Source organism: Mesorhizobium sp. P2_E9, assembly GCF_056403815.1.
This window is the reverse complement of record NZ_JBFUET010000009.1, coordinates 111,161-224,664: the sequence shown is the minus strand read 5'-3', so window position 1 is coordinate 224,664 and position 113,504 is coordinate 111,161. Positions and strand designations below refer to the sequence as shown.

Annotated in this window: 106 protein-coding genes, 1 tRNA gene and 1 pseudogene (2 of these 108 running past the window's edge); 64 read left to right on the top strand and 44 right to left on the bottom strand. The window is 63.7% G+C overall.

Annotated features, from left to right (window positions below; translation table 11 throughout):
• Nucleotides 1–579, bottom strand: the 5' portion of a protein-coding gene (gene hemE, locus AC1D05_RS17545) for a uroporphyrinogen decarboxylase (RefSeq protein ID WP_477442429.1). It extends 453 nt beyond the left edge of the window; only the first 579 of its 1,032 coding nucleotides appear in the window; its start codon is at nt 577–579; its stop codon lies beyond the left edge, outside the window.
• Nucleotides 580–984: 405 nt separating this feature from the next.
• Here hemE and AC1D05_RS17540 point away from each other — a divergent pair, with 405 nt between their 5' ends.
• The 4 genes and pseudogenes from AC1D05_RS17540 to coaE all read left to right on the top strand — a co-directional run.
• Entirely contained in the window at nt 985–1,806 is an 822-nt protein-coding gene (locus tag AC1D05_RS17540; protein ID WP_027041127.1) for a pyruvate, water dikinase regulatory protein, read from the top strand.
• A gap of 276 nt (nt 1,807–2,082) precedes the next feature.
• Nucleotides 2,083–2,682 carry a Maf-like protein gene (locus tag AC1D05_RS17535; protein WP_477442427.1) on the top strand — a complete coding sequence of 200 codons (600 nt, stop codon included), beginning with the start codon at nt 2,083–2,085 and terminating at the stop codon, nt 2,680–2,682.
• Nucleotides 2,675–3,517 carry a shikimate dehydrogenase gene (locus tag AC1D05_RS17530; RefSeq protein ID WP_477442425.1) on the top strand — a complete coding sequence of 281 codons (843 nt, stop codon included), beginning with the start codon at nt 2,675–2,677 and terminating at the stop codon, nt 3,515–3,517. The genes AC1D05_RS17535 and AC1D05_RS17530 overlap by 8 nt, the downstream gene beginning before the upstream one ends.
• Nucleotides 3,514–3,882 (top strand): annotated as a pseudogene (gene coaE / locus AC1D05_RS17525) (dephospho-CoA kinase); the annotation flags it as partial. The gene AC1D05_RS17530 and the pseudogene coaE, both read left to right, overlap by 4 nt.
• A 59-nt stretch (nt 3,883–3,941) precedes the next feature.
• Here the strand turns inward: coaE and AC1D05_RS17520 are convergent.
• The 4 genes from AC1D05_RS17520 to AC1D05_RS17505 all read right to left on the bottom strand — a co-directional run bounded on the left by AC1D05_RS17520 (nt 3,942) and on the right by AC1D05_RS17505 (nt 5,929).
• Nucleotides 3,942–4,847: an integrase core domain-containing protein gene (locus AC1D05_RS17520; protein WP_477442423.1), complete on the bottom strand. Its 906-nt coding sequence runs from the start codon at nt 4,845–4,847 to the stop codon at nt 3,942–3,944.
• Between the two features lie 98 nt (nt 4,848–4,945).
• Nucleotides 4,946–5,290 carry an antibiotic biosynthesis monooxygenase family protein gene (locus AC1D05_RS17515; RefSeq protein WP_477442421.1) on the bottom strand — a complete coding sequence of 115 codons (345 nt, stop codon included), beginning with the start codon at nt 5,288–5,290 and terminating at the stop codon, nt 4,946–4,948.
• Entirely contained in the window at nt 5,287–5,619 is a 333-nt protein-coding gene (locus AC1D05_RS17510) for an NIPSNAP family protein (protein WP_477442420.1), read from the bottom strand. The genes AC1D05_RS17515 and AC1D05_RS17510 overlap by 4 nt, the downstream gene beginning before the upstream one ends.
• Nucleotides 5,620–5,713: 94 nt before the next feature.
• A complete protein-coding gene (locus AC1D05_RS17505; RefSeq protein ID WP_477442418.1) occupies nt 5,714–5,929 on the bottom strand; it encodes a DUF1127 domain-containing protein in 216 nt (71 codons plus the stop codon).
• A 68-nt stretch (nt 5,930–5,997) separates the two neighbouring features.
• Between AC1D05_RS17505 and AC1D05_RS17500 the strand changes: the two genes are divergently transcribed.
• Entirely contained in the window at nt 5,998–6,672 is a 675-nt protein-coding gene (locus AC1D05_RS17500) for an ArsR/SmtB family transcription factor (RefSeq protein WP_477442416.1), read from the top strand.
• 225 nt (nt 6,673–6,897) lie between these two features.
• On the opposite strand, the gene ligD is transcribed toward AC1D05_RS17500, so the two are convergent.
• Together ligD and ku are read right to left on the bottom strand one after the other, a co-directional pair.
• A complete protein-coding gene (gene ligD / locus AC1D05_RS17495) occupies nt 6,898–9,393 on the bottom strand; it encodes a DNA ligase D (protein ID WP_477442415.1) in 2,496 nt (831 codons plus the stop codon).
• A 12-nt stretch (nt 9,394–9,405) separates the two neighbouring features.
• Complete coding sequence (gene ku, locus AC1D05_RS17490) at nt 9,406–10,275, bottom strand: non-homologous end joining protein Ku (protein ID WP_477442413.1); 870 nt, start codon at nt 10,273–10,275, stop codon at nt 9,406–9,408.
• A 378-nt stretch (nt 10,276–10,653) separates the two neighbouring features.
• On the opposite strand from ku, the gene AC1D05_RS17485 reads away from it, so the two are divergent.
• From AC1D05_RS17485 to AC1D05_RS17465, 5 genes are all read left to right on the top strand, one after another.
• Nucleotides 10,654–10,794 carry a hypothetical protein gene (locus AC1D05_RS17485; RefSeq protein ID WP_013892047.1) on the top strand — a complete coding sequence of 47 codons (141 nt, stop codon included), beginning with the start codon at nt 10,654–10,656 and terminating at the stop codon, nt 10,792–10,794.
• 232 nt (nt 10,795–11,026) lie between these two features.
• Nucleotides 11,027–11,461: a thiol-disulfide oxidoreductase DCC family protein gene (locus tag AC1D05_RS17480; protein WP_477442411.1), complete on the top strand. Its 435-nt coding sequence runs from the start codon at nt 11,027–11,029 to the stop codon at nt 11,459–11,461.
• A gap of 24 nt (nt 11,462–11,485) precedes the next feature.
• Complete coding sequence (locus AC1D05_RS17475; RefSeq protein ID WP_477442409.1) at nt 11,486–13,159, top strand: SDR family oxidoreductase; 1,674 nt, start codon at nt 11,486–11,488, stop codon at nt 13,157–13,159.
• Between the two features lie 142 nt (nt 13,160–13,301).
• Nucleotides 13,302–13,670, top strand: a complete 369-nt coding sequence (locus AC1D05_RS17470; protein ID WP_477219028.1) for a YciI family protein — start codon at nt 13,302–13,304, stop codon at nt 13,668–13,670.
• A gap of 25 nt (nt 13,671–13,695) precedes the next feature.
• Nucleotides 13,696–14,940 (top strand): RNA polymerase sigma factor, encoded by a 1,245-nt coding sequence (locus AC1D05_RS17465; protein WP_477442407.1) that lies wholly within the window; start codon nt 13,696–13,698, stop codon nt 14,938–14,940.
• Nucleotides 14,941–14,943: 3 nt separating this feature from the next.
• Here AC1D05_RS17465 and AC1D05_RS17460 read toward each other — a convergent pair whose 3' ends face one another.
• The 6 genes from AC1D05_RS17460 to hrcA all read right to left on the bottom strand — a co-directional run bounded on the left by AC1D05_RS17460 (nt 14,944) and on the right by hrcA (nt 20,448).
• Nucleotides 14,944–15,570, bottom strand: a complete 627-nt coding sequence (locus AC1D05_RS17460; protein ID WP_477442405.1) for a glutathione S-transferase family protein — start codon at nt 15,568–15,570, stop codon at nt 14,944–14,946.
• Between the two features lie 137 nt (nt 15,571–15,707).
• Nucleotides 15,708–16,688, bottom strand: coding sequence for a cysteine synthase A (gene cysK, locus AC1D05_RS17455; RefSeq protein ID WP_096452126.1), 981 nt, complete (start codon nt 16,686–16,688; stop codon nt 15,708–15,710).
• Nucleotides 16,689–16,886: 198 nt separating this feature from the next.
• Complete coding sequence (locus tag AC1D05_RS17450; RefSeq protein WP_477442403.1) at nt 16,887–17,504, bottom strand: LysE family translocator; 618 nt, start codon at nt 17,502–17,504, stop codon at nt 16,887–16,889.
• Nucleotides 17,505–17,613: 109 nt separating this feature from the next.
• A complete protein-coding gene (locus tag AC1D05_RS17445; RefSeq protein ID WP_477442401.1) occupies nt 17,614–18,981 on the bottom strand; it encodes a PQQ-dependent sugar dehydrogenase in 1,368 nt (455 codons plus the stop codon).
• A 92-nt stretch (nt 18,982–19,073) separates the two neighbouring features.
• Nucleotides 19,074–19,271: a hypothetical protein gene (locus AC1D05_RS17440; protein WP_095202875.1), complete on the bottom strand. Its 198-nt coding sequence runs from the start codon at nt 19,269–19,271 to the stop codon at nt 19,074–19,076.
• Nucleotides 19,272–19,362: 91 nt separating this feature from the next.
• Entirely contained in the window at nt 19,363–20,448 is a 1,086-nt protein-coding gene (hrcA, locus tag AC1D05_RS17435; RefSeq protein ID WP_172221674.1) for a heat-inducible transcriptional repressor HrcA, read from the bottom strand.
• Between the two features lie 197 nt (nt 20,449–20,645).
• Here hrcA and rph point away from each other — a divergent pair, with 197 nt between their 5' ends.
• From rph to AC1D05_RS17410, 5 genes are read left to right on the top strand one after another with little or no spacing between them, the layout of a single operon-like run.
• On the top strand, nt 20,646–21,362 hold the full coding sequence (rph, locus tag AC1D05_RS17430) for a ribonuclease PH (RefSeq protein ID WP_477219021.1): 717 nt from the start codon (nt 20,646–20,648) through the stop codon (nt 21,360–21,362).
• A gap of 15 nt (nt 21,363–21,377) precedes the next feature.
• A complete protein-coding gene (locus tag AC1D05_RS17425) occupies nt 21,378–21,788 on the top strand; it encodes a VOC family protein (protein ID WP_477442399.1) in 411 nt (136 codons plus the stop codon).
• Entirely contained in the window at nt 21,788–22,435 is a 648-nt protein-coding gene (gene rdgB, locus AC1D05_RS17420; protein WP_477442397.1) for an RdgB/HAM1 family non-canonical purine NTP pyrophosphatase, read from the top strand. The genes AC1D05_RS17425 and rdgB overlap by 1 nt, the downstream gene beginning before the upstream one ends.
• On the top strand, nt 22,432–23,610 hold the full coding sequence (gene hemW, locus AC1D05_RS17415; RefSeq protein WP_477442395.1) for a radical SAM family heme chaperone HemW: 1,179 nt from the start codon (nt 22,432–22,434) through the stop codon (nt 23,608–23,610). The genes rdgB and hemW overlap by 4 nt, the downstream gene beginning before the upstream one ends.
• A 3-nt stretch (nt 23,611–23,613) precedes the next feature.
• Nucleotides 23,614–23,937: a low molecular weight protein tyrosine phosphatase family protein gene (locus tag AC1D05_RS17410; protein ID WP_477442393.1), complete on the top strand. Its 324-nt coding sequence runs from the start codon at nt 23,614–23,616 to the stop codon at nt 23,935–23,937.
• Between the two features lie 90 nt (nt 23,938–24,027).
• On the opposite strand, the gene AC1D05_RS17405 is transcribed toward AC1D05_RS17410, so the two are convergent.
• Complete coding sequence (locus AC1D05_RS17405) at nt 24,028–24,216, bottom strand: hypothetical protein (protein ID WP_095202880.1); 189 nt, start codon at nt 24,214–24,216, stop codon at nt 24,028–24,030.
• A 7-nt stretch (nt 24,217–24,223) separates the two neighbouring features.
• Nucleotides 24,224–24,409 (bottom strand): hypothetical protein, encoded by a 186-nt coding sequence (locus AC1D05_RS17400; RefSeq protein WP_477442391.1) that lies wholly within the window; start codon nt 24,407–24,409, stop codon nt 24,224–24,226.
• 168 nt (nt 24,410–24,577) lie between these two features.
• On the opposite strand from AC1D05_RS17400, the gene rsmI reads away from it, so the two are divergent.
• A complete protein-coding gene (rsmI, locus tag AC1D05_RS17395) occupies nt 24,578–25,492 on the top strand; it encodes a 16S rRNA (cytidine(1402)-2'-O)-methyltransferase (RefSeq protein WP_477442389.1) in 915 nt (304 codons plus the stop codon).
• Nucleotides 25,485–25,862: a YraN family protein gene (locus AC1D05_RS17390; RefSeq protein WP_477442387.1), complete on the top strand. Its 378-nt coding sequence runs from the start codon at nt 25,485–25,487 to the stop codon at nt 25,860–25,862. Before rsmI ends, AC1D05_RS17390 begins: the two co-directional genes overlap by 8 nt.
• A gap of 176 nt (nt 25,863–26,038) precedes the next feature.
• Here the strand turns inward: AC1D05_RS17390 and AC1D05_RS17385 are convergent, their stop codons facing one another.
• Nucleotides 26,039–26,845: an undecaprenyl-diphosphate phosphatase gene (locus tag AC1D05_RS17385; protein WP_477442385.1), complete on the bottom strand. Its 807-nt coding sequence runs from the start codon at nt 26,843–26,845 to the stop codon at nt 26,039–26,041.
• A gap of 159 nt (nt 26,846–27,004) precedes the next feature.
• Between AC1D05_RS17385 and AC1D05_RS17380 the strand changes: the two genes are divergently transcribed.
• From AC1D05_RS17380 to AC1D05_RS17320, 13 genes are all read left to right on the top strand, one after another.
• Nucleotides 27,005–27,697 (top strand): glutathione S-transferase family protein, encoded by a 693-nt coding sequence (locus AC1D05_RS17380; RefSeq protein WP_027055582.1) that lies wholly within the window; start codon nt 27,005–27,007, stop codon nt 27,695–27,697.
• Complete coding sequence (gene queG / locus AC1D05_RS17375; RefSeq protein ID WP_477442383.1) at nt 27,678–28,832, top strand: tRNA epoxyqueuosine(34) reductase QueG; 1,155 nt, start codon at nt 27,678–27,680, stop codon at nt 28,830–28,832. The genes AC1D05_RS17380 and queG overlap by 20 nt, the downstream gene beginning before the upstream one ends.
• The gene (locus AC1D05_RS17370) at nt 28,829–29,728 is read left to right on the top strand and encodes an SDR family oxidoreductase (protein WP_477442381.1); all 900 of its coding nucleotides are present in this window, start codon (nt 28,829–28,831) and stop codon (nt 29,726–29,728) included. The genes queG and AC1D05_RS17370 overlap by 4 nt, the downstream gene beginning before the upstream one ends.
• A gap of 64 nt (nt 29,729–29,792) precedes the next feature.
• A complete protein-coding gene (mepA, locus tag AC1D05_RS17365) occupies nt 29,793–30,902 on the top strand; it encodes a penicillin-insensitive murein endopeptidase (protein WP_477442379.1) in 1,110 nt (369 codons plus the stop codon).
• 187 nt (nt 30,903–31,089) lie between these two features.
• Nucleotides 31,090–32,112, top strand: a complete 1,023-nt coding sequence (locus AC1D05_RS17360) for a glucokinase (RefSeq protein WP_477442377.1) — start codon at nt 31,090–31,092, stop codon at nt 32,110–32,112.
• A gap of 138 nt (nt 32,113–32,250) precedes the next feature.
• Nucleotides 32,251–34,110: an ABC transporter ATP-binding protein gene (locus AC1D05_RS17355; protein ID WP_477442375.1), complete on the top strand. Its 1,860-nt coding sequence runs from the start codon at nt 32,251–32,253 to the stop codon at nt 34,108–34,110.
• Nucleotides 34,107–34,928, top strand: coding sequence for a 4-hydroxy-tetrahydrodipicolinate reductase (gene dapB, locus AC1D05_RS17350; protein WP_477442373.1), 822 nt, complete (start codon nt 34,107–34,109; stop codon nt 34,926–34,928). Before AC1D05_RS17355 ends, dapB begins: the two co-directional genes overlap by 4 nt.
• Nucleotides 34,929–35,016: 88 nt before the next feature.
• On the top strand, nt 35,017–35,637 hold the full coding sequence (locus AC1D05_RS17345) for a 2,3-bisphosphoglycerate-dependent phosphoglycerate mutase (protein WP_477442371.1): 621 nt from the start codon (nt 35,017–35,019) through the stop codon (nt 35,635–35,637).
• 75 nt (nt 35,638–35,712) lie between these two features.
• Nucleotides 35,713–35,797 (top strand) — tRNA-Leu (locus tag AC1D05_RS17340).
• A 174-nt stretch (nt 35,798–35,971) separates the two neighbouring features.
• Nucleotides 35,972–39,772 (top strand): hypothetical protein, encoded by a 3,801-nt coding sequence (locus tag AC1D05_RS17335; protein WP_477442369.1) that lies wholly within the window; start codon nt 35,972–35,974, stop codon nt 39,770–39,772.
• A 151-nt stretch (nt 39,773–39,923) separates the two neighbouring features.
• Complete coding sequence (locus AC1D05_RS17330) at nt 39,924–41,609, top strand: FAD-dependent oxidoreductase (RefSeq protein WP_477442367.1); 1,686 nt, start codon at nt 39,924–39,926, stop codon at nt 41,607–41,609.
• On the top strand, nt 41,609–41,917 hold the full coding sequence (locus tag AC1D05_RS17325) for a UBP-type zinc finger domain-containing protein (RefSeq protein WP_477442365.1): 309 nt from the start codon (nt 41,609–41,611) through the stop codon (nt 41,915–41,917). The genes AC1D05_RS17330 and AC1D05_RS17325 overlap by 1 nt, the downstream gene beginning before the upstream one ends.
• Nucleotides 41,918–42,155: 238 nt before the next feature.
• On the top strand, nt 42,156–42,698 hold the full coding sequence (locus tag AC1D05_RS17320) for a cytochrome b (RefSeq protein WP_477442363.1): 543 nt from the start codon (nt 42,156–42,158) through the stop codon (nt 42,696–42,698).
• A 66-nt stretch (nt 42,699–42,764) separates the two neighbouring features.
• On the opposite strand, the gene AC1D05_RS17315 is transcribed toward AC1D05_RS17320, so the two are convergent.
• Together AC1D05_RS17315 and AC1D05_RS17310 are read right to left on the bottom strand one after the other, a co-directional pair.
• Nucleotides 42,765–42,938 (bottom strand): hypothetical protein, encoded by a 174-nt coding sequence (locus AC1D05_RS17315; RefSeq protein ID WP_477442361.1) that lies wholly within the window; start codon nt 42,936–42,938, stop codon nt 42,765–42,767.
• Nucleotides 42,939–43,046: 108 nt separating this feature from the next.
• The gene (locus tag AC1D05_RS17310; protein WP_477442359.1) at nt 43,047–43,529 is read right to left on the bottom strand and encodes a DUF2127 domain-containing protein; all 483 of its coding nucleotides are present in this window, start codon (nt 43,527–43,529) and stop codon (nt 43,047–43,049) included.
• 37 nt (nt 43,530–43,566) lie between these two features.
• Between AC1D05_RS17310 and AC1D05_RS17305 the strand changes: the two genes are divergently transcribed.
• The gene (locus AC1D05_RS17305; RefSeq protein WP_477442357.1) at nt 43,567–44,109 is read left to right on the top strand and encodes a phosphatase PAP2 family protein; all 543 of its coding nucleotides are present in this window, start codon (nt 43,567–43,569) and stop codon (nt 44,107–44,109) included.
• A gap of 106 nt (nt 44,110–44,215) precedes the next feature.
• Here AC1D05_RS17305 and AC1D05_RS17300 read toward each other — a convergent pair whose 3' ends face one another.
• The gene (locus tag AC1D05_RS17300; protein ID WP_172219698.1) at nt 44,216–44,395 is read right to left on the bottom strand and encodes a hypothetical protein; all 180 of its coding nucleotides are present in this window, start codon (nt 44,393–44,395) and stop codon (nt 44,216–44,218) included.
• A 95-nt stretch (nt 44,396–44,490) separates the two neighbouring features.
• The gene (locus tag AC1D05_RS17295) at nt 44,491–46,503 is read right to left on the bottom strand and encodes a BTAD domain-containing putative transcriptional regulator (RefSeq protein ID WP_477442355.1); all 2,013 of its coding nucleotides are present in this window, start codon (nt 46,501–46,503) and stop codon (nt 44,491–44,493) included.
• Nucleotides 46,504–46,718: 215 nt separating this feature from the next.
• Between AC1D05_RS17295 and AC1D05_RS17290 the strand changes: the two genes are divergently transcribed.
• From AC1D05_RS17290 to AC1D05_RS17280, 3 genes are all read left to right on the top strand, one after another.
• Nucleotides 46,719–47,807: a PLP-dependent cysteine synthase family protein gene (locus tag AC1D05_RS17290; protein ID WP_477442353.1), complete on the top strand. Its 1,089-nt coding sequence runs from the start codon at nt 46,719–46,721 to the stop codon at nt 47,805–47,807.
• A gap of 13 nt (nt 47,808–47,820) precedes the next feature.
• Nucleotides 47,821–49,308, top strand: a complete 1,488-nt coding sequence (locus AC1D05_RS17285) for a pyridoxal phosphate-dependent decarboxylase family protein (protein WP_477442351.1) — start codon at nt 47,821–47,823, stop codon at nt 49,306–49,308.
• Nucleotides 49,309–49,375: 67 nt separating this feature from the next.
• Nucleotides 49,376–49,732, top strand: coding sequence for a hypothetical protein (locus AC1D05_RS17280; protein ID WP_477442349.1), 357 nt, complete (start codon nt 49,376–49,378; stop codon nt 49,730–49,732).
• Between the two features lie 27 nt (nt 49,733–49,759).
• On the opposite strand, the gene AC1D05_RS17275 is transcribed toward AC1D05_RS17280, so the two are convergent.
• On the bottom strand, nt 49,760–51,268 hold the full coding sequence (locus tag AC1D05_RS17275) for a winged helix-turn-helix domain-containing tetratricopeptide repeat protein (RefSeq protein WP_477442347.1): 1,509 nt from the start codon (nt 51,266–51,268) through the stop codon (nt 49,760–49,762).
• A 239-nt stretch (nt 51,269–51,507) separates the two neighbouring features.
• Between AC1D05_RS17275 and AC1D05_RS17270 the strand changes: the two genes are divergently transcribed.
• From AC1D05_RS17270 to AC1D05_RS17235, 8 genes are all read left to right on the top strand, one after another.
• Nucleotides 51,508–51,756, top strand: a complete 249-nt coding sequence (locus AC1D05_RS17270) for a DUF1127 domain-containing protein (RefSeq protein ID WP_477442345.1) — start codon at nt 51,508–51,510, stop codon at nt 51,754–51,756.
• 141 nt (nt 51,757–51,897) lie between these two features.
• A complete protein-coding gene (locus AC1D05_RS17265; RefSeq protein WP_477442343.1) occupies nt 51,898–52,269 on the top strand; it encodes a hypothetical protein in 372 nt (123 codons plus the stop codon).
• Nucleotides 52,270–52,374: 105 nt separating this feature from the next.
• Nucleotides 52,375–53,001 (top strand): CDGSH iron-sulfur domain-containing protein, encoded by a 627-nt coding sequence (locus AC1D05_RS17260; protein ID WP_477442341.1) that lies wholly within the window; start codon nt 52,375–52,377, stop codon nt 52,999–53,001.
• 58 nt (nt 53,002–53,059) lie between these two features.
• A complete protein-coding gene (locus tag AC1D05_RS17255; protein WP_172221595.1) occupies nt 53,060–53,362 on the top strand; it encodes a cupredoxin domain-containing protein in 303 nt (100 codons plus the stop codon).
• A 170-nt stretch (nt 53,363–53,532) separates the two neighbouring features.
• Nucleotides 53,533–55,575 carry a hydantoinase/oxoprolinase N-terminal domain-containing protein gene (locus AC1D05_RS17250; protein ID WP_477442339.1) on the top strand — a complete coding sequence of 681 codons (2,043 nt, stop codon included), beginning with the start codon at nt 53,533–53,535 and terminating at the stop codon, nt 55,573–55,575.
• 266 nt (nt 55,576–55,841) lie between these two features.
• Nucleotides 55,842–58,010 (top strand): malate synthase G, encoded by a 2,169-nt coding sequence (locus AC1D05_RS17245; protein ID WP_477442337.1) that lies wholly within the window; start codon nt 55,842–55,844, stop codon nt 58,008–58,010.
• A 439-nt stretch (nt 58,011–58,449) separates the two neighbouring features.
• Nucleotides 58,450–59,040 (top strand): DUF308 domain-containing protein, encoded by a 591-nt coding sequence (locus tag AC1D05_RS17240; RefSeq protein WP_477442919.1) that lies wholly within the window; start codon nt 58,450–58,452, stop codon nt 59,038–59,040.
• Between the two features lie 30 nt (nt 59,041–59,070).
• Nucleotides 59,071–59,667, top strand: coding sequence for a TetR/AcrR family transcriptional regulator (locus AC1D05_RS17235; protein ID WP_477442918.1), 597 nt, complete (start codon nt 59,071–59,073; stop codon nt 59,665–59,667).
• Between the two features lie 51 nt (nt 59,668–59,718).
• On the opposite strand, the gene AC1D05_RS17230 is transcribed toward AC1D05_RS17235, so the two are convergent.
• On the bottom strand, nt 59,719–60,291 hold the full coding sequence (locus tag AC1D05_RS17230) for a TetR/AcrR family transcriptional regulator (RefSeq protein WP_477442335.1): 573 nt from the start codon (nt 60,289–60,291) through the stop codon (nt 59,719–59,721).
• Nucleotides 60,292–60,409: 118 nt separating this feature from the next.
• On the opposite strand from AC1D05_RS17230, the gene AC1D05_RS17225 reads away from it, so the two are divergent.
• A complete protein-coding gene (locus AC1D05_RS17225; protein WP_477442333.1) occupies nt 60,410–60,775 on the top strand; it encodes a DUF4267 domain-containing protein in 366 nt (121 codons plus the stop codon).
• 64 nt (nt 60,776–60,839) lie between these two features.
• Here AC1D05_RS17225 and AC1D05_RS17220 read toward each other — a convergent pair whose 3' ends face one another.
• The 4 genes from AC1D05_RS17220 to AC1D05_RS17205 form a co-directional block, all read right to left on the bottom strand.
• A complete protein-coding gene (locus AC1D05_RS17220) occupies nt 60,840–62,372 on the bottom strand; it encodes a YifB family Mg chelatase-like AAA ATPase (protein ID WP_477442331.1) in 1,533 nt (510 codons plus the stop codon).
• Between the two features lie 181 nt (nt 62,373–62,553).
• Nucleotides 62,554–63,495: a glutathione synthase gene (gene gshB / locus AC1D05_RS17215; protein WP_477442329.1), complete on the bottom strand. Its 942-nt coding sequence runs from the start codon at nt 63,493–63,495 to the stop codon at nt 62,554–62,556.
• A gap of 71 nt (nt 63,496–63,566) precedes the next feature.
• A complete protein-coding gene (locus AC1D05_RS17210) occupies nt 63,567–63,941 on the bottom strand; it encodes a GtrA family protein (protein WP_477442327.1) in 375 nt (124 codons plus the stop codon).
• Nucleotides 63,942–63,945: 4 nt separating this feature from the next.
• Nucleotides 63,946–64,944, bottom strand: a complete 999-nt coding sequence (locus AC1D05_RS17205) for a glycosyltransferase (RefSeq protein ID WP_477442325.1) — start codon at nt 64,942–64,944, stop codon at nt 63,946–63,948.
• 164 nt (nt 64,945–65,108) lie between these two features.
• On the opposite strand from AC1D05_RS17205, the gene AC1D05_RS17200 reads away from it, so the two are divergent.
• The 7 genes from AC1D05_RS17200 (at nt 65,109) to AC1D05_RS17170 (ending at nt 72,992) form a co-directional block, all read left to right on the top strand.
• Nucleotides 65,109–66,905, top strand: coding sequence for a GtrA family protein (locus tag AC1D05_RS17200; RefSeq protein WP_477442323.1), 1,797 nt, complete (start codon nt 65,109–65,111; stop codon nt 66,903–66,905).
• A 152-nt stretch (nt 66,906–67,057) separates the two neighbouring features.
• A complete protein-coding gene (locus AC1D05_RS17195; protein ID WP_477442321.1) occupies nt 67,058–68,407 on the top strand; it encodes a putative bifunctional diguanylate cyclase/phosphodiesterase in 1,350 nt (449 codons plus the stop codon).
• Nucleotides 68,408–68,561: 154 nt separating this feature from the next.
• Complete coding sequence (locus tag AC1D05_RS17190) at nt 68,562–69,329, top strand: SDR family NAD(P)-dependent oxidoreductase (RefSeq protein ID WP_477442319.1); 768 nt, start codon at nt 68,562–68,564, stop codon at nt 69,327–69,329.
• Nucleotides 69,326–70,270 (top strand): 2-dehydro-3-deoxygalactonokinase, encoded by a 945-nt coding sequence (locus AC1D05_RS17185; RefSeq protein WP_477442317.1) that lies wholly within the window; start codon nt 69,326–69,328, stop codon nt 70,268–70,270. The genes AC1D05_RS17190 and AC1D05_RS17185 overlap by 4 nt, the downstream gene beginning before the upstream one ends.
• Nucleotides 70,267–70,905, top strand: coding sequence for a 2-dehydro-3-deoxy-6-phosphogalactonate aldolase (locus AC1D05_RS17180; protein WP_477442315.1), 639 nt, complete (start codon nt 70,267–70,269; stop codon nt 70,903–70,905). The genes AC1D05_RS17185 and AC1D05_RS17180 overlap by 4 nt, the downstream gene beginning before the upstream one ends.
• The gene (locus AC1D05_RS17175; RefSeq protein WP_477442313.1) at nt 70,905–71,780 is read left to right on the top strand and encodes an SMP-30/gluconolactonase/LRE family protein; all 876 of its coding nucleotides are present in this window, start codon (nt 70,905–70,907) and stop codon (nt 71,778–71,780) included. Before AC1D05_RS17180 ends, AC1D05_RS17175 begins: the two co-directional genes overlap by 1 nt.
• Before the next feature lie 153 nt (nt 71,781–71,933).
• The gene (locus AC1D05_RS17170) at nt 71,934–72,992 is read left to right on the top strand and encodes a D-alanine--D-alanine ligase family protein (RefSeq protein WP_477442311.1); all 1,059 of its coding nucleotides are present in this window, start codon (nt 71,934–71,936) and stop codon (nt 72,990–72,992) included.
• A gap of 156 nt (nt 72,993–73,148) precedes the next feature.
• Here the strand turns inward: AC1D05_RS17170 and AC1D05_RS17165 are convergent, their stop codons facing one another.
• A complete protein-coding gene (locus AC1D05_RS17165) occupies nt 73,149–73,709 on the bottom strand; it encodes an autotransporter (protein WP_477442309.1) in 561 nt (186 codons plus the stop codon).
• A 78-nt stretch (nt 73,710–73,787) separates the two neighbouring features.
• On the opposite strand from AC1D05_RS17165, the gene AC1D05_RS17160 reads away from it, so the two are divergent.
• On the top strand, nt 73,788–74,534 hold the full coding sequence (locus tag AC1D05_RS17160; RefSeq protein WP_477442307.1) for a GntR family transcriptional regulator: 747 nt from the start codon (nt 73,788–73,790) through the stop codon (nt 74,532–74,534).
• 18 nt (nt 74,535–74,552) lie between these two features.
• Here the strand turns inward: AC1D05_RS17160 and AC1D05_RS17155 are convergent, their stop codons facing one another.
• The 6 genes from AC1D05_RS17155 to dnaK all read right to left on the bottom strand — a co-directional run bounded on the left by AC1D05_RS17155 (nt 74,553) and on the right by dnaK (nt 80,286).
• Nucleotides 74,553–74,840, bottom strand: a complete 288-nt coding sequence (locus tag AC1D05_RS17155) for a DUF1330 domain-containing protein (RefSeq protein WP_027040972.1) — start codon at nt 74,838–74,840, stop codon at nt 74,553–74,555.
• A 21-nt stretch (nt 74,841–74,861) separates the two neighbouring features.
• Complete coding sequence (pyrF, locus tag AC1D05_RS17150) at nt 74,862–75,575, bottom strand: orotidine-5'-phosphate decarboxylase (RefSeq protein ID WP_477442916.1); 714 nt, start codon at nt 75,573–75,575, stop codon at nt 74,862–74,864.
• Between the two features lie 11 nt (nt 75,576–75,586).
• The gene (locus AC1D05_RS17145; RefSeq protein ID WP_477442305.1) at nt 75,587–76,183 is read right to left on the bottom strand and encodes an NADPH-dependent FMN reductase; all 597 of its coding nucleotides are present in this window, start codon (nt 76,181–76,183) and stop codon (nt 75,587–75,589) included.
• 81 nt (nt 76,184–76,264) lie between these two features.
• On the bottom strand, nt 76,265–76,867 hold the full coding sequence (gene pmtA / locus AC1D05_RS17140) for a phospholipid N-methyltransferase PmtA (protein WP_477442303.1): 603 nt from the start codon (nt 76,865–76,867) through the stop codon (nt 76,265–76,267).
• A gap of 149 nt (nt 76,868–77,016) precedes the next feature.
• Nucleotides 77,017–78,147, bottom strand: a complete 1,131-nt coding sequence (gene dnaJ, locus AC1D05_RS17135) for a molecular chaperone DnaJ (protein ID WP_477442301.1) — start codon at nt 78,145–78,147, stop codon at nt 77,017–77,019.
• Between the two features lie 222 nt (nt 78,148–78,369).
• Nucleotides 78,370–80,286 carry a molecular chaperone DnaK gene (gene dnaK, locus AC1D05_RS17130; RefSeq protein WP_258588255.1) on the bottom strand — a complete coding sequence of 639 codons (1,917 nt, stop codon included), beginning with the start codon at nt 80,284–80,286 and terminating at the stop codon, nt 78,370–78,372.
• Between the two features lie 211 nt (nt 80,287–80,497).
• On the opposite strand from dnaK, the gene AC1D05_RS17125 reads away from it, so the two are divergent.
• From AC1D05_RS17125 to AC1D05_RS17100, 6 genes are all read left to right on the top strand, one after another.
• The gene (locus AC1D05_RS17125) at nt 80,498–82,735 is read left to right on the top strand and encodes an NHL repeat-containing protein (protein WP_477442299.1); all 2,238 of its coding nucleotides are present in this window, start codon (nt 80,498–80,500) and stop codon (nt 82,733–82,735) included.
• A gap of 10 nt (nt 82,736–82,745) precedes the next feature.
• Entirely contained in the window at nt 82,746–86,609 is a 3,864-nt protein-coding gene (locus tag AC1D05_RS17120; RefSeq protein WP_477442297.1) for a DUF7929 domain-containing protein, read from the top strand.
• Nucleotides 86,610–86,822: 213 nt separating this feature from the next.
• A complete protein-coding gene (gene rpe / locus AC1D05_RS17115) occupies nt 86,823–87,500 on the top strand; it encodes a ribulose-phosphate 3-epimerase (protein ID WP_027040962.1) in 678 nt (225 codons plus the stop codon).
• 398 nt (nt 87,501–87,898) lie between these two features.
• Entirely contained in the window at nt 87,899–88,639 is a 741-nt protein-coding gene (locus AC1D05_RS17110) for a GntR family transcriptional regulator (protein WP_477442914.1), read from the top strand.
• A 180-nt stretch (nt 88,640–88,819) separates the two neighbouring features.
• Complete coding sequence (locus AC1D05_RS17105; protein ID WP_477442295.1) at nt 88,820–90,334, top strand: malonate--CoA ligase; 1,515 nt, start codon at nt 88,820–88,822, stop codon at nt 90,332–90,334.
• Between the two features lie 72 nt (nt 90,335–90,406).
• The gene (locus AC1D05_RS17100; RefSeq protein ID WP_477442293.1) at nt 90,407–90,922 is read left to right on the top strand and encodes a hypothetical protein; all 516 of its coding nucleotides are present in this window, start codon (nt 90,407–90,409) and stop codon (nt 90,920–90,922) included.
• Between the two features lie 111 nt (nt 90,923–91,033).
• Here the strand turns inward: AC1D05_RS17100 and AC1D05_RS17095 are convergent, their stop codons facing one another.
• The 6 genes from AC1D05_RS17095 to AC1D05_RS17070 all read right to left on the bottom strand — a co-directional run bounded on the left by AC1D05_RS17095 (nt 91,034) and on the right by AC1D05_RS17070 (nt 98,141).
• Nucleotides 91,034–93,082 (bottom strand): ABC transporter ATP-binding protein/permease, encoded by a 2,049-nt coding sequence (locus AC1D05_RS17095; RefSeq protein ID WP_477442291.1) that lies wholly within the window; start codon nt 93,080–93,082, stop codon nt 91,034–91,036.
• A 72-nt stretch (nt 93,083–93,154) separates the two neighbouring features.
• Nucleotides 93,155–94,270 carry an NAD(P)/FAD-dependent oxidoreductase gene (locus AC1D05_RS17090; RefSeq protein WP_477442289.1) on the bottom strand — a complete coding sequence of 372 codons (1,116 nt, stop codon included), beginning with the start codon at nt 94,268–94,270 and terminating at the stop codon, nt 93,155–93,157.
• Nucleotides 94,271–94,280: 10 nt separating this feature from the next.
• On the bottom strand, nt 94,281–95,453 hold the full coding sequence (gene nagA, locus AC1D05_RS17085; RefSeq protein ID WP_477442287.1) for an N-acetylglucosamine-6-phosphate deacetylase: 1,173 nt from the start codon (nt 95,451–95,453) through the stop codon (nt 94,281–94,283).
• Nucleotides 95,450–96,484, bottom strand: coding sequence for an SIS domain-containing protein (locus tag AC1D05_RS17080; RefSeq protein ID WP_477442285.1), 1,035 nt, complete (start codon nt 96,482–96,484; stop codon nt 95,450–95,452). Before AC1D05_RS17080 ends, nagA begins: the two co-directional genes overlap by 4 nt.
• On the bottom strand, nt 96,481–97,263 hold the full coding sequence (locus AC1D05_RS17075; RefSeq protein ID WP_096452258.1) for a GntR family transcriptional regulator: 783 nt from the start codon (nt 97,261–97,263) through the stop codon (nt 96,481–96,483). The genes AC1D05_RS17080 and AC1D05_RS17075 overlap by 4 nt, the downstream gene beginning before the upstream one ends.
• The gene (locus AC1D05_RS17070; RefSeq protein WP_477442283.1) at nt 97,260–98,141 is read right to left on the bottom strand and encodes a glucosamine kinase nucleotide-binding domain-containing protein; all 882 of its coding nucleotides are present in this window, start codon (nt 98,139–98,141) and stop codon (nt 97,260–97,262) included. The genes AC1D05_RS17075 and AC1D05_RS17070 overlap by 4 nt, the downstream gene beginning before the upstream one ends.
• Nucleotides 98,142–98,339: 198 nt before the next feature.
• Here AC1D05_RS17070 and AC1D05_RS17065 point away from each other — a divergent pair, with 198 nt between their 5' ends.
• The 6 genes from AC1D05_RS17065 to AC1D05_RS17040 all read left to right on the top strand — a co-directional run bounded on the left by AC1D05_RS17065 (nt 98,340) and on the right by AC1D05_RS17040 (nt 104,915).
• A complete protein-coding gene (locus AC1D05_RS17065) occupies nt 98,340–99,296 on the top strand; it encodes an N-acetylmuramic acid 6-phosphate etherase (protein ID WP_477442281.1) in 957 nt (318 codons plus the stop codon).
• A gap of 2 nt (nt 99,297–99,298) precedes the next feature.
• Entirely contained in the window at nt 99,299–100,558 is a 1,260-nt protein-coding gene (locus AC1D05_RS17060; protein ID WP_477442279.1) for an ABC transporter substrate-binding protein, read from the top strand.
• Nucleotides 100,559–100,810: 252 nt separating this feature from the next.
• Nucleotides 100,811–101,740, top strand: coding sequence for a carbohydrate ABC transporter permease (locus AC1D05_RS17055; protein WP_477442278.1), 930 nt, complete (start codon nt 100,811–100,813; stop codon nt 101,738–101,740).
• Nucleotides 101,741–101,750: 10 nt separating this feature from the next.
• Nucleotides 101,751–102,590 carry a carbohydrate ABC transporter permease gene (locus AC1D05_RS17050; RefSeq protein ID WP_477442276.1) on the top strand — a complete coding sequence of 280 codons (840 nt, stop codon included), beginning with the start codon at nt 101,751–101,753 and terminating at the stop codon, nt 102,588–102,590.
• A gap of 247 nt (nt 102,591–102,837) precedes the next feature.
• On the top strand, nt 102,838–103,899 hold the full coding sequence (locus AC1D05_RS17045; RefSeq protein WP_477442274.1) for a Gfo/Idh/MocA family protein: 1,062 nt from the start codon (nt 102,838–102,840) through the stop codon (nt 103,897–103,899).
• Between the two features lie 17 nt (nt 103,900–103,916).
• Nucleotides 103,917–104,915, top strand: coding sequence for an ABC transporter ATP-binding protein (locus AC1D05_RS17040; protein WP_477442272.1), 999 nt, complete (start codon nt 103,917–103,919; stop codon nt 104,913–104,915).
• Nucleotides 104,916–105,133: 218 nt separating this feature from the next.
• On the opposite strand, the gene AC1D05_RS17035 is transcribed toward AC1D05_RS17040, so the two are convergent.
• The 5 genes from AC1D05_RS17035 to AC1D05_RS17015 form a co-directional block, all read right to left on the bottom strand.
• Complete coding sequence (locus AC1D05_RS17035; RefSeq protein ID WP_477442270.1) at nt 105,134–105,979, bottom strand: fumarylacetoacetate hydrolase family protein; 846 nt, start codon at nt 105,977–105,979, stop codon at nt 105,134–105,136.
• A 25-nt stretch (nt 105,980–106,004) separates the two neighbouring features.
• Nucleotides 106,005–106,736, bottom strand: a complete 732-nt coding sequence (locus AC1D05_RS17030; RefSeq protein WP_477442269.1) for an SDR family oxidoreductase — start codon at nt 106,734–106,736, stop codon at nt 106,005–106,007.
• Between the two features lie 190 nt (nt 106,737–106,926).
• Nucleotides 106,927–109,299, bottom strand: a complete 2,373-nt coding sequence (locus tag AC1D05_RS17025) for an aldehyde dehydrogenase family protein (RefSeq protein WP_477442267.1) — start codon at nt 109,297–109,299, stop codon at nt 106,927–106,929.
• A gap of 76 nt (nt 109,300–109,375) precedes the next feature.
• Complete coding sequence (deoC, locus tag AC1D05_RS17020) at nt 109,376–110,422, bottom strand: deoxyribose-phosphate aldolase (RefSeq protein ID WP_477442266.1); 1,047 nt, start codon at nt 110,420–110,422, stop codon at nt 109,376–109,378.
• 188 nt (nt 110,423–110,610) lie between these two features.
• The gene (locus tag AC1D05_RS17015) at nt 110,611–111,438 is read right to left on the bottom strand and encodes a ferredoxin--NADP reductase (RefSeq protein WP_477442264.1); all 828 of its coding nucleotides are present in this window, start codon (nt 111,436–111,438) and stop codon (nt 110,611–110,613) included.
• 220 nt (nt 111,439–111,658) lie between these two features.
• Between AC1D05_RS17015 and AC1D05_RS17010 the strand changes: the two genes are divergently transcribed.
• On the top strand, nt 111,659–113,504 hold the 5' portion of the coding sequence (locus AC1D05_RS17010) for a hydantoinase/oxoprolinase family protein (protein WP_477442262.1). Its footprint extends 239 nt past the window's final position; 1,846 of the gene's 2,085 nt are visible here — the first part of the coding sequence; the start codon lies at nt 111,659–111,661; its stop codon lies beyond the right edge, outside the window.

The window sequence follows — 113,504 nt, the reverse complement described above, 5'->3', positions numbered from 1 at the left end:
GATCTGGCGGATCAGATAGGCAGCCGAATGGTCGGCAAGCACCTTCAGCAGCTGCAGGAACGCCTCAGGTTCGCGGTAAGCAAACAGCCGAGCCGGCGCCTGGTCGGGCGTGCCATGGCCGGCGATCATATAGGTCGCCACCGTCCATGGCGCGCCGCAGAAGCCGATCAGCGTCGTTTCATCAGGCAGTTTTGCCCGCAGCCGGCGAACCGTCTCGTAGACCGGTTCGAGATTCACGTGAAACATATCGCCTTCCAGAGCCGCAATCTCGGCCACCGAGATCGGCGTCAAAAGCGGTCCTCTTCCCTCTTCGAAGCGCACGTCGCGGCCAAGCGCATGCGGAACGACAAGGATGTCCGAGAACAGGATCGAGGCGTCGAAACCGAAGCGCTCGATCGGTTGCAATGTCACTTCGACGGCAAGGTCGGGATCGTAACAGAGGTCGAGGAACGAACCGGCGCGTCGGCGCGTCTCCCGATATTCCGGCAGATAACGCCCGGCCTGGCGCATCATCCAGAGCGGAGGCGGAAAATGAGCTTCGCCCTTGAGGACGTCCAGCATGATCCGGCTTTTGGGCATCGAGTGCTCGCCTCTCCCAGCCTGCCTATAATCTTAAAGATTCTTATATCTAAGATTCTTCTGATTCTAAGAGTCTGTTGGTTGTGGTGGTTGTCACCTGTCCCGCTTTGCCCCGAAAAACACCAGCAAGCATATTGTCGCGCGCTTCGTTCTCCCGGATGTAGGGTTCTGGGGATAGTTCGGATTCCGCCACTGGAGTCAAAGCCTTAGGATGCCGCGGGAAAAGTCGGCCCTGTGGACGGAAGCAGGGCAAGGAAACTGGTCCCCAGACTTGTCCCCAGCCGCCCGACGAGACTGACAGCACAGCGAATTGTGGACAAACTGCCATCTGATACAGTCGCCTCCGACCGGCCTCGCTTTCTGTCCCGGTTTATCCACACAAGCCCACAGCCCCAGGTGATCCCTGTGAACAAACCCCAGAGCTTCTTTCACCTGCACCTGATTTCCGACGCGACCGGCGAAACGCTGCTCGCCGCCGGGCGGGCGGCCTCGGCGCAATACAAGGACGCGCGCGCCATCGAACACATCTACCCGCTGATCCGCACCGAAAAGCAGGTGGCCAAGGTGTTCGAGGACATCGAGGAGGAGCCGGGCATCATTCTCTATACGGTCGTCGACCAGAAGCTGGCGCGCGGCATCGACGAGCGCTGCGCCACCATGGGCCTGCCCTGTGTGTCGGTGCTGGAGCCGGTGCTGACCGTCTTCCAGTCCTATCTCGGCACGCCGGCCGGCCGCCGCGTCGGCGCCCAGCATGTTCTCGACGCTGAATATTTCCGCCGCATCGATGCGTTGAACTTCACCATGGAACATGATGACGGCCAGCTGCCGGCCAATATGGACGATGCCGATATCGTGCTGATCGGCATTTCACGCACATCGAAGACACCGACCAGCATCTATCTCGCCAACCGCGGCATCAAGACCGCCAACATCCCGATCGTGCTCGGCGTGCCGGTGCCGGAAAGCCTGGTCAGCGCGTCGAAGCCGCTGATTGTCGGGCTGATCGCCACCGCTGAGCGCATTTCGCATGTCCGCCAAAACCGCATTCTCGGCAACAGCAGCACCTACGAGGCATCGGACTATGTCGACCGCGCCGCGATCACCGAGGAGCTCGCCTACGCCCGGCAGATCTGCACGCGCCATGGCTGGCCGATGATCGACGTCAGCCGCCGCTCGATCGAGGAAACGGCCGCGGCCATCGTTGCCCTGCGGGGGAAGAATAGGTAAAATGTCGCGATCCCTCGCGCGCTTCGTTTGGTGCAAGAAGGTTGCACCCAGTCGAACCGACCCCCTCTGGCCTGCCGGCCATCTCCCCCTCAAGGAGGGAGATCGGCAGCTTCGGCCCCTCGCCATATTTGCAGCGTTCAAAGTTGGCGAAAGCAATGAAGCGCGTGATCTCCCCCCTCGAGGGGGAGATGGCCGGCAGGCCAGAAGGGGTCGGTTCGACCGGACGCGACTTCCTTGCCGCAATCAACGTCGAACAACTAGGCGCACAAAAACAATATGACCGAAAAAATCATCCTCGCCTCAGGCAGCCCCTTCCGCAAGGCGATGCTCGTCAATGCTGGCATCGACGTCGAAGCCGTACCCGCCGAGGTCGACGAGCGCGCGCTAGAGGCGCCTTTGCAGCATAGCGGTGTTTCGCCTGAAGACGTCGCCCTGGTCCTGGCCGAGGCCAAGGCCACCGAGGTCAGCGAGCGCAAGCCCGGCGCGCTGGTGCTTGGCTGCGACCAGACTTTGTCGCTCGGCGATGAGGTGTTCCACAAGCCGGCCGACATGGAAGGCGCACGCCGCCACCTCCTGGCGCTGTCGGGCAAGACCCATCAGTTGAACAGCGCCGCCGTGCTGGTGCGTGACGGCAAGGTGCTGTGGCGCCATGTCGGCATAGCCTCGATGACCATGCGCAAGCTTGACCCTGGCTTTATCGGCCGCCATCTCGCCCGTGTCGGCGCCAAGGTCTTGGCCAGCGTCGGCGCCTACCAGATCGAGGGCGAAGGCATCCAACTCTTCGAGAAGATCGAAGGCGACCATTTCACCATTGTCGGCCTGCCGCTTTTGCCGCTGCTGGCGGAACTGAGGACGCTCGGAGCGATCGATGGTTGAGGCAACCAAGAAAGCTTTTGTCACCGGCCACCCAATCAAGCATTCGCGCTCGCCGAAGATCCATGGCCACTGGCTGGCAAAACACGGCATCGACGGCAGCTACGAGGCGATCGACGTGGCGCCGCAGGATTTTGCCGAGTTCATCGCGACATTGCAGGCAAACGGGTTTCGCGGCGGCAATGTCACCATTCCGCACAAGGAGGCCGCCTTCGCGCTGGCCCACCGCCGCGACCAGGCGGCGGAAGAGATCGGCGCCGTCAACACGCTGTGGTTCGAGGATGGTGTCCTATGGGGCGGCAACACCGATGGCCACGGCTTTGCCGCCAACCTTGATGACTATGCACCGGGCTGGGCGAACACGGGCCCGGCGGTCGTGCTCGGCGCCGGCGGCGCGTCGCGCGCCGTCATCCAGGCGCTGAAGCAGCGCGGTTTTGCTGACATCCGCATCGTCAACCGCACGCTCGCCCGGGCGGTGGAACTGCGGGATCGTTTCGGCACCGGTGTCTCGGCGCACGGCACGGCGGCGACCAACGAATTGCTGGCCGACGCCGGCCTGCTGGTCAACACCACGGCACTTGGCATGGTCGGCAATGAAGGCCTCGCCGCCGATCCGGCTTTGCTGCCCGACCACGCCATCGTCACCGACCTCGTCTATGTGCCGCTCGAAACCCCGCTGCTCGCCGCGGCGCGCGCCAGGGGGCTGAAGACGGTCGACGGCCTTGGCATGCTGCTCAATCAGGCCGTGCCCGGATTCGAACATTGGTTCGGCGTCAGGCCGCAGGTCACGGCCGAGCTGCGCGCGATCATCGTTGCCGATCTGGTGCCGAAACCATGATCGTGCTCGGCCTCACCGGCTCGATCGGCATGGGCAAGTCGACGACGGCAAAAATGTTTGCCGAGGCCGGCGTGCCGGTCCATGATTCCGACGAGACGGTGCATCGCCTCTATTCCGGCGTGGCGGCGCCTTTGGTCGAGGCCGCCTTTCCCGGCACCACTGCTGGAGGCGTGGTCGACCGCGCCAAGCTTGGCGCGCGTGTGCTCGGCGATGCCGCCGCGCTGAAGCAGTTGGAAGCCATCATCCATCCGCTGGTCCGCGCCGATGCCGATGCCTTCCTGGCCAGGCATCGTAACGCCGGCGAATCGATCGCGGTGCTCGACATCCCGCTGCTGTTCGAAACCGGCGGCCGTGGCCGCGTCGACTGTTTGGACCGGAGACATCGCGAACAGGTGTGCGAGGACATCGCGAACAGTTTTGCATTCTATCGAGCCAGGGTATTGAGGTCGATGGTTTCTATTTTCTGATGTCTGAACCATGCGTCGAATAGGCCGTCCGTTGCGGTCGGCCTGAAGGCGACGGACTTTCCCGCGAAGGCCCTGCACAAGCGCATTGAGCGTCCAAGAATGGAGACGAAGCCGTGCTGCTGAACGCGGCGGATGAGATCGTCCTTGGCGTATTCGAACGGCTCGACAGTTTCGCGATACTGGCGCAGCGAGGCTTGGTAGCGATCGAGCGGCACGCCGCCGTCCAGCGCGTCATGGGGACGCTGGGCGTTGTAGACGTGGCGCCACTGGTCGAATGCATGCTGGGCCTCGGCGAGATCGGCGAAGGGCGGTCCCTGCAGTGCCTCGGCCTTGAGCGACCGATGGAAGCGCTCGTCCTTGCCGAGCGTCTGCGGATGGCAAGGCCTGGAGTGGCTCATGGTGATGCCAGTTTCGATCAGCCAGACGGTGAGCAAGGTGAAGTCGTTGCGGCCGCCATCGCCCCAAGGCGGACCATTGTCGGTGGCGATGCGCCACGGCAGTCCGTAGCGGCGGAAGGCGGTGATCAGCCGGGCTTTTACGGTCTCGGTGGTCTGGTCAGCGCAAGCCGACAGCGCGACCGAGAAGCGCGAATGGTCGTCGAGCACGGTAAGCGGATGCAGCCGGCCGGCACGCAAGGCAACGTGCCCTTTGAAGTCCATCTGCCATAGGTCGTTGGGGGCGGCATGCTCGAAGCGAATGAAAGGCTGCTCGCCCTCGATCCGATAGCGCGAAAGCAACTTGTGGCCACAGGTCCGGCCGATACCGAAGCGCCGGCACAAAAGGCTCACATTCGCCCCAGGCGCTAGCGCCAGGCGCACGAACTCTTCCTTCTGTCTCATAGCGCTTCTGTCCTCGAATGGCATCCCGAACCCCCTCGCGCAAAAAGCGCAAAACTGTTCGCGATGTCCTCGCACACCTGTTCGCGATGTCACCGGTCCAAACAAGGGGGAGAAGGGGGAGCCTACCCATTCACCGCCCGGCTGTCGGCCGGCGCCTCATCCCGCTCGGTCAGCCCATAATCCCTCACCACATGCGCAATGCGCAGTCGATAGCCGGCAAAGATACCGCCGCGACCGGCCTGCTGCGCCTGCCGATGCTCTTCCGTGTTGCGCCAGGCCTTCACCGCTTCCTCGTCACGCCAGAATGACAGCGACAGGACGCGGTTGGGATCGGCCAGACTCTGAAAACGCTCGATCGAGATGAAGCCGTCAATGCCGTCGAGCAAGGGACGCAGCTTGGCGGCGATGGCGAGATAGGCATCGCGTTTGCCCTCCACCGGTTCGACCTCGAAGATGACGGCGATCACGGCAGCACCAGTTTCGCGTGCGGTCCGGAGACGTGTTTCAGGAACATGCGGTCCTCCTCGAGGATGAATCGTTCACGCTTGGCGAACTCGTAATTTGCCTTGCCGGCGGGATCGGCGGCAAGCCGGGCGCGATAGGCTTCATAGGCGGCCAAGCTTTCGATGTTGTAGGCCGCGTATGCCGTCGTCGCGGACCCCTCATGCGGCGCGTAATAGCCGATCAGATCGGCGCCGCAACGCGGAATGGCCTGGCCCCAGTTGCGGGCATATTCCTCGAAGGCAGCCTTGCCGAACGGGTCGATCTCATAACGGATGAAGCAGGTGATGGTCATGGTCGTCTCCTTGAGGTTTTGTTCTTCGCGTCGATAGTTCGAGCGGCGTCGAAACGTTGTTCCGCCCGATCTGCTAGGGCAATTCCCCTGCAGGTCATGCCTGCCAGAAAGACTTTGCGCATTCGCGGCGCACATCCTCCGGCGTCAGGCCGAGATCGCGCAGCAGGTGGTTGTCGATCTCCGAGAGGTCGCGGCGCTGCAGATGGCGGTCATACCAGCGGGCCAGCAGTCGTGAGCGGACCCAGGCGATGAACGGGAACGATTGGCGGCCGGGGAATGGTGCGGGGGTGAAGGTGGTTCTTGCGGTCATCGTCGTCTCCTTGATCTGACCGGAGAATAATGGTTATCTGACAAGAATGCTTCGATGAGGAACGAACTATGCGTGAAGGACCTGACATCGCCCGCATCGCCAGCCTGGTCGGCGACCCGGCCCGCGCCAACATGCTGAACGCGCTGATGGGCGGCACGGCACTGACCGCGAGTGAACTGGCGCTGGAAGCCGGCGTGTCACTGCCCACCGCCTCCTCGCATCTGTCGAAACTGATGGAAGGCGGGTTGTTGACCCTGGCCAGCCAGGGTCGCCATCGCTACTACGGCCTTGCCGGCCCGCAGGTCGCAGGCATGATTGAGGCCATTACCGGTGTTGCGGAAGCCGTTGGCCCCAAGCGCGTGCGGCCAGGCCCGCGCGACGGCGCTATGCGCGTGGCGCGTGTCTGCTACGATCACCTCGCCGGCCAGCAGGCCGTGGCCATGCTCGATCGCCTTGTCGATAAAAACATACTGGTCCGCGACGACCAGGAGATCAGGCTCGGGCCATCCGCCGCATCGCATTTCGCCGCCATCGGCATCGATGTCTACACCAAGCCGCGCCGCCCGGTCTGCCGCGCCTGCCTCGACTGGAGCGTGCGCCGCTCGCACCTCGCCGGCACGCTGGGTGCCGCCATCCTCGACAAGATTCTGTTGGAGAAGTGGGCAAGGCGGGAAAAGGACAGTCGTGCGGTGGTGTTTTCGCCACTGGGCAAGCAGGCGTTCGAGAGGGTGTTTTTGAGTTGAGGTGTTGGGGCTGATTTCGCAACGTCGGCGGGACAGCGCCCCCCTCTGTCCTGCCGGACATCTCCCCCACGAGGGGGGAGATCGGACGTCACGCCGGCTTTCGCCAACCTCTTACGGTGCAAGGGGAGCGAAGCGCCGAAGCTGCCAATCTCCCCACTCGTGGGGGAGATGGCCGGCAGGCCAGAGGGGGGCGCGAAGGATCGCTGCGCTGACAAATTGGGCGAACTACCCCCGCTTCAACACCTTGCCCTGCTCGAAAAACCCCTTCCACGGATCGGCTTCCGCCAACTTTGCCAGCGTCGTCTTGTCGCCGATCGGGAAAGCGTTCGGCGCCAGGCCGGCCTCGATCTCGGCCCAGGTCACCGGCATCGAGACCGTCGCGCCCTTCTTGGCCCGCGAGGAATAGGGCGCGACCGTCGTCGAGCCCCTGCCATTGCGCAGATAGTCGACGAAGATTTTGCCGGTGCGCGCCTTTTTCGACAGCGTCGCCGTGTAGCGGTCCGGGGCACCTTGTTCGAGTGCCTTGGCGAAATCATGAGCGAAGGTTTTTACCGCGTCCCAATCCGCCGAAGGTTTCAGCGGCACCAGTACATGGTACCCCTTGCCGCCCGAGGTCTTGACGAAGTTCGGCAGCGACAGCTCGTCGAGCTTGCCCCTGATGTCGAGCGCCGCCTCGCGCACCGCTTTGACGTCGACACCTTCATCGGGGTCGAGATCGAAGATGATCTGGTCCGGCTGTTCAAGCTTGTCGATCGTGCAGCCCCAGATGTGGATCTCGACCACGCCATACTGGACGAGGGCCGCAACCCCGTCGAAATCCCGGATGAACAGGATCTCCTCGCCATCGGTCGGGTCCTTCATACGCGCGATCTTGTCGCTCATGCCGGCCGAGGCGTGCTTCTGGAAGAAGCGCGGGCGGCCGACGCCGTCCGGCGCCCGCACCAGGCTGAGCGGCCGGTTGATGACGAACTGCTCCATGCGTGGCCAAACGTGCGCGTAATGCTCAAGCAGGCCCTGCTTGGTGATCTTTTCCTCCGGCCACAGCAGCTTGTCGGGATGGGAGAGTTTGACCGTGGTGGTCATCGCCCCGGCGGATGGGCCGGTGCCGCTTGACGCCGGCTTGGCCTTGCCTGTCGCTGCCTTCGGTTTTTCCCGCACAACGTCCTCCGCCGGCTTGTCCTCGCGCAGCCCCTGGAACGAGGCATGGCGTATTATACGATCCGAGGTCCAGCTGCGAAACTCCACTTCGCCGACAAGCTCCGGCTTGACCCAGACCAGCCCCTTGCCCTTCGGCACGGCCTTGTCGAACGGCGAATCCTTCGCCTTCAGCGCATCGAGCTTTTTGTTGAGCTCAGTCGCGCTTTTGGCGGAGAAGCCGGTGCCGACACGTCCGGCATAGTGCAGTTTGCCGTCTTCATAAAACCCGACCAGCACCGAGCGCAGCCCGCGCCCGGTCTTGTCCGACGGCAGATAGCCGCCGATGACGAATTCCTGCCGCGCCGTGCATTTCGACTTGACCCAGGTCGGGCCGCGCCCGCTGCGATAGGGCGCGTCGGCGCGCTTGGAGACGACGCCTTCCAGCCCCATGCGGCAGGCGTGCTCCAGCATGATCTTGCCGGGCTCGGAAAAGTGGTCGGAGAAACGCACCGCTGCATTGTCGGACTGCTTGCCGAGCAGCTCCTGCAAGGCCTGCTTGCGCTCGACCAGTGGCTCGCCGCGCAAATCCTTGCCGTCAAGCCGCATAAGGTCGAAAACGTAGTAGATGAAGCGGTTGGTTCGCTTCGCCGACAAATCCTGCTGCAGCAGCGCGAAGGATGAAACACCGCTGTCGGCCAGCACGACGACCTCACCATCGATGATAGCATCGCTGCATTTCAGCGCTGCCAGTTCCGCAGTGATCTCGCTGCCGAACTTCTCCGTCCAGTCAAGGCCGGTGCGGGTCAGCAGCCGCACGTCGGTGCCGGCGATCTGCGCCTGCATGCGATAGCCATCGAATTTGACTTCATGCAGCCAATCCCTGCCGCCGGGTGCATCCCGTTCCAGCGTGGCCAGTTGCGGTTCGATGAAGTCGAGTTTGCGGGCTGCGGTCTTCGCCTTGCCGGCGGCCGGCTTGTTGGAATGCCAGACCTTCGGCTTCTCGCCTTTGGCCGCCTTGCCCTCGCCGACCTCTTCGATCGTCAGCCCGGACTTCACCGATTGCGGCGCCTCCTTCAGAATATCCTCGCCCGGACGCGCCGCCGCATCGTCCGACTTGATCAGCAGCCAGTTGTCGCGCTTCTCGCCCGCGCGCGGCTTCAGCCGCACTAGGTGCCACAGCCCATGCAGCTTGTGGCCCTTGAGTTCGAAGCTGATATGGCCCTTCTTCATCGCCTTGGCCGGGTCGATCTCGGGCACCCACGTGCCCTCGTCCCAGACGATGACCGACCCGCCGCCATATTCGCCCTTGGGAATCGTGCCCTCGAAGGAAGCATAATCGATCGGATGATCTTCGACATGGACGGCCAGCCGCTTTTCGTGCGGATCGAGGCTCGGGCCGCGCGTCACCGCCCAGCTCCACAGCACGCCGTCATGCTCGAGGCGAAAATCATAGTGCAGTCTCGTCGCGGCATGTTTCTGGATGACGAAGATGCCGCCGGCTTTCGTGCCACGAACAACCTTGCCGGCCGGCTCCGATGTCTTCTTGAAATCGCGCTTGGCGTGATACGGCTCGAGGCTTGCCATGGCTTGGTATCCTCAGGCCGATTTGCGCTTGGGCGCGGCAGCTTTCGCCTTGGCGCGTTTGGCCGCCGGTTTGGCTTTCGCGGACGGTGACTTCGTTGAGCCCGAATCCGACGACAGGCTCTTCTTCAGCGCGTCGAACAGATTGACGACGTTGGAGGGTTTGGGCGCGGCCTTGGCCTTTGGCGCCTGGTGGCCGGCCTTCTTGGCCCGGATCAGCTCAAGTAGGGCGTCCTCATATTTGTCGTCGAATTTCGACGGATCGAATTTGGCCTTCTTCTTGTCGATGATGAGTTCGGCCAGCTCGGTCATCTCCTGATCGGTCTTCACCGCCTTGATCTCGCCGAACACGCTGTCCGGCTGGCGCACCGTATTGTCATAGCGCAGCGTCGTCAGCACCATGCCCTTGCCGAGCGGCTCGATGACCACGGGGCGTTCTCGGCTGTAGAGCACGATGCGCGCCAGCCCGGCCATCTTCTTGCCGGCCATGGCGTCGCGGATGACGGCAAACGCCTCCTCCGACACCTTGTCGGCCGGCGCGACATAATAGGGCGTGTCGAGATAGATCTGCTGGATCGAGGCCTTGTCGACGAAACCGTCAAGCGCCATCGTGTGCGAGGATTCGATCTGCACCGCCTCGATCTCCTCTTCCTCGACATGGACGAAATCGCCGTCGTCGAGCTCATAGCCTTTGATCTCGTCGCCATCGCCGAGCGGCTTGCCGGTCTCGGCATCGACATAGATGCGCTTCACCGTGTTGCCGGTCTTGCGGTTCAGCACCCGGAACGAGACCTTTTCGGTATGGGTGACGACATTGGTCAGTTCGACCGCGCAGGTTACCAACGACAGCTTCAGATAACCATTCCAGGCTGGACGCGGCGCCATGGCAATTTTCCCTTCAGCAATCAGATGAAGGTGAGAACGGCCAAGGCCCGCTCCAGTTCCGCCGGCGCGTGACATCAGGCGTGCGACGGCGCGCCTGAGCATTGTAGCAGCCAGAACGGAAATTTCGCGGGCGCGGCAGAAATTGAAACAGAACCGCGCGCAGGCGACATTTAAACGAAACATATGTGATGCAAAAGTCACACAGGGCGGAATGGCGACAAAGAGCACTGAAAGACCCCGAATCAGCCGCATTCCGGCCACGAAGCAACGGGTTTTCGACCAGATATTAACATCGTGTTCACCGACTATTCACGCCTCGGCGCTATGATGTCCGTCAATCGGAAGGGACATCCGAAAATCGGGACAGGGACAGGGTAAATGAACTTCCTTACGCACCTCATCGGCTATGCCGCCGCCATCCGCGAATTCGTCGCGCCGACCTATCGGCCCGAGCGTTATTACATGCGCGGCCCCGGTCCGGCTTGCGCCCGTCGCGGCACGTCGTTGGGCGCGCACTGACATGACGTTCGAGAGCCGCCACAACAGCCGTATCTGCAGGCCGGGTGACAACTCCCGCGCCACCACCTATCGTTCCGAGCGCCCGGCTCTGAGCGACAGGCGTCGTGCGACATCGCCACGTCTTTGATCCCGCCTCCGGCTGGCCTAGTGTCCCAGGACACGAGCAGCCGAGGCCCGCGTGACCGACCGTCCCCAGTCAAGTCTGCCCCCATCATTTCTGGCCAAGTCAAATTTGGCCAAGCCAAGTCCCGCTGAACCATCCTTCGATGCCAGCCATCCGCTGATCGTCTTCGACGGCGTCTGCGTGCTGTGCTCCGGCTTTGTGCGCATGATGGTCAGGCTCGACCGCAAAAACCGCTTCCGCTTCGCCACCGCGCAATCGCCCTTCGGCGCAGCGCTGTTCAGGAAGCATGGACTGCGCACGGACTCTTACGAAACCAATCTCGTCCTTGTCGACGGCATCGCCTTCACACAGCTCGACAGCTTTGTCGCCGTGATGTCGGAACTGGGCTGGCCGTGGCGGGCGGCCAGGGTGCTGTTGCTGCTGCCGCGCCCGTTGCGCGACTGGCTCTACAACCGTATCGCCAAAAATCGCTATGCGCTGTTCGGCAGAAAGGACAGTTGCGACATTCCTTCCGCCGAGCTGAGGGAGCGGTTCCTTGGCTAAATGTTGCTCCAGGGCGCGCCAGGCATGAAGCTTCTCATCGTCGGTGGCTACGGCACCTTTGGCGGACGCATCATCCAGCTGCTGGAGAACGAGCCGCGCTTGACGATTGTTGTCGCCGGCCGCTCGTTGGCCAAGGCCGAGGCCTGGTGCGCAAGCCGTGGCGCGGTGGCCGCGCAGTTGATCCCGGCCGCGTTCGACCGCGATGGCGATCTCACCGCGCAGCTGGCGTCGCTATCGCCAGACACGCTGGTCGACGCCAGCGGCCCGTTCCAGGCCTATGGCGAGGGCCGTTATCGGCTGATCGAGGCCTGCATCGCCAAGCGCGTCAACTATCTCGATCTCGCCGATGGATCGGATTTCGTCGCCGGCGTGCCGGCCTTCGATGCGGCCGCGAAGCGAGCCGGGCTGTTCGTGCTGTCCGGCGTCTCCAGCTTTCCCGTGCTGACGGCGGCGGTGGTGCGCCGGCTGTCCTCCGACATGGCGCGGGTCGACACGATCACCGGCGGGATCGCGCCGTCGCCCTATGCCGGCGTCGGCGAAAACGTCATCCGGGCGATCGCCGGCTATGCCGGCCAGCCGGTCGCACTGGTGCGCGACTGCGGTAATGCGCAGGGCCATCCGCTCACCGAGCAGGTGCGTTATACCATCGCGCCGCCCGGCCGCGTGCCGCTGAAGAACACGCTGTTTTCGCTCGTCGACGTGCCGGACCTGCGCGCGCTGGCAGAACTGTGGCCGCAGGCGAAAACCATCTGGATGGGAGCGGGGCCGGTGCCCGAAATCCTGCATCGCGCCTTGAGCGGCCTTGCCTGGCTGGTGCGCATCGGGCTGGTGCGCTCGCTGTCGCCGCTCGCCCCGCTGATGTATTGGGCAACCAACCGGCTGCGCTGGGGTGAGCATCGCGGCGGCATGTTCGTCGCGGTCGAAGGTGCTGACCGGGCCGGTGTCCCGCTCAAACGCTCATGGCATCTGCTGGCCGAAGGCGATGACGGTCCGTTGATCCCATCGATGGCGGTCGAGGCCTTGGTGAGCAAGGCGCTCGACGGATGTGTGCCCGTGGCCGGTGCCCGCGCCGCCGTGAACGATCTCGAGCTTGCCGACTACGAGGCCCTGTTCGCGGGCAGGACGATCTATCCCGGCTTTCGTGAAGACACGGCCGGCAGCCCAGGTGAGCCGCTCTATGCGAACCTGCTCGGTGAGGCCTGGCAAAGCTTGCCCGATGAAATCCGCGCTATGCACGACAAGGCGAAAACGGCCGAAGGCCGCGCCAGCGTCGAACGCGGATCAAATATCCTTGGCCGGCTAACGGCCTGGCTGGTAGGCTTTCCCGGGTCAGGCACCGATATTCCGGTGCGGGTCCGCTTCGACGTCGACAAGGAGGAAGAAACCTGGACGCGGACATTCGGCACGCACAGCTTTTCCAGCCGCCAGTTCGCGGGGCGGGGTCGTTCCGAGCGCCTGCTGTGCGAACGCTTTGGCCTGCTGACCTTTGCCATGGCGCTGGTGACCGGGGAGGGCAGATTGTCGCTCGTCCTGCGCCGTTGGAGCATTCTCGGCCTGCCCTTGCCGATGTGGCTCTGCCCGCGCTCGACCTCCTTTGAGACGGTCGAGGATGGCCGCTTCCGCTTCCATGTCGAGATTTCGCACTCGCTCACCGGCTTGATCGTGCGTTATCGTGGCTGGCTCGAACCGGTTGATTAGCAATGGGTGCGAGCTCTCCGCTTGTGCCGTGACCGATCAGGGTCGAAAGATTTTTCCTGCGCCCTGTCGAAATCGGTTGCCGCCGCGCGACATACGTCTGGCCCCGCAAGGACGCGGCCTTGGAAACCACGGGAGAAGACCCATGCGATACATGATTTTGATCAACGGCGACGAAGCCGCGCTGGCGAACACGCCGATCGAGAAGGCCCAGCAGATGAGCGCGGCCTATGCCGCTTATACCGAAGCGTTGAAGAAATCCGGCGCATGGCTCGCCGGCGAACGGCTGCGGCCGAGCCAGGCGACCACCTCGGTGCGGATCACCGACGGCAAGACCAACGTGATTGACGGCCCCTATGCCGACACCAAGGAGCAGCTTGCCGGCTTCTACATGATCGAGGCGGCCGATATCGACACCGCCATCGAATGGGCGGCACGCTGTCCGGCGGCGAGCACCGGCACGGTCGAGTTGCGGCCGATCTGGGAGATGGCCGACTACATGCCCAAGAAATGACAATGTGCCCAGAAATGACGATGTGATGGACAGTCGCCCGGAGATCGCCCGGGCGGCCGCCGAGGCCGCCGCCCGGCAGAGCTATGGCAAGCTGGTCGCCTGGCTTGCGGCGCGCACGCGCGACGTGGCCGCCGCCGAGGATGCGCTGGCCGACGCCTTTGCCGCGGCGCTCGAACGCTGGCCAAAGTCAGGCGTGCCTGAAAAGCCGGAAGCCTGGCTGCTGGCGGTGGCGCGACGCCGCCGCGTCGATGCGGTGCGGCGGCGGCTCACCCGAGAGGCGGCCCGCGATCATCTCCAGCTGATCGCCGAAGAGATGGAGGCGCATATGACCGAGGAGGACCTGCCCGACGAGCGGCTGCGGCTGATGTTTGCCTGCGCGCATCCGGCGATCGAGCCGGGTGTGCGGGCGCCGTTGATCCTGCAGACCGTGCTTGGCTTCGATGCCGCGACGATCGCTTCCGCCTTCCTGGTCTCGCCGGCAACGATGGGCCAGCGGCTGGTGCGCGCCAAGGCGCGCATCCGCGAAACCGGCATTCCATTCCGCGTGCCGGAGCGGGCCGAACTCGGCGAACGGCTGGATGCCGTGCTGGAGGCGATCTACGCGGCTTTCGCCGAAGGCTGGTCCGATCCGGCCGGCACCGAGACGCGGCGCCGCAACCTTGCCACCGAAGGCATCTGGCTTGGCCGCCTGGTGGCGACGCTGATGCCGGAAGAGCCGGAAGCGCTTGGCCTGCTGGCGCTGATGCTGTTTGCCGAGGCGCGCCGCGCCGCCCGGCGCAGCGCCGAAGGCGACTTCGTGCCGCTGGCCGAACAGGATTACGCGCTGTGGGACCGCGCTCTCATCGATGAGGCGGAGGCGCTGCTTTCCCATGCCGCGGCGGGCGGCGTCGTCGGCCGCTACCAGCTCGAGGCGGCCGTCCAGTCGGCGCATGCGGCGCGGCGGCTGACCGGCCGCACCGACTGGCCGGCGATCCGCGCGCTCTACGACGCGCTGTTTTCGATCGTCGGATCGCCGGTGGTGGCGATCAACCGCGCGGTGGCACTCGCCGAGACGGAGGGCGCCATGGCGGGGCTGGCAGCCCTGTACGTGCTGGGCGACGACAAACGGCTCAATGAGTATCAGCCCTATTGGGCGGCGCGGGCCGGTCTCCTGGCCAGGCTCGGTCAGGTGCCGCAGGCAAGCGAGGCCTATGACAGGGCGATCGGCCTCGAGCGCGATCCGGCGGTGCGCCGGTTTCTGCAGGACGAACGCGCCGCGCTGCGCAACTGACCTTCAGCCCGGCCACATCTCGTGCGAAATGTTGAGTCTCTTCATCAGCGGATGGCCACGCAACTTGGCCCAGAGCTGTTCAATGTTCGGCCATGCCGCCCGCGCTCTGTCGATGTCGGGATGCCAGGCAATGAGCATGACGAGATAGATGTCGGCCAGCGACATGGTCTCGCCGACCAGCCAATCACGGCCTTGCAGAGCGGCATCGAGGACGGCGAAACCGCGGTCCATTTCGGCGACGGCCGCCTGCTTGACGGCCTTCGTGCCGTCGGCGTCGGCCGTGTAGCGATAGGCGTAGTAGAGCCGCAGCACCGCCGGGTAGAGCACCGACGACATGAAGGCCATCCAGCGCAGGAACTCGGCGCGGGCCGGCGCGTCGACCGCCGGCGCCAGGCCGGCATCGGGATGGCGCTCGGCGAGCAGGATGCAGATTGCCGCCGATTCGGTCATCGAGCTTCCGTCCGGCAAGGTCAGCACCGGCACCTGGTTCAGCGGGCTGATGTCGAGGAAGGCCGGATCGGGCCGGTCGGTCTTCGGCACGTCGATCTGCTCGAATGGCGCGTTGGCCAAGGCGAGTGCTGCCTCGACGACGAAGCCGCCGCTGCCCGGGCGGGTATAAAGCTTGTACATGAAATCCTCCCCCGGCCCGTGGAAAACGGGCCGGGGCGATATGAACCGGAAGCTGCGTCTCGCTCAAGCCGCCGGCGATCGCCACCAGCGGTTTTTCAGCGGGCCAGCAAATGCCGCGGTTCGTCGAGGCTGCGGAACTACGCCCCCAGCCCTTCGAATAGGATGGTCGACAGATAGCGTTCGGCGAAATCGGGGATGACCACGACCAGGGTCTTGCCCTTATTCTCCGGCCGCGAGCCGACGACGATTGCCGCTTGCAGGGCAGCACCCGACGAGATGCCGACCGGCACACCTTCGAGGCGGGCGACGAGGCGCGCATTGGCAACGGAATCCTCGTTGGAAACCTTGACGATCTCGTCATAGATCGTGGTGTCGAGGATTTTCGGCGCGAAGCCGGCGCCGATGCCCTGGATCTTGTGCGGGCCAGGCTGGCCGCCCGACAGCACCGGCGAGGCTTCCGGCTCGACGGCGACGACATGCAGCGAGGGCTTGAGTTTCTTCAGCACCTGGCCGACGCCGGTGATGGTGCCGCCCGTGCCGATGCCGGCGACGAAGATATCGACCTCACCCTGCGTGTCGTTCCAGATTTCCTGCGCTGTCGTCTTGCGGTGGATCTCCGGATTGGCGGGGTTTTCGAACTGCTGCGGGATGACGGCGTTGGGGATCGTCGCGGCCAGCTCGTCGGCCTTGGCGATGGCGCCCTTCATGCCTTTGGGGCCTTCGGTCAGCACCAGCTCGGCGCCGAGCAGCGCCAGCATTTTTCTGCGCTCGACCGACATCGTCTCGGGCATGGTCAGGATCAGCTTGTAGCCCTTGGCAGCGGCGGCGAAGGCAAGCGCGATGCCGGTGTTGCCCGAGGTCGGCTCGATCAGTGTCGTCTTGCCGGGCGAAATCTTGCCGGCCGCCTCCAGCGCCTCGATCATCGCCACGCCGATACGGTCCTTGACCGAGGCGATCGGGTTGAAGAATTCGAGCTTGGCAACGAGATTGGCGACGATGCCCTTCTCCTTGGCGAACTTGTCGAGCCGTACCAGGGGCGTGTCGCCGATCGTGTCGGTGATGGAACTGTAGATGCGGCCGCGGCCGGGGACGCGGGCGGAGGTGACAGGCTTGTTCATTGGTTTCGCTCCCAGAATTTCAGGCAAGTGGAGAATTTCAGGCAAGTGGCATTGCAGCCGGCAAGATAAGGCTTTCAGCCGCGCAACATAAGCTGTCGGCCGGAAATATCCGAGTGGGGCCTGTGTCTAAAACGCCCTTGTCCCGGAAAAGCATTTCACGAGGAAGCCTGGCCCCGGAATGTTTTGGCTGAAAGGGTGCTACTGGCGGGCCGCGATCGCTGCTGCGGCGCCCACCATGAAGCCGGCGGCGGTGCGGTTCAGCACCTTCAGCGCACGCGGCGATTTCAGGAACCAGCGCGCCTTGGCCGCGAGCGCCAGGTAGGGCACCAGCACGACAGAAAGGACCACGACCGTCAGCGCGACGAGAATGCCGTAGTCCGCAAGTGTGATCGTCTTCAGGTCGACGATGGTCGGCGTGATGGCGAGGTAGAAGATCATCGTCTTCGGATTGCCGAGCGTGACGGTGAGGCCGGCGACAAAGCTCGAAACCAGTCCGCCCTTACCCTTCCGGGCTTCGACGGTTTCGGGCGTGATGCCGGCGGTCCAGAAGCGCCAGCCCAGAAATGCGAGATAGGCGACACCCAGCCATTTGATGGCGAGGAAAACCATGCCGAAGGTCTGGGCAACGAAGGCGAGGCCAAGCACGACGGCGGTCAGATAGGTGAGGTCGCCCAGCATCAGGCCAAACGACATGGCGAGCGACGAGCGAAAGCCGGAGCCGAGCGCCCGCGCGACAAGCGCGGTGACGCCGGGGCCGGGAATGGCGGCGGCGATGCCGAGGGCGGCACTGTAGGCGAGGAAGCCGGTGAGGGTCATGGTCGAACCTTGCGTCCGGGAACGCTGTTGGGACGGCGCCTTGTCGCACAAAGTCAGGCAAGCGGGAATTGCCTGACGCCGGATTCCATTGCACCACGCCGAAACGCGGTCAGGACCGCCCGCCATCATAGGTCACGCGCCAGATTGTGCCGTTGCCGTCCTCGGTCACGATCAGCGCGCCGTCGGCCGCCACTGCCACGCCCACCGGCCGACCCCACACGTCGCCATTGGAGACGACGAAGCCGGTCATGAAATCCTCGTATTCGCCGGTCGGCTTGCCATCCCTGAACAGCAGGCGGACCACCTTGTAGCCGGTCCTGTTGCCGCGATTCCACGAACCGTGCAGGGCGACAAAAGCGTCGCCCCGGTATTCCCTGGGAAAACCGCTGTCGGCCGGAAAATCCTTGCGGTCGTAAAAGGCGATGTTGAGCGGCGCCGAATGCGCCTGCATCAGCACATCGGGAATATCGGCCTTGCCAGCGAGATCGGGGCGCGCGCCCTTGTGGCGCGGATCCTCATGGTTGCCGATATAGTACCACGGCCAGCCGTAGAAGGCGCCATCCCGAACCGACGTGGCGTATTCGAACGGCACATTGTCGCCGAGTGCGTCGCGCTCGTTGACGACGCACCACAGCGCACCGGTCGCCGGCTGGACAGTCATGCCCGAACAGTTGCGCAGGCCGGTGGCAACGATGCGGCCGTTCTTGCCGTCCGGGTCGAAGGCCTGCACGTCGGCGCGGCCTTCTTCGGAGCCCCAGGTGGCGCCCAGCGGCTTCGCCTTGACCCACGCGTCCAAGCCGCCATCCGGCTCCTTGCCCATATCCTCGGCGACGTTCGAACCCGAGCCGACCGACAGATAGAGCGTCTTGCCATCAGGCGAAAAGACGATGTCGCGCGTCCAGTGATGGTTCGAGGGAATGTTGTCGAGGATGGTTTCCGGTTCGCCCGATGCCTTCAGGTCGTCCTTGCGGTAGGCAAAGCGCACGATGCTGTCGCTGTTGGCGACATAGACCCATTGCGGGTCATCGCCTGGCGGATAGAAGGCAATGCCATAGGGTTGGTTGAGATTGCCGGCGAAGATGCCGTCTTCGGCAGGCTTGGCGCTGTCCTTGGACAGCCGATAGACGCGGATCTGGTTGGCTTCGCTGTCGGCGACGAACAGGTCGCCATTGGGTGCGACGCGCACGACTCGCGGATTGTCGATGCCGGAGGCAATCAGCTCGGCCGAAAAGCCGGGCGGCAATTGCGGTTTGGCGTCCGCTGGCCTTTCGGCAAGGCCGGCGCCGTTCGAGGCCGATTTGGTGACATAGGGCTTCGGCAGCTCTTCCGGCGTTATCAGCCGGCGCACCCCGGGATTGTCGGCGCGCCAGTCGCCGAAGGCGGCCGCGCCCTTCAGCACCGGCTGATCGGCCTGCTGGGCGAACGCCACGCTTGTCAGCAAGAGGGCGGGAAGCACCAGTCCGGCCAATCGGATCATTTTGTCCTCCATCGGGTCGCGAAGGAACCAACGGCCGGTCTGTCCCCGGGTTCCGCCTCAGATGCGCTGGAAGCGAAAGTCCGGGTTCTGGTCTATGTCCCGGCGGCTAAAAAATCGTCATCGAGGCGTTTTTCCAGCGCGACCAGATCCGCCGGCAACGGCAGGCCCATGGCACGCATTTCCTGCAGCTTTTCGCGCAATTGTTCCTGGATTTCGTGCTGGTCTTCCGGCTGGTTGACCATCTCCTCGAGCAGCAGGCTGATCCGGGCCTTGAGTTCTTCGAGTGCCATTCTTTTTCTCCTCAGCAGCCTTGTTCGATTCAGGATCCAGGTGCGGAGATTCAGGTCAGGCCGTTTGCAGGCCGGCTGAATATCAATACACCTAGCGCAACATGCGCGATATCAGCTGCGCGGTATAATCGACCATCGGCACGATGCGGGCGTAGTTGAGCCGGGTTGGACCGATGACGCCGAGCGCGCCGACGACGCGGGCATCCTTGTCGCGATAGGGCGCGACCACCAGCGACGAGCCCGACAGCGAGAACAGCTTGTTTTCCGAACCGATGAAGATGCGCACGCCCGATCCCTGCTCGGCCAGATCAAGCAGCTGGATCAGCCCATCCTGCGTCTCCATGTCCTCGAACAAATGCCGCAGCAATTCGATATCGGCCTGGGCGGTGACGTTTTCGAGCAGATTGGCGCGGCCGCGCACGATGAGCCGCGCCGGCAGGCCGCTGTCGGCGCCAGCCCACACCGCCAGGCCCTTCTCGACGAGGTCTTGCGACAGCGTATCAAGCGCCGCCCGTGTCTCTTCCTTGATGCGCGCGATCTCGACCCGGGCTTCGGCCAGCGTACGGCCGCGAATATGCGCATTGAGGAAATTCGACGCCTCGTGCAGTTGCGAGACGGTGATGCCGGCGGGCAGCTCGACGACGCGGTTTTCGACATCGCCATTCTGTGACACCAGCACGGCCAGCGCCTTGGTCGGCTCCAGCTGGATGAATTCGATATGCTTCAGCGCCACCTCGTTCTTGGCGGCCAGCACCAGGCCGGCGCCGCGCGACATGCCCGACAGCATCTGGCTGGCCTCGGTCAGCATGTGCTCCAGCGTCGCGCCCGAGCCGGAGGCCCGCACCTGTGCCTCGATGGTACGGCGCTCCTCGTCGGAGAGGTCGCCAAGCTCCATGAAGGCGTCGACGAAGAAGCGCAGGCCCGCCTGCGTCGGCAGCCGGCCGGCGGAGATGTGCGGAGCGTAGATCAGGCCAAGATGCTCGAGGTCGCTCATCACGTTGCGGATGGTGGCCGGCGACAGTGAGGAGGGCAGGATGCGCGACAGGCTGCGCGAGCCCACGGGCTCGCCATCCCTGAGATAAGAATCGACGATGCGCCGGAAGATGTCACGCGAGCGCATATCCAGCGATTGCAGAGCGGGCGACAGCAAACTGGGTTCGGCGACTGCTTTGGTCATGTGGCCAAAAACCTCCGGCCCAAGAATATAGACTTACACTAGGCTCGCGCAACCCAGTGTCTGTGTCAGGCACCCGGTGTCTGGCCAGATCACCCGGTGCCGCGTTTGCGGCCGTCAGGCCATTTTCCTTTGCGCCATAGGCCCCATGCGGCTACAAGCCGGCCAAGATTTCAAAAAGTGACAAGAAAGTAGCCTGAATGCGACCCTCCAAACGCCAATTCGACGAAATGCGCGCCATCTCCTTCGAGCGCGGCGTCTCCAAGCATGCCGAAGGCTCATGCCTGGTGAAGTTCGGCGACACCCATGTCCTGTGCACCGCCAGCCTCGAGGAAAAGGTGCCCGGCTGGATGCGCAATTCCGGCAAGGGCTGGGTGACGGCCGAATATGGCATGCTGCCGCGCTCGACCGGCGAGCGCATGCGCCGCGAGGCTTCCGCCGGCAAGCAGGGCGGCCGCACGCTGGAAATCCAACGCCTGATCGGCCGTTCGCTGCGCGCCGTGGTCGATTTGCAGGCGCTGGGCGAGCAGCAGATCACCGTCGATTGCGACGTCATCCAGGCCGATGGCGGCACCCGTACCGCCTCGATCACCGGCGGCTGGGTGGCGCTTTATGACTGCCTGCGCTGGATGGAAGCCCGCCAGATGGCCAGTGTCGCCAAGGTGCTGAAGGACCATGTCGCGGCGATCTCCTGCGGCATTCATGACGGCCAGCCTGTCATCGACCTCGATTATCTCGAGGATTCCTCGGCCGGCACCGACGCCAATTTCGTCATGACCGGCAAGGGCGGCATCGTCGAGATCCAGGGCACCGCCGAGGGCGAGCCGTTCTCGGAAGACCAGTTCGGAGAACTGATGGGCCTGGCCAAGAAAGGCATCCAACGCCTTGTCAGCCTGCAGCAGATGGCGGTGGCTTAGGCCATTGGTTTTCTGGTGACACCCTCCGCCATCCTGGAATCAGCCCTGTACGTCACCGATCTGGCGGCGGCGGAAGAATTTTATGTCAACATCCTCGGCCTCACCCTCCTCGGCAAGGTCGACGGCCGCCACCTCTTCTTCCGCTGCGGGGCCGGCGTGCTGCTCATCTTCAACGCCGAGGCAACCAGGATCCCGCCGGCGCCCGACGCCCGACTGCCGGTGCCGCCGCATGGCACGGTCGGCGAAGGTCATCTCTGCTTTGCGGCAACCGCCGACGAAATCGCCGGCTGGAAAGCGCATCTGGCGACAAAAAGAATCGCCATCGAAAGCGAATTCGAATGGCCGCAAGGTGGCCGTTCGATCTATATACGCGACCCCTCGGGCAATTCGATCGAGTTCGCCGAGCCGAGAATCTGGGGCCTTTGATGCATACTCTTGATGGCAAGAAGATCGTCGTTGCCAGCCACAATGCGGGCAAGCTGCGCGAATTCGCCGATTTGATGGGGCCGTTCGGCTTCGAGGCGAAGTCGGCCAAGGCCTTTGGCCTGCCGGAGCCGGAAGAGACCGGCACCACTTTCGAGGAAAATGCCTACATCAAGGCGCTCGCCGCCGCACAGGCGACCGGCCTGCCGGCGCTGTCGGACGATTCTGGCCTCTGTGTCGACGCGCTCGATGGCGCGCCCGGTGTCTACACCGCCAACTGGGCCGAAACGCCGGATGGCAGCAGAGACTTCGCCATGGCCATGCAGCGCACCGAAGTGGCGCTGCAGGAAGTCGGCGCCGCCGCGGCCGAGCAGCGCAAGGGCCGCTTTGTCGCCGTCATTTGTCTGGCCTTTCCCGATGGCGAGGCCGAATATTATCGCGGCGAGGCCGAAGGCACGCTGGTCTGGCCGCCGCGCGGCGAGCTTGGTTTCGGCTATGATCCGGTGTTTTTGCCCGATGGTTTCGAAAAAACCTTCGGCGAGATGAGCGCCGAGGAAAAACACGGCTGGAAACCCGGCCAGGCCACGGCGCTCTCACATCGCGCCCGTGCTTTCCAGAAATTCGCCAAAGCGAGATTGGGCTCGGCATGACTGGATCCGGCATCACCATGCCGCTGGATCGCAGCCCCGGCTTCGGCGTCTACATCCATTGGCCGTTCTGCGCGGCCAAGTGCCCCTATTGCGACTTCAACAGCCATGTCCGCCACCAGCCGGTCGACCAGGAGCGCTTTGCCGCCGCCTTCGAGGCGGAATTGGCAACCATGCGTCAGCGCACCGGTCCGCGCGAGGTGACCAGCATCTTCCTCGGCGGCGGCACGCCGTCGCTGATGAAGCCGGAAACGGTGGCCAGGGTTCTGGACGCGGTGGCGAAGAACTGGACGGTGCCTGACGGTATCGAGGTGACGCTGGAGGCCAACCCATCCTCGGTCGAGGCCGAACGCTTTCGCGGCTACCGGGCGGCGGGCGTCAATCGCGTCTCGCTCGGCGTGCAGGCGCTGAACGATAAGGATTTGCGTTTCCTCGGCCGGCTGCACAATGTCGACGAAGCGCTGCATGCCATCGGCCTGGCCCGGGAAATCTTTCCGCGCTTGTCCTTTGACCTGATCTATGCCCGACCCGGCCAGACGCCGGAAGACTGGGCAGCGGAGCTCGAACAGGCGATCGGCCATGCCGCCGATCATCTGTCGCTCTACCAGCTGACCATCGAGGAAGGCACGCCGTTCCACGCGCTGCATGCGGCAAAAAAGTTCATCATCCCCGACAATGACCACGCCGCCGATCTCTATGCGCTGACGCAGGAGATCACCACGGCACACGGCCTGCCGGCCTACGAGATTTCCAACCATGCCCGGCCGGGCGCCGAAAGCCGGCACAATCTGACCTATTGGCGCTATGGCGAATATGTCGGCGTCGGCCCCGGCGCGCATGGCCGATTCGTCGAGAATGGCCGCCGCACGGTGACGATCGCCGAGCGGATGCCGGAAACCTGGGCCAACCTCGTCGAGGCCAAGGGCCATGGTGTCACCGGCGGTGAAATCCTGACGCGCTCGGAGGAGGCCGACGAGTTCCTGCTGATGGGGCTGAGGCTCGCCGAAGGCATCGACCTCTCGCGCTACGAGGCGTTTTCCGGGCGCGGCCTGTCGACGGCACGGCTGTCGACGCTGCAGGGCGAGGGGCTGGTGGCGCCGATCGGCAATGCACGGCTGCGCGCCACGCCGGCCGGCATGATCGTGCTCGACGCCGTGGTGGCGGACCTGGCGCGGTAGCCTTTGAAAAACGTCCTCTTTATCTGCAGCCAGAACCGCTTGCGGAGCCCGACCGCCGAGCAGGTGTTTTCCACGCGCCGGGATATCGAGGTCGCATCGGCGGGGACCAACCATGACGCCGACACGCCGCTGACGCATGATTTGGTGGAGTGGGCCGACATCATCTTCGTCATGGAAAAGGCGCACCGCACCAAACTGCAGAAGAAATTCAAGACGAGCCTGAAGAAGGCGAGGGTCATCTGCCTCGATATACCGGACAACTATGAATTCATGGACCTGGAGCTGATTGACCTTCTGAAGGCGCGCGTTTCACGCTATCTGGGGTGAACCAGATCCTCGCCGTCCTCGAATCCGCGCCGCATTGCCCCATCTCCGCCCAGGATGACGAAGCGAGAGCAATCGCGGAGGTCGCGCTTGTCAGGCGTCGTGCTTGAAACGGCGCTTGCCGCGATCCTTCTCGGCATGCGCCTCACCGTTCCGGGCCGGTTTGGCATCGGCCTTTTCGCGGCGAACGCTGTGCTGGTCGTTCATCGGATGCGGCGGCACGCCTTCTCTGGCGGTTTTCGTTTCAAGGCGGGTGATGAAGATATCGAAGCGATTGGGCATCGTACGGTCAGTGCTCCGTCGTGCTGTCTGGTTCGTTGTCGGAAAGCCTGACATTCGTCGGCAAGGCGGTTGTCGCCCGCTTTGTCAGGCTAGTATCGGTCTTGGCTGGCAGGCGCTTGTCCCTGGGTACGGCGACGCGCTTGCGGCCGGCATAGTAGGGTTCGAAAGCGTCCTGTATCCTTAGGCTGTCCATCCTGTCCTCCTCCGGAATCAGGGGCTAAATCTGCCAATTCCGGTTTGGTTCCCCACTGTGGCGAAGGCATGGCGATTGCCTTACATCGGCGTGAGCTTTTGCAAGCCGGCACCAGCCATGCCAAACAAGATTTGGCAGGCCAGACAGGGCTGAACGGAGACGGCATCAGTGACCGATGAGACGGGCAAGCGCAGCTATGTGGTCGGGCAGACCGAGATCGCGGCCCGTCCGCTCGAGCCGGCACTCTATCTGGTGGCCACCCCGATCGGCAATCTCGCCGACATCACGCTGCGCGCGCTGCAGACGCTGGCTGCAGCCGACATCGTCGCTTGCGAGGACACAAGGGTGTCGCGCGTGCTGCTCGACCGCTACGGCATCCGACGCCGCACCACCGCCTATCACGAGCACAATGCCGGCGAAGCCGGGCCGAAGCTGATATCAGCCCTTCAGGCCGGCCAGAGCGTGGCGCTGATTTCCGACGCCGGCACGCCGCTGGTCTCCGATCCCGGCTATCGCTTGGTTGGCGAGGCGATCGACCACGGCATTCGCGTCGTGCCGATCCCCGGCCCGTCGGCGCCGCTTGCCGCGCTGACCGCATCCGGCCTGCCATCCGACGCCTTCATGTTCGCCGGATTTTTGCCAGTCAAATCAGGCCAGCGGCTGACGCGGCTGGAAGCGCTGAAGGCGGTGCCGGCGACGCTGATCTTCTTCGAATCGCCGCGGCGGCTGGCCGAGTCGCTCGGCGCCATGGTCGAAGCGCTCGGCGGCGAACGCAAAGCCGCCATCGGCAGGGAACTGACCAAGACCTTCGAGGAAATGCGCATCGGCACGCTGCGGGCGCTGGCCGACCATTATGCGGCGGCCGACACGCCGAAGGGCGAGATCGTCGTCTGCGTCGGCCCCGCCGAGGCCAAGCCGGACGAGCCGGCCGATATTGACCGGCTGCTGTTGTCGCTTGCCGCCGAAATGCCGGCCTCCAAGGCGGCAGCGGAAGCTGCCAAGATGACCGGCGGCCAGAAACAGGCGCTCTATCGGCGGCTGCTGGAGCTCAAGGATGCCTCAGGAGAAGGCGACGGTGGCTGAGCGTCCGAGCGCCAGCCGCCAGAAAGCCTATCGGCGCGGCCATCGCGGCGAATGGCTGGCGGCGGCAGCTTTGATGCTGAAGGGCTACCGCATTCTCGCGCGCCGCCATCGCACCCGCTTCGGCGAGATCGACCTGATCGCGCGACGTGGCGACCTGGTGCTGTTCGTCGAGGTCAAGGTACGGCGCACGCTGATGGAAGCCATGGAGGCGATCGGTCACGAATCGGAGCGTCGCATCGAGGGCGCCGCCGATATCTGGCTGTCGCGACAGCCGGACTACGGCAAACTGTCAATGCGCTTCGACATGGTCGCAGTGCTACCCTGGCGCTGGCCGGTGCATGTCGAGAACGCGTTTTATGGACGGAATTAGAGGGAGCTACTGACGGGCGTTGCTCGCCCTTCGCTGGCTCCCTGCCCTTCGGGCGTTCAGTCTCCTTCAAAAGGTCCACTGGACCTTCTGATCCGCCCGAAGGCGGACCGGGCCTTCACCGTTCGTCGTTCGGAAAGCCAAGCAATTGGCTTTCCGTCCGCTACGCGGACCACTCCTCACCCCCAGATCATCAACGCCACCAGTCCGACAATCCCCACCACCAGCCGCCACCAGCCGAACAGCGAGTAGCCGTTGCGCGAGACGTAATCGAGCAGGTAGCGGACGACGATAAGCGCGGTGACGAAGGCTGCGACGAAGCCGATGGCGATGATCGGCAAGTCGGCCGTGGTCAGCACGTTGCGGTTCTTGAACAGGTCGAAGGCAAAGGCGCCGACCATGGTCGGGATGGCGAGGAAGAAGGAAAATTCCGCCGCCGCCCGCTTGTCGACGCCCAACAGCAGCGCGCCGACGATGGTCGAGCCGGAGCGCGACGTGCCGGGGATCAGCGACAGGCACTGGAAAAGCCCGATCTGCAGATAAAGCCGGGTCGGGAAGCGCTCGACGTCGCGGTAGACCGGCTTCAGGTTCATGCGGTCGACCGCCAGCAGCACGACGCCGCCGATGATCAGCATGATGCAGATCAGCCGTGGCGATTCGAACAGCACTGTCTTGATGAAATCATGCGCCAGCGCGCCGATGATCGCCGCCGGCAGGAAGGCAATGAGGATGCCGATGACGAAATGCCGCGTCAGCCGGTCATGCGGCAGGTCGAGCAGCATCTGCCACAGGCGGCGGAAATAGACGCTCAAAATTGCCAGGATGGCGCCGAGCTGAATCAGGATCTCGAAGGCCTTGCCGGTCGAATGGAAGCCGAGGAAATGGCCGGCGAGCAGGATATGGCCGGTCGAGGACACTGGTATGAACTCGGTCAACCCCTCCAGCAGGCCGAGCAGCAGGGCTTCGACGATGGTCTGGCTTTCCATGGCTACCTCGGCTTTGCGCGACGGCTAACAGAACGGCTTGCTTGTCATGGCGTTGAAGTCCCCCTATAGGTCGCAACACCCTGACGGCCCGCTAACCGGGCGGCCAAGACTTACCGGTGCGCCCGGCGATTCGCCAGTGCGCTTTATCATCGCGGAACCATGCTGACGCTTTTCCATCACCCCATGTTCGCCACCTGCCGCTTCGTCCGCCTTGCCTTTGGCGAGTATGGCGAGGAGCTGGCGCTGATCGAGGAAAAGCCGTGGACACGGCGCAAGGAGTTTTTGGCGCTGAACCCGGCCGGCACGCTGCCGATCCTGCTCGCCGAAGGCGACGTGCCGATCGTCGGCGCGACGGTCATCGCTGAATATCTCGACGAGACGCGCGGTGTTCTGAAGCGCGACAAGCGGCTGTTCGCCGAAGACCCGATGCAGCGCGCCGAAATCCGCCGGCTGACCGACTGGTACCTCAACAAGGCCGAGAGCGAGGTCACAAGGCATCTGGTGCGCGAACGCGTGCTGAAGCCGGTCATGCCGGAAACGGCGGGCGGCGGCTCGCCCGATTCGGGCGCCATCCGCGCGGCGCGCGCCAACATCCGCCAGCACATGAAATACACCAACTGGCTGGCCGGCACCCGCCATTGGTTGGCCGGCGGCAGGGTCACCTATGCCGACCTTGCAGCCGCCGCGACGCTGTCGGTGCTCGATTATCTCGGCGAGATCGACTGGCGCGAACATGCCGCGGCGCGCGAATGGTACACGCGGGTGAAGTCGCGACCCTCGTTCAGGCCGCTCTTGACCGACCGCGTGCGCGGCCTGTCGCCGGTGTCGCATTATGCGGACCTCGACTTCTGACGCCGCAAAACTGCGCGCGCTGATTGACGCGGAGGCGCATCGCGCCGGCTTCGATGCCATAGCCGTCACCTCTCCCGACGCGATCCCGTTGGCGCCGGCGCGCCTGGCCGAATTCGTCGCCGACGGCTTTCACGGCTCGATGGACTGGATCGCCGAGACGATCGCGCGCCGGGGTGAACCGACAGCGCTATGGCCTGAAGTGCGCTCGATTATCGTGCTGGCGATGAATTACGGCCCCGACCATGATCCACGTGCGCTGCAAGCCAGGCGCGACCGGGGCGCCATCTCGGTCTATGCGCAAAACCGCGACTATCACGAGGTGATGAAGGGCCGGCTGAAGGAGATCGCCGGCAAGATCGTGGCGCGCGCCGGCGGCGACGTGAAGGTGTTTGTCGACACCGCACCGGTCATGGAAAAGCCGCTGGCGGAAGCCGCCGGGCTTGGCTGGCAGGGAAAACACACCAATCTGGTCAGCCGCGAGCACGGCTCCTGGCTGTTCCTCGGCACCATCTTCACCACGGCCGAACTGGCGCCCGACCGAGCCGAGATCGACCACTGCGGCTCCTGCCGGGCTTGCCTCGACGCCTGCCCGACCGATGCTTTCCCGGCGCCCTACCGGCTCGATGCGCGGCGCTGTATTTCGTATCTCACCATCGAGAACAAGGGACCGATCCCGCATGAATTTCGCGAGAAGATCGGCAATCGCATCTATGGCTGCGACGATTGTCTGGCCGCTTGCCCGTGGAACAAGTTCGCTCGGGTAGCCTCAGAAGCAAAACTCGCCGCACGCGACGATTTGCGCGAGCCGCCGCTTGGCCAACTGCTCGAACTGGACGACGCGGCCTTCCGCGCCTTCTTCTCGGGTTCACCAATAAAGCGCATCGGCCGCGATCGCTTCATCCGCAACGTGCTGATCGCCGCCGGCAATTCCGGCGAGGCCGCCCTTGCAGGCCGTGTCCGGAATCTGCTCGCCGACGCCTCGCCACTGGTGCGCGGCGCGGCAATATGGGCGCTGGCGCGGCTGGTGCCGGATGCCGAATATTCCGAGCGGGCCGAGACCGGCCTGAAGACCGAGAGCGATGATGCCGTGCGCGAGGAATGGCGTCTGGCACGGCCAACCAGGACGCATGCATGAGCGAAAAGCAGATCTTCATCTTCGGCGCCGGCTATTCTGGCAAGGCCTTTGCCCGCGCCAATCCGGGCGCCGCCACGATTTTCGGTACGACGCGTTCGCCGGAGAAATTCGAGCCGCTACGGCAGGCCGGCATCGCACCGCTGCTGTTCGACGGCGCTCTGACTGGTGAAATCGCCGATGCACTAAACAAAACGACGCATCTGGTGATTTCGGTCGCCCCGGAAGAGGCTGGCGATCCCGTGTTGAGTGCCGCCCGGGAGGTGATCGCCCAAATGCCGGCGCTGGAATGGATCGGCTATCTCTCCACCGTCGGCGTCTATGGCGATTATGGCGGCGCCTGGGTCAACGAAAAGACCACGTGCCGGCCGGTGTCGAAACGCTCCATTATGCGGGTCGAGGCTGAGCAGCAGTGGCTGAAGCTCGGCGAGCAGATCGGCCGGCCAGTGGCGATCCTGCGCCTGTCCGGCATTTACGGCCCTGGCCGCAATGGGCTGGTCAATCTGGAAAACGGTACCGCGCGACGGCTGGTCAAGCCCGGTCAGGTGTTCAACCGCATCCATTGCGACGACATTGCCGGCGCTCTCTGGCAGCTGATCAAAGGTAATGCAGGCGGCATCTTCAACGTCACCGATGACGAGCCGGCGCCGCCGCAGGATGTCGTCGCCTATGCCGCATCGCTGATGGGCATCGAACCGCCGCCCGAAATTCCGTTCGAGACCGCCCAACTTTCGCCCATGGCGCGGTCCTTCTATGGCGAGAACAAGCGTGTCGCCAATGCGGCGATCAAGGCGGCGGGCTATCGCCTTCGCTTTCCGGACTACCGCGCTGCCTTCGACCATATGTGGGCAAGTGGCGACTGGCGCGAGGGCGAGGCGCGCAGCCCGATGAAGCGCTGACGATCGAAGCGTCATGCGTTGCGTGCTATGATTCGGGCTGAGATTGCGGTGGGGATCCGGTTTCATGAAGACAGCGACGCGGTCATCCTTGGGCAGGAAATCGCTGCTGGCGGCACTTGGTCTGCTTGCCCTGACCGGTCTCGCCGTGCAACCGGCGATGGCCGAGGAACGGGCAAAGGACCTGTTCGGCGCGGAAAAACTGCCGACCGCGACCGCGGCGCAGTCGATAGGCTTCTATTCCAAGGGCTGTTTTGCCGGCGGTGTCGCCATTCCCATGGATGGCCCGACCTGGGAGGTGATGCGGCCGTCGCGCAACCGCCGCTGGGGTCATCCGGCGCTGATCGCGCTGATCGAGAAACTGTCGCGCGATGCCGCCGTCGACGGCTGGCCAGGCCTTCTGATCGGCGACATCGCCCAGCCGCGCGGCGGCCCGATGCTGACCGGCCACGCCTCGCACCAGATAGGCCTCGATGCCGATATCTGGCTGACGCCGATGCCCAGCCGCCCGCTGTCGATGGCGCAGCGCGAATCGATGAGCGCCACCTTGATGGTCGACGAGAAGACGCATCTGGTGAAGGACGCGCTGTGGAAGCCGCAGCACACCGCACTCCTGAAGCGGGCGGCGGGCTACCCGGAAGTCGAGCGCATCCTGGTCAATCCCGGCATCAAGAAAAAGCTCTGCGACACCGTCAAGGGCGACCGCACCTGGTTGCGCAAGATCCGGCCGTTCTGGGGCCACGACTATCATTTCCACATGCGCATCGGCTGCCAGCCGGGCTCGCCCAACTGCAAGGCGCAGGAAGCGACGCCCGATGATGACGGTTGCGGCAAGCCGCTGGCCTGGTGGTTCACGGAAGAACCGTGGCGGCCCAACAAGAACCCGGATGCGCCGAAGGCGCGCGATGTGATGACGATGGCCAACCTGCCCAAGGAATGCCGCGCCGTCCTCGACGCGCCTGGCCCTGCCTCGGCCGAGGCGGCGACCTATCACGGCGGCGCCATGCCGGTCGTGGTCGCCGCACCCGAACCGGAAGCGTCGCCCCAACCCGCCACAACGGCCAGTGGCGACGGCGATTTGCCAAGCGCGGCAAATGCTTTCGCGGCGACGCCCAGAATGGGCGCCCCCGTTCCCCGACCCCGGCCGCCTGTGAACTCGCGGCCGCCTGTGAACTGACTGCGCTGCGCCATCGGCCGGCTCAATCGGTTTAGCGGCCGTTTTTTGCGAAACAGTGGCCGATTGGCCGCAGAAGCTCACTGCGCGCGCTACCGGGCTCGAAAACCGTTTCCCTTTTCAAACTCATGCGCTAGTCAACGGAAGAACGGCGACACGCCGTCAGGGGGCGCCGGGGACGGACGAGAGCATGCCAAGCGTAAGCGATACCGACACGTTGCGGTTTCCGATCCTGATCGGCGACATTGGCGGCACCAATGCACGCTTTTCGATCGTGCTCGACGCCAATTCCGAACCGACCGAGCCGCAAATCGTCCAGACCGCCAATTTCAACACCATCGACGAGGCGATCCAGGCGGCGGTGCTCGACCGCTCGTCGGTCCGCCCCAATTCGGCGGTGCTGGCGGTGGCCGGTCCGGTCGACGGCGACGAGATCGAACTCACCAACTGCCCGTGGGTCGTCAAGCCGAGGCAGATGTTCGCCAGCCTGGGCTTGAGCGACATTGTCGTGCTCAACGATTTCGAGGCGCAGGCGCTGGCCGTCGTCGCGCTCGGCGAAGAGCATATGGAAAAGATCGGCGGCGGCACGCCGGAGCCCAATGCCGGCCGCGTCGTGCTGGGTCCCGGTACCGGTCTCGGCGTCGCCGGGCTGGTCTATGCCTTGCGCCACTGGATTCCGGTGCCCGGCGAGGGCGGCCATATGGACATCGGCCCGCGCTCACCGCGCGATTTCGAGGTCTTCCCGCATATAGAGAAGCTCGAGGGCCGCATTTCCGGTGAGCAGATCCTGTGTGGCCGCGGCCTGGTCAACGTCTACCGGGCGGTGGCCAAGGCGGACGGCAAACCGTCGCCCTTCACCACGCCGGCCGAGGTCACTGGTGCGGCCTTGGCCAAGACCGATCCGGTGGCTGAGGAAGCGCTGGAAACCTTCGTCACTTGCCTCGGGCGCACCGCCGGCGACCTTGCCTTGGTCTTCATGAGCCGTGGCGGCGTGTTTTTGACCGGCGGCATCGCGCAAAAGATTGTGCCGGCGCTGAAAGCAGGCAATTTCCGCGCTGCCTTCGAGGACAAGGCGCCGCACAGCGCGCTGATGCGCACCATGCCGGTCTATGTCATCACCCATCCGCTGGCGGCACTTCTGGGTCTTGCCGCCTATGCCAAGAACCCGTCGCTGTTCGGCGTCCAGACGGCGGGCCGCCGCTGGCAGGCCTGAAAGCCAGCGCGAAGCGCTCGCACCCGCGACGAAGTTAATCAGCCGCGGGCATAGGCAATCAGGCCGCAGGGCGTTAAGAGGGGTGCCGAATTTGCAGCCCCGGTCCCACGAGGCGGAAAACCACAAAGCGCTCCCGATTTGACACTTCAAGCTCCAAACAAACAAAAAGCCCGGCCCGGCGAGGTCACGGCGGTGCTCCGCCGCATCCTCGCTGAAAACGGCAATGAGTATCGCTGGACCTATGTCGTTGCCGTCACCTGCCTGCTGATCGTTTCCGGCACCACTGCCTTCACAGCGTGGATCATGGCCCCGATGATCAACCAGATATTCTACGAACGGCGCGGCGATATGCTCTGGTTGATCTGCGCCGGTTTCATGGGATCCTCCCTGCTGCGCGGCTTCGCCGGTTACGGCCAGGCAGTCGCGTTGGCCAGTATCGGCAACAATCTGGTCGCGCGCTACCAGAAGCGCAGCTTCGACCATCTGATGAAGCTCGGCGTCAACTTCTTCAACGACACACGTTCCGGTCGGCTGGCGGCACAGGTCAGCGAGAATGTCGGCGGCGTTCGCGATCTGCTGTCGCTGACACTGACCTCTATCAGCCGCGACGCGGTCACGCTGGTCGCTCTCGTCGGCGTCATGATCTACCAGGATCCGGTGTTGTCGCTCAGCTCGCTGCTGATCGGCCCTCCGCTGATCTGGGCCGTCGTCTACATCACCCGCCGATTGCGGCGTATCAACCGGGAATCCGTCCTGATCAATTCGCGGCTGAACGGGTCCGTGCAGGAGGCCACGCAAGGCATCGCCATCGTCAAGGCCTTCACCTTGGAGGCCGAGCTGGCGCGCCGCATCGGCATCATGGCGGACACGGCCGAGCAGCGTAACAACAAGATCGCCCGCGTATCGGAGCGGCTGTCGCCGATTTCCGAGATTCTGGGCGGTCTCGCCGTCACCTCCGTGCTTGCCTATTCCGGCTACCGGGCGCTCTATCTTGGGCAGCCGCCGGGCGCGGTGTTTTCCTTCATCACCGCGCTGATCATGGCCTACGATCCGGCAAGACGCCTGGCGCGCACACAGGTGGGCATGGAACGTGCGCTGGTCAACGCGCGCATGATCTACGAGTTGCTCGACCTGGAGCCGAAACAGGGCGACGCGCCCGATGCTGTCGAGGCCAGGATCATCACCGGCGAGGTGCGCTTCGACAATGTGACGTTCGGCTACAGCGCCGACATGCCGGTGCTGAGGGATCTGAGCTTTACCGCCGCCGCCGGCAAGGTGACGGCCATCGTCGGTGCGTCGGGCGCCGGCAAGTCGACGCTGGTGGCGCTCTTGCAGCGCTTCTACGACGTCGACCAGGGCAGCATCGAGGTCGATGGCCAGGACATCTCGAAGGTGACAAAGCATTCGCTGCGGCAGCAGATCGCCTATGTGGCGCAGGCGCCCTATCTGTTCGAAGGCACGATCCGCGACAACATCCGCTACGGCCGGCTGTCGGCCACGGACGCCGAGATCGAGCAGGCGGCGAAACAGGCGGCAGCCGACGAGTTCATCCGCGCGCAGCCGCAAGGTTACGATACGCCGGTCGGCGAAGGCGGCTCGACCCTTTCCGGCGGCCAGCGCCAGCGCGTCTCCATCGCCCGCGCCATCGTGCGCCAGGCACCGATCCTGCTGCTGGACGAGGCGACCTCGGCGCTCGACAACGAGGCGGAGGCCCGCGTCCAGGAAGCGCTGACCCATGTCATGCAAGGTCGCACGACCATCGTCATAGCGCATCGGCTGTCGACGGTGGTCAATGCCGACCACATCATCGTGCTGGAAGAGGGACGTCTGGTCGAGGAAGGCACCCATGCGACGCTGATGGCCGACCCGGACAGCATCTATTCCCGCTTCCATCGCATCCAGGGCAAGAAGGGGCTGGGGCTTGTCGATGACAGCAAGCCGATCCAAACTCCGGTCCGGGCCACGCGTGCGAAGAAGACTGCTGTGAGGAGCACATGAGCGAAGCAGGCGATATGGGCCTGGTGGTAGTGGGCGCTGCCGGCCGCATGGGCCAGACGCTGATCCGCGCCATCCACACCATTCCGGGCGCCCGCGTCATCGGCGCCGTCGAGCGCGCGGATTCGCCTCATCTTGGCAAGGATGCCGGCGAGCTGGCTGGCATCGGCATCATCAATGTGCCGATATCAGGCGATCCGCTGCCGGTTTTCGCCAAGGCCGACGGGGTGCTCGATTTCACTACCCCGGCCTCGACGGTCGAATTCGCCGGCTACGCGGCGCAGGCGCGCATCGTCCATGTCATCGGCACGACCGGCTGTTCAGCCGACGACAATGCCAGGATCGCAGCGGCGGCGCGCCATGCCACGATCGTCAAGTCGGGCAATATGAGCCTCGGCGTCAATCTGCTGGCTGTGCTGGTCGAACAGGCGGCGCGCGCACTCGACGCCGAGGATTTCGACATCGAGATCCTCGAAATGCACCACAAGCACAAGGTCGACGCGCCGTCGGGCACCGCACTGCTGCTCGGCGAGGCCGCCGCCACCGGGCGCGGCGTAGCACTGGCCGGCAACGACGTGCGTTCACGCGACGGCCATACGGGTGTGCGAAAGACCGGCTCGATCGGCTTTGCCACGCTGCGCGGCGGCTCTGTCGTCGGTGACCACAGCGTGATCCTGGCCGGCACCGGCGAGCGCATCACGCTGTCCCACCATGCCGAGGACCGCGCCATCTTCGCCCGCGGCGCCGTCAAGGCGGCACTGTGGGCCCGTGGCAAGAAGCCAGGACTGTATTCGATGCGGGACGTGCTCGGCCTGAGCTGAGCAAACCAAACCACCCTTTGTTTTAACGCAATTCCGGACGGAAAACCGCTTCACACTCTTCCTGGAATTGCTCTTGTAGGGAGCAAAAATGTCGAGAACCCTCGTGCTCGTGCGCCATGGCCAGAGCGAATGGAATTTGAAGAACCTGTTCACCGGCTGGCGCGATGTCGACCTGACCGAGCAGGGCCACGCCGAGGCCAAGGCCGCCGGGCAAAAACTCAGGGCGCGCGGCCTGAAATTCGACATCGCCTTCACCTCGGCGCTGACGCGGGCGCAGAAAACCTGCCAGCACATTCTCGACGCGGTCGGCCAGAGCGATCTGAAGACAATCCGCGACCAGGCGTTGAACGAGCGCGACTATGGGGACCTCTCCGGCCTCAACAAGGACGACGCCCGCAAGAAGTGGGGCGAGGAGCAGGTGCATGTCTGGCGCCGCTCCTACGACGTGCCGCCGCCCGGCGGCGAAAGCCTGAAGGACACCGGCGCCCGCGTCTGGCCCTACTATTTGCATGACATGCAGTCGCACGTGCTACGTGGCGGCACCGTGCTGGTCGCCGCGCACGGCAATTCGCTGCGCGCGCTGATCATGGCGCTGGACGGCAAGTCGGGCGAGGAGATCGTCAAGCTGGAACTCGGCACCGGCGTACCGGTCATCTACCAGCTCAACCCCGATTCGACGGTAGCGTCGAAGGAAGTGCTGGAGGGCTGAGCCGGCAAGCGGCGAACCGCTTTGAAAAAAGCGCGTTGACAGCCATCGCTTGCCCGCTTACATGAGCCCGCACCAGCCCAGATGGCGGAATTGGTAGACGCGCACGGTTCAGGTCCGTGTTCCGCAAGGAGTGGAGGTTCGAGTCCTCTTCTGGGCACCAAATTCCCGTCTCGAATCGTTTGACGGTTCAGAGACGCAGACAAAGAAAGCCCGGTTCGTCCGGGCTTTTTTCGTCTGGCGAGACGCCAGGCCGACTGGGTTGTCCACCACCCAAGTATGATCCAATATCTGTTACACGGTATGTTGTGCTGGCTTTTGGCAGTAAAGTGCACGCATGAGCAGTTATCTCAACGTAAGCGCAGACGACGTCCAAAACCTTTCAGACTCCGACCTCCGGGAACTCATTGCTCGTCTTGCACAGGCGGACGTGAGGTCTGCTGGGTTCTCAACGAATGCTGTAACATGGGGCGGCGACCAGCGTGCTGAAGACGGTGGCATCGACGTACGCGTTGCTCTCGGAGCCGGGGAGAAAATCTTCGGGAACATACCCGCATCTCAGACAGGTTTTCAGGTTAAGGCTGAAAATTTTGCGAGTGCGGATATCGTCAAGGAAATGATGCCAAGGGGCGCAATTCGACCGTGTATTTCGGAACTCGCATTAATCAAAGGGGCCTACGTAATAGTCTCCTCTAAATCGTCAGTGGCTGATAGCGCACACAAGCGCAGATTGGCGGCAATGAATAAATGCCTGTCGGAAGCTGGATTGGCAGGCAAAGTGACGGTCGAATTTTATGACCGGAGACGAATCGCCACATGGATTGAAAAGTATCCTTCACTAGTTGCGTGGGTGCGTGAACTCTGCGGGCGCAGTGCCCAGGGATGGCAATCTTTTAGCGCTTGGGCTCACCGCGAAACCGATGTGAGCGCAACATATGTGCTCGATGAGAAAGCCAAGGTGCTTGGACCGGACGCAAGCGATGGCATCACGGTTGCCGCAGCAATCGACCGCATCCGGCGCGACCTGAATAAGGAAAGGGCTTCGGTTCGCATCACCGGATTATCCGGCGTGGGCAAGACTCGTCTCGTGCAAGCTCTTTTCGACGAAAGACTCACTACGTCAAGCCCGCCCCTCAACCGAAGCGAGGTCCTGTATACGGACCTCTCCGATGATCCGCACCCTGGTCCAATACACCTAGTCGAAGCGTTGCACGCTAGAGAGGACCGTGGCCTGCTAGTAGTCGATAATTGCGGCTTCGATCTTCATCAACGCCTTACCGAGAAGGTGCAGAAACCAAACAGCAAGCTCTCGCTAGTAACCGTTGAATACGACATTCGGGAACATATCCCGGAGGGCACGAGTTCATATCGACTAGAACCGTGCTCTGATGATCTGATAAGGCAACTTGTCAGTGGTAGGTATCCGAACCTGACACGCCAAGACATCGAAACGATTTCGGACTTCTCAGGGGGAAATGTTCGTGTCGCCTTCGCTCTCGCTGAAACGTCATCCGTTGGCGGTCAACTGTCGAAGCTTGAAGACGAGCAACTTTTTATCCGCCTTTTCCAACAAGCGAAGGCCGAGGACAATGAATTACTCCGGGCTGCAGAGGTCTGCTCGATGCTCTATTCGTTTGAAGGCGACCTGGATGAGGGAGACGATGCGGAACTACCAACGCTGGCAGCCCTCGCTGGAATCTCCTTCACCCGGCTCTATGCTCATGTTGAGGAACTGAAAAGGCGCGGGTTAGTTCAGCAGCGAGGCCGCTGGCGGGCCGTGCTTCCCCATGCGATTGCCAATCGCCTCGCGCAAAGGGCATTTCAGAACTTCCCCATTCAAACGCTCCAAAGGACTTTTGTCGATGAGGCGAGCAAAAGAATAGCCCGATCGTTCTCCAGGAGGTTGGGATATCTGCACGACGAAAAAGTCGCAAAAACGATAGGGTCCGAGTGGCTAGGCCCCGATGGCATGCTTGGAAAGCCTGACACGCTGAACGAGTTGGGCCAGGATATGTTCGGCAACATCGCTCCGATCGATCCGAGCGCAGCAATAGCCGCGATTGGGCGATCTGCAGGAAATCCAGATTTTCTTTCGACTAGAAATGGTGTGCGCTCAAAATTTGTTCGAGTGCTGAAGTCGGCCGCCTACGACCCCGATCTCTTCGAAAAATGTGTTGCTACACTGATGCTTTTCGCGAAAGCGGAAGGGCCTGGGTACAATCAGAACTCTGCCAATGAGGCGGTTAAATCGCTGTTTTACGTTCAGTTTTCAGGAACGGAAACTCCTCATCACGCGCGGGCGGCGTTGGTTCGGCGCTGCCTCTCGTCAGAAGAGACCAGTCAGCATGAATTTGGGCTGACGTTTTTGGGCGCAGCCCTTAAGACCTCAAACTTCATGCCCTCGCAGACTTTCGACTTCGGTGCTCGCTCTAGGAGCTACGGGTGGCATCCAAGGACTAAGGAGGACGTACAAAAGTGGTTCTCGGATTTTATAGAGATAGCTATGGAATTTGGAACTCCGAGGACCAGTGTTGGTGCAAGGGTAAGATCGATATTCGCCGACAAATTTCCGGGGCTTTGGTCGCGCACCGGTATGTTCGAAAAGCTTGAAGTCGCGGCCAATGGTTTCTTTTCGATTGACGGTTGGCCTGAGGGTTGGCGTGCCGTGAAGGCGACCATTCGTAGGGAGGCGGGTGGAAAGGCTTCTGAACGCTTGCTTGTCCTTGAAGCTACGTTAGCACCAATCGACCTTGTGACGGAAATACGAGCGAAAGTACTGACGCGGGGCCAGTTTCCTGCGGACGATCTAGTGCTGGGCAGTGATTTGACCCCCTCAGGGCGTCATCGGCTTTGGTCGGAAACCATGCGCCGACTCGGACGACGGGCAGGGACGGACCGAGATGCACTTTCACAATTGGTCTCAGATCTGACGATCAATTTCCAAGGGGAAGGTTGGAGCTTTGGCGTCGGTGCGGGAGAGACAATTGATGACCCCATTTCCTACTTGGAGGAAATCAAGCAAGCGATTTGCCGCTCGGGTTCTAGTGATCTGAGTTTTGGGTTCATACGCGCCTTTCTACATGGCGCCGGAAAAATGCACCCCTCCGCTATTTCCAGATTTATGGATGCGGCCGTAGGTGACGTACTATGGGGTCCATATTTTCCAGCACTTCAGACGAGTGTCGAGCTGAATGAAGACGCCGTCAAACGGCTGATTTTGTCTGCCGATTTGGGACTAACGCCTACCTTTCGCTTCGACAGTTTGGCAGGAGGGATGGTGACAGAGTCACTATCCGCAGAGCAACTTCGTCGTCTAATTCTTGCGATTTCCGCAGCCGATGACGGTCAAAAGCATGCAGCTAATATTCTTGCAATGGTCATTTATCTCGCGGACGATAAATCTGAGGACTATAGGCGGGAGCTTCGTAACACTTGCAGGCGATTCCTTTGCAGCCTCGATTGGGACCAAGACATACGAGACGACCATCATTTCGAAACAGTTTGCGGCTTTGCCTTCGAAGGGAGTGACGCTGAAGCAGATGCATTGGAGATATTGCGTAAACTTCGAAGCAAGTTCAGCCGATATGAATATTATCGTCTTCCCGGTCTCCTGAATCCGATGTTTGAACATCATGCGTGTGCGCTCCTAGACGAGATATTTGAGCCGGACAGCGATGGTGGATATCGAACCGCCGGCGCCATTATCAGCGCGACTGCTTTAGATTATCATCAGCGGTCGATAAATTATGCGCCACCAGAAGCCGTGGTTCTTTGGTGCTCAGCGGATTTCGCTACCCGCGTTCCTTTCATTGCTCAGCATTGCGCCATTTTTGATCAAGATCGAGACGAAAACACAAAGGGTTGGAGTCCACTGGCTTTGTCATTGATCGATTGTGCACAAGATCGGTTAGAAATACTTCGTATCTTTGTAGATCGAATTGAGCCGACGAGTTGGTCGGGGTCACGCGCTGCGCTTGTCAGGTCTCGCGCCGCCCTGCTCGATCAACTTCAAGAGAGGCATAGAGACATCCCTCTTGAAGAAATTAACGAAACGAAAGCCCGCCTGGAGGACCAGGCTGCCGAATATCAGAGATACGAACGGCAACAATATCGCGATTGGGACGAGCGTTTCGAGTAACCGCATACGAAAACACGGAATTGCGGTCGCGACTTTCAATTCCCTTCGACCCGCTCGATCTGGAGATACAATCCAAAGAGAACCTCCTCTCTCGGCCAGTCCCCGAACAAACCGCTTCAAACCGAGCCACGGCTTCGCTACGCTCGCGTCCATGTCCCAATCCAGCACCGCAATTTTCGGCGCCCGTCGCGATCAGGCCTTTCCCACGCTGAGCGAGGCGGATATCGACCATATGCGCCGGTTCGGCGAAGCCAGCGCCTATGAGGCCGGCGAGCACATCATCAAGGCCGGCGATGTCGCGCCAGGCCTGATCGTCGTCCTGTCGGGCAAGGTTGATATCACCCAGGATGGTCTTGGCCGGCGCGAGACGATCGTCTCCCATGGCCCCGGCAGCTTCGTCGGCGAACTGGCGCAGCTTTCGGCGCGCCCCTCGCTGGTCAATGCCGAGGCCGCCGAACCGGTCGAAGCCTTCGTCATTCCCTCGCAGCGCGTGCGCGACCTGATGGTGCAGGAAGCCAATCTCGGCGAGCGCATCATGCGGGCGCTGATCCTGCGCCGTGTCGGGCTCTTGGAAAGCGCCACCAGCGGGCCGATCATCATCGGACCATCAGGCAATGCCGACGTGTTGCGGCTGCAAGGGTTTTTGGCCCGCAGCGGCCAGCCGCACCGCGTGCTCGATTCCGCCAGCGACCCCTGCGCCAAGACCCTGGTCGAGCGCTTCGATGTCGATCCCCATCATCTGCCGGTGGTGCTGTGCCCCAACGGTCGGCTGCTGATGAATCCCGGCGAGAAGGACCTCGCCCGCTGCATCGGCCTGCTCAGGCCGATCGATGCCGATACGCTCTATGACGTGGCCATTGTCGGCGCCGGGCCGGCGGGGCTGGCGGCAGCCGTCTATGCGGCCTCCGAAGGACTGTCGACCATCGTCCTCGATTGCCGGGCCTTCGGCGGACAGGCCGGCGCCTCCTCGCGCATCGAGAACTATCTCGGCTTCCCCACAGGCATTACCGGCATGGCGCTGATGGCGCGCGCCTACAATCAGGCCCAGAAATTCGGCGTCGAAATGGTGATCCCCGACGAGGCGAAGCTGCTGAGTGCGGCGACCGACAATTCAGGCGCCCGCTATCTGCTCGACGTCGGTGACGGCGAGACGGTGCGCACGCGCAGCGTGGTCATCGCCAGCGGCGCGCGCTATCGGCGTCTCGATGTCTCCAACCTGTCGCAGTTCGAGGGAACGTCCGTGCATTATTGGGCCTCGCCCATCGAAGGCCGGCTTTGTGCCGGCCAGGAGGTGGCGTTGGTCGGCGCCGGCAATTCGGCCGGCCAGGCGGCGGTCTACCTCGCCAGCCACGCGCGCAAGGTGGCGCTGCTGGCCCGCGGCGGCAGCCTCGATGCCTCGATGTCGCGCTATCTGGTCGAGCGGATCAAGGCGCAGCCGAACATCGAGGTGCTGACCGAGACCGAAATCGAGGCGCTGGAGGGCGAGGACGGCAATCTTGCCACTGTGCGCTGGCGCAACCGCGTCAGCGGCGAAGAAACGACGCGCCCGATCCGCCATCTCTTCCTGTTCATCGGCGCCGACCCGAACACGGACTGGCTCGCGCAATGCAATGTGGCGCTCGACGCCAAGGGGTTCATCCGCACCGGATCGGAGCTCGGACCGGAACACGGCCTGATGGAGACCAGCCGCAACGGCGTGTTTGCCATCGGAGACGTGCGCTGCGGCTCGGTCAAACGCGTCGCGGCGGCCGTCGGCGAGGGTGCCCAGGTGGTCGCGGCACTGCATGCCTATCTCGCGCGGGACGGTGGCCAAATCCAACTGGTAAGGAGAGTGTGATGGCGGACGAATGCAAGCATGCGGCTGGAATCCAGGACGTGACGCCGAGCGCGCTCGGCTGCGAGGAATGCCTGAAGAGCAGCTCATGGTGGGTGCATCTGCGGCTCTGCCGCACCTGCGGCCATGTCGGCTGCTGCGACGACTCGCCCAACCGCCACGCGACAAAACATTTTCACGCCACCAGCCATCCCGTCATCGAGGGCTACGATCCGCCGGAAGGCTGGGGCTGGTGCTATGTCGACGAGGTTTTTCTCGACCTCGGCGACCGCACCACGCCGCAGAACGGTCCAATCCCGCGCTTTTATTGAGGGGCGCCGAGAGATCCGAAGAAAAGCCCGGTTCGTCCGGGCTTTTCTTTGGCCGACGCATCATGCCATTCGATGCCCTGTTGTCAGCGAACTGACAGGTTGCCTGTTCCAGTGTCTACCGAATCACGATCATCACAGCCCGGTCCCTGGACGTTCCCTTCAAAAAGGGGTTCGTCCCCGAACAAAGCTTTGACATGATCGCGGCTAGTTTAGAAACGTTCAAAACTGGAAGGCCCGCATGCATCCTACCTACACAAGCGCCCAGAAGGCCATTCACTGGGCGGTGTTCCTGCTGGTCATCGGCCTTTATGGCCTGACCTACGTCGAGGAGCTTTTTCCGCGCGGCGATCCGGGGCGGGCGCTCGTCTGGTGGCTGCATATTTCGTTCGGTTTGCTGCTTTTCGCGCTGGTCGTCATCCGTGTCGGCCTGCGGCTGACGCTGGGGACGCCCGGCCTGCCCCAGGAAATGTCACCGCTCGAACGAAGTACGGCCAAAGTCGCGCACCTCCTGCTTTACGCCCTGCTGGTGGCCATTCCCGTGCTCGGTATCGTGCTGACCTGGTATAGGGGCGATGCCCTGAGTTTCTTCGGTCTCTTCACCATCCCGGCCCCGGTCTCGCCGGATCGTGACACGGCCCGGTTGATCAGGGAGCTGCACAGCCTCTGCGCCAATTCGATACTCATTCTTGCCGGAGTGCATGCGGCGGCGGCGCTGTGGCATCATTATGTCCGCAAGGATGACGTGCTCAAGCGAATGATGCCGGAAAGCACGGGCTCGTAGGAGTCCGTCCCACGGGCTTGCCTCGTGCGCCGGTCACACGGGAAGGGGCACGCCATCTTCTTGCGATCAGTCTCGCCCTGCCGGCACCAGGGCGGGCTCAGGGTTGTCCACGCTGTTCTCATTGACCTGGAAGGCCTTTCCTTCGACCTTCTCTTTCTTCGGATCGCCGCCCGTCTGTTGCTGCGGCGGGCGCTTTGGGTTTTGCTTGGTGTTCTCGTTCACGTCGAGGGCTCTCGTCATCGTGTCCTCCGGTTGCGTTCATGGAGGACAATCTCCGACGGAGCGTGGGGTTCCCTGGCCATTCTGCGCTGGCGTCCAGCGGAAGGGACGGGACCGGCAGTTCAACTGTCATGTCGGCGTGTGCTGCCGCACGACCTTCCACTCGTGCCAGATCAGCACCATCACGGCCGCATCGAAGACGGTCAGGACGAGCAAGCCGAACGAATGGGTGTTGGAGTAGCGGTAGACTTGATAGACCATGAACAAGCCCAATGCCGCGAGCGATGCTGGGTAAGACCAGAGCTTGCCTCTCAAGAGCCCGACAACCAAGGCAAGCTTTATCAGGCCGTGGTTGAGCAGGTAGAAGGCGTAAAACTCTTTGCTGGCGATCGAAAAATGGCTTGCCATCTGCGACAGATAGCCAGCTATGAAATCGTTCGGATCTTCGATCAATTCCTCTGCGGTGAGGGCGTTGACCCAGGAGGCGATGGTATCGGTGGTGACGACATAGAGCAGGATCCCGCCGATGCATTCGATCAGGGCATGCGCGCCCTTGAGCCAGACGCCGACTTCGAAAATCTGATGGATGCGGTGTTCATCGACGGGTTTCAAAATCCACCTCACGATCAACTACGGAAACCGACGCCAAATGGATGCAGTCCTAACGCATTGGATAAACGCCGAGGCCGGGATCAGCCCCTTTCTTGATAAGGCAATGATCGGCGTCTCACAAATCGGCGTTCCGCTCATGGTGCTGGCCGTGGTCCTGCAATGGTGGGCCATGGCCGACCGGTACCATGTCCGTCACGCGGCAGTATCAGCCGGTCTGGCGTTCCTGCTAGCGCTTGCAGTCAACCAGTTCATTCTTCTCTTCGTGCATCGCATTCGGCCCTACGATGCTGGTGTGACACATCTGTTGATTGCACCAAGCGCTGACTGGTCGTTCCCATCCGATCACGCGACAGCCAGCATTGCGATTGTTGCAGCCTTTGCGATGCAAGGTCTCCCGCGCCGGACGATCGCGCTGTTCGCCATGGCGTTCCTGATCTGCTGGTCGAGAATCTACATCGGGACGCATTACATGACCGACGTTATCGGTGGGGCCATAACTGGTGTCCTGGGTGCCGTCGTGGTGCGACTGGTTTACCGCGAGAACTCCCGGCTGGACAAACTGGTGACCAAGATTCTTTAGGGCGGGTCCCGCTTGAAGACATATTCGGACGGAGGAGGGCGATCAGCAACCCTCCTCGACTCACATGGTCCTTCCGACCGGTGTGCAGAGCCGACCGCTACGTCATCTATCGCACGGACCCTGTGACCGTCCGGTCGACATCGGGAACCGATTTGCGGTCGTTGCCGGCAAGGGCGGCGATGATCAGCAGGCTGGCGACCACCGGGACGAACAGGATGGCGACGCGGGCCTGTACATAAAAAATGGCACGCCATTCGCTGCGCTTGTCGGGGCTGTCGCTCATCATACTCACTCTGCCATGGACCCCCCGGGCGTCACATAGAGGTGAACTGTTAAGCAACTCCTTCCGACTTCGTTAACGGGCGGACTTCAAGCGCGAAATCAGCTGAGCCCGATGCGTCTGGCGCCTTGCCGGAACAGCGCCTCGGCGTCCGGCTCGAAGCGGAACGTGCCGATGAAATCGTCGGCACGATAGTCCGGCAATGTCTTGCGGATGGCGGCGGCAAAGCCGTGTGCCTCGTCGAGCCGGTCGGCCAGCGCCAGGCAGTGCGCCGCGATCGCCAGGATGATGGTGTGCGCATTCGGCCGCGCCGCCGCCTTCAGCGCCCAGTCGGCCGCCTCCTCGAACTGGCCGAGCCGGACATGCGACATAGCCCGCGCCCCCAGCATGCCGAACAGCAGCGGGTCGAAGGGGCTGAGATGGCGCGAATGGTCGGACGAGCCGATCGCCGCTTGCGGGTCGCCCGACTGCGAGTGGACGAAGGACAACGCGTAATGGCCGAGCGCGAAATTGGGGCTGAGATCGACCGCCCGTTCCAGTTCGAGCAGAGAGCCGTCCTGCTCGCCGCGCAGCCACAGCGCCCGGCCCATCGCCCAATGCGCCGCTGGATTGTGGTCGTCGACCAGCAGGCTGTGGCCGGCGCTCTCATAGGCCAGCGCGCTTTCGCGGTCGCGGTCGCCCCAGCGCTGGAAGGCATTTTGCCAGTGGGTGAACGATAGACCGGCATAGGCGCGGGCAAAGGTCGGGTCGAGCTGCAAAGCCCTGTCGAAGAAATGCCGCGCCTGCTCGTTCTCGGCCTGGGTGAAGCGGTACATGTGCCAAAGGCCGCGATGATAGGCCTCCCAGGCGTTGAGCGAGTTGGGCGCCTTCAGCATGGCGCGGTTGCGCTCGACGGTTTCGATCTCGGCCGAGATCGACGAGACGATGCTGTCGCCGATATCGTCGAGCACGGCAAAAATGTCGTCGGGCCGGCGCTCGAACGTGTCGGCCCAGACGATCCTGGCGGTGCGCACCTCGATCAGTTCGACGCTGACGATCAGGCGGCCGGCCGTGCTGCGCACCGTGCCGGTGGCGACATAGTCGACATTGAGTTTCCTGCCGGCCTCTTCCGGCGCGATGGTCTTTTCGGCCAGCGCGAACACCGACCCACGCGCGATGACGAAGAAATCGCGGAGCTTGGCAAGACGGGTGATGATGTCGTGGGTGAAACCGTCGGCCAGCCCGCCGCGCGCACCGCTTTCGTCGACAAACGGCATGACGGCCAGGGAAGCGTGGCTCGGCTCGACGGGGCCGGCTGCGCTTGATGAGGCCAGCGGAGGCGATATTGTGGGCAGGCAGGCCGGCTGCGTCTGCGAGGCTCGTTGGTCGCGGATCGCCCGCCAGGCCGTGCGAAGCGGCGCGAAATCCAGGTCCTCCGACTGAAACAACCGTTCCGCCGAAGCCAGATGCTGCTCGGCCGCAGCGATTTCGCCGCGCCGGGCGAGACTGGCCAGCAGTGCTGCATGCGCACGTCCATCGAACGGCGCCAGTTCCACCCATGTGTCGAGATGGGCGACAGCCTCGGTGCCATCCGCCGGCAGGCTGGCGACAAGCTGTTCCAGCACGGCAGCGTGACACGCATGAAAACGCCGGCGCTGGGCGATCAGCCAGCTGTCGAAAAGCGGGCTGCGTTCAAGCTCCAGCCCGGCGAGCAGATCGCCGGCAAACAGCCTGGCCAGCGCTCGCAGACGCTCCACATCCAGTGTGCCGATCCCTTGCGTGACGGCACGGCTGATCTCCAGCGCGTCGACAAGGCAGCCGTCGAGATCGAGCGCGACCGTATCGCCCTGAGTGCAGACCCGGCGCCGGTCCGGCGTGTCGAGGGCGGCGCGCAGCTTGCTCAGGCACCAGCGCAACTCGCCGCGAGGATCGTTGGGCACATCCCACAGCAGTTCGCACAGCCGGCTGCGCCCCACGGCGTGCGGCGCCAGCGCCAGATAGGCAAACAGCGCGCGCAGCTTGCGCGAGGCCGGCAGCGCCACCGGCACGCCGTCGCGCACGATTTCCAGCGGTCCGAGCAGGCGCACGGACAGGCCCTGCCTATCGCCGTCCAGCCTTGATGGTGCGGATTCCACGTCCGTTTCCACGCCTGCTCCCACGCTGGCCTGTCGGCCCTTGCTCTATCACCAAGCCCGATACGGCGCATCCGGCGGCGAATTTCGCGCCGGCAGCGGCTGTTGCCGCATCGCCGGCACGTCAGTCCTAGCGTGGCAAGGTCTCGAAACCTCGCCGCCCAAGCCGCCGGTCTGTAACCGGCCTGTGAAGATGAACACGATCGAGGAGATCAAAGATGTTGAATAAGCAGAAAATCAGGACCACGACCGGGCGCGGCCGTCTGTTCGACAGCATCCTGGACACTGTCGGCGACACGCCGGTGATCCGCATCAACAATCTCGCACCGGCCCACGCGACGATCTACGTCAAGGCCGAGTTCTTCAATCCGGCTGCCTCGGTGAAGGACCGGCTGGCGCTCAACATCATCGAGGAGGGTGAGCGCAGCGGCGCGCTGAAGCCCGGCCAGACCGTGGTCGAAGCGACCAGCGGCAACACCGGCATTGGCCTCGCCATGGTCTGCGCGCAAAAGGGTTATCCGCTGGTCGTCACCATGGCCGACAGCTTTTCCGTCGAGCGCCGCAAGCTGATGCGCATGCTGGGCGCCAAGGTGGTGCTGACGCCGCGCGCCGAAAAGGGTTTCGGCATGTACAAGAAGGCGGTGGAGCTGGCCGAGGCCAATGGCTGGTTCCTGGCCCGCCAGTTCGAGACGGCGGCCAATGCCGCCATCCACGAGGCGACGACGGCACGCGAGATCGTCAATGATTTCGCCGGCTCGCGGCTCGACTGCTTCGTCACCGGCTACGGCACTGGCGGCACCGTAGTCGGCGTGGCGCGCGTGCTGCGCCGCGAGCGGCCGGAGACCCGCATCGTGCTCTCCGAACCGGCCAATGCGCAGCTGGTCGGCAGCGGCAAGGCGCAGCAGCGCGGCGCCGGTGGTGCTCCCGCAGCCAGCCACCCGGCCTTCGAGCCGCATCCGGTCCAGGGCTGGACGCCGGACTTCATCCCCAACGTGCTGCAGGAAGCGATCGACGCCAGCCTCTATGACGAGGTGATGCCGATTGCCGGACCCGAAAGCATCAAATGGGCCAAGGCCCTGGCGCAGAAGGAGGGCATCTTCACCGGCATTTCTGGCGGCGCCACCTTCGCCGTGGCGCGGCAGGTCGCGGAGAAGGCCCCGGCCGGATCGGTGATCCTGTGCATGCTGCCCGACACCGGCGAGCGCTACATGTCGACGCCGCTGTTCGATGGCATCGAGGCCGAAATGGATGCCGACGAGATGGCGCGGTCGCGCTCAACGCCCGGCTGCCAGTTCCCGGCGGCTTGACGGGAGACCGCTCATGGACATCGCGCAGGAAACGCTCGGCATGATGGCCGAGGAAACGCTTGACCCCGCCGACTGGGCCACTGTCCAGGTGCTGTCCCACCAGGTCATTGACGATGCCGTCGATTATCTCAGCGATATCAGGCACCGTCCGGTCTGGCGGGAGATGCCGGCGGAGGTGCGAGAGGCCTTCGCGGCACCCCTGCCGCGCTTCCCCGCGCCGCTGGCCGCTGTCTATGACGAGGTCTCGCGCACCGTGATGTCCTACCCGATGGGCAACATCCATCCGCGCTTCTGGGCCTGGTATATGGGGTCGAGCAACTTCACCGGCGCGCTCGGGGACTTCCTGGCGGCAATCCAGGGCTCCAATCTCGGCGGCGGCAACCACGCCGCCGGGCTGATGGACAACCAGGTGGTCAACTGGTGCAAGCAGATGCTGGGTTTTCCGGCTTCCGCCTCCGGCACACTGGTCAGCGGCGGCTCGATGGCCAACCTCATCGGGCTGACCGTGGCGCGCAACACCAAGGCCGGCATCGACGTGCGCGAGCACGGCGTTGCCGCAATCGAAAAGCCGCTGCGCTTCTATGGCTCGGACCAGATCCATTCCTGCCACCGCAAGGCGATGGAAGCGCTTGGTGTCGGCAACCGGGCGCTGCGCCGCATCCCGACTGACGACGGCCTGCGCATCGACATTTCGGCGTTGCGGGCTGCGATCGCTGAAGACCGCGAAGCCGGCTTCAAACCGGCCTGTGTCATCGGCAATGCCGGCACGGTCAACACCGGCGCGATCGACGATCTGCAAACGCTCGCCAAACTCGCGCACGAGGAAGACCTCTGGTTCCATGTCGATGGCTGCATCGGCGCGCTGATTGCGATTGCGCCTGATAATGCGCATCGCGTTGCCGGCATCCAATGGGCGGATTCCATCGCGCTCGATCCGCACAAATGGCTCCATGCGCCGTTCGAGGTCGGCTGCGCCCTGGTCAGGGACGCCGTCGCGCATCGGCGGACCTTCGCGGTGACGCCGGAATATCTGGAATCGACGCCACGCGGCCTCGCCTCCGGCGAATGGCTGCACGATTACGGCCTGCAGACCTCGCGCGGCTTTCGCGCGCTGAAGGTCTGGATGGCCCTGAAGGAGCATGGCGTCGACAAATTCGGCCGCCTCATCGACCAGAACATTGCGCAAGCCTTCTATCTCGCCGGGCGGATCGAGGCCGAGCCGCTGCTGGAGCTGGCGACGCCGCCGACCATCAACATCGTTTGTTTCCGCTACCAGCCGGGCCTCACCGGCGAGGCGCTGAAGGCACTCAACACCGAGATCATGCTGCGGCTGCAGGAGCAGGGCATTGCCGCCCTCTCCGACACCACCGTGGATGGCGAGCACTGGCTGCGCGTGGCGATCGCCAACCACCGCACAAGGCGCGACGACCTCGACCTTCTGCTCGCGGAAACGGTGCGGCTGGGGCGGGAGATCGCGGCCGAAGGCACTTCAGCGAAATAGGTCAGAACGCGAGCGACAGGCATGGGCGGCCATGCGATTCTGCGGCGGTGATTCGGGAGGTCCGACCGTGACGCTGTTTCGTATGGCCGTGCTCGCGGCGCTGGTCTGCACCAATTCGGCCGAGGCCGCCGACATGGCCTTCTTCGTCAAGAACCTGCGCAAGGAAGCGGTTGCGGTCGAGCTGTTCAGCCGCGACCGCGAAACGGTCTGGCCGGGCAACGGCAAGGTGTTCATGATCGACCCGAATTCGCAGAAATCGGTGCCGCTGTCCTGCAATTCCGGAGAGCGTATCTGCTATGGCGCCTGGGTGGACGGCAACGATCGGATTTCCGCCGGCGTCGGGCCTGACAACGATCAGCCTTGCGACACCTGTTGTTTCATTTGTGTTGAACACACGACCGAGACCATCGATCTGGTGCCGTGATTGTGGCCTCGGCGCCCGCGCAGCAGGTCAGTCCGGCAGACCGGCCTTGCGAAAACCATCGACGAAATGCTTGCGCATCGCGTCGTCGCGGAATGGCTCCGTCCAGACCCAGTAGCTGGTCGTGAAATGCGGGTTGCCGATGAGGAACATTTCGACCTCGGCGCGCGCCTCGTCGAGCCGGCCGAGTTGCGCCAGGCTTGCCGCCAGGAACCGGCGCGAGCTCGTCCGATAGGTCTCCTCCCGGCGCAAGGTCTCGACGGCAGCTTCGTAATCGCGCGCCGCATATTGCGCCTCGCCGAGCGTCAGATAATACCAGCTTGCCGGATAGGGATTGAGCCGGAACGCCTTGCGGATATGCTCGAGGCCGTCCTCGACCCGTCCGGCCAGCACCGCGATGTCGGACAATGTCGCCCAGGCGTCGGCCTCGTTCGGGTCGAGTTCGAACGCTTTGGCGAATTCGGCTTCCGACTCTTCGAAGCTGCGCTCATAGGCGAGCAGGTTGCCGAGCACCCAGCGGCAGCCGGCATCGTTGGGATCGATCGCCACGGCCTTGCGTGCCAGTTCCAGCGCGATGCGCCGGTTGGGTTCGACCGGCTCGCCCCAATGCACCCATCCCATCCAATGGTTCATGGCAAGCCAGCGATGAGCCTCGGCGTAGTCCGGATCGAGGGACACCGCGCGCGTCAGCAGCAGATGCGCTTCCCGTGCCGTCTGCGGCGATTCCTCGATCAGCTTGCGCGCCCGCACGCACAGATCGTAGGCCTCGAGATTTGTCGGCCGGTTGCGCGGCGGCGGCGCGCGCAACCGGCCGAGCAGCGCCTCGACGATCTTGGCCGTGGCCTCGTCCTGGACGGCGAAGATATCGTCCAGGCCGCGATCGAAGCGTTCGGCCCACAGATGCTCGCCGCTCGTTGCGTCGACCAGCTGTGCGTTGATGCGCACGCGCCCCGCGGCGCGTCGGGCGCTGCCCTCCAGGAGGTAGCGCACGCCAAGCTCTTCGGCGATCGCGCGCACGTCCATCGCCTTGCCCTTGTAGGCAAAGGTCGAGTTGCGCGCGATGACGAACAGGCCCGAGGCCCGGGACAGGTCGGTGATCAAATCTTCCGTCAACCCGTCGGCGAAGGCCTCCTGCTCGGGGTCGTTGCTGAGGTTGACGAAGGGCAACACCGCTATCGATGGCTTGTCGGGCAGCGGCAAGGGTTTACGCTTCGCGCGGTCGAGCTGTTCGATGGCGCCGGTGAAGCGGTAGCCGACGCGCGGAACCGTCGATATCCATTCACCGCCATCGGCGGGCGGACCAAGCAGCTTTCGCAGCTGCGCGATCTGGACGGTGAGGTTGCCTTCCTCAACGGCCGTGCCGGGCCACGCCGCGTCCATCAGTTCGGCTTTCTCGAGGATTTCGCCGGGCCGTCCGACGAGCGCGGCAAGCAGCTTCAGCCCGCGATAGCCGACGGCAACGGGATCGTCGTTCCGAAGCAGCGTTCCCGCACCCGGATCAAGCACGAACGGACCAAAAGCAAAGCGCGATCCCTGCATAGGCGCATCTATAGAGCAATTCCGCGAAAAGTGTGAGGCGGTTTGCCGGGAAAAAGCGTGCAGCACTTTCCCCTGGGAATGACGCCAAAACAAAGAGTTAGAGTCCATTTGGAACTTTTGAGAACTATTTGGCAGGGCTTAATTACGGCGCCCTCCATATCCTGCAGAATTCAACCTCATTCAGATCACGGGCGGCCCATTCTCAAACCCTATGGGCGGCGAACCACATGGAGGTTGTCATGACCAATATCTTTGCATCCGCCCAGCATCAGGCAGTGCTGCGGGGAATGTGTGTGGGGCAGACATCGCGCCGGCGCTATAGCCTTGCGAGCCTGCGGAACACTATCGCCACATGGCGTCAACAGACACGCTTTCGCTGGGACCTCAAGCGGATCTCGGAAGTCAATCCGCATCTGATCGACGATATCGGCCTCACCAGACGGCAGGTCGATGAAGAGATCGCCAAGCTGCCCTTCTGGCAGCGATAGGCGAAGCCCGCGATGACGCCGGCTTACCGGTTTGCGCGTGCGATTATATCAGGGATTGTCGTCATCCCCCTTTAGCGTCGGCCCGCGTCATGGCATGATCCCCCGATCGGCCGTGGGGCCGATTCTTCATCGGGGGTTTCCATGTCTTTCATACCAGCGCGCCGGCTTGCCGCCGCGTTTTCGTTCGCCGTCCTGTTTGCATCATCAGCCCATGCCGGCGACGTCACCTTCACCGTCAAGAACAGCCATCCCAATGCCATGCGCCTCGAGCTCTACAGCCAGGACCGCGACTATGTCTGGCCGGGCGAAGGCAAGGACTTCTACCTCGACGACGGCGAGACCAAGTCGTTGCCGATCTCCTGCAACGAGGGTGAATCGATCTGCTACGGCGCCTGGGTCGATGGCGACGAGGGCACCTATTGGGGTGTCGGCCCCGGCAACAAGGAAAAATGCGAGGATTGCTGCTACACCTGCAGCGGCGGCGAGACCGAGGAGATCAATCTCGTCCCCTGACCGGTTTGCCAGCTTGACGGTTTTCCTGTTCGAGCCATAGCTTGCTCAAACACCCAAGGCACGCCGCGTCAGACACGACGTGCCCCAGGCAACAGGAGCACCGCGATGGCCGGCATGGTCGAAAGCGACAAGATCGACGTCGGTTTTTCCGGCAAGCGCTGCATCCATTCACGCAATTGCGTGCTCGGCGATCCGCATGTCTTCGTGCCCAACGCGCCGGGCCAATGGATCCATCCCGATGCGGCCAGCGTCGAGAAGGTGGTGGCCATCGCCGAAAACTGCCCTTCGGGCGCCATCACCTATGTCAGGAAGGACGGCGGGCCGCAGGAAAAGCCGCCGGTGGTCAACACCGTGCGGCTGCGCGAAAACGGTCCGCTCGCCGTGCACGCCGAGATCGTGCTCAACGACGAAACCTTTTATCGCGCCACGCTGTGCCGCTGCGGCGCTTCGGAAAACAAGCCGTTCTGCGACGGCAGCCATACCAAGGCCGGCTTCACCGCCACCGGCGAACCGGCGCTGAAGGACACGCCGGCGCTCGAAGCACGGAATGGCCCGCTGAAAGTGACGCCGACCACCAACGGCCCGCTCAAGCTCGAGGGCAATGTCGAGATCGTCACCGGCACCGGCCACACGATCGACCGCACGCAACGCACCTTCCTCTGCCGCTGCGGCCACTCGGCCAACAAGCCGTTTTGCGACAACACGCATAAAAAGATTGGCTTTGTGGCATGAAAGGCCATTCGGCAACGTTAGTGTAGGATGAGGGTTCGCGCCCGGGAGGAAATCCACTATGCGCACCATGCTTGTACTTGCTCTGCTTGCCTTTGCCATGCCCGCCTATGCCGCCAATCATGCGGTCCAGATCAAGGGCATGAAATTCAACCCGTCGAAAATCTCGGTCGCCGTTGGCGATACCATCACCTTCACCAATGCCGACTCGATGACGCACACCGCCACCGCGCTCGATGGCTCCTTCGACACCGGCCATCTCGCCACCGGCAAGAGCGCCAAGGTCAAGGTATCAGTTGCCGGCGCACATCCATTCCATTGTGCGATCCACAGCTCGATGAAGGGCACTGTCACGGCCAAATAGCGGCATCCTCGCCGCGTTGTGGCCAACGTTGCCGATCTCCCCTCTCAAGGGGGAGATCGGGCTCGTATCACGGTCATCGCGTGTTGGCCCAGCGCTCGCGGCTTTATCGGCGGGCCTGTATCGGATAAGGGCGGGGAAGTAAAATTCCCTACCGTCCGGATCCGCCAAGAATGACCGCCAAGACCAAGCCAAAACCACTGTTCCTCGGCATCGACACCGGCGGCACCTATACCGATGCCGTGCTGTGGTCTGAAACCGAAGGCCCACAGCAGGGGCCGAACAAGGGCAAGGTGCTGGCCAAGGCCAAGGCGCTGACCACCAGGCATGATCTTGCTGTCGGCATTTCCGGGGCCGTCGACGCGGTGCTCGAAAAGGCCGGCACCGATCCGGCTGCGATCAAACTGGTGTCGATGTCGACGACGCTCGCCACCAATGCGCTGGTCGAGGGCCAAGGCGGCCGCGTTGCGCTGGTCATGATCGGCTTTTCCGAAGCCGACCTCGCTCGCGATGGGCTGAAGACGGCACTCGGCACCGATCCGGTGGTGTTTTGCCCGGGCGGCCACGACGTCCACGGCAATGCCGCCAAACTCGATCTGTCAGGGTTGGAAGCGGCCCTGCCGGAACTCGGCGCCTCGGTGTCCGGCTTTGCCGTCTGCGCCTATTTCGCCACCCGCAACCCGGCGCACGAGATCGCCACCCGCGAGCTGATCCGCGACAAGACCGGCCTGCCGGTCACGGCTAGCCACGAACTGTCGGCCAAGCTCGGCGGCCCGCGCCGCGCGCTGACGACGCTGCTCAACGCCAGGCTGATCTCGATGATCGACCGGCTCGTTGCGGCGACCGAAGGGTTTCTGGAGGCCCGCAACATCGCCGCCCCCTTGATGGTGGTGCGCGGCGACGGCGCGCTGGTCTCGGCGGCGTTCGCCCGCCAGCGGCCGATCGAGACGATCCTCTCCGGCCCCGCAGCCAGCCTGGTCGGCGCCCGTCATATGACCGGGCTCGACAATGCCGTGGTCTCCGACATTGGCGGCACCACCACCGACGTTGCCGTGCTTGACAAGGGCCGGCCACGGCTTGATCCGGAAGGCGCCACCGTCGGCGGTTTCCGTACCATGGTCGAGGCCGTCGCCATGCGCACCTTCGGCCTCGGCGGCGATTCCGAAGTGGCGCTGGAGGATGGCGCGCTCAACCCGAAAATCCAGCTTGGGCCGCGCCGCCTGGTGCCGCTGGCGCTGGCCGGCATGGCGCATGGTGACGCCGTCAGATCGGAACTCGAACGCCAGTTGCGGGCGCCCAACCCGGGCCGCATGGATGGCCGCTTCGCGGTGCGCACCGGCGTGCCGGACAGGCTTGCCGCCGGGCTGACCGCTCCCGAGGCGCGGCTCTACGAGGCGATCGGCGCGACCCCGCTTGCCCTCGACAGGCTGCTGACATCGAATGCCCAGAACGCCACCTTGAACCGGCTGGTCTCGCGCGGGCTGGTGCATATCTCAGGCTTCACCCCGTCGGACGCGGCGCATGTGCTGGGCAAGCAGGCCAACTGGGATGCGGTCACCGCCCGCCTCGGCGCCGAACTGTTCGCCCGCAAGCGCGATGGTCGTGGCCAGCCCATTGCGGCGTCACCGGAAGTGATCTCGGAGCGGGTGCTGCTGACGCTGACGCGCTGGTCGGCCGAATATATCCTCGAGACCGCCTTCGCCGAGGACGGCCTCGATGGCGCTGCGACGGTCGCGCACGCACTGGTGCAGCGCGCCGTCGACGCCCACCCCGGCATCGCCCGCCTCAGCGTCGCGCTCGACCGCCCTGTCATCGGCCTCGGCGCCTCGGCGCCGTTGCACTATGCCGGCCTGGCGCCCCTGGTCGGCAATGAGTGCGTGGTACCGGAAGACACCGATGTCGCCAACGCGCTCGGCGCCGTCGTTGGCCAGGTCAGGGTTTCGGCCGAGGCCCGGGTCAGCCAGCCCAAGGAAGGGCTGTTCCGCCTTGCCTCGGGCGAGACGGTGCGCGATTTCCTCGACGAGGCGGCGGCGATCGCGGCCGCCGAGGCCGATGTGCGCGCCATCGTCGCCCAGAGGGCCAAGGATGCCGGCACCGACAGCGCCGAGATTGATGTCGCGACCGAGTTCAGGGTTTCGACCGTCGAAGCCCAGCGCATGTTCATCGAGGCGCATGTGGTGGCGGTGGCCTCGGGAAGGCCGAGGATCGCGGTGTAGCGGCTGATCTCCCCCCTTGAGGGGGAGATGTCGCCGAAGGCGACAGAGGGGGTCGGTTCGACGGGATGCGACGTCCTGCTTTGAACAGAAGAGGCTAGCGCCTTATGTCCGGCGACCCCCTCTGGCCTGCCGGCCATCTCCCCCTCAAGGGGGGAGATGGGCAGCGTCACCGCTCGCCAAAATGCCCGCCTTCAACCTAAGCTGAATTGACCCTGCAACCCCAACATGCCAAACGCCCCGCAACGCCTTTCATCTGGAGTAGCCTGATGACCGATCGCATCGAGATCGCCGGATTGCGGATTGCCCGCGAGCTGCATGATTTTGTGGCTGGCGAGGCCTTGCCCGGCACCGGGATCGCCGCCGATGCGTTTTGGAACGGCTTTTCGGCCATCATCCACGATCTTGCACCGAAAAACCGGGAGCTGCTGGCAAAACGCGATGCCATGCAGGAAAAGCTCGACGGCTGGTATAGCGACAATGGCGCACCGATCGACATGGACGCCTACAAGGACTTCCTCAGGGAGATCGGCTATCTCGTCTCCGAGGGGCCGGCCTTCAGCGTGTCGACCGAGAATGTCGATCCGGAAATCGCCGTCGTTGCCGGGCCGCAGCTGGTCGTGCCGGTCATGAATGCGCGCTATGCGCTCAATGCCGCCAATGCGCGCTGGGGTTCGCTCTATGATGCGCTCTACGGCACCGACGCCATTCCCGAAACGAACGGCGCGGAAAAGGGCAAGGGTTTCAATCCGGCGCGTGGCGCCAAGGTCGTCGCCTGGACGAAGAGCTTCCTCGATGAGGCCGCGCCGCTGACCTCAGGCAAATGGGCAGGGGTGAACGGCCTCTCGATGGCCAATGGCGCGCTGAAGCTCAGCGCCGGCGCCGGCTCGACGACGCTGGCCGACCCCAGGCAATTCGTCGGCTATCGCGGCGACGCCGCCAATCCGCAAGCCGTGCTGCTGGTCAAAAATGGCCTGCATGTCGAGATCGTCATCGACCGTGCCAACCAGATCGGCCGCACCGATCCGGCGGGGATCGCCGACGTCATCCTGGAATCGGCGCTGACCACCATCCAGGACTGCGAGGATTCGGTCGCGGCGGTGGATGCCGAAGACAAGGTCGTCGTCTACAGCAATTGGCTCGGCCTGATGAAGGGCGATCTGGCGGAAGAGATCAGCAAGGGCGGCAAGAGTTTCGTCCGCAAGCTCAATCCCGATCGCGCCTACACCGCGCCCAACGGCAGCACGCTGACCGTGCCCGGCCGCTCGCTGATGCTGGTCAGGAATGTCGGCCACCTGATGACCAATCCGGCGATCCTGGACCGCGATGGCAACGAGGTGCCGGAAGGCATCATGGATGCGGCGCTGACGGCGCTGATCGCGCTGCACGATGTCGGACCGAAGGGGCGCCGCGCCAATTCCCGCGCCGGCTCGATGTATGTCGTGAAGCCCAAGATGCACGGGCCGGAGGAAGTCGCCTTCGCCGTCGAGATCTTCGACCGTGTCGAGGCTCTGCTCGGCATGCCCAGGAACACCATCAAGATGGGCATCATGGACGAGGAGCGGCGCACCACCGTCAACCTCAAGGAAGCGATCCGCGCCGCGAGGGAGCGCGTGGTGTTCATCAACACCGGCTTCCTCGACCGCACCGGCGACGAGATCCACACCTCGATGGAAGCCGGCCCGATGATCCGCAAGGGCGACATGAAGCAGGCCGCCTGGATTTCCGCCTACGAGGCGTGGAATGTCGACACTGGGCTCGAATGCGGGCTGGCCGGCCACGCCCAGATCGGCAAGGGCATGTGGGCGATGCCGGACTTGATGGCGGCGATGCTGGAACAGAAGATCGCCCACCCCAAGGCCGGCGCCAACACCGCCTGGGTGCCGTCGCCGACAGCGGCGACGCTGCACGCCACGCACTATCACAAGGTCGATGTGCACGCCGTGCAGGCGGCACTGAAGAGCCGGCCGAAGGCAAAACTCGACGACATCCTGTCGGTGCCGGTCGCCGTGCGGCCGAACTGGACGCCCGACGAAATCCAGCGCGAACTCGACAACAACGCGCAAGGCATTCTGGGCTATGTCGTGCGCTGGATCGACCAGGGCGTCGGCTGCTCGAAAGTGCCAGATATCAACGATGTCGGCCTGATGGAAGACCGCGCCACGCTGCGCATCTCCTCGCAGCACATCGCCAACTGGCTGCGCCACAAAGTGTGTTCGGAAATCCAGGTGCGCGATTCCTTGCAGCGCATGGCGGCGATCGTCGACCGCCAGAATGTCGGCGACCCGCTCTACCGGCCGATGGCGCCGGACTTCGACAAATCAATCGCCTTCCAGGCCGCCTGCGACCTCGTGCTCAAGGGCACCAGCCAGCCGAATGGCTACACCGAACCGGTGCTGCACGCGCGGCGGCTGGAACTGAAGGCGAAGCAGGGTTAAGCGGATCTGCGTTTGAAATGACCTGACGCAACGGGTCGATTAAGTCTCGTCGATCCGTGCTGCCCCTCATCGCCCGGGCGTTCGTCACTCGAAAAGCCAAGCAATTGGCTTTCGTCCGCTTCGCGGACCGCTCCTCAACTCCCCATATAGTGACGGGGAGAAAGACGCTGCTATCGCCGATTTCGTCATTCACCAACGTCGCAAGAAGAGCGCCGAGGGCGCAGTAGCTCCCTTCTCCCCGTCACTATACGGGGAGAAGGTGCCGGCAGGCGGATGAGGGGCGGCGCTACGATTGGTTAGACAGCGAACCGGCGTCACGAAGTCGAGCCCTCGATCACATAAATGAGATGTCGAGGTGATGGGTGATCGGCTTTAGGCGTCTTGACGATCGATAAACTACCTACTAGTTGGTAGATAAATGAAACGAGAGAATCCCGTCATGTCTGCACAAATGAACGATCAAAGCCGCGCCCCGTCGTCGAACGGCTGGCTCAAAAACTACTATTATCTACGGTTTGCCGTATCGGCAGCCTGGGTTGCGGCGGCTCTCACCGTCGCGAAAAGCAGCCCACCGCTCGCTGCTGCCATGCTGGTTGCCTACCCTGCATGGGACGCGGTTGCGAACTATATCGACGCCCGGCGCACCGGCGGACTCAGCCGCAACAGGTCGCAGCTGCTCAACTTCGCCGTCAGCAGCATCACCGCGATTGCGGTCGTCATCGCGCTCGGTCACAGCATGAACGCGGTGCTCTCGGTCTATGGCGTCTGGGCCGCTTTTTCCGGCATCTTCCAACTCTTGACCGCGGTGCGTCGCTGGAAAACCAACGGTGCCCAGTGGGCGATGATCCTGAGCGGCGCCCAGTCGGCGCTGGCCGGGGTCTTCTTCGTGAAGATGGCGAGCGGAACAGGGGCCATCGGCATCGCCACCATCGCACCTTATGCCGCTTTCGGCGCCTTCTACTTCCTTGTGTCTGCCGTGTGGCTGTCGGTCAGCGACGTCCTTCGCAAGTCGCCGCAGGTCGCAGGTTGAGATTTCCATTGCTGGAAGCTAGGCATGTTTATGAGCAAGCCTTCGAACACCGCCGATGACATCCTGGCCGCCGCGCGAGCCTTCATCGTCGCAGGCGGCTACAATGGATTCAGCTACGCAGATATCGCCGAGGTGGTTGGCATCCGCAAAGCCAGCATCCACCACCATTTTCCCAGCAAGGTCGACCTCGCGCAGACCCTGGTCCGGCGTTACCTCCAGGATGCTGTTGCGGGCATGGGAGACCTTGAACGCAATGTCCCCGAGCCGCCTGAGTTGCTTCGAACCTATGCCGGCATCTGGGCCCGGTGCATCGAGGATGCGAGCATGCCGTTCTGCGTCTGCGCACTGCTTGCCAGTGAACTTCCGGCCCTTCCGCCAGAGGTTGCCGTGGAAGTCCGGGCGTATTTTCAGTTTCTTTCCGGATGGCTCACCGGCGTTATTGAGCGCGGCGCCGAACAGGGGACGCTGACAATATCGGCTGCGCCGCGCGTGGAAGCGGAGGCCTTCATGGCGACCGTCCACGGGGCAATGCTTTCCGCGCGGGCCTACGGCGATGCCTTGACCTTCGGCATGATCATGGCGCCGACCCTGCAGAGGCTGATTCCTGGTACGGATCGGGCTGGCTAGGAGGTGCCTCTCGACTCCGCCCCGCTCCGGCTGAAGCGCGTCAACGCGGTCTCATTGAACGCTGCTGAACTTCTGGACAAGAATCTTCAATCGATCGTCCGCGCCGAAAGCAGGGATACGTTCTGATTGCTCGAGAACCACCAGTCCATGCAATGCGCTCCACAGCACTTCGGCCAAGAATACCGAGTCTTGCCGATCGGGCCCTAGTGCGTTGACAAAGGCGGCGAAGGCGCCACGGAGAGCCGGCGGCGTTTCCTCGCTGGCGAATTTGATCTTTGTCGGCAGGACGAACATCGCCTCATAGACAACTGGCCGCGAACGGGCGAAATCAAGATAAGCGGCACAGACATTGCGCAAAACGTCCGGAGCACCAGCGACGCTAGCCGCTTCCTTTGTCAATCGCGTCGCAAGGTCCTCGAATCCTCTGGTGGCCACTGCCGCCATGATGTCGGCCTTGCCCGTGAAATGGCTGTAGAGAACCGGCTGGCTGTAGTTGATCAGGTCCGCGAGACGTCGGGTGGTGACGGCGTCCCAGCCCTCGGCTTCGGCGAGTTCGCGGGCCGCAGCCAGGATGAGTTCATAGCGCTCCGCGCGCTGGCGCTCTTTGCGTCCGGCGATCGACATCCAGAAACTCTACCAATGCACCTTTTTCTGTCAACGCTAGATTCCTGTTGACTTGAAATTCTAGCACCGCTAGTATTTCTACAGCCGATAGGAGTCACCCATGCTACAAACTGGATATGTGCTTTCCGGCCTGATCGCGGCCGCAATTATCTTCCTCGGCGCACGCTTTTGGTGGGCTCCTGACACCGCTTCAGCGGCCTTCGGCATTGCCGGTTCACCCCCGTCATCGACAGGATTTGCCGCGTGGCTGTCTGTGAAGGGCACGCGTGATATCGCGTCGAGCCTTTTTGTCATCCTGCTCATGGTCAGTGGGTCGGCGGGCTTGCTCGGCGAATTCATGCTACTGGCCAGCCTCATCGCATTTGCCGACATGGTAACCGTCCTTCGGTCGCACGGAAGCACAGCCCTCGCCTTTGGCATGCATGGCCTTACAGGGCTGGTCATCGTCGCAACTGGCGCGTGCCTCATCCTGGGCGCCAAGTAAAAACGATCTGAACACTGCAAGTTAAAAACTAGAAGGACGAAAGTGGCTGGATGGCAGGCGGCATTTACGCCGCCTGCGCCACGCGCTCCGAACTCATGCGATAGGAAATCGCCTCGGCAAGATGGATGCGGCCGACGGTTTCGCTGGCGTCGAGATCGGCGAGCGTGCGCGCCACCTTCAGCACGCGGTGGTAAGCCCGTGCTGAAAAGGCGAGTTTTTCGCTGACGTCCTTGAGCAGCGACAGGCCGGCGGCATCGGGCATGGCGATGTCTTCGATGACGGCCGGCGCGCAATGGGCGTTGGTGGTGGCGCTGGTCACGCCGAGCCGCTCGAAACGCTCGCGCTGGATGGTGCGGGCGCGGGCGACGCGCAGTGCAACGGCTGCACTCTTCTCCGCCCGGTCGGGCCGGATCAGGTCGCTGGCCGAGACCGCTGGCACTTCGATCCTCAGATCAATGCGGTCGAGCAGCGGACCGGAAATGCGCGCCTGGTAATCGGTGCGGCAGCGTTCGCCGCGCAGGCAGCGATAGCCCGGCTCGCCGGCCATGCCGCAGCGGCACGGGTTCATCGCCGCCACCAGTTGGATGCGCGCCGGATAGGTGACGCGGTGGTTGGCGCGCGCGATCATGCAATCGCCGGTCTCCAGCGGCTGGCGCAGCGCATCGAGCGTCTGCGGCGTGAATTCGGGAAACTCGTCGAGGAACAGCACGCCGTGATGGGCCATCGACACTTCGCCTGGCCGCGCACGCAACCCGCCACCGACCATCGCCGCCATCGAGGCCGAATGGTGCGGCGCGCGGAACGGCCGCCGGTCGGTCAGCTTGCCTTCGCCGAGTTCGCCCGCCACCGAGGCGATCATCGAGACTTCCAGCAATTCCTTCGGCGCCAGCGGCGGCAGGATCGACGGCAGCCGCTGCGCCAGCATCGATTTGCCCGAGCCTGGCGGGCCGACCATCAGCAGGTTATGCCCGCCGGCCGCCGCCACTTCCAGCGCCCGTTTGGCGGTCTCCTGGCCCTTGATGTCGGCAAGGTCAGGCAGGTCGCGCGCCGAGGCGTGGATGCCGGCCTCCGGGCGCGACAGCACCTGCGTGCCGCGAAAATGGTTGGCAATGGCAATCAGGCTGCGCGGCGCCAATATGTCGAAATCCTTGCCGGCCCAGGCCGCCTCCGGCCCGCAGGCGAACGGACAGATCAGCCCCTTGCCTTCGGCATTGGCGCCGATAGCCGCCGGCAAGGCACCGGCAACGGCGGCAATCGTGCCATCGAGCGAGAGTTCGCCCAACACGACATAGCCGGCCAGCATGTCGCCCGGAATGGCGCCCAGCGCCGCCATCAGGCCAAGCGCGATCGGCAAATCGTAGTGGCTGCCTTCCTTGGGCAAGTCGGCGGGCGCCAGATTGACCGTCACCTTCTTCGACGGCATCGACAGGCCGGACGCGTGAAGCGCCGCCTGCACCCGCTCGCGGCTCTCGGCCACCGCCTTGTCGGCCAGGCCGACGATATGCATGTTGACTTTGCCGGGCGCGATCATCACCTGCACGTCGACCGGCACGGCCTCGATGCCCTGGAAAGCGACCGTGCGAACCCGCGCCACCATTTTTTCCCACCCCGGATGCGGGCCGCAACCCACGCGATTGGCCTAGAATGGCCCTTCGCGGAGACAATCACAATTCCCCGGCCAAATCAAGAACATTACGGGAACAGGCAATCGCCTGGGTTGCAGCCGGATTGCGCCCGGTTGCAAATGCGGAACATGGTTAATACGAAATGAAAACGGGTTATGTCCGCTTGCCCTCGACCGCGTCCCAGAACAGGCTGGCGATATCGGCGCCACCAAAACGCTGCACCTCGCGCACCCCGGTCGGCGAAGTCACGTTGATCTCGGTCATGTAGTCGCCGATGACGTCGATGCCGACCAGGATGAAGCCGCGTTCTTTCAGCGACGGGCCGATGCGGGCGCAGATTTCGCGCTCGCGCTCCGTCAGCTCGGTCTTTTCGGCGCGGCCGCCGACATGCATGTTGGAGCGGGAATCGTGCTCGGCCGGCACGCGGTTGATGGCGCCGACCGGCTCGCCGTCGATCAGGATGATGCGCTTGTCGCCCTTGCGCACGTCCTTCAGGTAGCGCTGCACGATATAGGGCTCGCGGAACATCTGGCCGAACATTTCGAGCAGCGAGGCAAGGTTGCGGTCGGCCTCGTGCAGATGGAAGATGCCGGCGCCGCCATTGCCGTAGAGCGGCTTGATGATGATGTCGCCGAATTCCTTGCGGAAGGCGGCGACTTCCTGGCTGTCCTTGGTGATCAGCGTGTCCGGCATCAGATCGGCAAACTCGGTGACGAAGATCTTCTCCGGGCTGTTGCGCACCCAGGCCGGGTCGTTGACGACCAGAGTCTTCGGGTGGATGCGCTCGAGGATGTGCGTTGTGGTGATGTAGTTCATGTCGAAGGGCGGATCCTGGCGCAGCAGGATGACATCCATCTCGGACAGGTCGGTGCGCACCTTTTCGCCCAGCGAATAATGGTTGCCCTTCTCGTCGCGCACCTGCATCTCCTCGATGCGGGCAAACACCTTGCCGTCGCGAAGCGACAGACGGTCGGGCGTGTAGTGGAACAGCTGATGGCCGCGCCGCTGCGCTTCCAGCGACAGCGCGAACGAGGTGTCACCGGCGATCGACACGGTGGAGATATGGTCCATCTGGACGGCGATTTTCAGCTTCATGGCAGGTCCCCAGCGCAGTCGACGAGAGCGATATAAGGGTCGGCGCGCCTTCTGCCAATCGGGCCAGAGCTTTAACGGTCGAAGACCAGCCTGGAGTAACCGAGGAAAGACAGCATCATGGCGACCAGCGAGGCGACGGCAAGGGCGGCCAGCGGCGGTGCCGCCGGCAATGCAAGCAGGATCGCGGAATAGACGAGATAGTTGACGACGCTGGTGGCGATGCCGACGCCGCCATAGCGGGCGCCTTCCTGTGCCATCCCCCTGTTTGATGGCGAGAAGGTCAGATGCCGGTTGATCTGCCAGGTGACGCAGAGCGCGAAGCCGATCGACAGCATGCGGGCGACGAAAGGTCCGAGCGGCGTAACGGCCAGCAGCAGCCAGAGCGCACTCGCATCAGCCACAAAACCGATGCCGCCGGCGAAAATGAAGCGGACAAGGCGGCTCACCGCCTCAGGCTGCCCGGGGTGTCTTGCCCGGCGCGGCCTTTGCCGCGGCGGGTGCGATCGCGCTAGTGCGCCGCTCGAGCCGGCCCGAAGGCATCGAGAGATAAAAAATACGCTTCTGTTCGGCCCGGCCGCGCGAGACCGAATCGAGGATCAGCCCGGTCACCGCTGCCAGCATCGACAGCAGCAGCAGGCCAACCGACAGCACCCAGGTCGGCATGCGCGGCACGAGGCCGGTTTCGGCGAACTCGACCAGAACCGGCGCCATCAGGAATAGGCTGGAAGTCAGGAAGAACAGCGAAAAGGCGCCGAAGAAGCGCAGCGGTTGCGTCTCTTTCATCAGCATGGCGAACATCCAGAGAATTTTCGCGCCATCGCGGAAGGTCGACAGTTTCGACGCCGAGCCTTCAGGCCGCCTGCCATAGTCGAGGGCGATTTCGCTGACCGGCAGTTTGAGCTGTGAGGCGTGCACCGACATTTCGGTCTCGATCTCGAAGCCGCCGGAAACGGCCGGAAAGCTCTTGACGAAGCGCCTGGTGAAGACGCGGTAGCCGGAGAAGATGTCGGTGAAATCGCTGCCGAACAGCCATTTGTAGAGGCTGTTGAAGACGCGGTTGCCGAAAGCATGGCCGGCCCGGCCGGCGTCGTCGGTGACGCCGCGCCTGGTGCCCACCACCATGTCGGAGCGTTCGGTCAAAAGCGTGTTGATCAGCTGCGGCGCGTCCTCGGGCGCATAGGTGCCGTCGCCATCGGCCATCAGATAGATGTCGGCGTCGATATCGGCGAACATGCGGCGCACCACATTGCCTTTGCCCTGGCGCGGCTCGCGCACCACGATCGCGCCGGCCGCGCGGGCGCGAAGCGCCGTCAGATCCTTCGAATTGTTGTCGTAGACATAGATGGTGGCGGCCGGCAGCGTTTCGCGGAACCGCTGCACCACCTCGGCGATGGTCAGCTCCTCATTGTAACAAGGCAGCAGCACGGCGATGACAGGTTCTTGCGGCATTTTCGTCTCCGAAAGCCTATCGACCACACGGTCTCGCGCCGGAAACCGGCCTCGTTCAGGCGGTTTTACTATTTATTGAAGCCGTTAAGGCTAGGTTTAGAACCGACTTCATGAGTGTCGATTGGCCTGGAAAGGCCCGGCATTCCCGCCAAGGGTGCCCGGGGATGAGCACAGCAAGGGACGGAACTTCCACAGGGAAGTCCGATATCGCGTTCGCGCTGCTTGCCGCCTTGCTGCTGCTGGCGCTCAATGCCCATGCCGGGTTTCCGCAGCTGGCCAATCCGGCGGGCGACAATGACAGCCTGCTGCAGCTGGTCGAAGTCCGCGACCTCATGCGCGGCCAGGGCTGGTTCGACATGCACCAGTACCGGATGGGGCTGGAGGGCGGCTTCCTCATGCACTGGTCGCGGTTGCTCGACGCGCCGCTGGCGCTGAGCATCCTTGCCGTGTCGGCCCTGACAGGCAGCACCGCTTTGGCCGAACAGATCGTGCAGATATTCTGGCCCACCCTGCAATTCTGGCTTGCCGTCTTCTTCATCATCCGTGCCGCGCGCGCTTTCGCCGGCCCGCACGCGGTGCTGCCCGCTGCCGTCGTTGGCGGCGCGGCCTTGTATTACATCGGTATTTTCTCGCCCGGTGCGCTCGATCATCACAACGTCCAGCTGATGCTGACGCTGGCGAGCCTGGCTCTGCTGCTCGAGGCGCCGACGCGCCGGCCGGCTGCCTTCATCGCCGGCATGTGCGCAACACTGACCCTGGCCATCGGCATGGAAAGCGCTCCCTATGCCGGGACCCTCGGCGCCGTCGTCGCGCTGTTGTTTCTGGTCAAGGGCGACGGCGAAAGGCTGATCGCCAGGGATTTCGGCCTTGGCGTTGCCGGCGTCTCGGCTGTCGTCTTCATCACCACCGTTCCGGTATCGTCCTGGGGCCAGGCCCAGTGCGACACGTTCTCGATCGTCCAGTTCGCCGTCACCGGGCTTGCCGGCGCCGGACTGGCGATCATCTCGTCGTGGAAGGCTGCCAACGCAACGGCCGCCCGGCGCCTGATGGCGCTTGGCGTACTTGCCGTCGCCCTCGCTCTCGTCGTGATGCTCCTGTTCCCGCAATGCCTGGCGGCGCCCTATGCCCATCTCGACCCGCGCCTGCAGCAGATGTGGCTCGGCTATATCGAAGAGGCGCAGTCGATCGTCCAACTCGTCGCCGATGACCCGGCAAGGGCGGTGGCGCGCTTTGCCACGCCGCTGGTGGCGATCGTCCTGATGGCGCTTCGTTTCAGCCATGGCGGCTGGCGGCGGCAGGACAGCCTGGTCGGCGCGCTGCTGGTGGTGGCGGTCCTGGTCAGCGCCTGGGAAGTGCGCGGCTCGACCTTCTCCATCGCCTTCGCGGTGATCCCGCTTTCGGCCTGGATCGCCAAATGGCGGCAGCGGGCCGAGGCCAGCCCGTCCAGCAGCTCGGTGCTCAGGATGGCTGCGGCCTGGCTGATCTCGGTCAATGCAATCTGGTCGGGCGCCGCCGAGGCCGCATCGAACGCTTTCGAGGCCGGCGCACCTGTCCAGGATGCCAGCATCGATGCACCTTGCAACAGCAAGGCATCGTTCGCCGCACTTGGCGCGATGGCCCCCACCACGGTGCTGGCCATCTCCAATCTCGGCTCGCCGATCCTCGCCTTCACAGGGCATCGCGTGTTCGCCGGACCCTACCACCGCAACGTCGCCGGAAACCTGCTCGTGTTCGACGCCTTGCTGGGCTCTGCCGCCGACGCGAAAGCCATCGTCGAAAGCCACCATGTCGGCCTCGTCGCGCTCTGCCGCGGCAACACGGAAAGCCGGCTGTTCGCGGCCAAGGCGCCGGATGGTTTCCTGGCCGGGTTGATGCGCGGCAGCGTACCGGAATGGCTGGACCCGGTGGCGGAGACCCGTGGCACGCCACTCGAGCTCTATCGCGTCCGGCCAAACGACTGAAGATCGGTCTGAAAACAAGGGGTTGACCCCAGTTGCATCGACCTTCCCGGAGGCAATGCATTTTACCCGCGAATAATCGATTTGGGGATACGTTTCCTAAAGGGTTTGCTGCCAGTCTGGAAAGAAATCCGACGTCGCAAACAGGGACACCGATGCAAACTTCGTTTGGCACCGGTCAGGCAAACAGGGAAAACACGGATCTGGCATTCACCGATCCGTTGACCGGGCTTGGCAACCATCGCCGCTTCTTCGACAAGGTCGATCGCCTGATCAGCGATCGTGCCGACGATCCCGCACCTTTCACCGTCGGCATTCTCGACCTCGACGGCTTCAAGCCGATCAACGATCTGTTCGGCCACAAGGCCGGCGACGACATCCTGATCCAGGTCGCCATGCGGCTGCGCGCATCGATGGACGGCCATTCGACGGTCTGCCGTATCGGCGCCGACGAGTTCGCCTACCTCTATCCCCTGGTATTCTCCGAGGAGGCGGCGGCGGAAAAATCCCGCATGCTGATCGAGATCCTGTCGGCGCCCTACGATGTCGGCGAACGCACCGCCAGGCTGTCGGCCTCGGTCGGCTGCTCGCTGTTTTATTCCGGCGACGAGACCACCGAAATCCTCATCAACAAGGCCGAAACGGCGCTCTACCACGCCAAGCGGTCAGGCCGTGGACGCGTCGTCGTCTACACCCGCGAAATGGAAGAGGCGGCCAAGCGGGTCACCCGCATCGAGCAGGCGCTGCGCCGTGCCGTTTCGGCCGGCGAGGTCGAGCCGCATTTCCAGCCGATCGTCGACCTCAATACGCGCCGCACCATCGGCTTCGAGACGCTGGCGCGCTGGACCGATCGCGACCTCGGCGCGGTGCCGCCCACCGTCTTCATTCCCATCGCCGAGGAGCGCGGCATTATCGGCCCGCTGTCGCAGCTTGTGCTGCGCAAGGCGACCGAGGCGGCGAGGAGCTGGCCGAAGGACCTGTTCCTGTCCTTCAACCTGTCGCCCTCGCAGCTCGTCGACCAGAACACCGGCCTGCACATACTGGCGATCCTCGACCGCACCGGCTTCGATCCGCGCCGGCTGGAGATCGAGATCACCGAGACCGGCCTGATGAACGACCCGGCCTCGGCCGCGCAAATCGTCGACGATCTGCGCCGTGTCGGCATCCGCGTCTCGCTCGACGATTTCGGCACCGGCCAATCCTCGCTCGGTCGCTTGCGCGAATTTCACTTCGACAAGCTCAAGATCGACCGCGCCTTCGTCTCCTCCATTCTCGACGACCGTCCGTCCGAACACATCATCCGCGCCATTCTCGCAATGTGCGAAGGGTTGGGCATGGATGTGGTCGCCGAAGGCATCGAGGAGGAAGCGCAGGCCGACCGCCTGGTCCAGTTCGGCTGCGCCGGCGGGCAGGGTTATCTGTTCGGCAGGCCGGTCGATGCCGACGCCACGCTCGGCTATCTCCGCGATTCCTTCCGGGGCGCCTTGCGCGCCAAGGCGATCTGACCGGCGATCCCTGCCCAATACACCATCGCGACTTTGCGCCGCGTGCGGCGCATTGTCGTTTTGTCCGACATAAGCCGCAAATCCATCTTTTCGCCCTTGCCCGCGCGACTTGCGTGGCTAGGATGCGCGCCGGTCACGCTGGGAGACAAGAAAGATGATGCCATCGGCGGATTTTGCCGACCTCAAGGGGGCCTCGGTGCTGATCACCGGCGGTGGCTCCGGGATCGGTGCGGCGCTGACCGAGGGTTTTGTCCGCCAGGGCGCCAATGTCGCCTTCATCGACATCGCCGATGGCCCGAGCACGCTACTTGCCGACCGCATCGAGAGAGACTTCAAGCGGCGGCCGCTCTACCTCAAGACCGACCTGCGCGACATCGAGGCTTTGCGCGCCTCGGCGGCGAAAGCGGCAGAAGTGCATGGCGATGTCACGGTGCTGATCAACAATGCCGCGTGGGACGAGCGTCACGCCGTCGAGGACGTGACGGTGGAATTTTGGGACAACAACCAGGCGATTAACCTGCGGCCACATTTCTTCACCGCGCAGGCGGTAGCGCCGGGAATGAAGCGGGCCGGCGGCGGCTCGATCATCAATTTCACCTCGACGTCCTACCTCATCAACCACCCCGACATGCCGGCCTATACCGCCGCCAAGGCAGGCATCCTCGGCCTGACCAAGGGGCTGGCCGGCAAGCTCGGTCCCGACCGCATCCGCGTCAACGCCGTCGCGCCCGGCTGGGTGATCACCGAACGGCAGCAGGAACGCTGGGTGACCGAAGGGGCGCTTGAAGCCCATGTCGCCAGGCAGTGCATCAAGGACGTCATGCGCCCGGACGACATGGTCGGCACGGTGCTGTTCCTGGCCTCGGATGCCTCGCGCATGCTGACGGCGCAGATGCTGATCGTCGACGGAGGCTTCCTGTGAGCGTGACCCCGGCGGTAGCGGCGCTCGATTGGGGCACGACCCGGCTCCGGGCATGGCTGATCGACGGCAGCGGCAAGGTGCTTGCCGAGCGCCGCGGCGATGACGGCCTGATCACCGCGCGCGAAAAAGGGTTTTCGAACGTGCTGGAAGGCCATCTGGCCGCCTTGGGCGCGCCGGAAACGCTACCCGTCATCATCTGCGGCATGGCTGGCTCCCGCCAGGGCTGGATCGAGGCGCCCTATGTGCCTGTGCCGGCGCCGCTCAGTGCCATCCTCGGCGGTGCCGCCCGGGTATCCGATCAGAAACGCGACATCCGCATCGTGCCGGGCCTCGCCCAGCGCCTGGCCGATGCGCCCGATGTCATGCGCGGTGAAGAAACACAGCTTGCCGGTGCCGGTTTGCCGGCAAAGGGGCGACATCTCGCCTGCATGCCCGGCACGCATTCGAAATGGGTCGTGGTCGAGGATGGCGCGGTTGCCGGCTTCGGCACATGGCCGACCGGCGAACTGTTTTCGGTGCTTTCAGCGCATTCGATCCTCAAGCATTCGCTGGGCGAGCATCCGGCTCCGGTTGCGGCGGAGAGCCCATTCTTCCGGCAGTGGTGCGAACGGGCGCTTGGCGAGAGCGGCGACGTCACGTCGAAGCTGTTTGCCATCCGCGCCGCCGGGCTCCTGCAAGACCTGAAATCGGAGGATGCGGCGGCCTGCCTGTCCGGGCTTTTGATTGGCGGCGAGATCGCCTCGGCGAAGCGCCGCTATGGGGCCGGCGACGCGCCGGTCGTCCTGATTGCCTCGGGTGCGCTCGCAGTGCTCTACCAAGCCGCACTCGACCTTGCGGGACTTGCCGTCCGCACCGTCGACGCGGATGAAGCGGTGCGCGCCGGCCTCATCGAAGCCGCGCGCGAAAACGGCATGATCCCCAGAACCGGAGCTTTGGCATGACCGAGACCGCAGCCTTTCCAAAACTCAAGCGCGGGCTGGTCGCCATCCTGCGCGGGCTGAAGCCCGCTGAAGCGATTGCCATGGGGCAGGCGCTGTTCGATGCCGGCATCGAGGCGATCGAAGTGCCGCTCAACTCGCCCCAGCCATTCTCGTCGATCGCCAGGATTGTCCAAGTGCTGCCGAAAACAGCCCTGATAGGCGCCGGCACGGTGCTGACGGCAGCCGATGTCGACGGTCTGCACCAGGCCGGCGGGCGGCTGCTGGTCAGCCCCAACATCGATGCCGAGGTGATGGCGCGTGCCATGCATTACGGCATGGTGACCATGCCCGGCGTATTCACCCCGACCGAAGCCTTTCAGGCGATCCGGCTCGGCGCTTCTGCCTTGAAATTTTTCCCGGCGAGCGCGCTGGGTGCGGCGGGCATTTCGGCGATCCGGGCGGTGCTGCCGGCGCAGACGCTGGTCGGCGCCGTCGGCGGCGTTTCGGAAAAGGACTTTGCCGGCTACAAGGCGGTCGGGGTGACGGTCTTCGGCCTTGGCTCCAGCCTGTTCAAGCCCGGCATGAGTGTCGATGAGGTCGCCGCGCGGGCGCACGCTGCCGTGGCAGCCTGGGACGCGGTGTTCGGAGACGCATGATGAGTGAGGTTTCGGTTTTTTCCGATCACATCTGTCAGCTCGGCGAAGGGCCGAGTTACGATCCTGCCACCGATGCGCTGTTCTGGTTCGACATTGTCACCGGCAAGCTCCTGGAAAAACCCGTGGCCGGCGGCGCGCTGAAGATCCATGAGCTTGGCCAGATGGCGAGCGCCATCGCCATCATCGACGAAAATCGCCAGCTGATCGCCACCGAGACCGGGCTTCATGTCCGCGACGTCGCGACCGGCAAGCTGACGCTGCATACGCCGATCGAGGCCGACAATCCGCTCACCCGCTCCAACGATTCGCGTGTCCATCCCTGCGGAGCCTTTTGGGTCGGCACCATGGCCAAGGACGAGGCCAAGGGCGCCGGCTCGATCTACTGGTTTTTCAAGGGCGAGCTGCGCACGCTCTACACCGGCATCACCGTGTCGAACTCGATCTGTTTTTCGCAGGACGGGACGATCGCCTATTACACCGACACCGCGACCGGCCTTTTGATGCGTACCGCCTGCGATCCGGCGACGGGCCTACCGGTTGGCCAGCCAAAGGTGTTCGTCGACCATCGCTCTTCGAAGGGTTACGTCGACGGCTCCGTCGTCGACCGCGATGGCGTGCTGTGGAATGCCGTCTGGGGCGGCAAGGCGGTGAAGGCCTATTCGCCCGATGGCACATTGCTGCGCGAAATTCCCATGCCGGTGACGCAGGCGTCCTGTCCGGCCTTTGTCGGTGCCAAGGCCGACCGGCTGGCGGTGACCTCGGCCTGGAAGGGCAAGGACGAAAAACAGCGCAAGCTCGATCCGCAGGCGGGCATGACCTTCCTCATCGACATTCCCGTCAACGGCCGGTTCGAACCGCGCGTGCTGATCGCCTGAACAGAGATCGCCTGAACAGACAGGGGCAATAGTCGCGGGCCATATGCAGAGCGCTGCTGTCGCCCAAGCGTCCGGCTCGGGTCGGTTTCGCGAAAGTCGTTTGCGTCGCCCGTGCGATGGTAGGCGATCGCACCGTCGGGGATTGTTCATCTGATGTCGAGCCACAAGCCAAAGCTGATCCTTGTCTATGAGCCGGAAAAGGCTTGCTTCGACCGTTTGATCGCCGAAGGCTACCCACCACAGCGCGCCACCGAAATCTCGTCCTATCTGGCGCAGTCGACCGATCTGGCTCTTGAGTTTGAGGCGCTTGCCGCCGCCTGCGAGGCGCGCGGTCTCGCCTTTGCGCCGGTGGCGCTCGACGATGCCGCCGAGACTCTCGAGGGTACGGATGCGCAGAACACGCTGGTCTGGACGCTGTCCGACGGCATCGCCTATTTCCGTGGCGGCGCCGCACCCGCGCTCGCCCGGCTCAAGGGGCTGAGGACGATCGGCGCCGATGATTCGCTGTTCGCGCTCTGCCAGGACAAGTTCCGCTCCGGCGCCGTGCTTGGCGCGCTCGGCCTACCGGTGCCGCAGGCCGGCCTTGCCCGCGACGGCAAATGGCTGGTCGAGCCGCCGGCTTCCGCCGCCGGCTGGTTCGTCAAGCCCAACCGGCTTGGCGCCAAGATCGGCATCTGGCCGGATTCGCGCAGCAGCGACCTTGGCCACGCACTGGAGCTTAGCCGGCGAGTGTTCGCCGCCTATCGCGACGATGTCGTCGTCCAGCCCTATGTCGCCGGCCGCAACGTGCGTGCCAGCTTCCTCGGGCTGACGCCGCAAGTGGGCGTCGAGGCGCTCGGCGTCGCCTTTGTCGATTCCGGCGCCGATTTCCAGACCATGGCCGACAGTATGGCGCTCTACGGCGAAACCGGCGAGGCGGCGAAGGCTGCAGGACAATATGTCGAACCGGAACTCGTCGCGGTTGCCGACGTTCAGCCGGCCGCGGACGCCAGGATCAGGGATATCGCCAGCCGGCTGATCAGCGGGCTCGGCCTGCGCGACGTGTTCTCCGTCGACCTGCGCGTCGAGGCCGACGACACGGTTCACCTGATCGAATTCGAGGTCTGCCCCGGCCTGCCTTGCTTCGATTTCCGCGCCTATTGCCGCTCGCAATGGGGCCTGGAGCTTGCGGACGCCATGGCTGAGACCGCCGCCAGCCGGCTTACTCGTTAGTATATCGGCGCAGGAGTTTGACGATCGCTTGGGTTGACGGACTCATGCCTTGGCGATTGGGGGAAACGCCCATTGCTTCGCCCAATATCGAATGTCAGTGATTGGTCCACCGAAAAGACCAATGAAGCTGACAGGCCTCCTTTGCGCGCTGGTAGTCTATTCGGTCTCGGATGTTGATTGCGGGATCGGCCGTGCGCCGGCCATGTACCTGATGTTGTCGAATGGCTCTGGCCGGTTGTCGGCCAGGCTCCACAGTTGGCGATCGGTGCCTGGCAGGTCCCCCAGATAGACATGCAGGGCGCCGGAGCGGGCGCTGCCCGTATTGGCGACCGAGTGAATGGTGTTGGAAGACATGTGCACCAGCGCCGGCGCCGCAAAATCCTGCCGCTCCGGCTCGTCGACCTGATCGTCGGCCAGCTTGTAGATGAAATTGGTCTCGCCGCCCCAATAGATGCCGATCAAGGCGTCCATCAGATGGTTGTGCGGCGGATACTGCACCCCGGGCGAAAGCGTGATGTGGTAGATCGTCAGCTCAGCGCTGGCATGCAGCAGCAGCTCGTCCTCATCCTCCTCGTGAACCAGCCCGCCGAGCGCATGGAAGCGATTGGTATAGTCGTTCAAAACGGCCTTGACCTCATCGAAGGGGTGGGGGCCTGCCGCCGCGTTGACGATATCCTTGATCGCGGGGTAGAGAGGGGAGTCGGCGGATAGAGGCATGCCACAGCTCCTGTCTGAGATGCTCAGTTAGAGTAGCTAAGATGGCCAATGTCAAGGCCGATACAAAGCGAGAGAAGCATGAAGCCGACAAAAGCCGCGCCATCGAAATCGGCCGCGTCCCCCGGCGGGACAACGGCGCTGTCGACGGCGGACGTGCTGCGCAGCGAACAGGCCTATGAGCAGTTGAAAAGCGATATTGTCGCGTGCGTCCTGTCGCCCGGTGAAGCGTTGACGGAAAAGCAGATCGAGGCGCGCTACGGCATCAAGAAGGCGACGATCCGCTCCGCACTTGCCCGTCTGATGCAAGAGGGACTGGTCAGGAGCGAGCCGCGCCGCGGCTATGTCATCACCACACTGACCCTACGCGACGTCAACGAGATTTTCGATGTGCGGAGCCTGATCGAGCCGGAAGTGTTCCGGGTTGCCATCACGGATATCACCGAGCGCGGACTGGACGAGATCAGGCTGGCGGCCAGGAAGGTGCTGAAGCCCGAGACGCTGCGCAGTCCGGTCGCGTTCCTGGCCGCCGATCGTGCCTTTCGCCTAGCGATTGCCGAGCTTTCCGGCAATTTGCGGCTGGCACAGCTGCTCAGCCAGATCCTCGATCAGTCGGAACGAACGCTCCATCTCGGCTTCAAGTCGCGCGACTTCATGCCGCTGATCATCGAACAGCAGAAGCAGTTGCTGCAGGCCTGCGAAAAGAGCGACGTCCCGGCAATCGTCAAACTTGCCCGCTCGCAGTGCCTTGCCCTCAAGCACCAGCTGGTCGGCGCCCTGCTTGGCGGGGCCAAGCTGCGCGACGTGAACCTTCAGGACTTCGTCTGAGAAACCTTGGGACCGACGTCAGGCGCCTTCGACCAGCACGATCTCACCGTCGGCGACCTTCTGACGGATAGCGACCGCGCGCTGATACTCCGGCGAGTGGTAGCAGTCATGCGCAGCAGTGAGCGACTCGAATTCGATGATGACGTTGCGCGCGCGCCCTGGCCCTTCCGCCTTTTCATGCTCGCCGCCGCGCGCCAGGAATTTCGCGCCGAACCGCTCGAAGGCAGGTTTGGCGGCGGCGACATAGTCCTTGTAGCCTTCGGCATCGCGCACATCGACACGAGCGACCCAGTATCCCTTTGGCATGTTCTTCTCCGAACTTGGAAATTATGCAGAGCGCATTTCGTCGAGGATCGCTTGCGCCGCCGCGCGGCGGTCGCTTTCCGCGACGATCGGCCGGCCAACGACGAGATGGCTGGCGCCGTTGCGGATCGCTTGCGCCGGCGTCACCACACGCTTCTGGTCGCCATGGTCGCTGCCCGCCGGCCGGATGCCGGGTGTCACCACCGCCATGTCGGGGCCGACGATGCGGCGCACCGCTTCGGCCTCCGCCGCCGAGCAGACAATGCCGCCCATGCCGGCATGCAGTGCCTGTTCCGAGCGCCTGAGCACCAGCGTATGCGGGTCGTATTCATAGCCGACATCGATCATGTCCTGCTCGTCCATCGAGGTCAGCACGCTGACGGCAAGCAGGCAAAGCTCGCTACCCCTGGCGGCTTCCACCGCCGCCTTCATCGCCTTCGGATAGGCGTGGATGGTCAGCATGGTCATGCCCATCTTGACGATGTTCTCGACGCCCTTGGCAACCGTGTGGTCGATGTCGAGCAGTTTCATGTCGAGGAAGATCTTTGTTCCGCCGCTGGCCAGTTCCCTGGCGAAATCGAGGCCGCCGGCAAAGGCCAGCTGATAGCCGATCTTGTAGAACGAGACGACGCCATCGAGTTCGCGCACCGCCTGCTCGGCTTCCCGTACTGTCGGCACGTCGAGGCCGACGATCAACCTTTCCTGCATGGATTTGGCCTGCATGGATTGGGGCTGCATGGTTGCGGCGATCACGTCTCGATCCGCGTCGACAGCATGCGCGAGGTTTCGATCAGCGTGCGGCATAGGTGCTCCATCGATTTGTACAGTCTTTCGTCTCGGAAATTGCCGCCTTCGTCAAAGGCGTCGCCGCCGTCCGGCACCGAGCATTCCGGCGTCACCACCTCCATCTGACAACGCACCAGCACGGCGCGCAGATGGTTGATGCAGCGTATGCCGGCAAAGTGGCCGTTGGAGGATGAGCACAGGCCAACGACCTTGCCGGCAAGCGGCCTGACCGTCCGGCCGCCATCCCGGCGCACCCGGCTCACCCAGTCGATCGTGTTCTTGAGCAGCGGCGGGATGGAGCCGTTATATTCCGGCGTGGCGATCAGTAGCCCGTCATGGACGATGATCAGCCGCGCAAGCTTCTGGGCGTTTTCGGGGACACCCTTCTCCTTCTCCAGATCCTCGTCGAGGATCGGCAGGGGATAGTCGGCGAGCGAAATGCGGGTCACCTCGGCGCCCTGCACCGCAAGTTCCTTCTGCGCCACGTCAGCCGTCCTGCCGCTGTAAGCGCCGCTGCGCACCGAGCCGGCGAAGACGAGGATTTTCGGGATCACTGCCATTGCTTCGAAAAGGGAGTAGGCAGTAGGGCTTAGGCAGTAGGAGATTGAGCGGTTCCTGACTATTCCCTACTGCCTACTCCCTTATCCCTCCCTTCGATAGATCCACAGCTGCGTCGGCGGGATGTTGCGGAAGATGAAATCGAAATGCTTGACCGTGTAGTCGCCGCGGCCGGCCGGGATCGGCGACATCGGACCATAGGTCAGCTGCACGATCGGACGGCCCGCCGGGATGCGGTCGAGCAGGCTTTCGATGTAGGCAATGCGCTGGGCAACGGGAAAATTGAGCAGCGGCACGCCGGAGACGACGGAATCGAAGATCATCCCGCTCCTCTCGCCAAGCGTGGCGTTGAGGTTGAAGGCGTCACCCTCGATGACGTTGACGCCGGGATAGAGCCCGCGCAAATGGCGCACGAAATCCGTGTTGTATTCGACGGCGTAGAGGTTTTCGGGCCGCACACCCTGAGCCAGGATGGCCCGCGTGATGATGCCTGTGCCGGGACCGACCTCCAGCACCGGCAGGCCGGACCTGGGATTGACGATCGAGGCCATCTTGCGCGCGGTGATCGAACTGGTCGGAACGATCGAGCCGACCGTCTTCGGCTTGTCGATCCAGCCCTTGAAGAATTTGAGTTCGTCGTCGAATTTCTCGGCAAGCGCCTTCCGCAGTCCGGGACCACGTGTCATGCAAGCTCTCCTCAGCACTCCCCTCAGGTTACTTAACACCTGGGCAGCGCAAGGCAAGGCACGACCCTGCCGATGTCGTGGATAAGATAGATTTCGTCGCGTCCCGGGATGCGGCGCGTTTCATCGGATCACGCGCCATTCCTGGTCCGTCAGCGTTCGCCGAAGGATTCGAAGAAATCCTTCATGCGGGCGAAAAAGCCGCTCGATTGCGGCGAATTCTCTTGCGAGGAGAGCTGTTCGAACTCCTCCAGCAACTCGCGCTGGCGCCGGGTAAGGTTCTGTGGTGTCTCGACGGCGGTCTGGATATAGAGGTCGCCGACATTGGGCTGGCGCAGCACCGGCATGCCCTTGCCTTTGAGGCGGAACTGGCGACCGTTCTGCGTGCCTTCGGTCACCTTCACCTTGGTCTGGGTGCCGTCCAGCGTCGTCACCTCGAAGGAGCCGCCAAGCGCTGCCGTCGTCATCGAGATCGGCACTTTGCAGTAGAGATCGGCGCCATCGCGCTGGAAGAATTCATGCGGCTTCACCGCCAGGAAAATATAGAGGTCGCCCGAAGGCCCGCCGCGCAGGCCGGCCTCGCCCTCATTGGCCAGCCGGATGCGGGTGCCGTCCTCGATGCCGGCCGGAATGTTGACCGATAGCGAGCGTTCCTCGGTGACGCGGCCCTGGCCGGCGCATTTCGGGCACGGATCCTTGATCGTCTGACCGCGGCCCTGGCATTGCGGGCAGGTCCGCTCGATCGAGAAGAAGCCTTGCGTGGCGCGCACCTTGCCATGGCCGTTGCACATCGAGCAGGTCACCGGCTGGGTGCCCGGCTTGGCGCCGCTGCCCGAACATTCCGAGCACGAGATCGAAGCCGGCACGCGGATCTGCGCGGTTTTGCCGGCAAAAGCCTCTTCCAGCGAGATTTCCATATTGTAGCGCAGATCGGCGCCGCGCTCGCGGCCTCCGGAAGAGCGGCGCTGGCGCCCGCCCATCATGTCGCCGAAAATATCCTCGAAGATGTCGGCGAAGCCGCCTGCGCCGAAGCCTTGCGCACTGCCATTCATGCCGCCCTGCTCGAAGGCGGCGTGGCCGAAACGGTCATAGGCCGCGCGCTTCTGCGGGTCCTTCAGCGTTTCGTAGGCTTCGTTGATTTCCTTGAACTTGTGCTCGCAGGAATGATCGCCGGGATTGCGGTCGGGATGGAACTGCATGGCGAGCTTGCGGAAAGCGCTCTTGAGCTCCTTCTCGTCGGCGCCCTTTTGCACGCCCAGCGTTTCGTAGAAATCAGCTTTCATTTTTTCCCGCTGTCCGGATGCTCAACGTCTTGATGCATTGTTGCGTCGTTTGCCGGCACGTTGTCTCGATTTAGGATCGGTGCCGCCCGGATGCCAGTGCTGGCGTGCGTCTGTCCGGGTTTTTCTGTCGTTTTTTCAGGGAGGGTCCGCATTTTTTCAGCAAGGGTTGCAAAAAAGCCCGGCTCTACGCCGGGCTTTCCGCTTTATCTTGCCGTCAGGTGCTCAGGCCGACTTCTTCTTGTCGTCGTCCTCGTCGATTTCCTCGAAATCGGCATCGACCACGTCAGAGTCCTTGGCGGCGTCCGCCTTGGCGTCGGCTTCCGCCGCTTCCTTCTGCGAGGCCTCGTACATGGCCTGGCCAAGCTTCATCGAAGCTTCGGCAAGCACCTGGCTCTTGGCCTCGATGTCGGCCGCGTCGTCGCCCTCGGCCGCCGTCTTCAGCGCCGCGATCGCATCGGAAATCGCCGTGCGCTCGGCTTCCGAGACCTTGTCGCCATATTCCTTCAGCGACTTTTCGGAAGAATGCACCAGCGCCTCGGCCTGGTTGCGAGCCTCGACCACCGCACGCCGCTTCTTGTCGCTCTCGGCATTGGCTTCGGCGTCCTTGACCATCTTCTCGATGTCGGCGTCCGAAAGACCACCCGAGGCCTGGATGCGGATCTGGTGCTCCTTGCCGGTGCCCTTGTCCTTGGCCGAAACGTTGACGATGCCGTTGGCGTCGATGTCGAACGTGACCTCGATCTGCGGCACGCCACGCGGAGCCGGCGGGATGCCGACCAGGTCGAACTGGCCGAGCGCCTTGTTGTCGGCGGCCATTTCACGCTCGCCCTGGAAGACGCGGATGGTCACGGCCGACTGCGAATCCTCAGCGGTCGAGAACACCTGGCTCTTCTTGGTCGGGATCGTCGTGTTGCGCTCGATCAGCCGGGTGAACACGCCACCCAGCGTCTCGATGCCGAGCGACAGCGGCGTCACGTCGAGCAGCAGCACGTCCTTGACGTCGCCCTGCAGCACGCCGGCCTGGATGGCGGCACCGAGAGCAACGACCTCATCCGGGTTGACGCCCTTGTGCGGCTCCTTGCCGAAGAACTGCTTCACGATCTCCTGGATCTTGGGCATGCGGGTCATGCCGCCGACCAGGACCACTTCGTCGATCTCACCAGCCTTCAGGCCGGCATCCTTGAGCGCCGCCTTGCAGGGCTCGATGGTGCGCTGGACGAGATCCTCGACCAGGCTTTCGAACTTGGCACGGGTCAGCTTCAGCGTCAGGTGCTTCGGGCCGGTCGCGTCGGCGGTGATGAAGGGCAGGTTGATTTCGGTCTGCGTCGTCGACGACAGCTCGATCTTGGCCTTTTCAGCCGCCTCCTTGAGGCGCTGCAAGGCAAGCTTGTCGTTCTTCAGGTCGATGCCCTGTTCCTTCTTGAACTCGGCCGCCAGATACTCGACCAGGCGCATGTCGAAATCCTCGCCGCCGAGGAAGGTGTCGCCGTTGGTCGACTTCACCTCGAACACGCCGTCGCCGATCTCGAGCACCGAAATGTCGAACGTGCCGCCGCCAAGATCATAGACGGCAATGGTCTTGCCTTCCTTCTTGTCGAGGCCGTAGGCAAGGGCTGCCGCGGTCGGCTCGTTGATGATGCGCAGCACTTCCAGGCCGGCGATCTTGCCGGCGTCCTTGGTCGCCTGGCGCTGCGCGTCGTTGAAATAGGCCGGAACGGTGATGACGGCCTTCTCGACCTTCTCGCCGAGATAGGCTTCCGCCGTTTCCTTCATCTTCTGCAGGATCATGGCCGAGATCTGCGAGGGCGACTGCTTCTTGCCGCCGGCTTCGACCCAGGCATCGCCATTGTCGCCCTTGACGATCTTGTAGGGGACAAGCTTCTTGTCCTTCTCCGTCACCGGATCGTCATAGCGGCGGCCGATCAGGCGCTTGACCGCGAAGATGGTGTTTTCAGGATTGGTGACTGCCTGGCGCTTGGCCGGCTGGCCGACCAGACGTTCGCCGTCGCCCGAGATGGCGACGATGGAAGGCGTCGTGCGCGCGCCTTCCGCATTCTCGATCACCTTCGGTTCCTTGCCATCCATGATGGCGATGCAGGAGTTGGTGGTGCCGAGATCGATACCGATTACTTTTGCCATTTTTCTAGTCTCTCCTCTAAGCAGGCTTTCAGGACCCATGAAGGCGTTCCGACGAAAGCCCCTGTTCATAAGAAATTCCGTTCGGCACCGGTGTTCCGCCGCCGCACGGCTTGGCGCGTATATAAGAACAGGCAGCATCGGGCGCAAGCATTCTGCGCAAGGCTTCCATGAACCTTTCCACCTCCGTGCGCGACTGACGTCCAGGCGCCGCATGGTGCGGCCCGGAAAGGAAGCCCCCATGACCAGCAACCCAGAGACTCCCAGGTCTCCGGGAACAACAGGAGCTCGGCGCGACCACCGCCTTCGGGACGGGGTCGATGCGCTGGGCTTTCTCTTGATTCCGTTGACCCTGCGGAAGACCAAGCGTATCGTGACTGTGAGGAAAGCAGACAATTCGATCAGGGAAGAACGAGCCGGACCGCCGCGCCCTGCCCTGATTTGCGCGGCGGCCCCGGACGTTTCTCCCCTGGACTACGGGGGTAGTGTCATGTCTCGCATCCGCGGCTCGTTCGCATCGTCTCGCCATGGCCATTTGCGCCGCACCGCTTATGCCGGTGGCGGATTGCTTGCCCTGGCACTTGCCGCCGGCTTTTGGCTCGGCGGCCCCGCCCAGGCGCAGGAAACCCAGATCATCTATCCCGGCTCGATGGCGGTCACCGGCTTTCCCGGGACCGTCATTCCCAATTTGGATGAGGGCCTGCCGCCCGGCGTCGATCCGGTCGACGAAACCTTCATCGACACCACACGCGCCACCTTGCGCGTGTTCGACGTTTCGCACCTGGGTGGGCCGGCCTCGGGCCAGCTCGTCTTCACGCCGCCGCCTTTCGAGGTGACATCAGGCCAGATCGGCGAAGTGTTCGGCCTTACCTATGATGACGGCGTGCGCGACGGCGTTCCATCAGGCATTCCCAACCTTTACGCCGCAGCCACCTCGCTGCACGGCATAGAAATCGTCACGCCGGACGCCGACAGTGACGGCAGGCCGGAGCGGCAGCGCCGCGGCACATCAGGCGCCACCTTCATGGAAGGCCAGTTCGGCACCGAAAACGGTGGCGGGCCGGGCACCATCTGGAAGATCGACGGCATCACTGGACAGGTCGCCAAATTCGCCGACATCGACACCAACAGCGGTCCCGGCATCGGCAATATCACTTTCGATCCCAACCACCGCCAGTTCTTCGCCTCCGACCTCGACACCGGCCTGATCCATCGCATCGACGCCAACGGCGGACTGATCGACACCTTCGATCATGGTGTCGCCGGGCGCCCGGCGCATGGCCTGGCTCCCGTTGCCGACGACGGCGCGGTGATGGACATACAAGGTGCCGCTTTCGACACGGAAGACCCTGAGACCTGGGGCTATACCCAGGACGACCGCCGCGTCTGGGCTGTCTCCTACCATGGCGGCCGGCTCTATTACTCGGTCGGCGAAAAGTCTGAGATCTGGTCGGTGGGCATTGCCCGCGACGGCACCTTTGCCGGCGACCCGCGCTGGGAACTGACGGTCAAGGCCGACAAGGACTACGCCGTCACCGACATCGCCTTCGACAACAGCGGCTTCATGTACCTCGCCCAGCGCGGCCCGGTCGAAAACCGCTATGATTACAGCCGCTTCGCCGATTCCGGCAAGGGCGAGGTCATCCGCTACTTCAGAGAAAACCCGGATGATCCGGCAACGGAATCGGTCTGGGTGGAGGTGCCGCAGGAATATGCGGTCGGCTTCCCGCAAGGCAACCGGCAGTCGGCCGGCGGTCTCGACCTGCAATATGGCTATGACGCCGACGGCAATCTCGACACGTCGGTCTGTACCCAGACGCTGGTCAACACCGGTGACAAATTGCGTGACAATCCAACGCTTGCCGAGCAACTCGCCGCCGGCGGGCCGCTTGCCGTGCATGGCGTGCAGATCACGCCGAAGGACCTAGTCAAGCCAGCCAACGTGCCGCCTTTTGGCTCGTGGTTCGTCGATTTCGACGGCTATTTCGAGGACCCCGAGGTGGAAGGTCATGTCGGCGATGTCGCCGTCTGGCATCCCTGCGAGGGCCGTGCCGGCTATTATGAAGAAATCCCGGGCGGCTATCTGCCACCCTTCTATCCGCCGGACTTCCCACCGCCCGGCAATCTGCCTCCCTGTCTCGATGTCGACGACGTCCAGTATTACTGCACGCCTTCGGGCCTCGAGGCCGATCTCTATCTCCATGACCATGCCGGCTTCGGCGGCGATTCGATCAAGGCCCAGTCCAGGACGCCAGGCGTCGGGGTGACCTCACCCATGTCGCATGCGCCGGGCAAGCCGTACACGATCAACATCACCGGCCACGATCCGGGCGACAGAGTGGATGTTGGACTTTGCTTCTACAGGAAGTCCGACAAGGACAAGGGTGGCTACTACCCTTGCTGCAAGATGACCTTGCCGCTCCGCACCCCAGCCGTCAGCTGCGAACGTTGAGGAGGGGAAGATGAAAAATCTCGCACTCTCCCCACTCGCGGAAAACAACTCAACCGACAAGCAGTCAACCGTCATGGAGACGATCATGAAACCCCTGTCATATGCCAGGCGCGGCGCGCGCTGGCTGATGGCGGCCGGTATCGCGGTCGCCACCCTAACCCCGGTGCAAAGCTTCGCCTTTGATGTCTACACCGCTGTTACCCAGCCCAAGCTCGATTTCGACAACCCACGCGTCGTCAATCCGGAGCCGGGCCGGCTCGTGCCCTTCTTCACCAAGAAAGGCGGACAACGAAGCTGTGACTATGTCGAATATTTCCTGAGCTTCGGCGTGCGCGGTGATCCGCAGAACTTTGCCAACCCGAGCCTGGCGGCCTTGCTGAAGAAAGCCCAGCTCGACTTCAAGGACGTGCTTCCTCACGGCCTGCAGATCGTCAGCGTGCATGTGGCCGGCGACGGCACGGATTCGTCCGGCGGGTCTTTGCCCGGCGCTTCGATCAGCACGTCGACAAATCCGAGCGATACGGCTGTCGTTTCCGATTTCCGGCTTTCCGCCGACGATCTCGACGGCGTCGGCGCTCCCAACGAGCGCGTCATCACCTTCCAGATCACGGCCAAGATCGACCAGGCGGCGTTTCCCGCGCCGACGATGGTCGACAACCAGGGCCTGATCAAGGTGACGAACGGGACCGGCACGGGCGCCATCATCCCGTCGCAGGATCCGGGCAAGCCCGACGACGGCAACATCGCGACCGGCGAAAAAACGTCGATCAAGATCGACATCACCAAATGCGACAAGCAGCCACCGCCACCTCCCGGCAAGGAATGCTTCAAGGTGGAACGCGGCACGGTTGATTGCGTGCCCGGCGGCGGCGCCTTCATCTACCACATGCCGGTCGGCCCGGAGATGGGTGGCAAATGGGTGCAGGTGTCGACGACGACACCCGGCATCACCATCATCCCCGATACCCAGCTGGTGCCTCCGGGTGGCGGCGTGCTCAACTGGAAGATCGTCGGCGCATCGCCTGGCGACGTCATCCACCTCATCGTCACCGGCATCGAGACCTATGCCGGCCCGAAGGAGGGTTGGAGCCTGTGCTGCACGCAGACCATCGACATCGTCATCCCGCGTGACCAGCGCTGCCCGCCCAAGGACAAGGAGCCCGACCTCAAGGTCGAGAAACGCGCCGATGTCCCGCGCTGCAGCATGGCCGGCGGCTGCGACTTCACCATCAGGGTCACCAATGTCGGCACCACGCCCTACAACGGCAAGATCGTGCTCGACGAGGTGACGCTGCCGGCCGGCTCGACGCTGAGTTCAGGGCCCAATCCGCCCTGGGTCTGCGTAGCCGGCACCACCCCGATGACGTGCACCTATCCGGTGACCACGCTCAATCCGGGCGCCTTTGTCGACCTCAAGCTCGGCTTCAAGCCGGCCGGGGGCTGGCAAGGCAAGGTGCTGCGCAACTGCGCTACCTACAATTATCCGGCCAGCGGCAAGCCGCTGTTCGGCAGCCAGCAAAACGACAGGGGCTGCGCCTCGATCCCGATCTGCCGCCGTGGCGATCGTGACCGCGACTGCCAGCCGCCAGTCGAGAAGAAGGTCGACCTGATCCTGAAGAAGCGCGCCCGCATTCCGGTTTGCACGCCGGACGGCGTCTGCTACTTCGTGATCGACATCATCAACAACGGTACATCGACCTATATCGGGCCGCTGACGGTGGTCGACAACTACCCCGGCGGCGCCCCGGCCTCCTCGACCTTCGGCCCAAGCCCGCCCTGGACGTGCGGTCCGAACGGCCCCGGCCAGTTCCGCTGCGACAATGCCGGTATCTCGCTGCCTGCGGGCGCCTCGACGCCGATCTTCGTCAAGGCGGTCATGCCGGCCGGCTATCAGTCGGATACGGTCGAGAACTGCGCCGCGGTGAAGGCCATTCCCGGTGAGGTCGACCTCACCAACAACAAGGCCTGCGCCAAGGAACGCATCCGTCATCCCAATGGCGGCAAGCCGACCTTGCGCATCACCAAGGTGTGCAACGGTTCGCTGGCCGGTGCCGCGGTCATCTCTTGCCGTATCACCGTCATCAGCCTTGGCACCGCTGCCCCCACCGGTCCGGTGCGGGTCAACGATGCCGCCACGCTGGTATCGGGCGGCGCGCCCGTCCAGATCCAGACCGTCACCCCTGACGGCGCGGAATGGGTGTGCGGACCGGTCCCGGCCAATGCGCTGTCGTGCCAGATTCCCGGCGCCGTCATGACGCCCGGAACCAGCCGCCACTTCGACGTGACGGTCTCGGCCAATGGCGAGTTCGAGAACTGTGCGCGCGGCTCTTATGGGCCGGCGCCCGGCGACGACGTCGTCTATCCGATCGGCCAGGCCTGCGCCAAGGGCGGCGGCTCTTCGACCATCCGTGTCGAAAAGACCGGCGACCGCGAATGCCGGCTCGGCCAGCCCTGCTCGTTCGACATCACCATCACAAATGATGGGACGGGCCCCTTCTCCGGCCCGGTCCGCATCGGTGATGCGATCGGCGTGGAAGGTCTCGGCCGGCTGGACGGCGTTGCGATCACCTCGATCGACCCGCCCTTCGGCTGCTCGCCGGAGCCGACGACACTGCCGGCCTCCTGCATTGCCAACCTGACGCTCGGCGCCGGCGAAAGCCAGTCGCATCACGTTACCGTGGTCATCCCCGACGACGGCCGCCTGGCCAATCTGCAGGGCAACGTCAATGGCCAGAACTGCGTCGGCGTCCTGTCTCCCGACACAAGGGTGCAGGGCGGCGGCGACGTGCTGGGCGGTGACCAGACCAATGTGCAGGGCGATCGCGGCAAGGCCTATGCGTGCCACCCCTTCATCATCACCCACGAGGTGAAGAAGGAGTGCTCGCCAGGCTTCGTCATGAACGATGCCGGCCGCTGCGTCTGCCCGGAAGGCACCACCTTCCGCAACGGCCAGTGCACCGGCGGCGGCACCAACATCCTGCCGACACCTCCGCCGCCGAAGCGCTGCGTGCTGCTCGAAGGCCAGATCCGCACCGAGGACGGGCGCTGCATCTGCCCGCGCGGCACGGCGCTGGAGAACGGGAAGTGCGTCAGGACCGACAGGCCCGAGCAGTGCACCATCCGTGGCCAGATCCACAATGGCGATGGCGACTGCGTCTGCCCGCAAGGGACCGAGGTGCGCAACGGCGCCTGCCGTCCGATCCGGCCGAAGCCTGAGCAGTGCACCATCCGTGGTCAGATCCACAATGCCGATGGCGACTGCGTCTGCCCGCAAGGGACAGAGGTGCGCAACGGCGCCTGCCGTCCGGTCCGGCCGAAGCCTGAGCAGTGCCGCATCCCCGGCCAGATCCGCAATGGCGATGGCGATTGCGTCTGCCCGCAAGGAACCGAGGTGCGCAACGGGGCCTGCCGTCCGGTTAGGCCGAAGCCCGACCAGTGCACCATCCGTGGCCAGGTCCACGACGCCGATGGCAATTGCGTCTGCCCGCGGGGTACCGAGGTGCAAGGCAATGCCTGCCGGCGCAAGCAGCCGCAACAGGAGCAGTGCGACATACGCGGCCAGGTCCACAACCAAAGCGGCGACTGTGTCTGTCCGCGTGGGACCGAGGTGATCAACGGCGCATGCCGCAAACCCAGGCAACAGACGGAATGCGCACCGGGCTCGCAGATGGTCAATGGCCAGTGTCAGCCGATCTTCAGGCGGCGCTGCCCGGAAGGCACGGTTGGGCGCTATCCCAACTGCCGGCCGATGCGTGGGCAGCCGTCCCTGGAGCTCAATCCGGGCCTGCTGCTGCAACAGGTCCTGCCACGGCGTCAGCCACAGGTCGAACAGCAGCAGGATCCGGCTAGGATCCTGAAGCTCCAGCAGCAATAACGATCTGCTCGACGCCAGACCAGAAACCCGCCGGAGCAATTTCGGCGGGTTTTTCTTTCATGCCCCGGAGCAAGTGGGAATTGGCGGTAACGCAGCAACGCCACCCAAGCCTGTGGAGCCGCCATGCCTGCGCCCTCGACAAGTCACCCGCCGCGCATTAGGCAGTCGGTCCAGGGTGAGCGGTATGAAAAGCGCGCCCGGAAAGGCCGCGAGATGAGCAAAAAGACCTTGATCGCACCTTCGGTGCTGGCTTCGGACTTTTCGAAGCTCGGCGACGAGGTCGAAGCCGTCGCGGCCGCTGGCGCCGACTGGATCCATCTCGATGTCATGGATGGCCATTTCGTCCCCAACATCACCTTCGGTCCGCCCGTCATCAAGGCGATCCGCAACCGCACCAAGGCTTTCTTCGACTGCCATCTGATGATTGCGCCGGCCGATCCCTATCTCGCCGCCTTCGCCGAGGCAGGCTGTGACGGCATGACGGTGCATGCGGAGGCCGGGCCGCATCTCGACCGCTCGCTGCAGACCATCAGGAATCTCGGCAAGAAGGCCGGTGTGTCGCTCAATCCGGCGACGCCGGAAACGATGATCGAATATGTGCTCGACCGACTCGACCTGATCCTGATCATGACCGTCAATCCAGGTTTCGGCGGCCAGGCCTTCATCCCGGGGATCGTCGACAAGGTGAGAAGGGTCAAGGCGCTGATCGGCGACCGGCCGATCCGCATCGAGATTGACGGCGGCGTTTCACCCGAAACAGCCCCCTTGGTCACATCGGCCGGCGCCGATGTGCTGGTGGCAGGTGCCGCCATCTTCAAGGGCGGCAGCGTCGAAGCTTACCGCGCCAACATTGAAGCGATCAGGACAGCGGCCGACAAGGCCGCCGGCTAAACTCACCGCGATCATCCCGTTTCAATCCAACAGGTCGGCCAGGAGCCGTTGTGCGGACGCGGCTCTTTCAAGGGTGCGCCCTGCCCGAATCAGATTCGCTGAGAAGCCTGATTCGGGCGACCATCCGCTGTCTTTGCGCGCGACAGAAAAGATGCACGCACGGGCACACAAGAAACAGATGATCCTGCGTGCATACCAAACACGTTAAGTTTCTACTGGTTGTAGAGACGCCCAAATTTCCACGTCAGATGCAGATCGGGGTATATTCCTTTGTCCTTAAGTACAATAGAGCCATCTTCTGCTTGAGTCCGTCGATGCAAACACTGTATGGTACATGTACGAAAGGATTCTTTTCGGACTCGAATTGCCCGGAGAAAAATGGGGACAAGGAGTCAACTTTGACATATGGAGCTGCCAACCTGAACGACGACGGCACAGGATCCAAGAGCACACTTGCCAGCACGGTCTATCACCAATTGCGGGATGATCTTCTCGGCGGCGCTCTTGAAACCGAAAGCAAGCTGCGGGTCGAGTGGGTTGTTTCCAAGTATGGCGCCGGTGCTTCCCCGGTTCGTGAAGCCCTTAATCGCCTTGCCTCCGAAGGACTTCTTGGTCGTCACGACCAGCGTGGCTTTTTCATCATGCCGGTTAGTGCGGCGGAGCTTGAGGAGCTGACGCGCACCCGCTGCTGGCTCGAGGAGCGGGCGCTTCGCGAATCCATTGCCCACCGCACCGCCGAATGGGAAGAACAGCTGGTGCTGGCGCTGCATCGCCTGGGCCGCGCCTCACGTCTTTCGCAAAATGCCACCTCGCTCGATCCGGATTGGGAAAAATTGCACCGCACCTTCCATCGGGTGCTGATCTCGGCCTGCCGGTCGCACTGGCTGGTGGGTTTCTGCGACCAGCTTTCCGATCACGCCTATCGCTACCGGCAAATGGCCAATGACGGCGAAAGCATTCAGCGCGACGTTTTCGGTGAACACCGGCTGATCGCCGAATGCGCGCTGGACGGCAATGCCGACGGCGCCGTCCAGGCCTTGATCGATCACTACCAGCTGACCGCTGCCATGTGCATGGAACGCTTCAAGCAAGGCGAAATCGCAAAAGCCGCCGTCGCGGCCGAACGCGCCCGGCGGTAACGATTATTTCCTTTGGCGAGCCTTGCCGTCGTTGTTCGCGACCCTTTCGGCCGACGTGACGCGTTGGACCGCCATCTCCAGTCTTGACGGCACGGCTGGGAAACGCGAACTCTTCGCCGCCGATCCATGCCACCTGGAGCATTGCCGGCATCGCCTTTGCCGTCACTGCGGGAAAATTTCATGAGCAATCATCTGTTCGATGCGTTCCGGTCCCGGATGCCGGCGCCCGGGCGTCTGTTGATGGAAACCGATGATGGGCGCTCGCTCAGCTATGGCGACATGCTGGCGCGGTCGGCACAGCTCGCGCATGCGCTGCTGCAACTGGACGTCGAGCCCGGTGACCGGGTCGCCGTGCAGGTCGAGAAGAGCCCGGAGGCGCTGCTGCTCTATCTCGCCTGCGTCCGCGCCGGTGCCGTCTTCCTGCCGCTCAACACCGCCTACACGCTGACCGAACTCGGCTATTTCTTCGAGGATGCCGCACCGCGCGTCATCGTCTGCGATCCGGCAAAGTCGGCCGATATCGGCCGCATGGTCGAACCGTCAGGTGCCGTCGTGGTCACACTCGATCGCCATGGCCGGGGATCGCTGGCGGACCAGGCATCGCGACAGGCGTCCGATTTTCACGATGTCGAGCGGGGGGCGGATGATCTCGCCGCAATCCTCTACACGTCGGGAACCACCGGCCGTTCGAAAGGCGCCATGCTCAGCCACGAGAACCTCGCCTCGAACGCGCGGGTGCTGGTCGAGCAATGGCGCTTCACATCGGGCGACGTGCTGATCCACGCGCTGCCGATCTTCCATACGCACGGCCTGTTCGTCGCCACCAATGTCATCCTGATGGCCGGCGCCTCGATGCTGTTCGAACAGAAATTCGATCCGGCCCGCATCATCGCGCTGCTGCCGCGTGCCACGGCGCTGATGGGCGTGCCGACCTTTTATACTAGGCTTTTGCAGCAGGACGGTCTGGACCGTGAGACGGCTAAGAATATCCGCCTGTTCGTGTCCGGCTCGGCGCCGCTGCTGGCCGAAACGCACAAGGCCTGGCGCGAGCGCACCGGCCACGCCATTCTCGAACGTTACGGCATGACCGAGACCAACATGAACACGTCGAACCCCTATGAAGGCGAACGGCGCGCCGGCACGGTCGGCTTCCCCTTGCCTGGCGTGTCGCTGCGCATCGCCGATCCTGACAGCGGCAAACCGCTTGCCCAGGGTGAGGTCGGCATGATCGAGGTCAAGGGTCCGAACGTGTTTGGCGGCTACTGGCGCATGCCGGAAAAGACCAAGGCGGAATTCCGCGCCGACGGTTTCTTCATCACAGGCGATCTCGGCATGGTCGACACCGAAGGCTATGTCCACATCGTCGGCCGCGGCAAGGACCTGATCATTTCGGGCGGCTACAACATCTATCCGAAGGAGCTCGAAAGCGAGATCGACGCGCTTGACGGGGTGAGCGAGAGCGCCGTCATCGGCGTCGCCCATCCGGATTTCGGCGAAGGCGTCACTGCCGTCGTCGTGCGGACACCGGCATCGCGGATCACCGGCGCCGAAATCCTCGGCGCCATCGCCGGGCGCGTGGCCAAATACAAGCACCCGAAGCAGGTGATCTTCGTCGACGAATTGCCGCGCAACACGATGGGCAAGGTCCAGAAGAATCTTCTCCGCGATATCTATAAGGATCTCTACGCGTCCTAGGTTGTAAACTCTGCAAACCCGGCCGTGGCTGGTAGTGTTGGATCATGAGGCTCTGTCGGTAGGATAGTTCCGATGCTCGCATTTGAAGACCACCGATGGGGCGAACTGCAGCATGCGTATGGCCGCGCGGCAAACGTTCCGGGGTTACTCCGGGAACTCCGCTTAGCCACAAGTCCTAAGAACGGCTATCAGGAGGAGCCGTGGTACAGCCTCTGGTCGAGCCTTTGCCACCAAGGTGACGTTTATACCGCCTCATACGCGGCTGTTCCGCACATTGTGAAAATCGCGACTGAGACGCGAACGCCTATCGACTCTTCATTCTTCCAGCTACCCGCAGCTATTGAAGTTGCCAGGAGAACGGGCCACGGACCTGAGATCCCGACCGAGTGCGCCGAGGACTATCACCGTGCTGTGGCGAGTCTTGGCGAGATCGTCAGTCTCCATCGAAACGAGGCTTGGGATCAATCGATGCTCTTGTCGGCAATGGCTGCTCAGGCCATTGCCAAAGGTCATGTCGCTGTCGCTGAGGCCATGCTGAATTTAGACAGCGATTTGATCGCCAAGATCAACAGGCTCGAGTTCAATTAGCGGTTCGACCGCCCAAGCTGATTCACTGTTGGAACGAGCCGATAAGATCTATCAGCCGCACGTCCGTCAGGCATCGCGTCCAGACAAAGAGATAGACCCCCTTACTCCAGCTTACTTGGCCTTCCCATTGCCGGAGCCCCACAGGGCGCGCTGGATCAGGCCGCGTTTGCGCTTGCGCGGCACGAGGTCGATATCCCTGACCAGTCTTGCGCCACCCTTGTGCCGTTCGAGCGTGATCTTGCGGGTGTGGAAGGCTTCCAGTTCGGCGCGGTGCGCCACGCTGACGATGGTGACCTCGGGCAGTTCGCGGATCACCGTTTCCATCATCTGGTCCTGGCTCTTCTCGTCCAGCGCCGAGGTCGCCTCGTCCAGCACGACGATGTCTGGGCGATGCAGCAAAAGGCGCGCGAAGGCGACCCGCTGCTTTTCGCCGCCCGACAGGGTCTGGTCCCAGGGCGCTTCCTCCTTGATCCGGCCGGCGAGGTGGCCGAGGCCGACCTTACCGAGGGCCGCCTTGATCTGCTCGAGCTTCCAGTGGCCGGCGGCCGCGGGGTAGGCGACCACCCGGCGCAGCGTGCCGGACGGGATATAGGGCCGCTGCGGCAGCATGAACAATCGTTTGTCGGGATGGAAATTGACACTGCCGCTTCCCCATGGCCAAAGGCCTGCGATCGCCCGCACCAGTGTCGACTTGCCCGAGCCGGATTCGCCTGACACCAGCACCCGCTCGCCCGCTTCAACCCCGACTTCCGTTTCCTTGACCACGGACGTGCCGTCGTCGAGTGTCACCGAGAGATTGTCGAGGGAGAGCATCGTATCGCCCTTGGTCTCGCCGTGAAGGATGCGTCCCAGCTCGTTGCTCTGCTCGGCGCGCTCCAGCCCGTCGAGCGACATCATCAGCGAGGCGATGCGGCGTGCCGAGGCGTTCCAGTCGGCAAGGCGCGGATAATTGTCGACCAGCCAGCCGAACGCGCCCTGCACGATGGCGAAGGCGGAAGCAGCCTGCATGACCTGGCCGAGCGACATCGAGCCTTCGAGAAACTTTGGCGCACACAGCAGCACCGGCACGACCGGCGCGAACAGGCTCGAGCCCTGCGACACCACCGCCGTGCGCATGTGCTGGCCGGTCAGTTGCGCCCATCGCTTCAGCACGCCGGCAAAGGTCCTGTCGATGCCGCTGCGTTCCTCCTCTTCGCCGCCGAGCAAGGCGATGCTCTCGCCGTTTTCGCGCACGCGCGTCAGCACGTAGCGGAATTCTGCTTCCGTCTGGTTCTTCTCTTCGGACAGCCGCACGAAATCGCGGCCGATAAAGAACATCGAGGTGGAGGTGATCGCGGCATAAATCACCGCTGTGATGACGAGGAAGCCGGGCACGGTGAAGGTCGACCCGCCCAATGTGAAGCTCAAGGCTCCACCGATCGTCCACAACACCACGATAAAGGTCGAGGCCGAAAGGGTGGCGACAATCACGCCGGCGACGAAATCGACAGGCGCCTCGGTGGCGACCCGCAGATCTTCCGAGAGGCGGGCCTCGGGGTTCTGGTGGTCGCCCTGCACCAGGTTCAGCTGGTAGTAGCGGCCGTTGGTAAGCCAGCGCGCTATCACCGAGGTGGTCAGCCAGGAGCGCCAGCGGCGCTGCATGGTCATGCGCAGATAGACCTGAGCGACGACAAGGCTGATGCTGCCAAGCACGAGCGGCACGAACACCGCGCTCAGGAAATAGACGCTATGGGCGTCGCGCTTCTCGATGGCGTCGAAGATCGAGCGGTTCCAGACATTGATCCCGTACTGGAAGCCGACATTGACGACGATCAGGATCAGCAGCCCGATCGTCAAGGGCCAGCCGAGCTTGTCGCCGTGCCGTCCCCAGTAGCCGCGTCCGCTGATCCAGAACCGCTTCAGCAGGTATTTCTTGCGCGCCTGTTCGGCTTGCTCTGGCGTCAGCTGTGGACCGGGTTCGACGGCCTCCGGCGGCGGTGTCTCGTCGACGATCCCGGGAGCCGCCGCTTCGACGGTCGAAGCCTTGTTCTTTCGTGGCTTCTTTTCGCGCGGAACTTGGCCGCGCGGCCTCTCGTCACGCGGCTTTTGCCGTCGCGGCTTGGGGGCGCTGCGCGGCTTGATTCCATCGGCCGGTGTCGATCTGGTTTTCGCGTCGGACATGCGCTCCGACAACGACCTCGAAATCAAAAGGTTTCATGACGTTCGCCTGAGAGGAGAAATTCCCAGCGGCGCTTATAATTGCGTATATAGCAGGTCGACGACATGGTCGGCGATCGCCAGGCTTGCCGTCAGGCCGGGGCTCTCGATGCCGAACAGATTGACGATCCGCCCGACGCCATGATCGGCCGGACCCTGGATCATGAAATCGGCCGCAGGCTGGCCGGGACCGGACAGCTTCGGCCTGATGCCGGCATAGGCCGCCTGCAGGACGCCGTCGGCAAGATCGGGCCAATAGCGCCGGATTGCGTCGTAGAAGACGGCACTTCGGCGGGGATCGACGGTGTAATCGACATGGTCGACCCATTCGACATCAGGTCCGAAGCGCGCATTGCCACCGAGGTCAAGCGTCAGATGGACGCCAAGGCCGCCTTCGACCGGGACCGGATAGATCAGCCGCGAAAAGGGCGACCGGCCCGGAAGCGCGAAATAGTTCCCGCGCGCCAGCCACTGCCGGGGGATGAGATCCCTTGGGAAACCGTCGATGCGGCCGGCTACCGCCTGCGCATCGAGGCCCGCGGCATTGATGAAAGCGCCGGCCTCCAGGGCGAAGGTCTCGCCATTGGCGTCGCGCGTGTCGATCCGGATCCCGTCGGCTTCGATCGTCGCCCCGGCGACCGAGGTGAGGAAAGCGAAAGATGCGCCGGCGGCTTCGGCGTCGCCGCGCAGCGACAGCATCAGTGCAGGGCTGTCGACAATCCCGGTCGATGGCGACAGGAGCGCGGCGGCACATGTCAGCGCTGGCTCCAGGCTTTCGGCCTCGCCGCGCGTCAAAAGCTGGAGATCGTCGACGCCACAGCGGCGCGCATTGGCCTCGATCGCCCGCAATCCGTCGATCTGGCCGGCCTCGCTGGCGACGATCAGCTTGCCGGCGCGCTTGTGGGCAACATTATGCTCGGCGCAATAGGCGTAGAGACGCTGGCGTCCCTCGACGCAGAGCCGGGCCTTCAGGCTTCCCGGTGCATAGTAGAGCCCGGCATGGATGACTTCGGAATTGCGTGAACTGGTGACCGTGCCGATCGCCTCAGCCTGCTCGACCACCACCACCTCGCGGCCCGACACGGCAAGCGCCCTGGCAATGGCAAGGCCGACGACGCCTGCTCCGGCGACGACACAATCGATAGTCTGCATGGCCTAGCCTTCAGCGTGAAGCGCCGGCCTCGAACACCTTGTCGCCGCCGATCCAGACGCTTCCTATGCCAAGATCGTCCGACAGCGCAACGATATCCGCCGCCGTGCCATTGGCCAGGCGGCCAAGCCGGTGCGACTGGCCGATCGCCTGTGCCGGATAGAGCGAGGCCATGCGCAAGGCCTCTGACAAATCGACGCCAACAACGCCGTGCATGAAGCGCACGGCCGAGATCATGTCGAGATCGGCGCCTGCCAGCGTCCCGTCGGCAAGCCTGAGACTCCCGTCCCGGCGGTAGATGGTGCGGCCGTTGAGCGTGAACGAGGTCATGTCGGTGCCGATCGTCGCCATGGCGTCTGAGACCAGCACGATCTTGCCTGGTCCCTGCTTGGCTTCAAGCGCGATCCTGATGGTGGCGGGATGGACATGGATGCCGTCGGCGATCAGCCCGGCGGACAAGGTGCCGATGTCGATGGCCGTGCCGGCCAGGCCCGGTTCGCGGTTGCCGATCTGGCTCATGGCGTTGAACAGATGGGTGACCACGCTGGCGCCCGCTTCGGCGAAGATGCTGGCGGTGGCATAGCCAGTGTCGGAATGCCCAAGGCTGACGATGACGCCGGCCTTGGCCAAGGCCGCAACGCGCGCCGGTTCGACGGATTCCGGCGCGATCGTGGTGAGCAACACAGGCAGCTTCCGCCGCGCCGCGATCAGCATTGCCTGGTCGGCATCCGTCATCGGCCGGATCAATGCCGGATCATGCGCGCCTTTGCGCGCGATCGACAGATGCGGGCCTTCGAGATGCAGGCCGAGGAAACCTGGCACCTTTTGCAGCGCGGCTGCCTCGCCGGCGGCGACCGCAACAGCGGTGATGGCGGGCGTATCGGTGATCAGCGTCGCCAGCAGCGCCGTCGTGCCGAAGGGCGCATGCGCCTTGCAGATGGTCTCGATCGAGGCGACATCGGGATGGTCGTTGAGCATGACGCCGCCGCCGCCATTGACCTGGATGTCGACGAAGCCCGGCACCAGCATGCGGCCGCCAGTGTCGACAGCACGGATATCCGCGGGGATGGCGCCGGTGGGCAAAATAGCCTCGACCAGACCGTCGCGCACCACAAGTGCCGCGTCTTCGTGCCAGTCGTCGCCGTCGAAAATGCGGGCGCCGGTCAGGGCAAAGCGATCGCTCATACCGTCTCCGTCACCTTGCGAAGATTGCGCGGCGTGTCCGGGTCGAGGCCGCGGTGGCGCGCGAAGGCCTCGACGAACACGTAGAAGGAGACGATCAACGTCAGCGGATCGGTCAGAGGATGGCCAGTGGCGACATGCGGCAGGCGCGTGGCGCGGTTGGCCAGCGCTGAGGTGACAAACACTGGTGCCCCCTTGGCCGCCAGGCCGTCGGCCGCTTCGGCGACGGACGGTTCGGACGCATCGCGCGCGGCCAGCGCCAGCACCGGAAAGTCGGGGCCGATCAGCGCCAGCGGGCCGTGCATGACTTCGGCCGCGCTGTAGGCCTCGGCATGCATGCCGCAGGTTTCCTTGAACTTCAGCGCCGCCTCGTTGGCCATCGCCGCCGACGGCCCGCGGCCAAGGATGAACAGCGACTTCTGCTTCTCGATGGTTTCGGAGAGCACGCTCATCCAGTCGCAGGCGATCGCCTTGCCGAAATGCTCGGGCAGTCGGGCAAGTGCGGCAAGCAGCGCTTCGTCGCCGGTGGAATGCGCCATCAAGGCGAGGCCGGCGACGGCGGAATTGACGAAGGTCTTGGTCGCCGCGACGCTGCGCTCAGGCCCCGCCAATATGTCGATCGCATAGTCCGAGGCGCGCGCCAGCGGCGAATCGGCGGTGTTGGTGACGGCGATGGTCAGCGCGCCGCCGGCCCGCGCGGTCTCGGCCATGGCGACGATGTCGGGGCTCTTGCCCGACTGCGAGATGGCCAGGCAGGCCGAGCCGCCGAGGCGGAGCTTGCGGCCATAGATCGAAGCGATGGAGGGACCGACCGAAGCGACGGCAAGGCCCGCGGTCAGTTCGAAGGCGTATTTCATGAAGGTCGCCGCATGGTCGGACGAACCGCGCGCCACGGTGACGACAAACTGCGGGTCGCGTTCCCTGATGCCACGACCGGCCTCGGCGAGCACGGCGCCGGAGCCGTCGAGCAGGCGGGCGACGGCTTGCGGGATCTCCTCGATCTCGCGCTGCATATGGGTGGTGTTGGGGATCATGGTCGGCCCTCTTCGCTCGGCCCTGTCAGCCGCAATTCGGCGACGAAATCATAGGCGTCGCCCCGGTAGATGGAGCGGGTGAATTCGATCACCTTGCCGCTCGCCAGATAGGAAATGCGTTCGATGTGCAGGCCGGCAATGCCCGGCGGCACTTCGAGCAGCCGCGCATCGCTGTCGCCGAGATTGGCGGCCGAGATGCGCTGCACTGCCCGCACCGGCCGGTTGCCGGTCAATTCCAGCGCCGCATAGAGGGAAGAGCCGATGCCCGCCGGATCAGGCAGCACGCTGGCCGACAGCGAGGCGCGTTCGATCGCCAGCGGCGTGTCGTTGGCGATGCGCAGGCGCGCTACGCGCGCCACCAGTTCGCTTGACGACAGGCCAAGCACCATCATCTCGTCGGGCGAGGGTGCGTAGAGGCCGCGGTCAAGCCAGGCCGAGCGCACCGCCATGCCGCGCCGCGCCATGTCTTCGGTAAATGAGGTCAGCCGCGACAGCGACTGCTCGACGCGTTCCATGCGCGGCGCAACGAAGGTACCGGAGCCATGGCGCTGCACCAGTATGCCGCCCTTGACCAGGTCCTGCACGGCCTTGCGCACGGTGACGCGCGAAATGTCGGCCTTGGTGGCGATGTCGCGCTCGGACGGCAGCGCATCACCCGGACCGATTAGGCCACGATTGACGGCGTCTTCGATGCTCTTGCGCAATTGCAGATAGAGCGGCGCGCCGCTTTGCGAGGATTGCTTCAGCGTGGCGAAGATCTGGTCGGCGGCGTCGCTCATCGAGCCGCCTCCGCTGGTTTGGCGAACAGACGCGCCGCCATCTGCACCGCCCCGCCCAGTGCGTCGTCGAGCGGCGGCTTCAGCAGTGCCTGGTAGCGTGCCGACAGGCGCGGCGCATAAAGCGGCGCCAGTCCGCCGAGCAGGCAAAGCGGCGCATCATCCGGAAGGCCGAGCGCGCCGAGCGAAGCCTCGACATCGCTGACCGCCTTGTCGACGATCCAGTTGGCGACGGTATCGCCCTTTTCGGCATGCTCGAACACTTTGGGCGCGAAGCCGCCGAAATCGCCGGGCTTGGCATTGGTGGTGAATTCGACCACGTCCTCGGGATTGTTGCGGAAGGTGGCCATCATGGCGTCGGTCAGCGGCGAGCGCGCGCGCACGCCGTCATGGGCAAGCAGCGTCTGTTCCAGGAGATCGCGGCCGATGCGGGCGCCGCTGCCCTGGTCGCCGACCTGAAACCCCCAGCCGCCGATGGCGCGCGACGTGCCGTTCCTGCGCGCCATATAGGCGGTGCCGGTACCAAGGATCGCCATCGCGCCGTCACCGGAGCCGACGGCGCCTTCGAGCGCGATCTCGGCGTCGGTCTCGACGCGGCTGGTGCTGAACGGCAGGATTGCTTCGAGTTGTTGCCGGTAGGTGCCGACATTGGCGCCGGCGAGGCCGAGAATCGCCGGGGTTTGCGGGATCAGTTCGGGATCCTGTCCGGCGGCAATGAAAGCCTGCCGCGCGGCGTCGACAATGTTCGAGCGCGCCCCTGTCAGATCGGTGCGGATGTTGGCGGCGCCGCTCTTGGCACGGCCAATGACCGTACCTTCAACCGTTGCCAGGGCGGCCCTGCAGCTGGTGCCACCGCCATCGATACCGAGCACGAATTTCACGCGATTTCTCCTCCGGGCGGATAATACCAATAAAATACCAATAGCCAAGGATTAATTTCCGTTTCAAAAAGATTAAGCCGTATTTTATTGAAAATCCTCAGCATTTCGTCGGCTCAGCGATTTCCTGCCCGCGAATTCGTTAATGCATGTGGACAAGTGGTATTTTTTTGGTATTGTTCTGGTATTGGAGGAACACGGATGGCTGAAACGCGCACCGAAGCGCTTCACAGGAATGCCGAGGGGCTGGATATCCAGGCTCCGGAAGCCATCCTTGTTTCGCTGGTCGATGCGCAGATCGAAGCCGCCACGACCGTCCGCAATGCCATCCCCGCCATCGCCAGAGCAGCTGAAATCATTGCGGACAGGCTGAACCGCGGCGGCAAGCTTGCCTATGCCGCGGCCGGCAGTTCCGGCCTGATGGCGCTGGCCGACGCCCTGGAACTGCCCGGCACCTTCGGCATTCAGCGCGACCGCATCGCCATTCTGATTGCCGGCGGCGACGAGGCTTTCCACACGCTGGCCGGTGGACCCGAGGATGATACCGAGGAAGCCGCGGCGGCGGTGGCCAATGCCGGCATCGGCACGGGCGATTGCCTGATCGCCCTTTCCGCCAGTGGCACGACGCCCTATGCGGTACGCGCCATCGAGGAAGCCGCTCGTCGCGGTGCGGCCACCATCGGCATCGCCAACAACCGGGACTCGGCTCTGCTTCGCAAGGCCGAAACCGCCATCCTGCTCGAAACGCCGCCGGAAGTGATCGCCGGTTCGACGCGTATGGGCGCCGGCACCGCCCAGAAGATCGCGCTCAACATGCTGTCGACCTTGACCGCCGTCCATCTCGGCCATGTCCATGACGGCTACATGGTCAACCTCATGGCCGACAACATCAAGCTGCGCGACCGCGCCGCGCGCATCGTCGCCGCCATCAGCGGGCGCGGCACGGACGATGCGGCCCGTCTGCTCGAAAAGAGCGGCGGCGCGGTCAAGACCGCCATTCTGCTCGCCGCCGGCGCCGACAGCGCCGATGTGGCCGAGAAGATACTGGAAGAGGCCGGCCAGAAGCTGCGGCCGGCCCTTTCCGCGATCGAGGGGAGCAAGGGGCGCACTGCCTCTGTTCTCAAAACCGAACCTGAAAAAGGTCAACAGGGAGACTGAGCATGACAACGAAACTACTGACGGCACTGCTTTTGGGCACCAGCATTCTCGGCTCGGCCGGGATGGCTTCTGCCGCGGACGTAACGCTCAACATCGAAAGCTGGCGCGGTGACGACCTTGCCATCTGGAAGGACAAGCTGATCCCGGCCTTCGAAGCCAAGAACCCCGGCATCAAGGTGGTGTTCGCACCATCGGCTCCGACCGAATATGACGCGGCGCTGGGCGCCAAGCTCGCCGCCGGCTCGGCGGGCGACCTGATCACCTGCCGCCCGTTCGACAAGTCGCTTGAACTCTACAAGAAGGGCAACCTTGCCGATCTCTCGGCGCTGCCCGGCATGGAGAACTTCTCGCCGGTGGCCAAGTCCGCCTGGCAGACCGACGACGGCAAGGCGAGCTTCTGCGTGCCGATGGCCTCCGTCATCCACGGCTTCATCTACAACAAGGACGCCTTCGACAAGCTCGGCATCAAGGTGCCGACGACCCGCGACGAGTTCTTCGCCGCGCTCGACAAGATCAAGGCCGACGGCACCTACATCCCGATGGCGATGGGCACCAAGGATCTCTGGGAAGCCGCGACCATGGGCTACCAGAACATCGGCCCCAACTACTGGAAGGGTGAGGACGGTCGTGCAGCGCTGATCAAGGGCGATCAGAAGCTGACCGACAAGGACTGGGTCGCGCCGTATGAGGAACTGGCCAAGTGGAAGCCGTATCTCGGCGACGGCTTCGAGGCGCAGACCTATCCGGACAGCCAGAACCTGTTCACGCTCGGCCGCGCCGCCATCTACCCGGCCGGCTCGTGGGAAATCGGCCTGTTCAACACCCAGGCCCAGTTCAAGATGGGCGCCTTCCCGCCGCCGGTCGAGAAGGCCGGTGACACCTGCTACATCTCCGACCATACCGATATCGGCATGGGCCTGAATGCAGCTTCGAAGAACGCCGACGCCGCCAAGACCTTCCTGTCCTGGGTGGCTTCGCCTGACTTCGCCACCATCTACGCCAACGCGCTGCCGGGCTTCTTCAGCCTGAACTCCTCGCCGGTGAAGATGGCAGACCAGCTGGCTCAGGAATTCGTCTCCTGGCGCGGCAAGTGCAAGTCGACGATCCGCTCGACCTACCAGATCCTGTCGCGCGGCACGCCGAACCTCGAAAACGAGACCTGGGTTGAATCGGCCAACGTCATCAACGGCACCGACACCCCGGAAGCCGCGGCCAAGAAGCTGCAGACCGGTCTCGACAGCTGGTACAAGCCGGCGAAGTAAGAGCTCAGGCAACGGAGCCGGCTGGGCGTATGCCTGGCCGGTTCCGGATACCCTGGCTTTCAGAACAAGCCCATTCAGATAGCGATTGTCGGCACCGCCTCGCGGCCTTACCCTGACCTTACTGGGGAAAGGCTAGCTGACTTGTCGCAGGCCTTCGTCTTTGCCGCACCGGGCAAGGATGTCTGGGCCGTGCATCGAGGCATCATCTAGCATTGACACCTTTGGAACCGAGAGACGGCGGGGACCGAACTCATGGCCGCAGAAACACGACCGAAAAGACCAACCCGCTGGCACATCGGCGTCTTCCTGGCGCCGGCACTGCTCGTCTACACGGCGATCATGATCCTGCCGCTGGCCGGCACGCTGCAGCTGTCGCTGTTCCGCAACATCGAGCAGCACCAGATCTTCGTCGGGTTTGAAAACTTCCGCACCCTGTTCGGCGACCCCAACTGGTCCGTCGGGTTCTGGAACGCGCTGAGGAACAACACCTGGTTCTTCATGATCCACATGCTGGTGCAGAACCCGATCGGCGTCATGCTGGCGGCATTGCTGTCCAGCCCGAGGCTCAGATTTGCCGCCTTCTACCGCACGGCGATCTTTGTGCCGACGATCCTGTCCTTCGTCATCGTCGGCTTCGCCTGGAAGCTGATCCTGTCGCCGCTCTGGGGCGTGGCGCCGCATATGATGGACCTAGTCGGCCTGAAAAGCCTGTTCACGCCATGGCTCGGCAAGGAACAATACGCGCTGACCGCGCTCAGCCTGATCTCGGTGTGGCAGTTCGTCGGCATCCCGATGATGCTGATCTACGCCGCCCTGCTGTCGATCCCCGAAGAGGTGATCGAGGCGGCCGAGTGCGACGGCATCACCGGCCTGTCGCAGTTCTGGAAGATCAAGCTGCCGCTGATCCTGCCGTCGATCGGCATCATCTCGATCCTCACCTTCGTCGGCAACTTCAACGCCTTCGACCTGATCTACACCGCGCAAGGCGCGCTCGCCGGGCCGAACTACTCGACCGACATTCTCGGCACCTTCCTCTACCGCGCCTTCTTCGGCTTCCAGCTCCAGGTCGGCGATCCCAACATGGGTGCGGCGATCGCCACGATGATGTTCCTGATCATCCTCGGCGGCGTCTGCGTCTACCTCTTCCTCGTCCAGACGCGCCTGCGTCGCTACCAGTTCTGAGGGGCAAGAGATGAGCACCGCCACCCATTCGCTGCCCCGCACCATCGGCGCCCACGCGATCCTGCTGACCTACACCGCGATCGCGCTGTTTCCGGTGATCCTGGTGATCATGAATTCGTTCAAATCCCGCGCCGGCATTTTCGGCGCGCCGCTGACGCCGCCGACGCCGAAAACCTTCGACCTGATCGGCTACACCACGGTCATCGGCCAGGGCGACTTCATCCACTATTTCCAGAACAGCCTCGTCGTTACCGTCGCCTCGCTGTTCTTCGTGCTGCTGTTCGGCGCCATGGCAGCGTTTGCCCTGTCGGAATACCGCTTCCGCGGCAATTCACTGATGGGCCTCTATTTGGCGCTCGGCATCATGATCCCGATCCGGCTTGGCACCGTCGCCATCCTGCAATTGATGGTGGCGAGTGGGCTGGTCAACACGCTGACCTCGCTGATCCTTGTCTACACCGCGCAAGGCCTGCCGCTCGCCGTCTTCATCCTGTCGGAATTCATGAAGCAGGTGTCCGACGATCTGAAGAATGCCGGCCGCATCGACGGCCTGTCGGAATACACCATCTTCTTCCGCCTGGTGCTGCCGCTGGTACGGCCATCGATGGCGACGGTCGCCGTCTTCACCATGATCCCGATCTGGAACGATCTGTGGTTCCCGCTGATCCTGGCGCCGTCGGAAGAGACCAAGACGGTGACGCTCGGCGCACAGTTATTCCTCGGCCAGTTCGTCACCAACTGGAATGCCATTCTGGCGGCGCTGTCGCTGGCAATCATGCCGGTGCTGATCCTCTACGTCATCTTCTCGCGGCAGCTGATCCGCGGCATCACGTCGGGAGCCGTCAAGTGAGCGGAGCCCGACAAATCTACGCTGGAGCCTTCACCCCACCCGGCGCTGCGCGCCGACCTCCCCATCAAGGGGAGGTAGAAGGTCGCGGCTTCATTCACGACCGCCAAGAGGCACCTTTCGAAGCTTCTTTGGCCGTGAGGGTGTTCGCGCCAACGTCCTACCTCCCCTCGATGGGGAGGTCGGCGCGAAGCGCCGGGTGGGGTGACACCCTCTCAGAAGGAACAACTGGAATATCTGGAGTAGCCAGGTGAACTCAAAACCACCCCTTCGCGTTGTCGTCGCCGGGCTCGGCAATATGGGCCGCAGCCATGCGCTGGCCTATCACACCAATCCGGGCTTCGAGATCGCCGCACTCATCAACCGCTCCGACGTGCCGCTGCCGGACGGGTTGTCGGGCTATGGCATCAGGCGCTCCTTCGACGACGCACTGCGCGACGAGAAGCCCGATGTCGCCTGCATCGCCACCTATTCCGACAGCCATGCCGACTATGCGGTCAAGGCATTCGAGGCCGGCTGCCATGTCTTCGTCGAAAAGCCGCTGGCAACGACGGTCGCCGACGCCAAGCGCGTCGTCGCGGCGGCCAGGGCCAATGGCAAAAAACTGGTGATCGGCTACATCCTGCGCCATCACCCGTCCTGGATCAGGCTGATCGCCGAGGCGCGCAAGCTCGGCGGCCCCTACGTTTTCCGCATGAATCTCAACCAGCAGTCTTCGGGTCACACTTGGGAGACGCACAAGCAGCTGATGCAGACGACGTCGCCGATCGTCGACTGCGGCGTGCACTATCTCGACGTCATGCTGCAGATCACCGACGCGAAACCGGTCGAGGTGCGCGGCATGGGCGTGCGGCTGACCGAGGAGGTAGCGCCGACCATGTACAATTACGGCCATCTGCAGGTGCTGTTCGATGACGGCTCGGTCGGCTGGTACGAGGCCGGCTGGGGCCCGATGATTTCCGAAACGGCGTTCTTCGTGAAGGACGTCATCTCGCCCAAGGGCTGCGTGTCGATCGTCATGAAGGAAGGTGTGAAGTCCGATGACATCGACACCCACACCAAGACCTCGACCATCCGCCTGCACAGTGCAGCGACCGGCGCTGACGGCAAGTTCGCTAAGCAGGACGAGATGCTGTCGATGGCAGGCGAACCCGGCCACCAGGACCTCTGCGACCTCGAACAGGCCTTTGTGCTGAAGGCGATCCGCGAGGATCTGGACCTCACCAAACACATGGACGACGCGGTGAAATCGCTCGCCGTCTGCCTTGCCGCCGACGAGAGCGTGCGCAGCGGCGCAGCCGTCAAACTCTAGAGCTAGGAACAAATATTGTGGGCTCGCTGAAGATCGAGAATGTGAAGAAGGCCTTCGGGCCGGTCGAGGTGCTGAAGGGCATCAACCTCGAAGTGAACGATGGCGAATTCGTCGTCTTCGTTGGCCCGTCGGGCTGCGGCAAGTCGACCTTGCTGCGGGTCATCGCCGGGCTGGAGGATTCGACCTCGGGCCAGGTGGTCATCGACGGCGCGGATGTCTCGGCCACGCCGCCGGCCAAGCGCGGCATCGCCATGGTGTTCCAGACCTATGCGCTCTATCCGCATCTGACGGTGAAGAACAATATGGGCCTCGGGCTGAAGCAGGCCGGCACGCCGGCCGCCGAGATCGAACGCCGCATCGGCATCGCCTCGTCGATGCTGTCGCTGGAACCTTATCTGGAGCGGCGCCCGGCGGAGCTCTCCGGCGGCCAGCGCCAGCGCGTCGCCATCGGCCGCGCCGTGGTGCGCGAGCCCAAGCTGTTTCTCTTTGACGAGCCCTTGTCCAACCTCGACGCCGCACTGCGCGTCAACACGCGGCTGGAAATCGCGCAGTTGCACCGCCGGCTGAAGGCAACGATGATCTACGTCACCCACGACCAGGTCGAGGCGATGACGCTGGCCGACAAGATTGTCGTGCTCAACGCCGGCCGGATCGAGCAGATCGGCGGTCCGATGGAGCTCTACAATTCGCCGGCAAACGAATTCGTCGCTGGCTTCATCGGCTCGCCCAAGATGAATTTCGTCGATGGCGCGCGTCTTGGCGAAACGGCCAAGACCATCGGCGTGCGGCCGGAGCATCTGACCGTCGATCCGAAATCAGGCGCTTGGAAAGGGACAGTGGTGCATGCCGAGCATCTCGGCGCCGACACCAACCTCTATCTCGACTGCGAGAAGGCCGGGCTGATCACCGTGCGCATCTTCGGCGTCTACGATGCCGAGCCGGGGGCCACGCTTTATGCGACGCCGGATCCGGCTAAGACCTATCGATTTGACGCGGACGGGAAGACGATCAAGTAGCGCGGGATCGCGCTCTTCCTTCCCCCCCTTGTGGGGGAAGGTGGATCGGCGCGCAGCGCCGAGACGGATGAGGGGTGTTCCAGCGGAGTGAGACGTAAAAAGATCGAAGGATTCTAAGCGCTTACTTCTGCAAAGCCGAAATCCTTCGCGCACCCCTCATCCGACCTCGCTTCGCGAGGCCACCTTCTCCCACAGGGGGAGAAGGTAAGAGCTGCCGCCTACAAATCCGCCTTGAACGTCTGCTTCTGCTGACCCAAGCCCTCGATGCCCAGTTCCACCACATCGCCGGCCTTCAAGAACACCGGCGGCTTCATGCCGAGACCGACACCAGGCGGTGTGCCTGTCGAAATAATGTCGCCGGGGTGCAGCGACATGAACTGGCTGAGATAGGAGACCAGGAAGGCGACGCCATAAACCATGGTCTTGGTCGAGCCGTTCTGCATGGTCTTGCCGTTGACGGTCAGCCACATTTTGAGGTTCTGCGGGTCGGCCACTTCGTCCTTGGTTACCAGCCAGGGACCGGTCGGGCCGAACGTGTCGCAGCTCTTGCCCTTGGTCCACTGACCCTGGCGCTCGGCCTGGAAGGCGCGCTCGGACACATCGTGGGCAACGGCATAGCCGGCGACATAATCGAGCGCATCGGCTTCGCTGACATACTTCGCCGTCTTGCCGATCACCACGGCGAGTTCGACTTCCCAGTCGGTCTTTTCAGAGCCGCGCGGGATCAGCACGTCATCGTCCGGCCCGACAATTGCCGAGCTTGCCTTCATGAAGATGATCGGCTCCGGCGGCACGGTGGCGCCGGTCTCGGCGGCATGGTCGGAATAGTTGAGGCCGATGCAGATGAACTTGCCGGTGCCGGCAACGCAGGCGCCGAGGCGAGGCTTGCCGGAAACCGCCGGCAGCGACTTCGCATCGAGCTTGCCCAGCATCTCCAGCGAGGCCGGATGAAGCACCGTGCCGGCAATGTCGGCGACATGGGCGGAGAGATCGCGGATCGTTCCATCCGCATCGAGCAGGCCGGGACGTTCGCTCCCCACCTCGCCATAGCGCAGCAGTTTCATAGATACTCTCCTCAGTCAGATTGGTTCAGATCGACCAGCCGCCGTCGATATTATAGGCCTGTCCGGACGTATAGGTGGCGCCGGCCAGATAGACGGCGAGATCGGCGATTTCCTCAGGCGTGCCGAGCCGGCCCATCGGCTGGCGGGCGATGAAGGCGGCGCGGGCGGCTTCATAGTCGCCTTGCGCATGCATGCGGTCCTGCAGCGACGGGCTTTCGACCGTGCCGGGGCAGATGGCGTTGCAGCGTATGCCCTTGCTGACATAATCGGCGGCAATTGCCTTGGTCAGGCCGATCACCGCGGCCTTGGTGACGCCATAGGCGAAGCGGTTCGGCACGCCTTTGCCGGCGCCGGCGACCGAAGACATGTTGATGATCGATCCATCGCCGCGCTCCAGCATGCTGGGCAGCACCGCACGTATGGTGCGGATCATGGCGCGGACATTGAGGTTGAAGGCGAAATCGAGGTCGCCATCCTTCATTTCTAGGATCGAGCCGGAATGGACGAAACCGGCGCAGTTGAACAGCACGTCGACGCGGCCGATCTCGGCAAAGGCGGCATTGACCGCCTCGTCGTTCAGCACATCCAGCTTGCGGGTCTTGATGTCAGACCCCTTGGCGAGTTCGGCGAGAAGCGTCTCGTTGATGTCGGTGGCGTAGACCGTGGCGCCAGCCTTGGCGAAGGCCAGCGCGCTCGCCTTGCCGATGCCTTGCGCCGCTGCCGTGATGACAACGACCTTGCCTGCCAGATCCGCCATGCCTTTTTTCCTCGCCTGCTTGGGTCAACTGCCTTTATCGGCGACCGGCGAAGGCGTCATGTGCCAGTCAGGCTCGATTGTGCGGCCTGTGTCGCAGCCAGTTCACTGATAAAGATGTTTTTTCTCGTTAAAGAACATGCGTCCGGGCGTCAAGCCCGAACACGATCACCATTGCGACAGCCTGGAAATGTCAGTCGCCGTAAGGCACCCAGACATTCTTCACCTCGACGGCGCGGCGCAGGAAAGCATCGCCGGCCGCTTCGTCGGATGCCCAATCGAGGCCGCGGCCATTGCCGCTCCAGACGCGCTTGAGGTTGCCGATGGACTCGGCTTCCGCCTTGGCGCAGGTGTCGGCATCGGCGAATATCCAGAGCCCGTCGACATCATCATGCTTGGCCAGTACGCCGGCAAGTTCGGCGGTGCGGCCGGTGACGATGTTGATCGCGCCGGCCGGAACGTCGGAATATTCGATCACCTGATAGAGATCGGTGGCGAGGAGCGGATAGCGCTCGGACGGCACGGCGACCACCGTGTTGCCCATGGCCAGCGCCGGCGCGATGAGCGAGATCAGCCCGAGCAGCGGTGAAGTATCCGGCGCGACGATGCCGACGACGCCGACCGGCTCGTGCAGCGCCAGCGTCACGGCGCGGGCCGGAGGCTGGTGCACGCGGCCCTCGAACTTGTCGGCAAGGCCGGCATAGAGGAACAGCCGTTCGATCGATTGGTCTACTTCTTCCCGCGCGGCCTTGGGCGTAGCGCCGGTCAACTCGGTCAGGCGGAGGGCAAACTCGCCGGCCCGGCCGGAAAGGTTCTCGGCCAGATAGTAAAGCACCTGGGAGCGATTGTAGGCGGTCGCTTCCGGCCAGCTTTTGCAGGCGCGAGCGGCAGAGACGGCGTCGCGGATGTCCTTGCGGCTGCCGAGCCCGACTTCGCCGGCCAGCTTGCCCTTGGCGGTGGCGACGGCGAGTGAATAATTGCCGTCCGGGCGCACCTGCTTGCCGCCGATGAACAGTTTTGCCGTGCGGTCGATTGCCCCACCATCGGCCTGCTCGACAGGTTGCGCCGAGAGCGTCGCCGGCTTGATCACAGGACCGAGCGGCAGTTTTGCCGTGAGATACTCGAACATGCCTTCGCGCCCGCCCTCGCGGCCGAAGCCGCTTTCGCGATAACCGCCAAAACCGCAGGCGGCGTCGAACATGTTTGTGCCGTTGACCCAGACGACGCCGGCCTTCAGCTGTGGCGCGACATGCAGCGCGAGGTTGACGTTCTCGCTCCACACGCTCGCCGCAAGGCCGTAGCGTGTGTTGTTGGCAAGCTCGATCGCTTCCTCGGTGTTGCGGAAGGTCATGGTCGCCAGCACAGGGCCGAAGACTTCCTCTTGGGCAAGGATATTAGCCGGCGAAACGCCGGTGGCGAGTGTCGGCAGATGGTAATAGCCGGAGGACGGCAGCACCGCATCCGGCTGCCAGCAGACGGCGCCCTGTTTGGCGCCTTCGGCGACCAGACCCTTGACGCGGTCGAGCTGTGTGATGTCGACCAGCGGGCCGATATCCGTATTCTTGTCGAGCGGGCTGCCGACGCGCAACCGGCTCATCCGCATCTTGACCTTGGCGATCAGAGCATCGGCGATGCCTTCCTGCACCAGCAGCCGCGAGCCGGCGCAGCAGACCTGGCCCTGGTTGAACCAGATGCCGTCGACCAGGCCCTCCACGGCGCTGTCGAGATCGGCATCCTCGAAGACGATGAAGGCCGATTTGCCACCAAGCTCCAGCGACAGTTTCTTGCCCGACCCGGCGGTTGCCTTGCGGATGATCTTGCCGACTTCCGAAGAGCCGGTGAAGGCGATCTTCTGGATACCGGCATGGTTGACGATGGCCGCACCGGCCTCCGGTCCGCCGTGAACAATGTTGACGACGCCCTTCGGCACGCCGGCGCGTTCGCAGATTTCGGCGAACAGAATAGCGGTCAGCGGCGTGAACTCGGCCGGCTTCAGCACCACCGTGCAGCCGGCGGCGAGGGCCGGCGCGATCTTCCAGGCCAGCATCAGCAGCGGGAAATTCCACGGGATGATCTGGCCGACGACGCCGACCCCCTTGTGACCGGGAAAATCCTTGTCCAGCGCCTGCGCCCAGCCGGCATGGTGGATGAAATGGCGAATGGCCAGCGGCACGTCGATGTCGCGGCTTTCGCGGATCGGCTTGCCATTGTCGATGGACTCCAGCACCGCGAACAGGCGCTGGTGCCGCTGCATGGCGCGGCCGATGGCATAGAGCACTTTTGCCCTGGTGTAGCCCGAGGACGCCGCCCATTTCGGCAGCGCCTTGGTCGCGGCCGCAACCGCCGCATCGATATCTGCGGCACTGGCGTCGGACACCATGGCCAGCAACTTGCCGGAGGACGGCTCGCTGGTCTCGAAAGTCTTGCCGCCGGTGGCGGCTTTCCAGCCACCGTCGATGAACAGCGCCTTGCCGAAATCGCGCGCGGCAAGCCACGCATCGGTCTCGTTGCGGGCTTCCGGCGCCGGGCCGTATTCCATGGCGTGATAGCGGTCGAGAATGTTCATGGGGTGCCTCCTTTACCCTCCCCCTTGTGGGGAGGGTCGATCGGCGAAGCCGATCGGGGTGGGGGTAATTGGGTGCTCAAGCCATTGCGTGGCGGTGATTGGCCGAATAGTGCCCGGTCAAATGGTGCTCGAGCTGGCGCTCGATGTCGGTCAAAAGGCTCGACGCGCCGAAGCGGAACAGTTCGGGCTCCAGCCATGGCCGGCCGAGCTCTTCCTTCATCAGCACCAGCCAGTCGAGCGAAGCCTTCGCGGTGGAGATGCCACCGGCCGGCTTGAAGCCGATGAGATAGCCGGTTTCCTCGAAATAAGCCCTGATGGCACGCACCATGGCGAGGCCAACGGGCAGCGTCGCGTTGACGCTTTCCTTGCCGGTCGAGGTCTTGATGAAGTCGGCACCCGCCATCATCGCCACCATCGAGGCCAGCATGACATTGCGCAGCGTGGCAAGGTCGCCGGTGCCCAAAATGACCTTCAGATGCGCGTCACCGCAGGCGGCGCGCATCGAGACGATCTCGTTGTAAAGCTCCCGCCATTTGGCGCCGAACACCAGGCCGCGCGGAATGACGACATCGATCTCGTCGGCGCCATCGCGCACCGAAGCCTCGATTTCCTGCAGGCGGGTCGACAGCGGCGCCAGGCCATGCGGAAAGGCGGTGGAGACGGCGGCGACATGAATGCCGGTGCCGCGCACGGCGTCGACGGCCGTGGCGACGAAGGGATGGTAGACGCAGACCGCGGCCGGCCGGATGGTTTCGCCTGATATGCCGAGCCCCTCGACGATGTCGCGGCGGAACGGGTTGATCGCCTTGGCGCAGAGCCGACGCACGCGCTCCTCGGTGTCGTTGGAATTCAGCGTCGTCAGATCCATGCAGGCGACGGCGCGCAGCAGCCAGGCCGCCTGGTTGTCGGCCTTGATCGAGCGCCGCTTGGTCAGGCTGGCGACACGGCGCTCCAGCGCCGAGCGGTTGACGCTGCGCACCGATTCCATGAAGCCGAGATCAAGCTTCATGCCGGGATTGCGCGCGATGCGATGGTCCAGCGGGACCGCGGTGTTGGCGGCGGCACGCGCGGGCAGCGGCGTCACCTTCGTGCCAAGATCGGCTTCGCGGATTGTGCTGCTCATATCCTGCCCTTTCATTCAGCGACTTGCGCTTGATGTCTTGACGCACGTCGTTTCCCGACACGCACAAAGATAGCCCGTGAAGTCGCGCTTCACGAGTCCTCAAGCGAGGGATAGCTGAAAAAGGCCGCAAAAGCAGCTAGTTTTTGACCGTATGGTCAAAATGGGATCTTGACGCGTCCGCGTTCGGCTCAGCCGACGAAAGCGCGCTCGACCACGAATGTCGCCGGGTGGCTGAGCGAACCTTCCTGGAAACCGAGGCTTTCGGCGAGTTCCTTGACGTCCTTGAGCATATGCATCGAGCCGCAGATCATGATGCGGTCGGTCTCGGGATTGAGCGTCTCGATGCCGAGATCGGAATAGAACTTGCCCGAACCGATCAGCGCCGTGATGCGGCCCATGCAGGCCGACTCTTCGCGGGTGGTCGAATTGTAGAGCGTGACACGGCCAGCGGTCAGTTCGCCGATCAGCGGGTCGCTTTCGAGTGCCGCCACCAATTCCTGGCCATAGGTCAGCTCGGCATTGTCGCGGCAGGTATGGGTCAGGATCAGCTGATCGAATTTCTCATAGGTGTCGGGGTCGCGCAGCAGGCTGGCGAAGGGCGCGATGCCGGTGCCGGTCGAGATCATGAACAGCCGCTTGGCCGGGGTCAGCGCATCGACCACCAGCGTGCCCGTCGACTTCTGGCGCATGATGACGGTATCGCCAACCTGGATCTTCTGCAGTTCCGAGGTCAGCGGGCCGTCCGGCACCTTGATCGAGAAGAATTCCAGCTCTTCGTCCCAGGCCGGGCTCGCCACCGAATAGGCGCGGTAAACCGGCTTTTCGGCATTGGGCAGGCCGATCATGACGAACTCGCCGGAGCGGAAGCGCAGCGACTGCGGGCGGGTGATGCGGAACGAGAACAGCCGGTCGGTGTAGTGCTTCACCGAGACGACGGTTTCGGCATAAACGTTGGCCGGAATCGGAAATTCCAGCGGGCGGGCGCCGGCGGTGTTGAGAGCGGATGTGGTGTTCATCAAATCCAACCTTCTGGCCCAACCGAGGACGCGGGCGCCAAACTTTCACCTGCGCGCCCGGACCGTTCAGGTCCCGGCGTGCTGTTCGCACACTCCAAAGCGGTAAGCTCTTGTGTCCGGAATTTATTAGTATACAAACGATATTTGCGTCAAGATGCTACCTTAAAACAGCTTTCCAAACTGACGCATATCCGTAGTCTCAGCGTTTCGGGTTTCGACGATGAAAGAGAATTTTCTAGCGCAGGCGCGCGATTCCCTGGGAAATGTCGTTGCCGGCATCGATGTCGGCGGAACCTTCACCGACCTGCTTCTGATCGACGGCAAGGACGGCGGCAAGGTGCATATCGCCAAGACGCCGACCACGGTCGACAACCAGGCCTTCGGCGTGGTTTCGGCGCTCGGCGCCACCGGCTTTGCCATCGACGGCATCGACCTCATCGTGCATGGCACGACGACCACCACCAATGCGGTGCTGGAACGCCGGCTGGCCAAGACCGGCATGATCACCACGCGTGGCTTTCGCGACGTGATCGAGCTCGGCCGGCGCACCCGGCCTCAAGCCTACGGCATGACCGGCAGTTTCGTGCCGATCATTCCGCGCAATCTCCGGCTCGAAGTGTCGGAGCGCGTCGAGGCCTCGGGTGCGGTGCGCACGCCGCTCGACGAAGCCGAGATGCGCGAAGGGGTGAAGACGCTGATCGCGGCCGGTTGCGAATCCCTCGTCATCCATTTCCTGCATTCCTACGCCAACCCCACGCATGAGCGCCGCGCCGCCGAAATTGCCGCCGAGCTCTGGCCGAACAGCTACATCACTTCAGGCCATGCGCTGCTGTCGGAAGCGCGCGAATTCGAGCGCGGCGTCACCGCGTCGGTCAACGCCTCGGTGCAGCCGATCCTCGAACGCTATGTCGAGCGGCTGCGCAAGGAATTGGCCGCCAAAGGCTATGCCCGCGACTTCCTGATCATGAACGGCAATGGCGGCATGATCTCGGCCCGCTTCGTCACACGTGAATCGGCCAAGACGGTGATGTCCGGCCCGGCCTCGGGGGTGATCGCCGCCGCCTATACCGGCAAGCGCGCCGGCTTCGAAAACCTCGTCACCTATGACATGGGCGGCACCTCGACCGACGTGGCCCTGATCCGCAACGCTGAGCCGGCGGTGTCGAACGAGATCGAGATCGAATACGCCATGCCGATCCACGTGCCGATGGTGGCGGTGCACACGGTCGGCGCCGGCGGCGGCTCGATCGCCCGCGTCGATGCGGCCGGCCTGATCCAGATCGGCCCGGAAAGTGCCGGCGCCAATCCCGGCCCGATCTGCTACGGACGCGGCGGCCTGGAGCCGACCATCACCGATGCCAATCTGGTGCTCGGCCGGCTGGCGCCGAAGAAGCTTTTGGCAGTTGAAAACCCGGTCACATCAGAGCACGTCACCGGCATCTTCGAAGACAAGATTGGGAAGGCGACCGGCCTGTCCGGCGTCGAGGCGGCGGGCGCGGTGCTCAGGCTCGGAAACATGAAGATGGCCGGCGCCATCCGCATGGTCTCGGTGTCCCGTGGCCACGACCCGCGCGATTTCGCCTTGTTCGCTTTCGGCGGCGCCGGGCCTTTGCATGCCACTGCGCTGGCGCGCGAGCTCGGCCTGCCGCGTGTGTTGGTGCCGGCGCGGCCCGGTATCACCAACGCGCTCGGCTGCGTCGTCGCCGATCTGCGCCATGACTTCGTCAACACCATCAACCAGCCGGTTGCCGTGCTTGATGAAACTCAGCTCCATGCGGTATTGGAACGGCACCGAAACGAGGGCGAGGAGCTGATCGGCAAGGAAGCGGTGAAGCCGGAAACGATCCGCGTCACCCACTCCGCCGACATGCAGTTCGTCGGCCAGACGCACATTATCAACGTGCCGCTGCCATCCTCGTCGGTGACCCGGCAAGAATTGCAAGCCCTGTTCGAAAAGGCCTACTTCGCCCGCTTCAAGGTCGAGCTGCCGGAAATCCGCGCCAACCTCGTCAACCTCAACACTTCGGTCACCGGCGTGCGCCCCGCGATCGACCTGTCACGCCTGA

Excerpts from the sequence above, each read along its gene's own strand:
- AC1D05_RS17535 (WP_477442427.1), top strand. The coding sequence starts at position 2,083 with ATGACCGAAAAAATCATCCTCGCCTCAGGCAGCCCCTTCCGCAAGGCG.
- AC1D05_RS17530 (WP_477442425.1), top strand. The coding sequence starts at position 2,675 with ATGGTTGAGGCAACCAAGAAAGCTTTTGTCACCGGCCACCCAATCAAG.
- AC1D05_RS17520 (WP_477442423.1), bottom strand. The coding sequence starts at position 4,847 with ATGCCATTCGAGGACAGAAGCGCTATGAGACAGAAGGAAGAGTTCGTG.
- AC1D05_RS17510 (WP_477442420.1), bottom strand. The coding sequence starts at position 5,619 with ATGACCATCACCTGCTTCATCCGTTATGAGATCGACCCGTTCGGCAAG.
- AC1D05_RS17505 (WP_477442418.1), bottom strand. The coding sequence starts at position 5,929 with ATGACCGCAAGAACCACCTTCACCCCCGCACCATTCCCCGGCCGCCAA.
- AC1D05_RS17500 (WP_477442416.1), top strand. The coding sequence starts at position 5,998 with ATGCGTGAAGGACCTGACATCGCCCGCATCGCCAGCCTGGTCGGCGAC.
- ligD (WP_477442415.1), bottom strand. The coding sequence starts at position 9,393 with ATGGCAAGCCTCGAGCCGTATCACGCCAAGCGCGATTTCAAGAAGACA.
- ku (WP_477442413.1), bottom strand. The coding sequence starts at position 10,275 with ATGGCGCCGCGTCCAGCCTGGAATGGTTATCTGAAGCTGTCGTTGGTA.
- AC1D05_RS17485 (WP_013892047.1), top strand. The coding sequence starts at position 10,654 with ATGAACTTCCTTACGCACCTCATCGGCTATGCCGCCGCCATCCGCGAA.
- AC1D05_RS17475 (WP_477442409.1), top strand. The coding sequence starts at position 11,486 with ATGAAGCTTCTCATCGTCGGTGGCTACGGCACCTTTGGCGGACGCATC.
- AC1D05_RS17470 (WP_477219028.1), top strand. The coding sequence starts at position 13,302 with ATGCGATACATGATTTTGATCAACGGCGACGAAGCCGCGCTGGCGAAC.
- AC1D05_RS17465 (WP_477442407.1), top strand. The coding sequence starts at position 13,696 with ATGGACAGTCGCCCGGAGATCGCCCGGGCGGCCGCCGAGGCCGCCGCC.
- AC1D05_RS17460 (WP_477442405.1), bottom strand. The coding sequence starts at position 15,570 with ATGTACAAGCTTTATACCCGCCCGGGCAGCGGCGGCTTCGTCGTCGAG.
- cysK (WP_096452126.1), bottom strand. The coding sequence starts at position 16,688 with ATGAACAAGCCTGTCACCTCCGCCCGCGTCCCCGGCCGCGGCCGCATC.
- AC1D05_RS17450 (WP_477442403.1), bottom strand. The coding sequence starts at position 17,504 with ATGACCCTCACCGGCTTCCTCGCCTACAGTGCCGCCCTCGGCATCGCC.
- AC1D05_RS17445 (WP_477442401.1), bottom strand. The coding sequence starts at position 18,981 with ATGATCCGATTGGCCGGACTGGTGCTTCCCGCCCTCTTGCTGACAAGC.
- AC1D05_RS17440 (WP_095202875.1), bottom strand. The coding sequence starts at position 19,271 with ATGGCACTCGAAGAACTCAAGGCCCGGATCAGCCTGCTGCTCGAGGAG.
- hrcA (WP_172221674.1), bottom strand. The coding sequence starts at position 20,448 with ATGACCAAAGCAGTCGCCGAACCCAGTTTGCTGTCGCCCGCTCTGCAA.
- rph (WP_477219021.1), top strand. The coding sequence starts at position 20,646 with ATGCGACCCTCCAAACGCCAATTCGACGAAATGCGCGCCATCTCCTTC.
- rdgB (WP_477442397.1), top strand. The coding sequence starts at position 21,788 with ATGCATACTCTTGATGGCAAGAAGATCGTCGTTGCCAGCCACAATGCG.
- hemW (WP_477442395.1), top strand. The coding sequence starts at position 22,432 with ATGACTGGATCCGGCATCACCATGCCGCTGGATCGCAGCCCCGGCTTC.
- AC1D05_RS17405 (WP_095202880.1), bottom strand. The coding sequence starts at position 24,216 with ATGCCCAATCGCTTCGATATCTTCATCACCCGCCTTGAAACGAAAACC.
- AC1D05_RS17400 (WP_477442391.1), bottom strand. The coding sequence starts at position 24,409 with ATGGACAGCCTAAGGATACAGGACGCTTTCGAACCCTACTATGCCGGC.
- AC1D05_RS17385 (WP_477442385.1), bottom strand. The coding sequence starts at position 26,845 with ATGGAAAGCCAGACCATCGTCGAAGCCCTGCTGCTCGGCCTGCTGGAG.
- AC1D05_RS17380 (WP_027055582.1), top strand. The coding sequence starts at position 27,005 with ATGCTGACGCTTTTCCATCACCCCATGTTCGCCACCTGCCGCTTCGTC.
- queG (WP_477442383.1), top strand. The coding sequence starts at position 27,678 with ATGCGGACCTCGACTTCTGACGCCGCAAAACTGCGCGCGCTGATTGAC.
- AC1D05_RS17370 (WP_477442381.1), top strand. The coding sequence starts at position 28,829 with ATGAGCGAAAAGCAGATCTTCATCTTCGGCGCCGGCTATTCTGGCAAG.
- mepA (WP_477442379.1), top strand. The coding sequence starts at position 29,793 with ATGAAGACAGCGACGCGGTCATCCTTGGGCAGGAAATCGCTGCTGGCG.
- AC1D05_RS17360 (WP_477442377.1), top strand. The coding sequence starts at position 31,090 with ATGCCAAGCGTAAGCGATACCGACACGTTGCGGTTTCCGATCCTGATC.
- dapB (WP_477442373.1), top strand. The coding sequence starts at position 34,107 with ATGAGCGAAGCAGGCGATATGGGCCTGGTGGTAGTGGGCGCTGCCGGC.
- AC1D05_RS17345 (WP_477442371.1), top strand. The coding sequence starts at position 35,017 with ATGTCGAGAACCCTCGTGCTCGTGCGCCATGGCCAGAGCGAATGGAAT.
- AC1D05_RS17335 (WP_477442369.1), top strand. The coding sequence starts at position 35,972 with ATGAGCAGTTATCTCAACGTAAGCGCAGACGACGTCCAAAACCTTTCA.
- AC1D05_RS17330 (WP_477442367.1), top strand. The coding sequence starts at position 39,924 with ATGTCCCAATCCAGCACCGCAATTTTCGGCGCCCGTCGCGATCAGGCC.
- AC1D05_RS17325 (WP_477442365.1), top strand. The coding sequence starts at position 41,609 with ATGGCGGACGAATGCAAGCATGCGGCTGGAATCCAGGACGTGACGCCG.
- AC1D05_RS17320 (WP_477442363.1), top strand. The coding sequence starts at position 42,156 with ATGCATCCTACCTACACAAGCGCCCAGAAGGCCATTCACTGGGCGGTG.
- AC1D05_RS17315 (WP_477442361.1), bottom strand. The coding sequence starts at position 42,938 with ATGACGAGAGCCCTCGACGTGAACGAGAACACCAAGCAAAACCCAAAG.
- AC1D05_RS17305 (WP_477442357.1), top strand. The coding sequence starts at position 43,567 with ATGGATGCAGTCCTAACGCATTGGATAAACGCCGAGGCCGGGATCAGC.
- AC1D05_RS17300 (WP_172219698.1), bottom strand. The coding sequence starts at position 44,395 with ATGATGAGCGACAGCCCCGACAAGCGCAGCGAATGGCGTGCCATTTTT.
- AC1D05_RS17290 (WP_477442353.1), top strand. The coding sequence starts at position 46,719 with ATGTTGAATAAGCAGAAAATCAGGACCACGACCGGGCGCGGCCGTCTG.
- AC1D05_RS17285 (WP_477442351.1), top strand. The coding sequence starts at position 47,821 with ATGGACATCGCGCAGGAAACGCTCGGCATGATGGCCGAGGAAACGCTT.
- AC1D05_RS17275 (WP_477442347.1), bottom strand. The coding sequence starts at position 51,268 with ATGCAGGGATCGCGCTTTGCTTTTGGTCCGTTCGTGCTTGATCCGGGT.
- AC1D05_RS17270 (WP_477442345.1), top strand. The coding sequence starts at position 51,508 with ATGACCAATATCTTTGCATCCGCCCAGCATCAGGCAGTGCTGCGGGGA.
- AC1D05_RS17265 (WP_477442343.1), top strand. The coding sequence starts at position 51,898 with ATGTCTTTCATACCAGCGCGCCGGCTTGCCGCCGCGTTTTCGTTCGCC.
- AC1D05_RS17260 (WP_477442341.1), top strand. The coding sequence starts at position 52,375 with ATGGCCGGCATGGTCGAAAGCGACAAGATCGACGTCGGTTTTTCCGGC.
- AC1D05_RS17255 (WP_172221595.1), top strand. The coding sequence starts at position 53,060 with ATGCGCACCATGCTTGTACTTGCTCTGCTTGCCTTTGCCATGCCCGCC.
- AC1D05_RS17250 (WP_477442339.1), top strand. The coding sequence starts at position 53,533 with ATGACCGCCAAGACCAAGCCAAAACCACTGTTCCTCGGCATCGACACC.
- AC1D05_RS17245 (WP_477442337.1), top strand. The coding sequence starts at position 55,842 with ATGACCGATCGCATCGAGATCGCCGGATTGCGGATTGCCCGCGAGCTG.
- AC1D05_RS17240 (WP_477442919.1), top strand. The coding sequence starts at position 58,450 with ATGTCTGCACAAATGAACGATCAAAGCCGCGCCCCGTCGTCGAACGGC.
- AC1D05_RS17235 (WP_477442918.1), top strand. The coding sequence starts at position 59,071 with ATGAGCAAGCCTTCGAACACCGCCGATGACATCCTGGCCGCCGCGCGA.
- AC1D05_RS17230 (WP_477442335.1), bottom strand. The coding sequence starts at position 60,291 with ATGTCGATCGCCGGACGCAAAGAGCGCCAGCGCGCGGAGCGCTATGAA.
- AC1D05_RS17220 (WP_477442331.1), bottom strand. The coding sequence starts at position 62,372 with ATGGTGGCGCGGGTTCGCACGGTCGCTTTCCAGGGCATCGAGGCCGTG.
- gshB (WP_477442329.1), bottom strand. The coding sequence starts at position 63,495 with ATGAAGCTGAAAATCGCCGTCCAGATGGACCATATCTCCACCGTGTCG.
- AC1D05_RS17205 (WP_477442325.1), bottom strand. The coding sequence starts at position 64,944 with ATGCCGCAAGAACCTGTCATCGCCGTGCTGCTGCCTTGTTACAATGAG.
- AC1D05_RS17200 (WP_477442323.1), top strand. The coding sequence starts at position 65,109 with ATGAGCACAGCAAGGGACGGAACTTCCACAGGGAAGTCCGATATCGCG.
- AC1D05_RS17195 (WP_477442321.1), top strand. The coding sequence starts at position 67,058 with ATGCAAACTTCGTTTGGCACCGGTCAGGCAAACAGGGAAAACACGGAT.
- AC1D05_RS17190 (WP_477442319.1), top strand. The coding sequence starts at position 68,562 with ATGATGCCATCGGCGGATTTTGCCGACCTCAAGGGGGCCTCGGTGCTG.
- AC1D05_RS17180 (WP_477442315.1), top strand. The coding sequence starts at position 70,267 with ATGACCGAGACCGCAGCCTTTCCAAAACTCAAGCGCGGGCTGGTCGCC.
- AC1D05_RS17175 (WP_477442313.1), top strand. The coding sequence starts at position 70,905 with ATGAGTGAGGTTTCGGTTTTTTCCGATCACATCTGTCAGCTCGGCGAA.
- AC1D05_RS17170 (WP_477442311.1), top strand. The coding sequence starts at position 71,934 with ATGTCGAGCCACAAGCCAAAGCTGATCCTTGTCTATGAGCCGGAAAAG.
- AC1D05_RS17165 (WP_477442309.1), bottom strand. The coding sequence starts at position 73,709 with ATGCCTCTATCCGCCGACTCCCCTCTCTACCCCGCGATCAAGGATATC.
- AC1D05_RS17160 (WP_477442307.1), top strand. The coding sequence starts at position 73,788 with ATGAAGCCGACAAAAGCCGCGCCATCGAAATCGGCCGCGTCCCCCGGC.
- AC1D05_RS17155 (WP_027040972.1), bottom strand. The coding sequence starts at position 74,840 with ATGCCAAAGGGATACTGGGTCGCTCGTGTCGATGTGCGCGATGCCGAA.
- pyrF (WP_477442916.1), bottom strand. The coding sequence starts at position 75,575 with ATGCAGCCCCAATCCATGCAGGCCAAATCCATGCAGGAAAGGTTGATC.
- AC1D05_RS17145 (WP_477442305.1), bottom strand. The coding sequence starts at position 76,183 with ATGGCAGTGATCCCGAAAATCCTCGTCTTCGCCGGCTCGGTGCGCAGC.
- pmtA (WP_477442303.1), bottom strand. The coding sequence starts at position 76,867 with ATGACACGTGGTCCCGGACTGCGGAAGGCGCTTGCCGAGAAATTCGAC.
- dnaJ (WP_477442301.1), bottom strand. The coding sequence starts at position 78,147 with ATGAAAGCTGATTTCTACGAAACGCTGGGCGTGCAAAAGGGCGCCGAC.
- dnaK (WP_258588255.1), bottom strand. The coding sequence starts at position 80,286 with ATGGCAAAAGTAATCGGTATCGATCTCGGCACCACCAACTCCTGCATC.
- AC1D05_RS17125 (WP_477442299.1), top strand. The coding sequence starts at position 80,498 with ATGGTGCGGCCCGGAAAGGAAGCCCCCATGACCAGCAACCCAGAGACT.
- AC1D05_RS17120 (WP_477442297.1), top strand. The coding sequence starts at position 82,746 with ATGAAAAATCTCGCACTCTCCCCACTCGCGGAAAACAACTCAACCGAC.
- rpe (WP_027040962.1), top strand. The coding sequence starts at position 86,823 with ATGAGCAAAAAGACCTTGATCGCACCTTCGGTGCTGGCTTCGGACTTT.
- AC1D05_RS17105 (WP_477442295.1), top strand. The coding sequence starts at position 88,820 with ATGAGCAATCATCTGTTCGATGCGTTCCGGTCCCGGATGCCGGCGCCC.
- AC1D05_RS17100 (WP_477442293.1), top strand. The coding sequence starts at position 90,407 with ATGCTCGCATTTGAAGACCACCGATGGGGCGAACTGCAGCATGCGTAT.
- AC1D05_RS17095 (WP_477442291.1), bottom strand. The coding sequence starts at position 93,082 with ATGTCCGACGCGAAAACCAGATCGACACCGGCCGATGGAATCAAGCCG.
- AC1D05_RS17090 (WP_477442289.1), bottom strand. The coding sequence starts at position 94,270 with ATGCAGACTATCGATTGTGTCGTCGCCGGAGCAGGCGTCGTCGGCCTT.
- nagA (WP_477442287.1), bottom strand. The coding sequence starts at position 95,453 with ATGAGCGATCGCTTTGCCCTGACCGGCGCCCGCATTTTCGACGGCGAC.
- AC1D05_RS17080 (WP_477442285.1), bottom strand. The coding sequence starts at position 96,484 with ATGATCCCCAACACCACCCATATGCAGCGCGAGATCGAGGAGATCCCG.
- AC1D05_RS17075 (WP_096452258.1), bottom strand. The coding sequence starts at position 97,263 with ATGAGCGACGCCGCCGACCAGATCTTCGCCACGCTGAAGCAATCCTCG.
- AC1D05_RS17065 (WP_477442281.1), top strand. The coding sequence starts at position 98,340 with ATGGCTGAAACGCGCACCGAAGCGCTTCACAGGAATGCCGAGGGGCTG.
- AC1D05_RS17060 (WP_477442279.1), top strand. The coding sequence starts at position 99,299 with ATGACAACGAAACTACTGACGGCACTGCTTTTGGGCACCAGCATTCTC.
- AC1D05_RS17055 (WP_477442278.1), top strand. The coding sequence starts at position 100,811 with ATGGCCGCAGAAACACGACCGAAAAGACCAACCCGCTGGCACATCGGC.
- AC1D05_RS17050 (WP_477442276.1), top strand. The coding sequence starts at position 101,751 with ATGAGCACCGCCACCCATTCGCTGCCCCGCACCATCGGCGCCCACGCG.
- AC1D05_RS17035 (WP_477442270.1), bottom strand. The coding sequence starts at position 105,979 with ATGAAACTGCTGCGCTATGGCGAGGTGGGGAGCGAACGTCCCGGCCTG.
- AC1D05_RS17030 (WP_477442269.1), bottom strand. The coding sequence starts at position 106,736 with ATGGCGGATCTGGCAGGCAAGGTCGTTGTCATCACGGCAGCGGCGCAA.
- AC1D05_RS17025 (WP_477442267.1), bottom strand. The coding sequence starts at position 109,299 with ATGAACATTCTCGACCGCTATCACGCCATGGAATACGGCCCGGCGCCG.
- deoC (WP_477442266.1), bottom strand. The coding sequence starts at position 110,422 with ATGAGCAGCACAATCCGCGAAGCCGATCTTGGCACGAAGGTGACGCCG.
- AC1D05_RS17015 (WP_477442264.1), bottom strand. The coding sequence starts at position 111,438 with ATGAACACCACATCCGCTCTCAACACCGCCGGCGCCCGCCCGCTGGAA.